Source organism: Caballeronia sp. 11_S32 (assembly GCF_056930355.1).
Genome location: NZ_JBXOWH010000003.1, coordinates 2,542,695 through 2,654,067 on the forward strand (window position 1 = coordinate 2,542,695; position 111,373 = coordinate 2,654,067).

General features: G+C 64.3%; 111 protein-coding genes, 6 tRNA genes and 1 pseudogene (2 of these 118 only partly in view). 42 read left to right on the forward strand and 76 right to left on the reverse strand.

All coding sequences use genetic code 11. The features are described from left to right. The 7 genes from pstA to AC1Z32_RS23575 form a co-directional block, all read right to left on the reverse strand. A protein-coding gene (gene pstA / locus AC1Z32_RS23545) for a phosphate ABC transporter permease PstA (protein ID WP_483481027.1) crosses the window boundary here: on the reverse strand, positions 1-111 show its start. The gene continues 777 nt to the left of window position 1, outside the view; the window shows 111 of its 888 coding nt (coding positions 1-111); it begins with the start codon at positions 109-111; its stop codon lies beyond the left edge, outside the window. Then, positions 111-1,094, reverse strand: coding sequence for a phosphate ABC transporter permease PstC (gene pstC / locus AC1Z32_RS23550; RefSeq protein WP_483481029.1), 984 nt, complete (start codon positions 1,092-1,094; stop codon positions 111-113). The genes pstA and pstC overlap by 1 nt, the downstream gene beginning before the upstream one ends. A gap of 125 nt (positions 1,095-1,219) precedes the next feature. Next, a complete protein-coding gene (gene pstS / locus AC1Z32_RS23555) occupies positions 1,220-2,251 on the reverse strand; it encodes a phosphate ABC transporter substrate-binding protein PstS (protein ID WP_483481031.1) in 1,032 nt (343 codons plus the stop codon). Positions 2,252-2,460: 209 nt separating this feature from the next. Then, positions 2,461-3,822, reverse strand: a complete 1,362-nt coding sequence (glmM, locus tag AC1Z32_RS23560; RefSeq protein ID WP_483481033.1) for a phosphoglucosamine mutase — start codon at positions 3,820-3,822, stop codon at positions 2,461-2,463. Positions 3,823-3,937: 115 nt separating this feature from the next. Next, positions 3,938-4,738 carry a dihydropteroate synthase gene (gene folP / locus AC1Z32_RS23565; RefSeq protein WP_483481726.1) on the reverse strand — a complete coding sequence of 267 codons (801 nt, stop codon included), beginning with the start codon at positions 4,736-4,738 and terminating at the stop codon, positions 3,938-3,940. A 242-nt stretch (positions 4,739-4,980) separates the two neighbouring features. Next, on the reverse strand, positions 4,981-6,867 hold the full coding sequence (gene ftsH / locus AC1Z32_RS23570) for an ATP-dependent zinc metalloprotease FtsH (protein ID WP_483481035.1): 1,887 nt from the start codon (positions 6,865-6,867) through the stop codon (positions 4,981-4,983). 185 nt (positions 6,868-7,052) lie between these two features. Further along, positions 7,053-7,715 (reverse strand): RlmE family RNA methyltransferase, encoded by a 663-nt coding sequence (locus tag AC1Z32_RS23575; RefSeq protein ID WP_483481037.1) that lies wholly within the window; start codon positions 7,713-7,715, stop codon positions 7,053-7,055. A gap of 307 nt (positions 7,716-8,022) precedes the next feature. Here AC1Z32_RS23575 and AC1Z32_RS23580 point away from each other — a divergent pair, with 307 nt between their 5' ends. Beyond that, positions 8,023-8,562 carry a YhbY family RNA-binding protein gene (locus tag AC1Z32_RS23580; RefSeq protein WP_483481039.1) on the forward strand — a complete coding sequence of 180 codons (540 nt, stop codon included), beginning with the start codon at positions 8,023-8,025 and terminating at the stop codon, positions 8,560-8,562. A gap of 63 nt (positions 8,563-8,625) precedes the next feature. Here AC1Z32_RS23580 and AC1Z32_RS23585 read toward each other — a convergent pair whose 3' ends face one another. The 7 genes from AC1Z32_RS23585 to gloB all read right to left on the reverse strand — a co-directional run bounded on the left by AC1Z32_RS23585 (position 8,626) and on the right by gloB (position 18,496). Beyond that, on the reverse strand, positions 8,626-9,141 hold the full coding sequence (locus AC1Z32_RS23585; RefSeq protein ID WP_483481041.1) for a DUF4149 domain-containing protein: 516 nt from the start codon (positions 9,139-9,141) through the stop codon (positions 8,626-8,628). Continuing rightward, positions 9,141-9,617, reverse strand: coding sequence for a transcription elongation factor GreA (gene greA / locus AC1Z32_RS23590; RefSeq protein ID WP_483481043.1), 477 nt, complete (start codon positions 9,615-9,617; stop codon positions 9,141-9,143). Before greA ends, AC1Z32_RS23585 begins: the two co-directional genes overlap by 1 nt. A gap of 113 nt (positions 9,618-9,730) precedes the next feature. Beyond that, on the reverse strand, positions 9,731-12,985 hold the full coding sequence (carB, locus tag AC1Z32_RS23595) for a carbamoyl-phosphate synthase large subunit (protein ID WP_483481045.1): 3,255 nt from the start codon (positions 12,983-12,985) through the stop codon (positions 9,731-9,733). Positions 12,986-13,027: 42 nt separating this feature from the next. Then, positions 13,028-14,170, reverse strand: a complete 1,143-nt coding sequence (gene carA / locus AC1Z32_RS23600; protein ID WP_483481047.1) for a glutamine-hydrolyzing carbamoyl-phosphate synthase small subunit — start codon at positions 14,168-14,170, stop codon at positions 13,028-13,030. Between the two features lie 316 nt (positions 14,171-14,486). Then, positions 14,487-15,737 carry an MFS transporter gene (locus AC1Z32_RS23605; RefSeq protein WP_483481049.1) on the reverse strand — a complete coding sequence of 417 codons (1,251 nt, stop codon included), beginning with the start codon at positions 15,735-15,737 and terminating at the stop codon, positions 14,487-14,489. Between the two features lie 114 nt (positions 15,738-15,851). Beyond that, positions 15,852-17,501, reverse strand: coding sequence for a transglycosylase SLT domain-containing protein (locus tag AC1Z32_RS23610; protein WP_483481051.1), 1,650 nt, complete (start codon positions 17,499-17,501; stop codon positions 15,852-15,854). A 161-nt stretch (positions 17,502-17,662) separates the two neighbouring features. Further along, a complete protein-coding gene (gloB, locus tag AC1Z32_RS23615; RefSeq protein ID WP_483481053.1) occupies positions 17,663-18,496 on the reverse strand; it encodes a hydroxyacylglutathione hydrolase in 834 nt (277 codons plus the stop codon). Positions 18,497-18,523: 27 nt separating this feature from the next. Between gloB and AC1Z32_RS23620 the strand changes: the two genes are divergently transcribed. The 4 genes from AC1Z32_RS23620 to AC1Z32_RS23635 all read left to right on the forward strand — a co-directional run bounded on the left by AC1Z32_RS23620 (position 18,524) and on the right by AC1Z32_RS23635 (position 20,715). Beyond that, a complete protein-coding gene (locus tag AC1Z32_RS23620) occupies positions 18,524-19,357 on the forward strand; it encodes a class I SAM-dependent methyltransferase (RefSeq protein ID WP_483481055.1) in 834 nt (277 codons plus the stop codon). After that, entirely contained in the window at positions 19,357-19,815 is a 459-nt protein-coding gene (gene rnhA / locus AC1Z32_RS23625) for a ribonuclease HI (protein WP_483481057.1), read from the forward strand. Before AC1Z32_RS23620 ends, rnhA begins: the two co-directional genes overlap by 1 nt. A gap of 18 nt (positions 19,816-19,833) precedes the next feature. Next, entirely contained in the window at positions 19,834-20,571 is a 738-nt protein-coding gene (gene dnaQ, locus AC1Z32_RS23630; protein ID WP_483481059.1) for a DNA polymerase III subunit epsilon, read from the forward strand. Between the two features lie 69 nt (positions 20,572-20,640). Continuing rightward, positions 20,641-20,715 (forward strand) — tRNA-Val (locus AC1Z32_RS23635). A gap of 104 nt (positions 20,716-20,819) precedes the next feature. Here AC1Z32_RS23635 and AC1Z32_RS23640 read toward each other — a convergent pair. The 3 genes from AC1Z32_RS23640 to AC1Z32_RS23650 all read right to left on the reverse strand — a co-directional run bounded on the left by AC1Z32_RS23640 (position 20,820) and on the right by AC1Z32_RS23650 (position 23,474). Continuing rightward, positions 20,820-21,293, reverse strand: coding sequence for a DUF2214 family protein (locus tag AC1Z32_RS23640; RefSeq protein WP_483481061.1), 474 nt, complete (start codon positions 21,291-21,293; stop codon positions 20,820-20,822). 71 nt (positions 21,294-21,364) lie between these two features. Continuing rightward, complete coding sequence (locus AC1Z32_RS23645; protein WP_483481063.1) at positions 21,365-22,189, reverse strand: hypothetical protein; 825 nt, start codon at positions 22,187-22,189, stop codon at positions 21,365-21,367. Between the two features lie 220 nt (positions 22,190-22,409). Next, a complete protein-coding gene (locus AC1Z32_RS23650; protein ID WP_483481065.1) occupies positions 22,410-23,474 on the reverse strand; it encodes a glycosyltransferase family 4 protein in 1,065 nt (354 codons plus the stop codon). Between the two features lie 850 nt (positions 23,475-24,324). On the opposite strand from AC1Z32_RS23650, the gene AC1Z32_RS23655 reads away from it, so the two are divergent. Beyond that, positions 24,325-26,205: an ABC transporter ATP-binding protein gene (locus AC1Z32_RS23655; protein WP_483481067.1), complete on the forward strand. Its 1,881-nt coding sequence runs from the start codon at positions 24,325-24,327 to the stop codon at positions 26,203-26,205. Between the two features lie 57 nt (positions 26,206-26,262). Here AC1Z32_RS23655 and otsA read toward each other — a convergent pair whose 3' ends face one another. Continuing rightward, positions 26,263-27,648, reverse strand: coding sequence for an alpha,alpha-trehalose-phosphate synthase (UDP-forming) (gene otsA, locus AC1Z32_RS23660; RefSeq protein ID WP_483481069.1), 1,386 nt, complete (start codon positions 27,646-27,648; stop codon positions 26,263-26,265). Continuing rightward, positions 27,645-28,397: a trehalose-phosphatase gene (gene otsB / locus AC1Z32_RS23665; protein ID WP_483481071.1), complete on the reverse strand. Its 753-nt coding sequence runs from the start codon at positions 28,395-28,397 to the stop codon at positions 27,645-27,647. Before otsB ends, otsA begins: the two co-directional genes overlap by 4 nt. A 281-nt stretch (positions 28,398-28,678) precedes the next feature. Between otsB and AC1Z32_RS23670 the strand changes: the two are divergent. Next, positions 28,679-28,951: pseudogene (locus tag AC1Z32_RS23670) on the forward strand (cytochrome c oxidase assembly protein); the annotation flags it as partial. On the opposite strand, the gene AC1Z32_RS23675 reads toward AC1Z32_RS23670, so the two are convergent. The 6 genes from AC1Z32_RS23675 to uvrC all read right to left on the reverse strand — a co-directional run bounded on the left by AC1Z32_RS23675 (position 28,946) and on the right by uvrC (position 32,945). Beyond that, the gene (locus AC1Z32_RS23675; protein ID WP_483481073.1) at positions 28,946-29,440 is read right to left on the reverse strand and encodes a GNAT family N-acetyltransferase; all 495 of its coding nucleotides are present in this window, start codon (positions 29,438-29,440) and stop codon (positions 28,946-28,948) included. The pseudogene AC1Z32_RS23670 and the gene AC1Z32_RS23675 overlap by 6 nt on opposite strands. A gap of 115 nt (positions 29,441-29,555) precedes the next feature. Continuing rightward, a tRNA-Cys gene (locus tag AC1Z32_RS23680) sits at positions 29,556-29,629 on the reverse strand. A 79-nt stretch (positions 29,630-29,708) separates the two neighbouring features. Continuing rightward, positions 29,709-29,784, reverse strand: a tRNA-Gly gene (locus AC1Z32_RS23685). Positions 29,785-29,870: 86 nt separating this feature from the next. Beyond that, a tRNA-Gly gene (locus AC1Z32_RS23690) sits at positions 29,871-29,946 on the reverse strand. Positions 29,947-30,135: 189 nt separating this feature from the next. After that, positions 30,136-30,732: a CDP-diacylglycerol--glycerol-3-phosphate 3-phosphatidyltransferase gene (pgsA, locus tag AC1Z32_RS23695; protein ID WP_483481075.1), complete on the reverse strand. Its 597-nt coding sequence runs from the start codon at positions 30,730-30,732 to the stop codon at positions 30,136-30,138. Between the two features lie 110 nt (positions 30,733-30,842). Further along, positions 30,843-32,945, reverse strand: coding sequence for an excinuclease ABC subunit UvrC (uvrC, locus tag AC1Z32_RS23700; protein WP_483481077.1), 2,103 nt, complete (start codon positions 32,943-32,945; stop codon positions 30,843-30,845). Between the two features lie 123 nt (positions 32,946-33,068). Between uvrC and earP the strand changes: the two genes are divergently transcribed. The 4 genes from earP (at position 33,069) to AC1Z32_RS23720 (ending at position 37,258) form a co-directional block, all read left to right on the forward strand. Next, positions 33,069-34,226 (forward strand): elongation factor P maturation arginine rhamnosyltransferase EarP, encoded by a 1,158-nt coding sequence (earP, locus tag AC1Z32_RS23705; RefSeq protein WP_483481079.1) that lies wholly within the window; start codon positions 33,069-33,071, stop codon positions 34,224-34,226. Positions 34,227-34,536: 310 nt separating this feature from the next. Continuing rightward, a complete protein-coding gene (efp, locus tag AC1Z32_RS23710) occupies positions 34,537-35,094 on the forward strand; it encodes an elongation factor P (RefSeq protein ID WP_062606000.1) in 558 nt (185 codons plus the stop codon). 267 nt (positions 35,095-35,361) lie between these two features. Further along, complete coding sequence (locus tag AC1Z32_RS23715) at positions 35,362-35,703, forward strand: BON domain-containing protein (protein WP_483481081.1); 342 nt, start codon at positions 35,362-35,364, stop codon at positions 35,701-35,703. A 157-nt stretch (positions 35,704-35,860) separates the two neighbouring features. Beyond that, entirely contained in the window at positions 35,861-37,258 is a 1,398-nt protein-coding gene (locus AC1Z32_RS23720; protein ID WP_483481083.1) for a sigma-54-dependent transcriptional regulator, read from the forward strand. A 67-nt stretch (positions 37,259-37,325) separates the two neighbouring features. Here the strand turns inward: AC1Z32_RS23720 and nagZ are convergent, their stop codons facing one another. From nagZ to AC1Z32_RS23830, 22 genes are all read right to left on the reverse strand, one after another. Then, positions 37,326-38,354 (reverse strand): beta-N-acetylhexosaminidase, encoded by a 1,029-nt coding sequence (nagZ, locus tag AC1Z32_RS23725; RefSeq protein WP_483481085.1) that lies wholly within the window; start codon positions 38,352-38,354, stop codon positions 37,326-37,328. 37 nt (positions 38,355-38,391) lie between these two features. Continuing rightward, positions 38,392-38,796: a holo-ACP synthase gene (gene acpS, locus AC1Z32_RS23730; RefSeq protein WP_062606010.1), complete on the reverse strand. Its 405-nt coding sequence runs from the start codon at positions 38,794-38,796 to the stop codon at positions 38,392-38,394. Positions 38,797-38,807: 11 nt separating this feature from the next. Further along, the gene (pdxJ, locus tag AC1Z32_RS23735; protein ID WP_483481087.1) at positions 38,808-39,581 is read right to left on the reverse strand and encodes a pyridoxine 5'-phosphate synthase; all 774 of its coding nucleotides are present in this window, start codon (positions 39,579-39,581) and stop codon (positions 38,808-38,810) included. After that, positions 39,578-40,468 (reverse strand): DNA repair protein RecO, encoded by an 891-nt coding sequence (recO, locus tag AC1Z32_RS23740; protein WP_483481089.1) that lies wholly within the window; start codon positions 40,466-40,468, stop codon positions 39,578-39,580. Before recO ends, pdxJ begins: the two co-directional genes overlap by 4 nt. Positions 40,469-40,471: 3 nt before the next feature. Further along, positions 40,472-41,371 carry a GTPase Era gene (gene era / locus AC1Z32_RS23745; RefSeq protein WP_483481091.1) on the reverse strand — a complete coding sequence of 300 codons (900 nt, stop codon included), beginning with the start codon at positions 41,369-41,371 and terminating at the stop codon, positions 40,472-40,474. Positions 41,372-41,448: 77 nt separating this feature from the next. Further along, a complete protein-coding gene (rnc, locus tag AC1Z32_RS23750; protein WP_483481093.1) occupies positions 41,449-42,561 on the reverse strand; it encodes a ribonuclease III in 1,113 nt (370 codons plus the stop codon). A 154-nt stretch (positions 42,562-42,715) separates the two neighbouring features. After that, complete coding sequence (gene lepB, locus AC1Z32_RS23755) at positions 42,716-43,609, reverse strand: signal peptidase I (protein WP_483481095.1); 894 nt, start codon at positions 43,607-43,609, stop codon at positions 42,716-42,718. 45 nt (positions 43,610-43,654) lie between these two features. Beyond that, positions 43,655-45,445 (reverse strand): translation elongation factor 4, encoded by a 1,791-nt coding sequence (gene lepA, locus AC1Z32_RS23760; RefSeq protein WP_483481097.1) that lies wholly within the window; start codon positions 45,443-45,445, stop codon positions 43,655-43,657. 125 nt (positions 45,446-45,570) lie between these two features. Next, positions 45,571-45,831: a glutaredoxin family protein gene (locus AC1Z32_RS23765; RefSeq protein WP_483481099.1), complete on the reverse strand. Its 261-nt coding sequence runs from the start codon at positions 45,829-45,831 to the stop codon at positions 45,571-45,573. Between the two features lie 5 nt (positions 45,832-45,836). Then, positions 45,837-47,378: a DegQ family serine endoprotease gene (locus tag AC1Z32_RS23770; protein WP_483481101.1), complete on the reverse strand. Its 1,542-nt coding sequence runs from the start codon at positions 47,376-47,378 to the stop codon at positions 45,837-45,839. A gap of 22 nt (positions 47,379-47,400) precedes the next feature. Beyond that, positions 47,401-48,444: a MucB/RseB C-terminal domain-containing protein gene (locus AC1Z32_RS23775; protein WP_483481103.1), complete on the reverse strand. Its 1,044-nt coding sequence runs from the start codon at positions 48,442-48,444 to the stop codon at positions 47,401-47,403. 4 nt (positions 48,445-48,448) lie between these two features. Further along, on the reverse strand, positions 48,449-49,084 hold the full coding sequence (locus AC1Z32_RS23780) for a sigma-E factor negative regulatory protein (protein ID WP_483481105.1): 636 nt from the start codon (positions 49,082-49,084) through the stop codon (positions 48,449-48,451). 79 nt (positions 49,085-49,163) lie between these two features. Next, entirely contained in the window at positions 49,164-49,763 is a 600-nt protein-coding gene (rpoE, locus tag AC1Z32_RS23785) for an RNA polymerase sigma factor RpoE (protein WP_008342103.1), read from the reverse strand. Between the two features lie 95 nt (positions 49,764-49,858). Continuing rightward, positions 49,859-50,314, reverse strand: a complete 456-nt coding sequence (locus tag AC1Z32_RS23790; RefSeq protein ID WP_483481107.1) for a protein YgfX — start codon at positions 50,312-50,314, stop codon at positions 49,859-49,861. A gap of 31 nt (positions 50,315-50,345) precedes the next feature. Further along, positions 50,346-51,584 (reverse strand): beta-ketoacyl-ACP synthase II, encoded by a 1,239-nt coding sequence (gene fabF / locus AC1Z32_RS23795; protein WP_062606029.1) that lies wholly within the window; start codon positions 51,582-51,584, stop codon positions 50,346-50,348. Between the two features lie 143 nt (positions 51,585-51,727). Beyond that, complete coding sequence (gene acpP, locus AC1Z32_RS23800; RefSeq protein WP_004197638.1) at positions 51,728-51,967, reverse strand: acyl carrier protein; 240 nt, start codon at positions 51,965-51,967, stop codon at positions 51,728-51,730. A gap of 250 nt (positions 51,968-52,217) precedes the next feature. Then, the gene (fabG, locus tag AC1Z32_RS23805) at positions 52,218-52,958 is read right to left on the reverse strand and encodes a 3-oxoacyl-ACP reductase FabG (RefSeq protein ID WP_483481111.1); all 741 of its coding nucleotides are present in this window, start codon (positions 52,956-52,958) and stop codon (positions 52,218-52,220) included. Positions 52,959-53,001: 43 nt separating this feature from the next. Next, on the reverse strand, positions 53,002-53,934 hold the full coding sequence (fabD, locus tag AC1Z32_RS23810) for an ACP S-malonyltransferase (protein ID WP_483481113.1): 933 nt from the start codon (positions 53,932-53,934) through the stop codon (positions 53,002-53,004). A gap of 120 nt (positions 53,935-54,054) precedes the next feature. Then, entirely contained in the window at positions 54,055-55,044 is a 990-nt protein-coding gene (locus AC1Z32_RS23815; RefSeq protein WP_483481115.1) for a beta-ketoacyl-ACP synthase III, read from the reverse strand. Continuing rightward, the gene (gene plsX, locus AC1Z32_RS23820; RefSeq protein WP_483481117.1) at positions 55,044-56,198 is read right to left on the reverse strand and encodes a phosphate acyltransferase PlsX; all 1,155 of its coding nucleotides are present in this window, start codon (positions 56,196-56,198) and stop codon (positions 55,044-55,046) included. The genes AC1Z32_RS23815 and plsX overlap by 1 nt, the downstream gene beginning before the upstream one ends. Positions 56,199-56,336: 138 nt before the next feature. Then, positions 56,337-56,516 (reverse strand): 50S ribosomal protein L32, encoded by a 180-nt coding sequence (gene rpmF / locus AC1Z32_RS23825; protein WP_014191965.1) that lies wholly within the window; start codon positions 56,514-56,516, stop codon positions 56,337-56,339. Between the two features lie 118 nt (positions 56,517-56,634). Next, positions 56,635-57,258: a YceD family protein gene (locus AC1Z32_RS23830; protein ID WP_483481119.1), complete on the reverse strand. Its 624-nt coding sequence runs from the start codon at positions 57,256-57,258 to the stop codon at positions 56,635-56,637. 349 nt (positions 57,259-57,607) lie between these two features. Here AC1Z32_RS23830 and AC1Z32_RS23835 point away from each other — a divergent pair, with 349 nt between their 5' ends. Further along, positions 57,608-58,231: a Maf-like protein gene (locus AC1Z32_RS23835; RefSeq protein WP_483481121.1), complete on the forward strand. Its 624-nt coding sequence runs from the start codon at positions 57,608-57,610 to the stop codon at positions 58,229-58,231. Further along, on the forward strand, positions 58,228-58,947 hold the full coding sequence (locus AC1Z32_RS23840) for an SAM-dependent methyltransferase (protein WP_483481123.1): 720 nt from the start codon (positions 58,228-58,230) through the stop codon (positions 58,945-58,947). The genes AC1Z32_RS23835 and AC1Z32_RS23840 overlap by 4 nt, the downstream gene beginning before the upstream one ends. Before the next feature lie 3 nt (positions 58,948-58,950). On the opposite strand, the gene AC1Z32_RS23845 is transcribed toward AC1Z32_RS23840, so the two are convergent. Genes AC1Z32_RS23845 through AC1Z32_RS23865 form a run of 5 tightly spaced genes read right to left on the reverse strand, consistent with a single transcriptional unit; the run spans position 58,951 to position 62,408 of the window. Further along, positions 58,951-59,913, reverse strand: a complete 963-nt coding sequence (locus tag AC1Z32_RS23845) for a S49 family peptidase (RefSeq protein ID WP_483481125.1) — start codon at positions 59,911-59,913, stop codon at positions 58,951-58,953. Between the two features lie 26 nt (positions 59,914-59,939). Next, on the reverse strand, positions 59,940-60,326 hold the full coding sequence (locus AC1Z32_RS23850; protein WP_483481127.1) for a Rieske (2Fe-2S) protein: 387 nt from the start codon (positions 60,324-60,326) through the stop codon (positions 59,940-59,942). After that, on the reverse strand, positions 60,323-60,982 hold the full coding sequence (locus tag AC1Z32_RS23855) for an HAD-IA family hydrolase (protein WP_483481129.1): 660 nt from the start codon (positions 60,980-60,982) through the stop codon (positions 60,323-60,325). Before AC1Z32_RS23855 ends, AC1Z32_RS23850 begins: the two co-directional genes overlap by 4 nt. After that, positions 60,983-61,981, reverse strand: a complete 999-nt coding sequence (locus AC1Z32_RS23860; RefSeq protein WP_483481131.1) for an RluA family pseudouridine synthase — start codon at positions 61,979-61,981, stop codon at positions 60,983-60,985. It abuts the gene before it with no gap. Continuing rightward, entirely contained in the window at positions 61,974-62,408 is a 435-nt protein-coding gene (locus AC1Z32_RS23865; protein WP_483481133.1) for a hypothetical protein, read from the reverse strand. Before AC1Z32_RS23865 ends, AC1Z32_RS23860 begins: the two co-directional genes overlap by 8 nt. Before the next feature lie 460 nt (positions 62,409-62,868). Here AC1Z32_RS23865 and AC1Z32_RS23870 point away from each other — a divergent pair, with 460 nt between their 5' ends. The 6 genes from AC1Z32_RS23870 (at position 62,869) to AC1Z32_RS23895 (ending at position 70,478) form a co-directional block, all read left to right on the forward strand. Next, complete coding sequence (locus AC1Z32_RS23870) at positions 62,869-66,228, forward strand: Rne/Rng family ribonuclease (protein WP_483481135.1); 3,360 nt, start codon at positions 62,869-62,871, stop codon at positions 66,226-66,228. Positions 66,229-66,483: 255 nt separating this feature from the next. Continuing rightward, a complete protein-coding gene (moaA, locus tag AC1Z32_RS23875; protein WP_483481137.1) occupies positions 66,484-67,590 on the forward strand; it encodes a GTP 3',8-cyclase MoaA in 1,107 nt (368 codons plus the stop codon). A 78-nt stretch (positions 67,591-67,668) separates the two neighbouring features. After that, positions 67,669-68,223: a molybdenum cofactor guanylyltransferase MobA gene (mobA, locus tag AC1Z32_RS23880; protein ID WP_483481727.1), complete on the forward strand. Its 555-nt coding sequence runs from the start codon at positions 67,669-67,671 to the stop codon at positions 68,221-68,223. 135 nt (positions 68,224-68,358) lie between these two features. Beyond that, positions 68,359-69,663 carry a molybdopterin molybdotransferase MoeA gene (moeA, locus tag AC1Z32_RS23885; protein ID WP_483481139.1) on the forward strand — a complete coding sequence of 435 codons (1,305 nt, stop codon included), beginning with the start codon at positions 68,359-68,361 and terminating at the stop codon, positions 69,661-69,663. A gap of 63 nt (positions 69,664-69,726) precedes the next feature. Then, positions 69,727-70,002 carry a hypothetical protein gene (locus tag AC1Z32_RS23890; protein WP_061171310.1) on the forward strand — a complete coding sequence of 92 codons (276 nt, stop codon included), beginning with the start codon at positions 69,727-69,729 and terminating at the stop codon, positions 70,000-70,002. A 56-nt stretch (positions 70,003-70,058) separates the two neighbouring features. Beyond that, complete coding sequence (locus AC1Z32_RS23895) at positions 70,059-70,478, forward strand: N-acetyltransferase family protein (RefSeq protein ID WP_483481728.1); 420 nt, start codon at positions 70,059-70,061, stop codon at positions 70,476-70,478. A 1-nt stretch (position 70,479) separates the two neighbouring features. On the opposite strand, the gene AC1Z32_RS23900 is transcribed toward AC1Z32_RS23895, so the two are convergent. The 5 genes from AC1Z32_RS23900 to pncB form a co-directional block, all read right to left on the reverse strand. Then, positions 70,480-71,940, reverse strand: a complete 1,461-nt coding sequence (locus tag AC1Z32_RS23900; protein WP_483481141.1) for a DNA recombination protein RmuC — start codon at positions 71,938-71,940, stop codon at positions 70,480-70,482. After that, positions 71,937-72,917, reverse strand: a complete 981-nt coding sequence (locus AC1Z32_RS23905; RefSeq protein WP_483481143.1) for a 2-hydroxyacid dehydrogenase — start codon at positions 72,915-72,917, stop codon at positions 71,937-71,939. Before AC1Z32_RS23905 ends, AC1Z32_RS23900 begins: the two co-directional genes overlap by 4 nt. Positions 72,918-72,926: 9 nt before the next feature. Then, on the reverse strand, positions 72,927-74,339 hold the full coding sequence (locus AC1Z32_RS23910) for a sodium:proton antiporter (RefSeq protein ID WP_483481145.1): 1,413 nt from the start codon (positions 74,337-74,339) through the stop codon (positions 72,927-72,929). Positions 74,340-74,344: 5 nt separating this feature from the next. Beyond that, positions 74,345-75,016 (reverse strand): LutC/YkgG family protein, encoded by a 672-nt coding sequence (locus tag AC1Z32_RS23915; RefSeq protein ID WP_483481147.1) that lies wholly within the window; start codon positions 75,014-75,016, stop codon positions 74,345-74,347. A gap of 131 nt (positions 75,017-75,147) precedes the next feature. After that, the gene (gene pncB, locus AC1Z32_RS23920) at positions 75,148-76,338 is read right to left on the reverse strand and encodes a nicotinate phosphoribosyltransferase (RefSeq protein WP_483481149.1); all 1,191 of its coding nucleotides are present in this window, start codon (positions 76,336-76,338) and stop codon (positions 75,148-75,150) included. Positions 76,339-76,636: 298 nt separating this feature from the next. On the opposite strand from pncB, the gene fdxA reads away from it, so the two are divergent. From fdxA to AC1Z32_RS23935, 3 genes are all read left to right on the forward strand, one after another. Next, positions 76,637-76,960, forward strand: coding sequence for a ferredoxin FdxA (gene fdxA / locus AC1Z32_RS23925; protein WP_483481152.1), 324 nt, complete (start codon positions 76,637-76,639; stop codon positions 76,958-76,960). Positions 76,961-77,080: 120 nt separating this feature from the next. Then, a tRNA-Asn gene (locus AC1Z32_RS23930) sits at positions 77,081-77,156 on the forward strand. Between the two features lie 79 nt (positions 77,157-77,235). Beyond that, a tRNA-Asn gene (locus AC1Z32_RS23935) sits at positions 77,236-77,311 on the forward strand. Positions 77,312-77,407: 96 nt separating this feature from the next. Here AC1Z32_RS23935 and AC1Z32_RS23940 read toward each other — a convergent pair. The 3 genes from AC1Z32_RS23940 to AC1Z32_RS23950 are packed head-to-tail and all read right to left on the reverse strand — an operon-like array spanning position 77,408 to position 80,141. Further along, on the reverse strand, positions 77,408-77,989 hold the full coding sequence (locus AC1Z32_RS23940) for a LutC/YkgG family protein (RefSeq protein WP_483481154.1): 582 nt from the start codon (positions 77,987-77,989) through the stop codon (positions 77,408-77,410). Further along, entirely contained in the window at positions 77,986-79,401 is a 1,416-nt protein-coding gene (locus tag AC1Z32_RS23945; RefSeq protein WP_483481156.1) for a lactate utilization protein B, read from the reverse strand. Before AC1Z32_RS23945 ends, AC1Z32_RS23940 begins: the two co-directional genes overlap by 4 nt. Continuing rightward, positions 79,398-80,141 (reverse strand): (Fe-S)-binding protein, encoded by a 744-nt coding sequence (locus AC1Z32_RS23950; protein ID WP_483481158.1) that lies wholly within the window; start codon positions 80,139-80,141, stop codon positions 79,398-79,400. Before AC1Z32_RS23950 ends, AC1Z32_RS23945 begins: the two co-directional genes overlap by 4 nt. Before the next feature lie 126 nt (positions 80,142-80,267). Between AC1Z32_RS23950 and AC1Z32_RS23955 the strand changes: the two genes are divergently transcribed. The 7 genes from AC1Z32_RS23955 (at position 80,268) to AC1Z32_RS23985 (ending at position 84,822) form a co-directional block, all read left to right on the forward strand. Then, complete coding sequence (locus AC1Z32_RS23955) at positions 80,268-81,011, forward strand: FadR/GntR family transcriptional regulator (RefSeq protein ID WP_483481160.1); 744 nt, start codon at positions 80,268-80,270, stop codon at positions 81,009-81,011. An 84-nt stretch (positions 81,012-81,095) separates the two neighbouring features. Next, the gene (locus tag AC1Z32_RS23960; RefSeq protein WP_483481162.1) at positions 81,096-81,230 is read left to right on the forward strand and encodes a hypothetical protein; all 135 of its coding nucleotides are present in this window, start codon (positions 81,096-81,098) and stop codon (positions 81,228-81,230) included. Between the two features lie 79 nt (positions 81,231-81,309). Continuing rightward, positions 81,310-81,786 carry a CreA family protein gene (locus tag AC1Z32_RS23965; protein ID WP_483481164.1) on the forward strand — a complete coding sequence of 159 codons (477 nt, stop codon included), beginning with the start codon at positions 81,310-81,312 and terminating at the stop codon, positions 81,784-81,786. A gap of 77 nt (positions 81,787-81,863) precedes the next feature. Continuing rightward, complete coding sequence (locus AC1Z32_RS23970) at positions 81,864-82,685, forward strand: helix-turn-helix transcriptional regulator (protein WP_483481166.1); 822 nt, start codon at positions 81,864-81,866, stop codon at positions 82,683-82,685. Positions 82,686-82,882: 197 nt separating this feature from the next. Beyond that, positions 82,883-83,572: an AzlC family ABC transporter permease gene (locus AC1Z32_RS23975; protein WP_483481729.1), complete on the forward strand. Its 690-nt coding sequence runs from the start codon at positions 82,883-82,885 to the stop codon at positions 83,570-83,572. Beyond that, positions 83,569-83,892 carry an AzlD domain-containing protein gene (locus tag AC1Z32_RS23980; RefSeq protein ID WP_483481168.1) on the forward strand — a complete coding sequence of 108 codons (324 nt, stop codon included), beginning with the start codon at positions 83,569-83,571 and terminating at the stop codon, positions 83,890-83,892. Before AC1Z32_RS23975 ends, AC1Z32_RS23980 begins: the two co-directional genes overlap by 4 nt. 165 nt (positions 83,893-84,057) lie before the next feature. Continuing rightward, on the forward strand, positions 84,058-84,822 hold the full coding sequence (locus AC1Z32_RS23985) for a DUF4088 family protein (RefSeq protein WP_483481170.1): 765 nt from the start codon (positions 84,058-84,060) through the stop codon (positions 84,820-84,822). Positions 84,823-84,834: 12 nt separating this feature from the next. On the opposite strand, the gene AC1Z32_RS23990 is transcribed toward AC1Z32_RS23985, so the two are convergent. From AC1Z32_RS23990 to AC1Z32_RS24000, 3 genes are all read right to left on the reverse strand, one after another. Next, entirely contained in the window at positions 84,835-86,964 is a 2,130-nt protein-coding gene (locus AC1Z32_RS23990) for an ATP-dependent helicase (RefSeq protein ID WP_483481730.1), read from the reverse strand. 151 nt (positions 86,965-87,115) lie between these two features. Continuing rightward, positions 87,116-87,376: a hypothetical protein gene (locus AC1Z32_RS23995; RefSeq protein WP_483481172.1), complete on the reverse strand. Its 261-nt coding sequence runs from the start codon at positions 87,374-87,376 to the stop codon at positions 87,116-87,118. Positions 87,377-87,438: 62 nt separating this feature from the next. Next, positions 87,439-87,921: a hypothetical protein gene (locus AC1Z32_RS24000; protein ID WP_483481174.1), complete on the reverse strand. Its 483-nt coding sequence runs from the start codon at positions 87,919-87,921 to the stop codon at positions 87,439-87,441. A gap of 323 nt (positions 87,922-88,244) precedes the next feature. Here AC1Z32_RS24000 and AC1Z32_RS24005 point away from each other — a divergent pair, with 323 nt between their 5' ends. Next, a complete protein-coding gene (locus tag AC1Z32_RS24005; RefSeq protein WP_062606093.1) occupies positions 88,245-88,466 on the forward strand; it encodes an RNA-binding S4 domain-containing protein in 222 nt (73 codons plus the stop codon). A 229-nt stretch (positions 88,467-88,695) separates the two neighbouring features. After that, positions 88,696-90,144 carry an MATE family efflux transporter gene (locus AC1Z32_RS24010; RefSeq protein ID WP_483481176.1) on the forward strand — a complete coding sequence of 483 codons (1,449 nt, stop codon included), beginning with the start codon at positions 88,696-88,698 and terminating at the stop codon, positions 90,142-90,144. A 134-nt stretch (positions 90,145-90,278) separates the two neighbouring features. On the opposite strand, the gene AC1Z32_RS24015 is transcribed toward AC1Z32_RS24010, so the two are convergent. Beyond that, positions 90,279-90,422, reverse strand: coding sequence for a hypothetical protein (locus tag AC1Z32_RS24015; RefSeq protein WP_483481178.1), 144 nt, complete (start codon positions 90,420-90,422; stop codon positions 90,279-90,281). Positions 90,423-90,606: 184 nt separating this feature from the next. Here AC1Z32_RS24015 and AC1Z32_RS24020 point away from each other — a divergent pair, with 184 nt between their 5' ends. Further along, positions 90,607-92,184: a phospholipase D family protein gene (locus AC1Z32_RS24020; RefSeq protein ID WP_483481731.1), complete on the forward strand. Its 1,578-nt coding sequence runs from the start codon at positions 90,607-90,609 to the stop codon at positions 92,182-92,184. 27 nt (positions 92,185-92,211) lie between these two features. Next, the gene (gene fumC / locus AC1Z32_RS24025; RefSeq protein ID WP_483481180.1) at positions 92,212-93,618 is read left to right on the forward strand and encodes a class II fumarate hydratase; all 1,407 of its coding nucleotides are present in this window, start codon (positions 92,212-92,214) and stop codon (positions 93,616-93,618) included. A 44-nt stretch (positions 93,619-93,662) separates the two neighbouring features. On the opposite strand, the gene AC1Z32_RS24030 is transcribed toward fumC, so the two are convergent. The 4 genes from AC1Z32_RS24030 to AC1Z32_RS24045 all read right to left on the reverse strand — a co-directional run bounded on the left by AC1Z32_RS24030 (position 93,663) and on the right by AC1Z32_RS24045 (position 95,132). Then, positions 93,663-94,091, reverse strand: a complete 429-nt coding sequence (locus AC1Z32_RS24030) for a PIN domain-containing protein (RefSeq protein WP_483481182.1) — start codon at positions 94,089-94,091, stop codon at positions 93,663-93,665. Next, positions 94,088-94,342, reverse strand: coding sequence for a type II toxin-antitoxin system Phd/YefM family antitoxin (locus AC1Z32_RS24035; RefSeq protein ID WP_483481184.1), 255 nt, complete (start codon positions 94,340-94,342; stop codon positions 94,088-94,090). Before AC1Z32_RS24035 ends, AC1Z32_RS24030 begins: the two co-directional genes overlap by 4 nt. Before the next feature lie 70 nt (positions 94,343-94,412). Then, a complete protein-coding gene (locus tag AC1Z32_RS24040) occupies positions 94,413-94,934 on the reverse strand; it encodes an acyl-CoA thioesterase (RefSeq protein WP_162066090.1) in 522 nt (173 codons plus the stop codon). A 54-nt stretch (positions 94,935-94,988) separates the two neighbouring features. Further along, complete coding sequence (locus AC1Z32_RS24045; protein ID WP_483481186.1) at positions 94,989-95,132, reverse strand: hypothetical protein; 144 nt, start codon at positions 95,130-95,132, stop codon at positions 94,989-94,991. Between the two features lie 146 nt (positions 95,133-95,278). Here AC1Z32_RS24045 and AC1Z32_RS24050 point away from each other — a divergent pair, with 146 nt between their 5' ends. Both AC1Z32_RS24050 and AC1Z32_RS24055 read left to right on the forward strand, forming a co-directional pair. After that, on the forward strand, positions 95,279-96,028 hold the full coding sequence (locus AC1Z32_RS24050; protein ID WP_483481188.1) for an ArsR/SmtB family transcription factor: 750 nt from the start codon (positions 95,279-95,281) through the stop codon (positions 96,026-96,028). A gap of 134 nt (positions 96,029-96,162) precedes the next feature. Continuing rightward, positions 96,163-98,433: a DUF6600 domain-containing protein gene (locus AC1Z32_RS24055; RefSeq protein WP_483481190.1), complete on the forward strand. Its 2,271-nt coding sequence runs from the start codon at positions 96,163-96,165 to the stop codon at positions 98,431-98,433. 63 nt (positions 98,434-98,496) lie between these two features. Here AC1Z32_RS24055 and AC1Z32_RS24060 read toward each other — a convergent pair whose 3' ends face one another. Both AC1Z32_RS24060 and AC1Z32_RS24065 read right to left on the reverse strand, forming a co-directional pair. After that, positions 98,497-99,468 (reverse strand): thymidylate synthase, encoded by a 972-nt coding sequence (locus tag AC1Z32_RS24060; RefSeq protein ID WP_483481192.1) that lies wholly within the window; start codon positions 99,466-99,468, stop codon positions 98,497-98,499. Positions 99,469-99,619: 151 nt separating this feature from the next. Then, on the reverse strand, positions 99,620-100,999 hold the full coding sequence (locus AC1Z32_RS24065) for a sigma-54 dependent transcriptional regulator (protein ID WP_483481194.1): 1,380 nt from the start codon (positions 100,997-100,999) through the stop codon (positions 99,620-99,622). A 657-nt stretch (positions 101,000-101,656) separates the two neighbouring features. On the opposite strand from AC1Z32_RS24065, the gene AC1Z32_RS24070 reads away from it, so the two are divergent. Further along, positions 101,657-101,857 carry a hypothetical protein gene (locus AC1Z32_RS24070; RefSeq protein ID WP_483481196.1) on the forward strand — a complete coding sequence of 67 codons (201 nt, stop codon included), beginning with the start codon at positions 101,657-101,659 and terminating at the stop codon, positions 101,855-101,857. Positions 101,858-101,960: 103 nt separating this feature from the next. After that, entirely contained in the window at positions 101,961-102,458 is a 498-nt protein-coding gene (locus tag AC1Z32_RS24075; protein WP_483481198.1) for a dihydrofolate reductase, read from the forward strand. A 50-nt stretch (positions 102,459-102,508) separates the two neighbouring features. Here the strand turns inward: AC1Z32_RS24075 and pmbA are convergent, their stop codons facing one another. Next, the gene (gene pmbA / locus AC1Z32_RS24080; protein ID WP_483481200.1) at positions 102,509-103,879 is read right to left on the reverse strand and encodes a metalloprotease PmbA; all 1,371 of its coding nucleotides are present in this window, start codon (positions 103,877-103,879) and stop codon (positions 102,509-102,511) included. Between the two features lie 214 nt (positions 103,880-104,093). On the opposite strand from pmbA, the gene yjgA reads away from it, so the two are divergent. Further along, positions 104,094-104,711 carry a ribosome biogenesis factor YjgA gene (yjgA, locus tag AC1Z32_RS24085; protein ID WP_483481202.1) on the forward strand — a complete coding sequence of 206 codons (618 nt, stop codon included), beginning with the start codon at positions 104,094-104,096 and terminating at the stop codon, positions 104,709-104,711. Further along, complete coding sequence (gene mog, locus AC1Z32_RS24090) at positions 104,692-105,315, forward strand: molybdopterin adenylyltransferase (RefSeq protein WP_483481204.1); 624 nt, start codon at positions 104,692-104,694, stop codon at positions 105,313-105,315. The genes yjgA and mog overlap by 20 nt, the downstream gene beginning before the upstream one ends. On the opposite strand, the gene orn is transcribed toward mog, so the two are convergent. Next, complete coding sequence (orn, locus tag AC1Z32_RS24095; RefSeq protein ID WP_483481206.1) at positions 105,312-105,920, reverse strand: oligoribonuclease; 609 nt, start codon at positions 105,918-105,920, stop codon at positions 105,312-105,314. The genes mog and orn overlap by 4 nt on opposite strands. 133 nt (positions 105,921-106,053) lie before the next feature. Here orn and AC1Z32_RS24100 point away from each other — a divergent pair, with 133 nt between their 5' ends. The 3 genes from AC1Z32_RS24100 to AC1Z32_RS24110 are packed head-to-tail and all read left to right on the forward strand — an operon-like array spanning position 106,054 to position 108,565. Beyond that, entirely contained in the window at positions 106,054-107,322 is a 1,269-nt protein-coding gene (locus AC1Z32_RS24100; RefSeq protein ID WP_483481208.1) for a M48 family metallopeptidase, read from the forward strand. Further along, positions 107,319-108,245, forward strand: a complete 927-nt coding sequence (gene rsgA / locus AC1Z32_RS24105; RefSeq protein WP_483481210.1) for a ribosome small subunit-dependent GTPase A — start codon at positions 107,319-107,321, stop codon at positions 108,243-108,245. The genes AC1Z32_RS24100 and rsgA overlap by 4 nt, the downstream gene beginning before the upstream one ends. Continuing rightward, positions 108,242-108,565 carry a putative signal transducing protein gene (locus tag AC1Z32_RS24110; protein ID WP_483481212.1) on the forward strand — a complete coding sequence of 108 codons (324 nt, stop codon included), beginning with the start codon at positions 108,242-108,244 and terminating at the stop codon, positions 108,563-108,565. Before rsgA ends, AC1Z32_RS24110 begins: the two co-directional genes overlap by 4 nt. Here AC1Z32_RS24110 and AC1Z32_RS24115 read toward each other — a convergent pair whose 3' ends face one another. The 4 genes from AC1Z32_RS24115 to trmD form a co-directional block, all read right to left on the reverse strand. Continuing rightward, on the reverse strand, positions 108,566-109,504 hold the full coding sequence (locus AC1Z32_RS24115) for a CobD/CbiB family protein (RefSeq protein WP_483481214.1): 939 nt from the start codon (positions 109,502-109,504) through the stop codon (positions 108,566-108,568). It abuts the gene before it with no gap. A 126-nt stretch (positions 109,505-109,630) separates the two neighbouring features. Continuing rightward, on the reverse strand, positions 109,631-110,284 hold the full coding sequence (locus AC1Z32_RS24120; protein WP_483481216.1) for a CoA pyrophosphatase: 654 nt from the start codon (positions 110,282-110,284) through the stop codon (positions 109,631-109,633). 157 nt (positions 110,285-110,441) lie between these two features. After that, positions 110,442-110,828, reverse strand: coding sequence for a 50S ribosomal protein L19 (gene rplS / locus AC1Z32_RS24125; protein WP_062606130.1), 387 nt, complete (start codon positions 110,826-110,828; stop codon positions 110,442-110,444). Between the two features lie 130 nt (positions 110,829-110,958). Beyond that, positions 110,959-111,373: the 3' portion of a tRNA (guanosine(37)-N1)-methyltransferase TrmD gene (gene trmD, locus AC1Z32_RS24130; RefSeq protein ID WP_483481218.1), read on the reverse strand. Its footprint extends 356 nt past the window's final position; only the last 415 of its 771 coding nucleotides appear in the window; its start codon lies beyond the right edge, outside the window; it ends in the stop codon at positions 110,959-110,961.

The window sequence follows — 111,373 nt, forward strand, 5'->3', positions numbered from 1 at the left end:
GAGCGAGAGCGTCAGCGCGACGGCATTCGTGCCGCGGCGACGGCGCTGCAGCTTGAGACGCGTGGCCTGCACGCGGTCCGGGTCCTGATTGAACGTGGCGGGACGGCTCATTATTTGCGGCCCTCCCCGCGTTCCATGCGCAGAAGCATCAGCTTCGAGAGCGCGAGCACGAAGAACGTGATCACGAAGAGAATCAGACCGAGTTCCATCAGTGCCGACGTATGCAGGCCCGGGCTCGCTTCCGCGAATTCATTCGCGAGCGCCGAGGTGATGCTGTTGCCCGGCGAAAAGAGCGAGACGTTGTCCAGCAGGTTCGTGTTGCCGATGACGAAGGTGACCGCCATCGTCTCGCCGAGCGCGCGGCCGAGGCCGAGCATGACGCCGCCGATCACACCGGCGCGCGTATAGGGCAGCACGATCTTCCACATCACTTCCCACGTCGTGCAGCCGATGCCGTATGCCGATTCCTTCAGCAGCACGGGCGTGACTTCGAACACGTCGCGCATCACGGACGCGATGTACGGAATGATCATGATCGCGAGAATCACGCCCGCGCACAGAATGCCGATGCCGATCGGCGCGCCCTGGAAGAACATCCCGATGACGGGCACATCGCCGAGCACATGGCCGAGCGGCTTCTCGAAGTATTGCGCGAAGATCGGCGCGAAGACGAGCAGGCCCCACATGCCGTAGACGATCGACGGAATCGCCGCGAGCAGTTCGATCGCGACGCCGAGCGGGCGGCGCAGCCATGCGGGCGAAAGCTCCGTCAGGAAGAGCGCGATGCCAAAGCTCACCGGCACGGCGATGATGAGCGCGATGAGCGAGGTCGCGATGGTGCCGTAGATCGGCACGAGCGCGCCGAAGCTCTCGGTGGGGGGATCCCACTCCGCGCGCCAGAGGAAGGAGAGCCCGAATTTCTGGATGGTCGGCATCGACGCGACGAGCAGCGAAACGATGATGCCGCCAAGCAGAAGCAGCGTGACGACGGCCGCAAGCCGGGTCACGCCGCCGAAAATGATGTCGCCGATGCGGCTCGGCGCGCGCTGGGTATGCGCCGCCGGCACCGCCGACGATAAGTTGATATCCGACATGGGAGCCTTGGTTTCGCTACGTGTCAGACCGCGCGGCAGGCTTTCGGGCTGCCGCGCGGCTTTTTTGTTGCCAACCGTCCCGCGCCTTCAGAGCTTAGGACAGTTTCAAACTATGCGTACTTCGCTTACTGCGCGACCGGCTTGCCCGAAGCGTCCTTGACCTTCGCCTTCCATTGCGTCTTGATTTCGGCGACGACCGATTCCGGCAGCGAGATGTAATCGAGGTCGTTGGCAGCCTGGCCGCCGTTCTTGAACGCCCAGTCGAAGAACTTCAGCGTTTCCGTACCCTGCGCCGGCTTTTCCTGCGTCGCGTGCAGCAGCACGAAGGTCGCGCCGACGATCGGCCATGCGTTCTGGCCCGGCTCGTTCGTGAGGATCTGGTAGAACGACTTCGACCAGTCCGCGCCCGCTGCCGCTGCCTTGAACGTGTCCGTCTTCGGCTCGACGACCGTGCCAGCCGAGTTCTTCATGCCGACGTAGGTCATCTTGTTCTGCTTCGCGTACGCCCACTCGACGTAGCCGATCGCGCCCGGCAGACGCTGCACGAAGGCGGCGACGCCGTCGTTGCCCTTGCCGCCCGTGCCCGTCGGCCAGTTCACCGTCGAGCCTTCGCCGACCTTCGACTTCCACTCGGTGTTGACCTTCGACAGGTAGTTCGTCCAGATGAAGCTCGTGCCCGAGCCGTCAGCGCGGCGCACGACAGCGATATCCATATCCGGCAGCTTGACCTTCGGGTTCAACGCGGCGATCGCCGGGTCGTTCCACTTCTTGATCTTGCCGAGGTAGATGTCGCCGAGCACCTGGCCCGACAGCGTCACTTCACCGGCCTTCACGCCCGGCACGTTGATGACCGGCACCACGCCGCCGACCACCGTCGGGAACTGGAACAGGCCGTCCTTCGCGAGTTCGTCATCTTTCAGCGGAGCGTCCGAGCCGGCGAAATCCACCGTCTTCGCGATGATCTGCTTGATACCGCCCGACGAACCGATGCCTTGGTAGTTCACCTTGCCGCCGCCGGTTTTCTGGTAGGCGTCTGCCCACTTGGTGTAGATCGGGGCTGCGAAGGTGGAACCCGCGCCGGTGATGTCGGCTGCTTGAGCGGAGATGGCGAACACTGCACCAATCAGGCCGGCCAGCGCGGTTTGCATCAATTTCATTCTTAATCTCCAGGGTAGTGAGCGTGTGAGACGACACCGCGAAATATAGGAGGAGTCTGTGACAGTAATATGACTAATCGTGAAGCCAACATGTCATTTCGCTTACGTGCTGAAAGTTTGATCACACCCGATTTGTCAAGCGTTCGGTGCAAATAAAAAAGCGGGCCGAAGCCCGCTTTTAGCGAAATGTGACGACTTTCAGTAAACGCCTACGAAGTCGCCTCTTTCACGACCTGCGCAATCGTTTCCGCGTAGCGAACCGCATCCTGTTGCGCCGACGCTTCCACCATCACTCGAAGGACCGGTTCAGTTCCCGACGCGCGAATCAAGACCCGGCCGCGCGATTCGAGGGAACGCTCGGCTTGCTCCACCGCGCGCCGAATCGCGTCGCTCTTCTTCCAGTCCGCGCCCGCGTTCATGCGCACATTGATGAGCTTCTGCGGGAACAGGCTCACGCCGTCGAGCAGTTCGGCGAGCGATTTGCCGCTGCGCTGGATCGCCGCGAGCACGAGGAGCGCCGAGACGATGCCGTCGCCGGTCGAATGGCGGTCGAGCGAGAGGATATGGCCCGAGCCTTCCGCGCCCAGCAGCCAGCCGTTCTCGCGCAGCTTTTCGAGCACGTAGCGGTCACCGACGGCCGCGCGCACGAACTGCACGCCCGCCTCCTTCAGCGCCACTTCGACGGCCATATTGGTCATCAGCGTGCCGACTGCCCCTTCCACCTTGCCGTCCGTCGCGATGCGGTCCTTGACCAGCACGTAGAGCAGTTCGTCGCCGTTATAGAGGCGGCCGGTCGAATCGACGATCTGCAGACGGTCCGCGTCGCCGTCGAGCGCGATGCCGATGTCGGCCTTGTGCTCCAGCACGGCATTGACGAGCGCCTCGGGCGCGGTGGCGCCGACTCCGTCGTTGATATTGAAGCCGTTCGGCGACGCACCGATCGATACGACTTCCGCGCCGAGCTCATGGAACACGTGCGGCGCGACGTCGTACGCGGCGCCATGCGCGCAGTCCACCACGAGCTTCAGGCCGCGCAGGTCGAAGTTCGCGGGAAACGTGCTCTTGCAGAACTCGATGTAGCGGCCGCCCGCGTCGTCGAGACGGCGCGCCTTGCCGAGACGCTCCGACGGCGCGCATTCCATCGGCTGCTCGAGCTGCCGCTCGATTTCTAGCTCGACTTCGTCGGGCAGCTTATTGCCGTCGGCCGAGAAGAACTTGATGCCGTTGTCGTTGTACGGATTGTGCGACGCGCTGATCACGACACCCGCCGACAGCCGCAGCGCGCGTGTCAGATACGCGACGCCCGGCGTGGGCATCGGGCCTGCCAGCATCACGTCGACGCCCGCCGCCGAAAAACCGGACTCCAGCGCGGCTTCGAGCATATAGCCCGATACGCGCGTGTCCTTGCCGATCAGCACCGTCGGGCGATTGCCCTTTTTCTGCTGTGCGCGGTCCGCGCCCGCGAGCACCTTCCCGGCCGCATAGCCGAGCTTGAGGACGAAGTCCGGCGTAATCGGCGCGACGCCCACGCGGCCGCGGATGCCGTCAGTTCCAAAATATTGACGTGCCATTATTGCTTGACCCTCCTCGCGGCCGCCTGGCGCCTTTTGTCGGTCCGCGACATATAGTTGATGATTTCTGTCGGCGCGCGCCTGCGCCTAAATTTCTGATGTATGAGGCCAGGTGTCAATGATGCACATTCAGCGCGGCATTCTTTGTGGTCTGCCAGACTTTCAGCGCATCGACGGTTTCGGCGACATCGTGTACGCGGATGATTGCCGCGCCCCGCTCCGCCGCGCAGACCGCGGCGGCGACGCTCGCTGCGAGACGCTCGCCGGGGCTGCGCCCCGTGACCGCGCCGAGCATCGATTTGCGCGACATGCCCGCGAGCAACGGAAAATTCGTCCCGGCGGGTAGCGTCGCGGCGAGATGCGCGAGCAACGCGTAATTATGCTCGACCGTCTTGCCGAAGCCGTAGCCCGGATCGAGACTCACGCGCCCGGCCGCGATGCCGGCTTGCCCGAGCGCCGCGACGCGCTCGGCGAAGAATTCGCGCACGTGGGCCACGACATCCACGTACACCGGTTCGTGAAGCTGCATCGTGCGCGGCTCGCCGAGCATGTGCATCACGCAGAGGCCGCAATTGCTGTCCTTGACGGCGTCGAGCGCGCCTTCCCGACGCAGGCCCCAGATATCGTTGATCATATCCGCGCCGGCGTCGAGCACGGCACGCATCACGGCCGGCTTGTAGGTATCGACGGAAAGCGGCACCTGCACCGCGCGCAGCGCCTCGACGATCGGCACGACGCGCTCCAGTTCTTCATCGAGCGGAACGGGCGGCGCACCGGGACGCGTGGATTCGCCGCCGATATCGATCATGTCGGCGCCGTCGGCGATCATCTGCTCGGCACGCGCGAGCGCGGCGTCGCGCGAGATGAAGCGGCCGCCGTCCGAAAACGAATCCGGCGTGACGTTGAGAATGCCCATTACGAGCGGGCGGTCGAAAGTCAGCGTGAAGCGGCCGCACTGGAGCGGCGCTGCTGAAAGCGGGGATGAGGTCGGTGTGGTCAAGCGAGTCGAACGAAGGTGGAAACGGAAACGGGGACGACGCTACGAAGTGAATGAGATGCCATGCGCCGCAACCTTCAGCATCTTATTAAAACGGAGGCCATAAAGTGAAAATGGGCCGGCGTGCCATGCACACCGGCCCATGAACGGACGCAGAAAACTCAGGCCGTTGCCGGCGCGTTGCCCGGTTTGACCTCGTTACCGCTGCTGCCACCCGACGGCGTATCGCCCGACGGAGGCGGCAAATTCTTCGGCGGACGCGGCGGACGATCCGACATGATGTCGCCGATCTGGTCCGCGTCGATGGTTTCCCATTCGAGCAGCGCCTTGGTCATGGCTTCGACCTTGTCGCGGTTGTCTTCCAGCAGCTTGCGGGCGAGCGCGTATTGCTCGTCGAGAATGCGGCGGATTTCCGCATCGACCTTTTGCTGCGTGGCTTCGGACACCGATTTCGCGCCCATCTTGCCGAACATGCCGTTCTCTTCGGTATCGACATAGACCATCGTGCCGAGCACGTCGGACATGCCGTAGCGCGTCACCATGTCGCGCGCCATCTTGGTCGCGCGTTCGAAGTCGTTCGAAGCGCCCGTCGACATCGAGTTGAGGAACACTTCCTCGGCTGCGCGGCCACCGAACAGGATCGCGATTTCTTCCAGCATCTTGTCGCGATACAGGTTCACGCGGTCATGCTCCGGCAGTTGCCAAGTAACGCCGAGCGCCCAGCCGCGCGGCATGATCGTGACCTTGTGGACCGGATCGGCATGCGGCAACAGCTTCGCAACCACCGCGTGACCGGACTCGTGGTACGCCGTGTTGCGACGCTCTTCCTCGCGCATGACAGCCGACTTACGCTCCGGACCCATGAAGATCTTGTCCTTCGCGTCCTCGAAATCCTGCATCTCGACGATGCGCTTGCCGCGACGCGCCGCGAACAGTGCCGCTTCATTCACGAGGTTCGCGAGGTCAGCGCCCGAGAAGCCCGGCGTGCCGCGCGCGATGACCGATGCATCCACGTCGTTCGCGATCGGCACCTTGCGCAGGTGCACCTTCATGATGTGCTCGCGGCCGCGGATATCCGGCAGACCGACATAGACCTGACGGTCGAAGCGGCCCGGACGCAGCAGCGCTTTATCCAGCACGTCCGAACGGTTCGTCGCCGCGATCACGATGACGCCCGAATTCGCCTCGAAGCCGTCCATCTCGACGAGCATCTGGTTGAGCGTCTGCTCGCGCTCGTCGTTGCCGCCGCCCATGCCGGCGCCGCGATGACGGCCGACCGCGTCGATTTCGTCGATGAACACGATACACGGCGCATGCTTCTTCGCCTGCTCGAACATGTCGCGCACGCGGGCCGCGCCCACGCCGACGAACATTTCCACGAAGTCCGAACCCGAGATGCTGAAGAACGGCACCTTCGCCTCGCCGGCGATGGCGCGAGCCAGCAGCGTCTTACCGGTACCCGGAGGGCCGACCAGCAGCACGCCGCGCGGAATACGGCCGCCGAGTTTCTGGAACTTCTGCGGATCGCGCAGGAAATCCACCAGCTCCGACACTTCTTCCTTGGCCTCGTCGCAGCCTGCGACGTCGGTGAAATTGATTGCGTTGTTGTTTTCGTCGATCAGCCGCGCGCGCGACTTGCCGAATGAAAACGCCCCGCCTTTGCCGCCCCCTTGCATCTGCCTCATCATGTAGAACCAGAAGCCGATGATCAGGATCGTGGGCCCGAGGTAGTACAGCGCGGAGACGAGCGCGTTCGGTTCATCGTCAGCCTTGCCGCTGACCTGAACGCCGTATTTCATCAAGTCGCCGACCATCCAGATGTCGCCGGGCGACACGATCTGGTATTTCTGGCCGTCGTTCGGAGTGACCGTTAGATTGCGGCCCTGAACGGTGACGTTCTTGACTTTGCCGTTCTTCGCGTCGTCCATGAACTGCGAATAGGACACGCCTTCCTGGACGCGGGGCTTATCGAACTGCTTGAACACCGTAAACAGCACCAGTGCGATCACGAGCCACACTGCCGCTTTAGAGAACATATTGTTGTTCAAAGCACCACTCCTCACTCATAGACGGGCGCCTACATAAACCTTGCGACGCCACCAAAGCATTCTAATCCAGACCGCTAACCCCTGCCATAAGGTTTATCTACCGCACAAATAGCGGCAGACAGGCCTTTTTCGGCATAATCCGCGAAAATATCGCCGATTTTCGCCGAATCGCTTGAGCGGGCCGTTCAGTTCGGGCGCTTGAGCCGCCGCCCGAGAATAAATGTCTCCGACGATTTGTCGCGAGAGGCCTTGGGTTTGCGCGGCGCCACCACTTTGAACTGGTGCTTGAACTTCTCCACGATCTGACTATAGCCGCTGCCATGAAAACATTTGACCAGCAGCGCACCCTCCGGTTTCAGGTGGTTCTGCGCGAACTCCAGCGCCAGATCGCAGAGATGCTCGATGCGCGCGGCATCCGCACTCGCTACGCCTGAAAGGTTGGGGGCCATGTCGGAAATTACAAGGTCCACCTGGCGTTCGCCAACAATTTCATCGAGCTTGGCGAGCACGTCGTCCTCGCGGAAGTCCCCCTGGATGAACGTGACGTCCGCAATCGGCTCCATTGGCAGAATATCCAGCGCGATGATCGTGCCGTCGATGCCGCCCTGGCGCTCCCCGTCGCGCTTTGCGCCCTGCGCGAGCTTGTTGCGCGCGTACTGGCTCCAGCTGCCGGGCGTCGAGCCGAGATCGACGATCACCTGACCGGGCTTGATGAGCTTGTCCTGCTCGTCGATCTCCTTCAGCTTGTACGCGGCGCGCGCGCGATAGCCCTCGCGCTGCGCCATCTTCACGTAGGGATCGTTGATGTGGTCATGCAACCACGACTGATTAAAACGGTTCTTTGCCATTCAAACTAAGCTCATTGAGCGCGCGCAATCGTACGAAGCGGCGCGCCGGGTGCGTATTTTGCTGCATCGCGCGAGGCTTTTAGCGGATAATACGCGTCTTGTCGGCCGGACCGGTCCTCGGGCGCTCGCGCGCGCCGAAACCCGGCATCCGGCCTGTTCTGTTTCTGGTGGGCGGTGGCGCGATCGATGCGCCGCAGATTCGACGCGAAGACGTGCGCTTTCGCGTCCGGCGTGTTCGAACCGCCTCGCGAGCGCGTCAGGTGCGCCTCTCATATCGCCCACATTTTAGTCGAGTCCCAATTTTCTCATGCCAGCTATCCAACTCTCCCCCGCCGAGCGCGCCGACCTGCGCTCCCAGGCCCATGCGCTCAAGCCCGTCGTGCTCGTCGGCGCGGAGGGTCTGACCGATGCCGTGCTGAAAGAGATCAACGTGCACCTCGAGGCGCACCAGCTCATCAAGGTCCGCGTGTTCGGCGACGAACGCGACGCGCGCGTCGAGATCTACGACGAAATCTGCGATCGCCTGAACGCGGCGCCCATCCAGCATATCGGCAAGCTGCTCGTGATCTGGAGGCCCGAAGGCGCCGCGCCGAAGAGCCGCGCCACGCGCACTCGCAGCACGATGCCGCCGAGCGCGGGCGAAGCCGCCGAGGAACGTTCGACGAAAGGCCGCGCGCCGCGCACCGTGAAAGCCGTGAAAATCACGCGCGATGCACCCGCCTTCAAGAAGCCCAAGAAGCAGACGCTGAAAGTGCTGGGCAACGAGCGGGTCACGGCCGGCGGCAACGTGAAGCGCGCGAAGAAGCGTCAGACCAGCGCGAAGCGCCAGCATCAGGCGGTGAAATAAGCCAACGGCGCGTGCGCTTTCTATGGAACGCACGCGCCGCCGCCGTCCGGAGATAACCGCGATTCAGCTACGCGCCCGTTTCGCCGCGACCTTGGCCGATTTGCCCTTCGGCACGATCTTCACCGGCGCCGCGCCGGGCAGACGCCAAATGAGCGCAATGCCGAACAGGCATTCGATCAGATAGATCGCGCTCGATATGCCGTGCAAAATGCCGAACTCCTTCGCATACGGAGAACTCGCGAGATCGGTGCCGGCTTCCTGCGCGGCCACGCGCAGCGAGTTCATGAACGGCTGAAGCGCGAAATAGCCGATCAGCACGCACACGAGCATCACCGCGACAATCCACCGCACGCGCTTGTAATCGACGATGCCGCTTTTCACAAAGCGATTGCCGATCACGATCAGCACGAGCGCGCAGATCACACCGATGATCGCCTCGATCCTGAAGAGTTGCGCCGCCACCGAGCCCGCCGCAGTACGGTCGAGCATCGAAAAGAGAACGGGCGCGGCGACGAGGCCAAGGGTCAGCAAGCTGCCGACCCAGAGCATGCTGATGGTGCGAAAGAGCCGGTGCTCCATCAGACGTAGCGAACCGCGATGATTTCGTATTCGCGTGCGCCGCTCGGTGCCTGCACCGACGCCACGTCGCCTTCCGACTTCGCGATGAGCGCGCGCGCGATCGGCGAACTCACCGAGATGAGACCGTGATCGAGGTCCGCTTCGTCATCGCCGACGATCTGATAGGTCACCGTATCGCCCGACTCCAGATCTTCCAGCTCGACCGTCGCGCCGAACACGACACGGCCTTCGGCCTCCACCTGCGTCGGATCGATCACTTGCGCAGCGGCCAGCTTCGACTCGATATCCGCGATGCGGCCCTCGATGAAACCTTGCTTTTCCTTCGCGGCATCATATTCCGCGTTTTCCGACAAGTCGCCTTGCGCGCGCGCCTCCGCGATCGCATTGATGACCGCCGGACGCTCCACGGCCTTCAGGCGTTGCAATTCGTCGCGCAGCAACTCCGCGCCGCGCTTCGTCAAAGGAATCGTGCTCATAGACCACTCACAAACAATTTCGTCAAAAAAATTACCGCGGTTAAGCGCATCTCCCGATGAAAGGAGACGCCGCTTAACCGCGGCTCGTGATGCTTAGACCAGTAATCGAAGCCTTAGTTTAGGCGAGCATGCAAGCCTTGTAAATCATAGACTTCCAAATCGCGCAGATAACGCAGGCCTTCGACCGCGGCGCGCGCGCCGGACATCGTCGTGTAGTACGTGACCTTGTTGGCCTGCGCGCTCATGCGGATGGAGCGCGAATCGGCGATCGCCGCGCGCGTTTCGTCGACCGTCGTGAAGACGAGTGCGATCTCGCCATTCTTGATCATGTCGACGATGTGCGGACGGCCATCCTTCACCTTGTTGACCGTCTTCACCGGCACGCCCGCCGCCGCGATCGCAGCCGCCGTGCCCTTGGTCGCGACGATAGGATAGCCGAGCTCGTGCAGCATCTGCGCGACTTCGACGGCCTTCGGCTTGTCGGCGTCCATCACGGTCAGCAGCACGGTGCCCGATTCCGGCAGACGCGAACCCGCCGCGAGCTGCGACTTGAAGAGCGCTTCGCCGAAGGTGCGTCCGACGCCCATCACTTCTCCGGTCGAACGCATTTCCGGTCCGAGAACCGGATCGACCGCCGGGAACTTGATGAACGGGAACACCGCTTCCTTCACACTGAAGTACGGCGGAATGACTTCCTTCGTCACGCCCTGCTGCTTGAGCTTCTGACCGACCATCGCGCGGGCTGCGATCTTCGCGAGCGGCAGACCGGTTGCCTTCGACACGTACGGCACCGTGCGCGACGCGCGCGGGTTCACTTCCAGCACGTAGATGATGTCCTTCTTCGAGCCATCGTCTTGCGGAACCTGCTGGATCGCGAACTGCACGTTCATCAGGCCGACGACGTTGAGCGCCTTCGCCATTGCGGCAGTTTGCCGCTTCAGTTCGTCGACGGTTTCCTTCGACAGCGAGTACGGCGGCAGCGAGCACGCCGAATCGCCCGAGTGCACGCCCGCTTGCTCGATGTGCTCCATCACGCCGCCGATGAACACGTCATCGCCATCGGAGATGCAGTCGACATCGCATTCGATCGCGTCGTTGAGGAAGCGGTCGAGCAGCACCGGCGAGTCGTTCGACACCTTCACGGCCTCGCGCATGTAGCGCTCGAGATCGCGCGGCTCGTGAACGATTTCCATCGCGCGGCCGCCGAGAACATACGACGGACGCACGACCAGCGGATAACCGATTTCTTCCGCGAGCTTCAGCGCTTCGTCTTCAGCGCGCGCGGTGCGGTTCGGCGGCTGACGCAGATCGAGATCCTTCAGCAGCTTCTGGAAGCGCTCGCGGTCTTCGGCTGCGTCGATCATGTCCGGCGACGTGCCGATGATCGGCACGCCGTTCGCCTCGAGATCGAGCGCGAGCTTGAGCGGCGTCTGGCCGCCGTACTGCACGATCACGCCGACGGGCTTTTCCAGATCGACGATTTCGAGCACGTCTTCGAGCGTCAGCGATTCGAAGTACAGACGGTCGGACGTGTCGTAGTCGGTCGACACCGTTTCCGGGTTGCAGTTGACCATGATGGTTTCATAGCCGTCCTCGCGCATCGCGAGCGCGGCGTGCACGCAGCAATAGTCGAACTCGATGCCCTGCCCAATCCGGTTCGGGCCGCCGCCCAGCACCATGATCTTCTTCTTGTCGGTCGGATTCGCTTCGCACTCTTCCTCGTAGGTCGAGTACATGTACGCCGTCTTCGTTGCGAATTCGGCCGCGCACGTGTCGACGCGCTTGTAGACCGGACGCACCTTCAGTTCGTGGCGCTTCTTGCGCACGTCGTCCTGCTTCGAACCCGTGAGCTTCGCAAGACGGCGATCCGAGAACCCGCTCTTCTTCAGATAAAGCAGTTCATCGCGCGTCAGGCTTTCGAGCGTGCGGCCTTCGAGCGCCTTTTCCTTCAGGATGATCTGTTCGATCTGCGCGAGGAACCACGGATCGATCGACGTCTCTTCGAAGATCTCTTCCATCGTCAGGCCGAGACGGAACGCATCGCCGAGATACCAGATGCGGTCCGGACCCGGCTCGCCGATTTCGCGGATAGCTTCGTCGCGGCTCGTGGTCTTTTCATCGAGACCGTCGACGCCGACTTCCAGACCGCGCAGCGCCTTCTGGAACGATTCCTGGAACGTGCGGCCCATCGCCATCACTTCGCCGACGGACTTCATCTGCGTCGTCAGGCGCGAATCGGCTTCGCGGAATTTCTCGAACGCGAAGCGCGGCACCTTCGTGACGACGTAGTCGATCGTCGGTTCGAACGATGCGGGCGTCTGGCCGCCGGTGATTTCGTTCTTGAGTTCGTCGAGCGTGTAGCCGCACGCGAGCTTCGCGGCGACCTTCGCGATCGGGAAGCCCGTCGCCTTCGACGCCAGCGCAGACGAACGCGACACACGCGGATTCATTTCGATGACGACCATGCGGCCGTCTTTCGGGTTGATCGCGAACTGCACGTTCGAGCCGCCCGTATCGACGCCGATCTCGCGCAGCACCGCGAGCGACGCGTTACGCAGAATTTGATATTCCTTGTCGGTGAGCGTCTGCGCGGGTGCGACGGTGATGGAGTCGCCGGTGTGCACGCCCATCGGGTCGAGGTTTTCGATCGAGCAGACGATGATGCAGTTGTCCTTTTTATCGCGGACGACTTCCATCTCGTACTCTTTCCAGCCGAGCAGCGATTCTTCGATCAGCAGTTCGCGCGTCGGCGAGAGATCGAGACCGCGACGGCAGATTTCCTCGAACTCTTCCTTGTTGTACGCGATGCCGCCGCCCGAGCCGCCCAGCGTGAACGACGGGCGAATGACGGTCGGATAACCGCCGCTGCCGGTGGCTTCCGCGATCTGCGCCTGGACCGCGAGCGCTTCTTCCATCGAATGCGCGATGCCCGACTTGGCCGAACCGAGGCCGATCTTCGTCATCGCGTCCTTGAACTTCTGGCGGTCTTCCGCCTTGTCGATCGCTTCCGGCGATGCGCCGATCAGCTCGACCTTGTACTTCTCCAGCACGCCGTGATGGAAGAGATCCAGCGCGCAGTTGAGCGCGGTCTGTCCGCCCATGGTCGGCAGGATCGCGTCCGGGCGCTCCTTCGCGATGATGCGCTCGACCACTTCCCACGAGATCGGCTCGATGTAGGTGACGTCGGCCGTGTTCGGGTCGGTCATGATCGTCGCCGGATTGCTGTTGACGAGAATGACCTTGTAGCCTTCCTCACGCAGCGCTTTACATGCTTGCGCGCCCGAATAATCGAACTCGCACGCCTGGCCGATGATGATCGGGCCCGCGCCGATGATGAGGATGCTTTTGATGTCTGTGCGCTTCGGCATAACTGCTCTCGATGAATATTTGCGTTGATCTGTTCGGTACTGTCAGGCGGCGACCTTCGCCGACTCCATCAGCTTGATGAAGCGGTCGAACAGATACGCGATGTCGTGCGGGCCCGGCGACGCTTCCGGGTGGCCCTGAAAACAGAACGCGGGCTTGTCCGTGAGCGCGAAGCCTTGCAACGTGCCGTCGAAGAGCGAAACGTGCGTGACCTTCGCGTTGGCGGGCAGCGTGGCGGCATCGACCGCGAAGCCGTGGTTCTGCGACGTGATCACCACGCGGCCATCTTCCAGATCCTTCACCGGATGGTTCGCGCCGTGGTGGCCGGTTTTCATCTTCATCGTCTTCGCGCCGACGGCGAGACCCATGATCTGATGGCCGAGGCAGATGCCGAACGTCGGAATGCCGCGCTCGATGAATTCGCGCGTAGCCGTGATCGCGTAATCGCACGGTTCTGGATCGCCGGGGCCGTTCGACAGGAAGATGCCGTCCGGATTGAGCGCGAGCGCGTCAGCGGCGGTTGCCTGCGCGGGCAGCACGGTGACGTGGCAGCCGCGCTCGGCCAGCATGCGCAGGATGTTGAACTTCACGCCGTAATCGAACGCGACGACGCGAAACTTCGGCGCTTCCTGCTTGCCGTAGCCGCTGCCGAGACGCCATTCGGTCTGCGTCCACTCGTAGCTCTTCTCCGTCGACACGACTTTCGCGAGGTCCATGCCCGCGAGTCCCGGGAACGAGCGCGCGAGGCCGAGCGCCTTCGCTTCGTCGTCGCTGCCGGCGAGAATGCAGCCGTTCTGCGCGCCCTTCTCGCGCAAGATGCGCGTGAGCTTGCGCGTGTCGATGCCCGCGATCGCGACGACGTTTTGCGCTTTCAGATAATCGGAGAGCGTCTGCTCGGAACGGAAGTTGGAGGCGAGCACCGGCAGGTCGCGAATAATGAGGCCGGCGGCATGGACTTTGGTGGCTTCGACGTCTTCGGCGTTCACGCCGTAGTTGCCGATGTGCGGATAGGTCAGCGTGACGATCTGGCGTGCATAGCTCGGATCGGTCAGGATTTCCTGATAACCGGTGATGGCGGTGTTGAACACCACTTCGCCGATCGTCGAACCGGGCGCGCCGATCGATTGACCACGAAAGACCGTGCCGTCGGCAAGTGCGAGAAGTGCGGGGGAAAATGACGGCAACACGGGAAGCTCCTTGGGGAACACCCTGTTACCGACCTGTCTGTCCGAAATTCAGGCTTGGCTTCCCGTCGCTCGTAGAACGCGGGTTTCCTTCGCGCAGTGCTGGCGGCGGCTCGCGTGGCGCGCATCGCGGCTTTGACGGGCTCATTTGCGCGAGGCAAACGGGGTATCGAAGCGAACGATTGGCGGCGTGCGGCGCGCGCTGACTGGCGCAGCGAACGACGGTGTGTGGGAGGTAGGCGCTAGGGTGCGGGTTGATATGCTCAAACCTTCGAATTATAGCGTAAAAACGTCACATTCGCCAGATTTGGGAAACTTCTCAGGGCACGGCGCGCTGCACTTCATGATCCCGTTTTTGCAGGGCGCGGCTCGGAAAAACGTACCAGACCGCGCTCGCCACTTGCAGCGCGATCAGCGCGATCCACACCGTCAGATGCGCCGATGCGGGATAGCGCCCGCCCTCCGACGGCCAAAGCGACAGCATCGCGCCGACGCCGACCTGGAAGCCGAAGATCAACAGGAAAATCACGAGCGTGAGCGTGGTATGCGCGCGTCCGATCATGTTCGGTGGAAAGTATTCCGCCGCGACGGCGTAGCTCAGAATGCCCGTGCCGCCGAAGACTCCGTACGCGGCCAGCAGGACGGACGGCGGCAACGGCACGCGCAGCACCATCAGCAATTGCGTGGCGACGAAAAGCGCCATGCCGGCTCCGCAGAACGCATAGACCGACACGCCGCGCCGCTCCATGCCGCGTGCCGCCGCGCCGAAGCCGATGCAGCCGAACATCATCGCGAAGCCGAGTATCGAGACGAGCGCCGCGGCATGCGCAAGCGCGAGACCCATCACGTCGAGCAGATAGGGCCGAATCCACAGCGATTGCATCGCATAGAACACGCCCTGCGTGACGACCGAAAACGACGCGATCTTCCAGAACACGCCGCTCTTCAGAATCAGCCAGGTGCCCTTGAACTGCGTGACGACATCCGCCCGATGACGTGGATCGGTCTCCGCCTTCTTCGGCGCGAACAGGACGATCGCCGCAGCGACGACGAGCGTGAACACGCCAAGGCCCACACACACTTGCCGCCAGTTCGCGACATGCAGAAGCGCCGCGAGCGGCGATCCGACCGCGACGCCGCCCAGCCCGCCGACGGCCATCGTGAATCCGTTGACGAGCGGCAGGCGCGCGAGCGCGAAGTGCTGTGCGGACGCCTTGAAGGCCGCGCTCAGACACACCGACACGCCGACGCCGATCAGCAACCGGCCGATCATCAGCCCCGCGAGCCCGCGCGACGCGCCGAACACCCAGATGCCCGCCGCGGCGAATACCAGCATGCTGGCCGTGACGCGTCGCGGACCGAAATGATCGAGCAGCACGCCGACGGGAATCTGCGCCAGTGCGAAGCCGATGAAGTAAAGGGAAGTCAGCAGACCGAGATCCGCAGCGGACAAGCCGAGGTCGTGCGTGATCAGCGGCGCGAAGCCGAGATTGACGCCGCGGAACACGTACGAGACGAAGTAGCCGGTGGCGAACAGGAAAAAGACGCGGAGACGAACGGTGGACGACATATGAAACAGACGCTTCACTGATTCTTTTGGAACGACAGTTTAGCGGCGCCCCTAAAAGAAAACGCCGTCACCTTGGTGACGGCGTGGGTTAGCGCTCCGGCAGACGCCGAGCGCTTATTTCTTTTTGCTGCTTTTCGCGGTGGCGGCCGGCTTCGCGGTCTTGGCCGCGGCGGCAGGCTTCGCCGCATGCGATGCGCTCGACGCCGACACTTTCGTCACTTTCCCCGATGAATGGACGGGCGTCTTGCCGCCGCGCGAGGGCTTCGCCTCCGGCACGCGCGTGCCGATTTTCGACACGCCGCCCGACGAACGGCTGGACGCCGCCACCGCCTCCACGCGCACCGGACCCGGCTCGGCCGGCACCGGACGGCCGTACGGCACGTGCAGAACGACGACCTGCCCCGGCATGACGATGTCGCCGCGCGTGCGGTTCCACGCGCGCACCTGCGCCACCGAGACGTTGTAGCGATCCGCCAGCGTGGCGACCGACTGCTTGCGGCGCACGCGGATCACCATCTTGCGCGTGTCGGGCACGTCGCGTTCGATGGCGAGCATCGCGTTTTCGGCGACATCGGCGCTGATGTCTTCGTCGTCGTCATCCGTGCGCGGCACGACGATCGTCGAGCCCGGCTTCAGGCGCATGCCGGCCGGAATGCGGTTGACGGACATCAGCGTGTCCGCGTCGACGCCGATTTTCTCGGCGATCGCCGCCGGACGCGAACGCTCGGTCACGGTGTACGTGGTCCACGACGACAGCGCGCCCGTGTACGACGAGAGATTGCGCTGGAAAGAAGCGGCGTTGTCGAACGGCAGCAGAATCTGCGGATTGGTCGCGCCGAGAATCACCGGCTTCGCAAACGACGGATTCAGCGAGCGGAATTCCTCCACGCTCATGCCGGCGAGCTTCGCGGCCATGGTCACGTCGATGTCGCGCGCGGTCGTGACCGTCACGAAATACGGATGGTTCGGGATGTCCGGCAGCGTGAGGCCGTACATCTGCGGGTTGCTGACGATGTTCTTGACCGCCTGCAGCTTCGGCACGTAGTTGCGCGTCTCGTTGGGCATGCGCAGGCTTTCGTAGTCGGTCGGCAAGCCCGCCGCCTCGTTGCGCGCGATCGCGCGCTGCACGTTGCCCTCGCCCCAGTTGTACGCGGCGAGCGCGAGATGCCAGTCGCCGAACATGTCGTGCAGACGCGAGAGATAGTCGAGCGCGGCGCTCGTCGACGCCAGCACGTCGCGGCGCTCGTCCTGCCACATGTTCTGCTTGAGGTTGTAGTCGCGGCCGGTGCCCGGCACGAACTGCCACATGCCGGCGGCCTTCGCCACGGAAAGCGCCTGCGGATTGAATGCAGATTCGATGAACGGCAGGAGCGCGAGCTCCGTCGGCATATGACGCTGCTCGAGCTCCTCGACGATGTGATACAGATACTTTTGCGAACGCGTGGTCATGCGCTCGACGTAATCGGGACGTTGCGCGTACCAGTTGACCTGCATGTCGACGAGATCGCTTTGCAGGTCGGGAATCTGGAAGCCGCTCCGGATCCGGTTCCAGAGATCGGAAGAACCGACGAGCGAAGTGACCGGCGTTTTATCGACGTTGATGGTTTCCTTGGCTGCGGCGGTGCGGCGAATCGTGTCGGCGACTTTTTGCTGCTGCTGCTGCGAGGCGGTGGAAGTGGCTGAAAGAGGATCGGACGCTGTTGGCCCCTGGCTCGCGCAGGCGGCGAGCATCAGGACGGACAGCGCACTAAGTGTTAGTCGCATGGAACGTCTCGGCTTCCAAAAAATATGCTTGGAAATTTGCAGCCGATGGTACGGAACAGCACTTAAGACGTCAATAAGAATGCGCGCAAAACCCCTGCAAAATCCTGCATCTAACAGCGATTCCAACGTTTCGGTTGAAGTTAGCCCCAAATAGTTTTGGGTCAGCGGAACTTATCCTTCCAGCCTCGCATCATTCGAAACGCTTCCAGGCGGTCTGAAACCGGCGTGCCGAACTGTGATGAAAGTGTCGCGTGGATCGCCGGGACGTCCGCGCGCAGAAACGGGTTCACCGCTTTTTCATGGCCAATGGTCGTCGGCAAAGTCGGCTTGCCGGCGGCGCGCAACGCCTGAGCGTCGTCGCTCCACCGAAGCAGCGCGGCGTTGTCCGGCTCGCACGCGCGCGCGAAACGGATGTTCGAGAGCGTGTATTCGTGCGCGCAGTGAACCTGCGTGTTCTCCGGGAGCGCGGCGAGCGCATCGAGCGAGTCGAGCATCTGTTGCGCCGTGCCTTCGAAGAGCCGGCCGCAGCCGCTCGCGAAGAGCGTGTCGCCGCAAAAGAGGTGCGGCGTGCCGTTCTGGTCGGCCGCCTGAAAATACGCGATATGACCGGCGGTGTGGCCGGGCACGTCGATCACGGAAAGCGTCATCGCCGGATGGCCGATTTGCACCGTATCGCCGCCCGAGACGCGCGTGGTGAGATGCTCGATGCGCTCGCCGGCCGGGCCGTAGACGGGAATGCCGCCCTCGGCCGTTCGGTTATTGAGAAGCGCTTTCACGCCGCCGACGTGGTCCTGATGGTGGTGCGTGAGTAAAATAGCGGTCAGCCGCCAACCACGCTTGGCGAGACAGGCCTCGACGGGCGCGGCATCGCCGGGGTCGACCACGACCGCATCGCGCGAGTCCGACACGAGCCAGATGTAGTTGTCCTCGAACGCCGGAACCGGCACGTATTCGAGTGCATCCTGAGCAGGCATTTTCTTGGCAAGCGAATCCATGGCGATCTTCTATGCGGCAACTTGAACATGTCTGATCGATCGATTATAGACTGGCCTACCTGGACGAGCTCGGCGCCCGGACGCTATGTGCTCGACTGGGAGCAGGCGCAGCTCGATCACGTGGTGTCCGACATCTTCGGCTATCACGCGCTGCAGCTCGGCATGCCGCAGCTCGACGCACTGCGCGAGAACCGCATGACCGGCCGCGCGCTCGTGCTCGACGCCGAAAGCGCATCGAGCGCGCCGTATACGCCGCCGCGCGCGACCACGCCCGGCGTGAGCGCGCTGCCCGCCGCGAGCGCGCCGGATGGCCGCAGCACCGTGTGGTGCGACCTGCTCGACCTGCCCTTCGAGGCGCAAAGCGTCGATCTGCTGGTGCTGCCGCACACGCTCGAATTCTCGCCCGATCCGCACCGCCTGCTGCGCGAAGCCGAGCGCGTGCTGGTGCCCGAAGGCCAGTTGATCATCCTCGGCTTCAATTCGCTGAGCCTGTGGGGCGCGCGGCAATCGCTCGGCAAGGTGGCGGGGCGGCCGTTCGTGCCGTCGGCGCACGAGATGATCGCGTTCACGCGCATCAAAGACTGGATCAAGCTGCTCGGGTTCGATCTTGAACGCGGGCGCTTCGGCTGTTATCGTCCGCCGCTCGTCACCGACAAGTGGCTGCAACGTTATCAGTTCATGGAAGCCGCCGGCGACCGCTGGTGGCCCATTTTCGGCGCGGCATACATGATCACGGCGGTGAAGCGCGTGCGCGGCATGCGTCTCATCGGTCCGCGCAAGCTGAAGAAACCCGCGCTCGCGCCCGGCCTCGCGCCGGTCGCCGCTCCGCATACGCGCAACGAGACTCGCAACGAGCATTGATGACTGAATCCGCATCGAACAAGGTAATTGACATCTACACGGACGGCGCCTGCAAGGGCAATCCCGGTCCCGGCGGCTGGGGCGCCCTGCTCCGCTTCGGCTCGCTGGAAAAGGAGCTGTTCGGCGGGGAAGCCGCGACCACCAACAACCGCATGGAGCTGATGGCCGTGATCTCGGCGCTCGAGGCGCTCAAGCGCCCGTGCCACGCGATCATCCACACCGATTCGCAGTATGTGCAGAAAGGCATCAGCGAATGGATCCACGGCTGGAAGAAAAAGAACTGGATGACGGCGGCGAAGACGCCCGTCAAGAACGCCGATCTCTGGAAGCGCCTCGACGCGCTCGTCGGGCAGCACGAGATCGAATGGCGCTGGGTCAAGGGTCACGCCGGTCATCCCGAAAACGAACGCGCCGATGCGCTCGCCAATCGCGGCGTGACATCGCTCGCCGACAATTAACCGATACACACGCCATCTATGCGCCAACTGATACTGGACACCGAAACCACCGGCCTGAACGCGAGGACGGGCGACCGGATCATCGAAATCGGCTGTGTCGAGCTGGTGAATCGCCGGCTGACGGGCAACAACCTGCACATCTATGTGAACCCGGAACGCGACAGCGATCCCGGCGCGCTCGCGGTGCACGGCCTCACGACCGAATTTCTGAGCGACAAGCCGAAGTTCGCGGAGATTGCCGCCCAACTGCGCGATTTCATCGCGGACGCGGAGCTGATCATCCATAACGCGCCCTTCGACGTCGGCTTTCTCGACATGGAGTTCGCGCAGCTCGGCTTGCCGAAGGTCGCGGAAACATGCGCGGGCGTGATCGACTCGCTCGCGCAGGCCAAGCAGATGTTCCCCGGCAAGCGCAATTCGCTCGATGCGCTGTGCGATCGTTTCGGCATCAGCAATGCGCATCGCACGCTGCACGGCGCGCTGCTCGACTCGGAGCTGCTCGCCGAGGTCTATCTCGCAATGACGCGCGGTCAGGAAAGCCTCGTCATCGACATGCTCGGCGATCAGCCCGCGTCGGGCTCGGTTTCGACGTCGCGCATCGCGCTCGACGATCTCGATCTGCCGGTGATCCTGGCGAGCGCGGAAGAGCTCGTCGCGCACGACGCCGTGCTGACGGGTCTCGACAAAGCGCTCAAAGGCACGAGCGTGTGGCGCACGGAACCGGCGCCCGCCGAAGGCGATGCCGTGCCCGCGTAATTTTTTTGAATTTACTTAAAGAAGCACTAGACGAAAGGCGAAACGCCTGACATAATCTCGTCTCTCTTCGGGTGGTTAGCTCAGCGGTAGAGCACTGCCTTCACACGGCAGGGGTCACTGGTTCGATCCCAGTACTACCCACCAGAATTCTGGTGTTGGTAAAGACAAGCACCGAAGATCAAAAGGCCCAAGTCTCACGACTTGGGCCTTTTTCATTTTCTGCCGCAAAAACGCGGATCACACAGCGCCTACGACGCCCACACGCCCCGCGCCATCCCGCTCGCGGCGATCACCATCACCATCACGAGCCCGGCTTCGAGATCGCTCATCCAGGCGAAGCGCCGGGCGCGGGTAAGATCGATCGGCCCGCCCTGCGCCAGCGCGATGCGCCATCGGATCAGCGCGAGCATCGGCGAGACTTCGATCAGCAGGATCACGACGAGCGCCGTCATCTTCAAATGGAACAGCGGCTCGTGCAGATAGTACGCGCCGCCCTTCTCGAAACCGCCGAATGCGCGCATCACGCCGGTGACGATCAGGACGATCGCCGTGACGCCCCACACGCTGTCCGAGCGAAAGATATCGCGCAGGCGCAGTTCATTCGCCTGAATGGATTGCGAGGGATCGAGGCGCCGCAGCGCGCGGGCGCGCGCCAGCACGGAGCCGAGCGCGAAGCCGAATGCAAGAAGGTGAAGCGCGGCCAGCAACCAACGTATCAGCATCCTTTCCTCCCCGGAGAGACAGGAACGACGTGTACGGCAATGTCGGCTTACTAAGGCAATAAACGAACGATTCAGACCTGACGCAACGTCGCGTCGAGCGCCCGCGCCGCGTTGCGATCGCCCTCGTTGGCGAGCGGCGCGCGGAATACCGTGGTGCGATTGTGCCCGGCAGCAGCGGGCGAGTCCCACAACAACTCGACTTTCGGCCGACGCGCGAACCAGGCGCGCCGAACCTCGCCGCTCGCGCGAATCGAGGGACCGGCGGGTCCAGTTGCCGGCGTGAGCATCGTCGTGGACGGTGCGGCGTCCGGCGACGGCCATTTCACCGACAGCTCACGCGCGTCGTACTGGCCGAGCTTGCGGCTTTCCGCCCAGACGACGGCGGTCCGGGTGACGGGATCGAGCGAAATGGCGTATCGGCCGATCGCGAAGCGCCGCGCCGCGATATTCGTGCGCCATAGCGCTCGCGGCCGGCAGATCCACATGACGACCGAGTACAGCAGCGGACCGACCACGAGCCAGCCGTTGGTCTCGGCGAGCGCCTGCGTGAAACGCCGCCAGCCGGCGCTCCAGACGAACGCGCCGACAGAGAATATCGCGAAGCCGAAAGTCACAAGCGCGAGTAAGCGCAGCGCCTGCCGCAGCCATTGGGGCAGCGGATGCAGCGGGCGCTCCATGCGCGCCTTCGCGCCCGGCAGCACGACGAGCAGAAAGATCAGGACGAGGTTCAGGCACGCCCACGGCGACGACGTCATCGCGCGCAGCGAGGACAGATAGCCCATCTGCGACATCGAGAACGCCCAACGCGCCGCGAGCACCAGTCCGATCGCCCTCAAGGCGAACATGGTGCCGGCGCCCGGCGCCGGGCTCGCGCTGATTTGCTTGGGTCTCGCCAAAAGAAACACTCCTGTCCACGAACGATGCATGCCGCTCCGCTCGTCGCGAAGCCCGGTCATTATAGGGAGATTACGGATGTCGTCAGAGGTTTCAAAGCCGTAGCGCGGTCTGGCACGCGAAACGCACATCCGAAAGTGCTATTACGACAACGCCCCGCGAGCCTTGAGGCGCGCGGGGCGTTGTTTTTCAGCCGATGCCGCCGGCGGCGGCAAGACTTGCTTAGCTCGCGTTGACTTCGCGCAGCACGGTGCGGCGCTTCTGGCGCAGCAGCTCTTCGTACACGCTGACGTAGTTCGCAGCCATGACCTTCGACGAGAAACGCGATTCGAACGCAGCGCGGACCTTCGCGCGCGACAGCGTATCGAGACGCTTCACCGCGGCGATCGCGCTGAGCTCGTCTTCGACGACGAAGCCCGACACACCGTTCTCGATGACTTCCGGCACCGAGCCGCGGTTGAACGCGATCACCGGCGTGCCGCAGGCCATCGCTTCGATCATCACGAGACCGAAGGGCTCCGGCCAGTCGATCGGGAACAGCAGCGCGTGCGCGTTGCCGAGGAACTCGGTCTTCTCGGCTTCGCTGATCTCGCCGATGTACTCGACGTGCGGCAGCGCGAAGAGCGGCTTGATCTCTTCTTCGTAGTACGCGCGGTCGGCCTTGTCGAGCTTCGCGGCGATCTTGATCTTCATGCCCGCGGCCTGCGCGATGCGGATCGCGCGATCCACGCGCTTTTCCGGCGAGATGCGGCCGAGGAACGCGAGATAGCCCGGCTCCACGTTCGGGATCGGCTTGAGCAGGTTTTCCGGCAGACCGTGGTACACCGTCGACAGCCAGTTCGCCTGCGGCAGCGGCTGACGCTGGTTGTCCGAGATCGAGATGACCGGCACGTCGTTGAACGTGCTGAAGATCGGCTGCAGTTCGGGCAGATCGAGACGGCCGTGCATGGTCGTCAGGAACGGCACGGGCTGGCGTGCGAACAGCGAGAACGGGTAGTAGTCGATATGGAAGTGCAGCACGTCGAACTCGTCGGCGCGGCGGCGGACTTCTTCGAGCAGCAGCATGTGCGGCGCCATCGTGTCGCGGATGGTCGGGTCGAGGCGCAGCGCCTGCGGCCAGAATGCTTCGAGCTTCGCGGAGGTCTGCGAATCACCGCTCGCGAAGAGCGTGACGTCGTGTCCAGCATCCACGAGTGCCTCGGTCAGATAAGACACCACGCGTTCCGTGCCGCCGTACAGCTTCGGCGGAACAGCCTCGTGGAGGGGCGCGATTTGAGCGATTCGCATGTCGTGAAACTCCTAATGAAAGATCAGGCAAGTACTACTGTCGTGTTGACGTTGGAGAGCGAATCGCTCGGCTCGGGCGAAGCTTTCCGCGGCGCGTCTACCGCGGCGTAAGGGCTGAAGCTCGAGTGAAAAAGCGTGGTCGCTGATCACCGGTTCGTCGCGCAGGCGTCTGATTAGAGCAATTGCGGTTCCATGTCTCAAAAAAGCCCGCGCGCCAGCAATTAACGCGCGTCGGCTCCGACGGTTGACGGGAACTTGCAAAAACCTGTCATTGACCTAAGGGCAAACCCGGACCGAATTATGGAGCTTTTACAGACGGCCGCTGGCAGTCATTTCAACTTATTTACCTTGTTACAAGGGGGATACATTTTGCAAACCCCTGTTTATTAAGGTTGTTCTACATTTGAGCACGGGCTTTGGCGATGCTCGGGCCGCGCCACGCACGTGAAGGCAGCGAAACAGCAGCGCTCGCCGTCTCGCGGCAATCGAATTCGAAGTCTGGCGCGGCACGTGCTTTTCTCAACCTTGGCGCGGATGGCGCGGCCATCGAGAGCGCTCTGCCCTGCAAGCGTTTCATCGCAAAAAGTCGCGCATTGTGCTTACAATGCGCGCCCATGCCGTAAGCCGCACAGCCGGCAGCCACGAAGGCGCTGGCGACAGCCCGATTTTTGCCGCGGGCGATGTTCGGATGGCCGCACGCGCCGAGCATCGAATGCCCGAAGACGCGTTGCCTCTCCGCGATACTGGCTACAATTCAGTGATGGAGACGGCGCAGCGTCGCCTCGCTTGACGTCAGTCGCGCCGGATCGGGCGACGCATCGCATGCCGGTTGCCGCAGACGGCCCCGCGCATGGCATTGCCCGAAGGCGCAACATACGCTCAACCGCTCTACGACCACACAAGACCATTGGACCAACTCACCGTCTCCCAGCGTAACGCGCACAACGCGAAGCTCTCGAGCTACGCGCATCGACCGCTCGCGTTCCTGATGCGTTACATCCGCCGGCATCCCGTCGCGCATGCCATCGTGCTCTTCAGCGTGTTCGCAGCGGTCGGCTGCGCTCTCGCCTCGCAATACGCGATCAAGCATCTGATCGACGTGCTCGGACAAGGCCGCGGCCATCCGGGGCCGCTTTGGGGCGCGTTCATGATCCTCGTCGGGCTGATCGCCGCCGATAACCTGCTGTGGCGGGTCGGCGGATGGGTCGGCGCGCACGTGTTCGTGATCGTCACGGGCGACTTGCGCAAGGATCTCTTCTCGTACCTGTCCGGCCACTCTCCGACCTACTTCTCCGAGAAGCAGCCGGGCATGCTCGCGAGCCGCATCACCGCGACCTCGAACGCGATCTACACCTCCGAAAACGTGATGGCGTGGAACGTCCTGCCGCCGTGCATTGCGGTGCTGGGCGCGATCGTGATGATCATTTCGGTCAATCCGCTAATGGCCGCCGGTCTGATGGCCGCGTCGCTGATCCTCGCGCTGATCCTCTACCGGCTCGCGAAGCGCGGCTCGGCGCGGCATCACAGCTTCGCGTCGAAGGCGGCGTCGGTGGATGGCGAGCTCGTCGACGTGATTGGCAACATGGCGCTCGTGCGTGCGTTCGGCATGACCTTCCGCGAGCAGAAACGCTTCGGCTCGACCGTGAAGGCCGAAATGGTCGCGCGTCAGCAAAGCCTGCTGTACCTCGAAAAGCTGCGCCTCTTTCACGCGGTCGTGACGGCGATTCTCTCGGCGGGCCTGCTCGGCTGGGCGCTGTGGCTGTGGTCGCAAGGCCGCGCGACCTCGGGCGACATCGTGCTCGTCAGCTCGCTCGGCTTCACGATCCTGCACGGAACGCGCGATCTGGCTGTCGCGCTCGTCGATGTGACGCAGCACGTCGCGCGTCTCGCCGAAGCCGTGCAGACGCTGCTGGAACCCCACGGCATGCCGGACCGCTCGGATGCGACCGAGCTCGTGCCGCAAGGCGGGCGCGTCGATTTCGACAGCGTCACGTTCGCGTACCCGCGCCGCCGCCCGATTCTCGACAACTTCCATCTGCATATCGAGCCGGGCCAGCGCGTCGGGCTGATCGGCAAGTCGGGCGCGGGCAAGTCGACCGTGCTCGCGCTCCTGCAGCGTTTCTACGAAACGCAAAAAGGCAGCATCAAGATCGACGGCCAGGATATCGGCGCGATCACGCAGGACAGTCTGCGTCATGCCATCGCGCTCGTGCCGCAGGATATTTCGCTGTTCCACCGCACCGTGTTCGAGAACATCGCTTACGGGCGTCCGGAGGCGAGCCGCGAGGAAGTGCTCGCCGCCGCGCGCGAGGCGCGCTGCACGGACTTCATCGAGGCGATGCCGGAAGGTTTCGACACGATCGTCGGCGACCGCGGGGTGAAGCTGTCGGGCGGCCAGCGCCAGCGCATCGCGATCGCGCGCGCGATCCTGAAGAACGCGCCCATTCTCCTGCTCGACGAAGCGACGTCCGCGCTCGACAGCGCATCGGAAGAAGCGATCCAGCAGGCGCTCGACCGGCTGATGGTAGGCCGCACCGTGATCGCGATCGCGCACCGTCTGTCGACGCTGCAGAACTTCGACCGCATCATCGTGATGAGCGCGGGCAAGGTCATCGACGACGGCTCGCCGCAGGAATTGCGCGAGCGTCCTGGGCTGTATCGCGAGCTGCTCTCGAAGCAGCACGGCAAGGTGCCGTCGATCGTCGCGACGCCGCACCAGCAGCCCGCATAGCGCTTCGGCAAGCAAAATAAAGCCGCGTATCCGAGAGGAGCGCGGCTTTTTTTGCGTCTACGCGCGCGCTTTCAGATCGCGCAGGAAGTTGTCGCGCCAGACGGAGACGTTGTTCTCGCGAAGCTGCTGCATCATCTCGTCGTAGCGCGCCTTCCGCTCGTCGAGCGGCATCTTGAGCGCGGTGGCGAGCGCATCGGCCATGCCGTCGATATCGAGCGGATTGACGATCAGCGCCGCCGTCAGTTCGCGCGCCGCGCCCGCGAACTGCGACAGCACGAGGACGCCGGGATCGTCCGGATCCTGCGCGGACACGTACTCCTTCGCGACGAGGTTCATGCCGTCGCGCAACGGCGTGACGAGACCCACGTGCGCTTCGCGAAACAGCGCCGCGAGCACCGGCCGCTCGTATTGACGATGGATATAGCGGATCGGCGTCCAGTCGAGCTCGGCATAGCGGCCGTTGATGCGGCCCGATTCCGCTTCGAGCTGCAAGCGGATGTCGCGATAAGCATCGACATCGGAACGCGTGGGCGGCGCGATCTGCAGGAAGGACACGTTGTTGCGCTGATGCGAATCGTGCTCGATCAACCGCTCGAACGCGCGAAAACGCTCGACGAGACCCTTCGAATAATCCAGCCGGTCGACGCTCATCACAAGCTTGCGATGATGCAGCGTCGCCTTGACGACTCCGACGTCGCGCCCGCTTTCGCCGTCCTTCGCGAGTGCGGCGATTTCATCGGGATAGACGCCGATCGGATACGCCGCCGCGCGCAGCGTCTGGCCGAACGCGCGAACCTCCACCGGCTTCGCGCCGTCGCGCGTCAATGTGCCGCCCGCCTCCGTTTCGATGTAATCGCAGAACGCGCGCAGATCGGGCTCCGTCTGAAAACCGAGCAGATCGAACGCGCACAGCGCCTCCACCAGCTCGCGATGGCGCGGCACGCTCAAGAGAATCTGCGACGCCGGAAACGGAATATGCAGAAAGAAGCCAATGCGGTTCCCGACGCCCAACGCACGCAGCGCCTGCGCGAACGGAATCAGGTGATAGTCGTGCACCCAGATTACGTCGTCGGGCTTGAGCAGCGGCGCGAGCTGCTCGGCGAGCCAGCGGTTCACGCGGCAGTAGCCGTCGTACTCGTTGCGATCGAACTCGATCAGGTCCGGCCGATAGTGAAACGCGGGCCAGAGCGTGGCGTTGGAGAAGCCGCGGTAATACTGGTCGTAGTCGCGCCGCACGAGCCCGATGGTCGCGAACGTCACCGGGCCGTGCTCTTCCAGCTTGATGCCGTCGGGCGCCGACGAGAGCACGTCGCCGCTCCAGCCGAACCACATGCCGCCGGTTTCCTTCAGCGCGTCGTAGACGCCGACGGCAAGGCCGCCCGCCGCGGGACCGCCTTCCGAAATCGGCGCGACGCGGTTCGAAACGATGATCAGCCGGCTCACGCGTGCTTCCCCGCCGTGCCCGCTATCACCTGCAGCCAGTCGAGCAGCAGTTCGACCGATTCGATGCGCGCCCGCGCCACCGTGTCGCCGGTGCCGATTTTCACGGACAGCCCGTCGAACTCGTTGACCACCGCGAAGCCTTTCTCGTCGGTGAGATCGTCGCCGATGAAGACGGGTTTTCGGCCCGTGAACGGCGGCTCGGCCATGTACGCGCGCACCGCACGTCCCTTGTCGACATCCTTCGGCTTGATCTCGTAGACCATCTTGCCGGGCTGCAGCACGTAGGCGTCGGCGTATTCCGCAACGAGCTTTTCGGTGGCCGCGCGCGCCGCGAACTCACGGTCCGGCGCGTTGCGATAGTGCAGCGCGAGCGCCGCGCCCTTGATTTCGAGCAGCATGCCCGGGTTCGCGCTGACCACCTTTTCGAGCGCATGCTCCATGCGCAGCAGGCGCTCGTCGTTGAAGCCGATGCGCTGCACGTCGCCGTTGGAGTCGCGCCGCTCAGCGCCGTGCATGCCCGCGACGGGCAAATCGGCCATCTGCAGAAACGAGTCGATGTTGTCGATCCCGCGCCCCGACACGACCGCTACCGCGCCGTTGGTCGCGCGCCGGAGCGCCGCGAGGATGTCGGGAACGGAACGCGGCACGAAGATGCCGTCGGGCGTGGACGCGAGCTCGACGAGCGTGCCGTCGAAATCGAAGAAGAACGCGGTCTCGGCAAGAGACAGGGAATCGGGAAGAATTTGCATCGATCTTTGGCCTGTGGTTTGCCTGTGATGTGGCGTGCGCCGGTTCGAAAGCCGCAATGCATGCGCGAAGTGTGCGCATCTTACCGCGCGATGGCTTTCGATTAAGAAAGGTCTTAGCTTACAACTTCGTCCGATGTGCTTTCGGCGCGCTTGATCCGCGCGTCAAATCGTCTCAAAAATAGTCCGATAAGCTGATGATGCGCCGGCCGAGCCGCCGAAGGGGCGTCTTTCGCGGCATCGATCCTACTGAATCATCCTGCAACGCGATTCCGGATGCACGCTTCGTTCCTCGCCTTTTGCACCCGGCACGCGATGCCCGCGTGGGCGCGACACCTTGGTCGATCTGCCGCCGCGCACTCACCTGGATCACGCCGATGCGCGACCAGCAAATAGGCGGCCTTCTGTGGATTCCCGGATCGATGATGAGCGTGACCGGCGCGCTGATCGCGCTGCGTCACTGGCTGCGGCTGTTGGCGCGGGCGCGCCTGCGCACGGAAGGAGGACGACGCGGCGCGGGCGCGCCGGTCAGCGGCCCGAAGGCCACGGTGTCATGACTCGAAGCCGGGACGGCGCATCCAGACGTGAGGGATGCCGTCCTCGTCATGCACGCCCGATGACGGCGCGAAGCCGAACGCGCCGTAAAAGCGCTGCAGATGCGCTTGCGCGTGCAGGCTGACCGGTTGGTCGGGCCACTGGTTCAGGATATGCCCGATCGCGCGTTCGAGCATCGCGTTGCCGAGCTTCAGGCCGCGAAACTTCGCGGTCGTCAGCACGCGGCCGATACGCACGTCCTTCTCGTCCGCGTCCGGATGACCCGGCAGCAGCACGCGCAAGTAGCCCGCGAGCGCGGGGCGCTTCTCGCCTTCGCCGTAAGCGAACAGGTGCCACGCATCGATATCGAGTCCGTCGATGTCGCCATACACACAGTTCTGCTCGACGACGAACACCGCACTGCGCGCGGCGAGCATGTCGTAGACCTCGACGGTCGTCAGGTCGTCGAAGCGCTTCCAGCGCCATTCGAGTCGGGAGAGTGAATCGGTCATGGGAGTCGGTGTGCCTGAAGTACGGGAATTATGCCGTGCTGCGAAGGTACGCCGAATCGGGTGAGCACCGGCGTTCCGAAAAAGAAAAAGCCCTGACGGATCAGGGCTTTTCGAGTGGAGGCGCGGACCGGAGTCGAACCGGTCTAAACGGCTTTGCAGGCCGCTGCATAACCGCTTTGCTACCGCGCCGTAAGCGGTTTTGATGCCTGCCGGTCAGTGCGCCGGCTAATTCACCAAACAAAAAGGGAAGCTTGGCTTCCCCTTTGACTGGAGCGGGAGACGAGTCTCGAACTCGCGACCTCAACCTTGGCAAGGTTGCGCTCTACCAACTGAGCTACTCCCGCAAAATCCTGCAACGCTATTACTGCCGTTTCCAATGCTTCGTTGCGTTTAGCCAATTCAACGCCGATAACACCGAAAACTTAAAATCTGGAGCGGGAGACGAGTCTCGAACTCGCGACCTCAACCTTGGCAAGGTTGCGCTCTACCAACTGAGCTACTCCCGCATTTGCTACTGCGTATTGACTACTGTTTTTCTACTGTGTCTCTGCTGCTTCGCTTTGCTGCGTCGCGTCGTGCATCAGAGAAACGAGATTATGTAGAAGCTAAAGAGGACTGTCAACTGTTTTGTGAGAGGAATTTTTGGGTTCGACGCAATTTTTCGCAATGCCCGTTTTTCGCGTGCTTCGGCCGCTTCACAACATGCCGCCGCGCTCGCGGATTTGCGGCCAAGCCAGCTTCATGTAGTAGAGCATCGACCAGACGGTGAGAAACGCGGCGACATCGATGAGCCACAGGCCCCACACGCGCGTGTCGATCACCCATTGCGTGCCGGCGATTTTGAGCGGCCCGTAGAACAGCAGCATTGGAATGGCGACCATCTGGCATACCGTCTTGAACTTGCCGAGCTGATTCACCGCGACGCTCTTCGATGCGCCGATCTGCGCCATCCACTCGCGCAGCGCCGAAATCGTGATCTCGCGCCCGACGATGATCAGCGCGATCACCGCGTTGAGCCGCCCGAGCTGCACGAGCACGAGCAGCGCGGCGGTGACCATCAGCTTGTCGGCGACCGGATCGAGGAATGCGCCGAACGCGGACGTCTGATTGAGCTTGCGCGCGAGAAAACCGTCGAACCAATCGGTGAGTGCCGCAAGCACGAAGATGACCATGCCGAGCAGGTTGCGATGCTCGGGGCTCATCATCATGTCCGGCAAATAGAACACGCCCACGACGAGTGGAATCAGCACGATTCGCAGCCACGTCAGGAAGATCGGTAGATTGAACGGCATGGGCGAAAGCGGTTGAGGGACATGTAAGGAAGCCGCCATTGTGCCGCGTCGACCCCGCGCTCACAAGGCGGCGCCACGCGCCGCGCGGCTTGCGGCGGACCTCCGGCGCTTCAATGCAACTGACGATAGATCTGCTGCGCGAGCGCAAGCGAAATGCCCTCGACGCTCGCCAGATCCTCGACGCTCGCCGCCTGCACGCCGCGCAATCCGCCGAAGCGCGAGAGCAGCCGCTGCCGGCGTTTCGCACCGACGCCCTCCAGCTCTTCCAGCCGTGAAGTCTGCCGCGCCTTCGCCCGCTTCGCGCGCATGCCGGTGATCGCGAAGCGGTGCGCCTCGTCGCGGATCTGCGCGACGAGCATCAGCGCCGCGCTTTCCTTGCCGAGCTCGAGCGCGGACCGGCCATCGGCGAACACCAGCGTTTCGAGCCCGACCTTGCGCCCTTCTCCCTTCGCGACGCCGACCAGCATGCCATGATCCAGCCCGAGCTCGGAGAACACCTGCCGCGCGATCTCGACCTGGCCCTTGCCGCCGTCGATCAGCACGATGTTCGGCAGCGTGCCGCCCGCGGCCACCGGTTCGGCGGCATCGGGCGTGACGTTGGGATCGGCGGCATCGTCGGGTTGCAGGGTCGTGGCTTCGTCGTTCGCGTTCGCCGCGGCCTGCGCGACCATCTTCTCGTAGCGGCGCGTGAGCACCTGGCGCATCGCGGCGTAGTCGTCGCCGGGCGTGATGCCGGTGATGTTGTAGCGCCGGTATTCGCCCGACTGCATCTTGTGATGGTGATACACGACGCACGATGCCTGCGTCGCCTCGCCCATCGTGTGACTGATATCGAAGCACTCGATGCGCAGTTGCGCGAGATCGTCCATCTCCATGGAAAGCGTGTCCGCGAGCGAGCGTGTGCGCGCCTGCTGCGAGCCCTGCTCCGACAGAAGACGCGCGAGCGCGAGCTTCGCATTGTTTTCGGCCATCGAGAGCCACGCGCGCTTTTGTCCCTGCGGCTGGCGCAGCAGCGCCACCTTGTGGCCGGCCTGCTCGATCAGCAGATCGATGAGCTCGCGGCTCGCCGGCGCGTGACTCACGACCAGCACCGGCGGCACGCGATTGCCGATGTAATGCTGCGCCATGAACGCTTCGAGCACTTCGGATTCGAGCGCGCCTTCGCGAGGCGCGGGTTCGGCTTCGGAATCCGGCGCGGCGGTTTCGACGACCGGTTCGGCCGGAACGTCGGCGGCGGGCGCGTCCGGCTCCGGTTCCGCGACGTCGGCGAGATCGGCGACATCGGGCAGATCGTCTTCATCGCCGAGCGCCATCGCGCTTTCGACGTGCGCCGGGAAATACGCCTTGTCGCCCAGATGCCGGCCGCCGCGCACCATCGCCAGATTCACGCACACCTTGCCGCCGAGCGCGACGACCGCGAGGATGTCGACATCGCTTTCGCTGCCCACTTCGATCGCCTGCTGATGCAGCACGGTCGCGAGCGAGCTCATCTGGTTGCGCACCGCCGCGGCCTGCTCGAATTTCAGATCGGCGGCGAACGCGTGCATCTTCTGCTCGAGTTCCTTCATCACCTCGCCCTGACGCCCGAGCAGGAAGCGCGACGCATTCGACACATCGCGCGCGTAATCCTCTTCGTTGATGAGGCCCGTGCACGGCGCGGTGCAGCGTCCGATCTGATGCAGCAGGCACGGCCGGGTGCGATTGCTGAACACCGAGTCCTCGCAGGTGCGCAACTGGAAGACGCGCTGCAGGATCTGGATGCTCTCGCGCACGGCCCACGCGCTCGGGAACGGGCCGAAGTACTGGTTCTTCTTGTCCACCGCGCCGCGGTAGTACGCCATGCGCGGAAACTTGTGGCCGGTGAGCTTGAGAAACGGATACGACTTGTCGTCGCGAAACAGGATGTTGTAGCGCGGCGCGAGCGCCTTGATGAGGTTGTTTTCGAGCAGCAGCGCTTCGGCTTCCGAGCGCGTGACGGTCGTCTCGATCTTGCGGATGCGCGTGACCATCATCGCGATGCGCGGCGAATGCAGCGTCTTCGTGAAGTAGCTCGACACGCGCTTCTTCAGATTGCGCGCCTTGCCGACGTAGAGCACGTTGCCGTCGCCGTCGTAGTAGCGGTACACGCCGGGCAGATGCGGCAATTGCGCGAGCGTCTTTTTCGGGTCGAAATCCGGTTGGGAAACGGGTTCGTGAGCGGCGGAATCTGTCATGCAGCGAAGGTCGCGAGGATGCGGGGACGGTGCGCGCAGGCAAGCATGCGGCGCGGCGCGTCGCCGGCGGTATGTGTCTTAGAATCGCCAGTTTAGAACATTACGCCGCGCGCCTTCGTCCTCATGACTACGCATCCAGCCGCACCGGAACTCGCCTGCGATATCTTCTGCGCGGTGGTCGACAACTTCGGCGACATCGGCGTGTGCTGGCGCCTCGCGCGGCAGCTGCGCGACGAGCACGGCTGGCGGGTGCGGCTCTTCGTCGACGATCTGAAGGCGTTTCACGCGCTCTGCCCCGAAGTCGACGCCACGCTCGCGCGCCAGGAAGCCATGGGCATCGCGATCGAGCACTGGCGCGAGCCCACGCACGCGGGCGACACGCTCGCGATCGCCGATGTCGTGATCGAAGCGTTCGCGTGCGAGCTGCCGCATGCGTATATCGCCGCGATGGCGCGCCGCGAGCCGAAGCCGGTCTGGATCAACCTGGAGTATCTGAGCGGCGAGGACTGGGTCGCCGATTTCCACATGCGGCCGTCTCCGCACCCGCGTTATCCGCTCGACAAGAGCTTCTTCTTTCCGGGGCTCGGCAAAGGCACCGGCGGCGTGCTGAAGGAGCGTGATCTCGACGCCCGCCGCGAGCGCTTCGATGCGGCGGCGTGGTGGCGCGAGCGCGCGGGTATCGAGCGGCCCGGCGCCGGGCGGACGGTCGTGTCGCTGTTCGCCTATGAAAACCCGGCCGTCGACTCACTGCTCGCCCAATGGCGCGACGGCGACGCGCCCATCGTCCTGCTCGTGCCCGAAGGCCGCATCTCGGGCGCGCTCGCGCGCTTTTTCGGCCTGCCGAAGTTCGCTGCGGGCATGACGGCGCGCGCCGGCGCACTGGAAGCGCACGCGCTCGGCTTCGTCGAGCAGCCGCGTTTCGACGAATTGCTCTGGGCCGCCGACATTAACTTCGTGCGCGGCGAGGATTCCTTCGTGCGCGCGCAATGGGCGAAAAAGCCGTTCGTCTGGCACATCTACCCGCAAGCCGACGACGCCCATGTGCCCAAGCTCGATGCCGCGCTCACGCATTACACCCGCGCGCTCGATCCGCCAGCGCGCGACGCGGTCACGCGCTTCTGGCACGCGTGGAACGGCGCGGGCGTGCCGGACTGGGTGGACTTCTGGGGCCATCGACAGGCGCTGGAGACGCGCGCGGCGCGCTGGGCCGACGAACTGGCGGGCATCGGCGATCTGGCGGGCAATCTCGTCGCGCACGCCGCCTCGCGCATCGTCGGATGATTATTGCGTCCGCGCCGCTTTCGCCCGAGTCATCCGACTGGCCAAACAGGCAAAAACTCAGTTAAAATAAGCGGTTATCCGAGGAGACGGGCCGCAGCATCAATATTGCGCCACTCGGGTCAGCCTGGGGTCAGCCTGAAGGCGGGCCTGAGAGCAAAAAAGAAGGCGCACCAAAGGCAAGCTCCGGCAGATCCCTCGTTAGCAGGCACTCTCGCACGGCGGGCCGCCAGAAGACCGAGGCAGCGCCGCCGTCCGATCGATTCATTTCCAGGCATTCAAGCCAAAATCCATTCGTACAGGACTTAGTTTTATGAAGACCGCACAAGAACTCCGCGTCGGCAACGTCGTCATGATCGGCAACGATGCCATGGTCGTGCAGCGCGCCGAGTACAACAAATCGGGCCGCAACGCCGCGGTCGTGAAGATGAAGTTCAAGAACCTGCTGACGAACGCCGGCATGGAAACCGTGTACAAGGCGGACGACAAGTTCGACGTCGTCGTGCTCGACCGCAAGGAAGTGACGTACTCGTACTTCGCGGACCCGATGTACGTCTTCATGGACGCCGACTACAACCAGTACGAAGTCGAAGCCGAAATGATGGGTGACGCGCTCAACTACCTCGAAGACGGCATGGCGTGCGAGGTCGTGTTTTACAACGAAAAGGCCATCTCGGTCGAACTGCCGACCACGCTGGTTCGCGAGATCGTCTACACAGAACCCGCGGTGAAGGGCGACACGTCGTCGGGCAAGGTGCTTAAGACCGCCAAGCTGAACACGGGTTTCGAACTGCAAGTGCCGCTCTTCTGCAACATCGGCGACAAGATCGAAATCGACACCCGCACGAACGAATACCGCAGCCGCGCGTAAGCTCCACGCAACTGCATCGTAAGCCGGGCGGCCGGGTGTAACGCACCTTCCGCCCGCTTCAGAAAAAGCGCCCCATCGCGGGCGCTTTTTCTTTTGCATGAATTTTTTGACAAATTCAGGCAAACTTTACCGGTCGCACCCCGCTAACCGCCGACCCCGATTGAAGAAGGAATCCGCGCCCGGCCCGCGCGTATCGCTTGCATCGGAAAAATTAACTGCGTGGCACGATTTCTGCTCGATCATCCTGATCAAGTTTTCAGAACCGACATGCACAAGATGCCTTTCACCGGTAGCCGGTTTCTGATCATCGCCGCGCTCGCGTTGCCCGCCTTCGCTTTCACCGCCGGCTGCAAGTCCACGCCGCCATCGGCGAATCCGGGCAGTGAGGTCGCAAACGACGACGCCGCGCTCGCCGCCCGCGTGAAGGCCGCGCTCGTCGCGGATCCGGAACTGAAGGTCTTGCCGATGAGCGTCGCGACCTATCGCGGCGTCGTGCAGTTGTCGGGATATGTGAATTCGGAGGTACAGATTCAGAAAGCGCTCGCCGTGACGCGTGGCGTGCCGGGGGTGCAATCCGTCAACAACGATCTGCACCTCAGGCCGCAATGACGCGCTCGCCGCGAAGATGGCGAACGAGTAATGCAGGACAACAAGCGCAGCGGGACACGCGCCGGACGCCGGAACGAGGCGCCGTGTCCCGCCCACGACACGCCCGAGCCGCAAACGGCAACGGCGCATTACAGTCACTTTGATACGTTGGTCCGCCATGCCACACGCACTGATTGTCGAAGACGATCCCAATAGCCTCTCCGGCCTGTCCGCAATCCTCACGGCAGACGGCTTCTCCGTCGACACCGCGACGACGCTCGCCGAAGCGCGCTCCGCGCTGACCCGCTTCATCCCCGACGTCGTGCTGATCGACCTGAACCTGCCGGACGGCAGCGGCCTCGATCTGTTGCCGAGCCTGCCCTCGCAACCGCCCGACGGCGCGCTGCCCGTTATCGTGATGACCGGCAACGCAACGGTCGAGAGCGCGATCGAAGGCTTGCGGCACGGCATCTGGGACTATCTGCTCAAGCCGGTGAACATTCCGCGTCTGCGCAGCCTGCTCGCGCGTATTCCGCGGCCTTACGAACTCACCGAAGAAGTCCAGGCGCTGCGCTCGACGCTGCGCGAGCTCGGCCACTTCGGCGACATGATCGGGCGCAGCGCGGCGATGCAGCACGTCTACGATCTGATCGAGCACACCGCGCCGACCGAAGCCGCCGTGCTGATCTGCGGCGATCCGGGCACGGGAAAGAAGATGGCGGCGCGCACGATTCATCAGCTGAGCCGCCGCCGCAAGGGCCCGTTCGTCACGTTCGACTGCGCCGCGCACCGCAATGCCGGCGACGGCTCGCAGCGCACGATGGAAAGCATTCTCTTCGGCCACGAGCGCAACGCGTTCGCGGGCGCGGAGAACCGCGAGCCAGGCCTGCTCGAACAGGCGGGCGGCGGCACGCTCTTTCTCGACCAGATCGATTCCTTGCCTCCCGCGCAGCAGGAAGCGCTCTTGCGCGCGCTCGATTCGCAGACCTTCATGCGCGTCGGCGGCAGCAACCGCATCATGACGGACTTTCGTCTGATCGCCGCGTCGCGCACGCCGATCCGCGAAGCCGTCGCGAGCGGCGCGATGCGCGAAGATCTGTTCCAGCGACTCTCGGCATCGTCGATCATGCTGCCGCCGCTGCGCGATCGCGACGACGACATCGCGCTGATCGCCGAAACGCTCGTCGATGAACTCAACCGCGAGAATCACATCGCCGGGATCACGAGCGGGTCGCCGAAGCGCATCAGCCCGGCGTTCATCCGCGAGTGCTTCGGCAATGAATGGCCGGGCAACGTGCGCGAGATGCGCGAGCGCGTGCGGCGGGCGTATCACGCGTCGGGCGAGACCATCGAGACCTTGCGCGTCGATGAGCCGGGCGGCCTCGGCGGACGCGGCCTGAACGGCAGCAGCGTGCAGGTGACGGTCGGCACCGCGCTCGCGGACGTCGAGGACATGTTGATTCGCGCGACGCTCGAAGCCGTCGGCGGCACGCGGCATCGCGCGGCGACGCTGCTCGGCATCAGCCCGAAGACGCTCTATAACAAGCTGCAACGGATGAAGCTCGAATCGTCCTGATTTCGGCTTGTCGAAAAAAAACGCCACGGATTTTCGAGCCGTGGCGTTTTGCTTTGAGGAATCGGATTCAGCCGAGCATCTCTTTGACCAGCGCGCGCGCCGCCTGATAGTCCGCGTGCGCCTGCAGCTTGCTCCAGCGCAGCGCCTTGCCGCGCGGACGCATCTGCTTGAGACGCTGCGCCGACGCCTTCGGCGCCGTGTAGCGCAGTTGTTCCAGCACCTTGCCCGCCTCGTCCGGCTGATTGCAGATCAGCACCATGTCGCAGCCCGCCGTGAGCGCGGCTGTCGCCGCCTCGGTGAGCGTGCCGCCCGCGCGCGCGGCTTCCATCGAGAGATCGTCGCTGAAGATCGCGCCGTTGAAGCCGAGCTTGCCGCGCAGAATGTCCTGAAGCCAGATGCGCGAGAAGCCCGCGGGCTTGTCGTCGACCTGCGTATAGATGACGTGCGCCGGAATCACCGACGCCAGCGACATGCCGAGCCAGTCATACGGACGCACATCGGCGGCGAGGATTTCGTCGAGCGGGCGATCGTCGGTCGGCAATGCGACGTGCGAATCGGCTTCGGCGAAACCGTGACCCGGGAAGTGCTTGCCGCAGTTCGCCATGCCGGCAAGCGCGAGGCCGTGATTCAGGCTCTTCGCGAGCATCGTCACGACGCGCGGATCGCTGTGCAGCGCGCGATCGCCTATCACCTTCGACTGCCCGTAGTTCAGATCGAGCACCGGCGTGAAGCTCATGTCGATGCCGCACGCGCGCAATTCGGCTGCTAGCACATAGCCGAACGCGGTCGCAGTCTTGGTCGCGGCGAGCACGTCGCGGTCCCACAGCTCGCCGAGCTTGCCCGGCGCGGGCAGCACGGTAAAGCCGTCGGTGCGGAAGCGCTGCACGCGGCCGCCTTCGTGATCGACGGCGATCAGGATGTCATCGCGCACCGCGCGGATCGCATCCGTCAGCGCGACGAGCTGCGCGCGGTCCTTGAAATGCCGCGCGAAGAGAATGATGCCGCCGGTCATCGGGTGCGTGATGCGTTCGATATCCGCATCGTTCAGCGTCGTGCCCGCGACGTCGAACATGACCGGGCCGGGAGTGCGTTTCATCGGATTCAATTGGCTTTTTGTGTTGGTTGGATTGAACTCAGACCGGATCGGCGACTTCCGCGATCACGAACGACACCGCATAGTCGCGCTCGTCGCTCACCGTGACCTTCGCGGTGATACCGCGCTGCTCCAGCCATTGCGCGAGTTCGCCGGATGCCGCGATCATCGGTTTGCCGCTCGGTTCGTTGAGCGTTTGCAGCGCGCGCCAGGTCATCGGCCAGCGCATGCCGAGGCCGATCGCCTTCGAGAACGCTTCCTTCGCCGAAAAGCGCGTCGCGAGAAACGCGAGCCCGCGCACTTCGGAACGCGCGTTCCGTGCGTGATAAATGCGCAGTTCGTCGGGCCCGAGCACCTTCTCGGCGAAGCGCCCTTTGGTGCGCCTCATTACCGCCGCGACGCGGCTCACCTGCACGACATCCGTGCCGATTCCATAAATCGCCATGACTTGAGCGCTCAGCGTGCGTGGATTGCCGCGAGGCGCGACGCGACCATGATCGCCTTCATCTCGCGCACGGCGTTGTCCCAGCCGGCGAAGATCGAATGCGCGACGATCGCGTGCCCGATATTCAGCTCGACGATGCCCGGCAGCGCGGCGATCGCCTGCACGTTCGTGTAATGCAGGCCGTGGCCCGCGTTGACCTTGAGGCCGAGCGAGTTGCCGAAATCGACGCTCGCCGCGACGCGTTCGAACTCGCGCCGCTGTTCGGCTTCCTCGTGCGCTTCGGCATAGCGGCCCGTGTGCAGTTCGATGACGGGCGCGCCCGCCTCTTTCGCGGCGCGAATCTGCGTCTCGTCCGGATCGATGAACAACGACACGCGCGCGCCGGCATCCGCGAGTTGCCTGCACGCGGCCTTCACCTCTTCGAACCGGCCCGCGACATCGAGACCGCCTTCGGTCGTCACCTCCTGACGTTTCTCCGGCACGAGGCAGACATCGTGCGGCTTGATCTCGCACGCGATATCGAGCATTTCGCGCGTCACCGCGCATTCGAGGTTCATGCGCGTCTTGAGAAGCGGACGCAGCGTGCGCACGTCGGCATCGACGATATGGCGGCGATCCTCGCGCAGATGGAGCGTGATGGCATCGGCGCCCGCATCCTCGGCGGCGAGCGCCGCGCGGATCGGATCGGGATAGGACGTGCCGCGCGCATTGCGCAACGTGGCGACGTGATCGATGTTCACGCCCAGATCGATCACGCTCGCAGGCGATGAGAGAAAGAAGCTCATAGTTTTTGCAGGTCGATCAATATCTGACGGGTAGCGAGCGGCGTGCCGCCCAGGTAATGGTTCAGCAGGAAACGCATCAGCGTCTTGCTCTGCGCGGCGGTCTGCGGGTTCGTGTAGTCGTCGCGCTCCATGTCGATGAGCGTCTGCCCCGAGATCACCGGCCATTGCGCCGGGAGGTCGTCGGAGGCTTCGCGCACGCCGCGGTCGGGATCGAACACATAGCGGCCTTCGGGGACGACCGGCTGACGCGTGACGGTGCGCATCAGGTTCATCGCGTAGCCGGTTTCGCGCAGGAGCACGCGCTCGAACGAACGCAACACCTGCACGGCGGGCTCGTCGTGCGCGAGGCGCGAGAGCGTGAGCACGTAGTGGTTGAAGAGCGCCGGATGCGCGTCCTCGCGCGCGCAGAACTTCACGAGCAGTTCGTTGACATAGAAGCCGCAGAGCAAGGCATCGCCGGCCAGAGGCAGCATGCCGCCGACCCATTCGGCGGTCGTCAGCGTGCGGACTTCGCCCTTGCCGGACCACGACAGCCCGAGCGGCTGAAACGTCTGCAACACGCCGCGCAGCGCGGAATGGGGACGCTTCGCCCCTTTTGCGACGAGTGCCACGCGGCCATGGTCACGCGAGAACACGTCGATGATGAGACTCGTCTCGCGATACGGATAGCTGTGCAGCACGAAGCCCGGCTGCTCGGCGATACGGAAGTCGGAACGCGGCGCGGCGCGCGGTCTCTTTTCGCTGCTCCCGGCGACGGACGAAGATGAAGACGCCCGGGTGCGCTTCGGAACGACGCGCGCAGCCGGGCGCTCGTCCGCGTCGAAATCGTCGTCGGGACGATCATCGGCGGACGCAATCATCCGGGCGTCGTTCGGGGCGTCGTCCATGCCTCATTCGTAGCCGTATGCGCGCAGGCCCGCTTCGTTGTCGGCCCAGCCGCTCTTCACCTTGACGAAGGTTTCGAGATACACGGGACCGTCGAAAAGCTTCTCCATGTCGAGCCGCGCCTCCGTGCTGATCTGCTTCAGCTTCGCGCCCTTCTGGCCGATGATCATAGCCTTGTGCATGTCGCGGTCGACGAGAATCGTCGCGAAGACGCGGCGCAGGCGCCCTTCTGTCTCGAACTTGTCGATAAGCACCGTGCTCGTGTACGGCAGTTCGTCGCCGGTCCAGCGGAACACCTTCTCGCGCAGGATCTCGGCCGCGAGAAAGCGCTCGCTGCGGTCGGTCAGGTCGTCCTCGCCGTAGATCGGCTCGCCTTCCGGCAGGTACGGCTTCACGACGGACAAGAGCCGCTTGATGTCGTCCGGGTGTTTGGCCGACAGCGGCACGATCTCGCGGAAGTCGCGCAGCGCGGACATCTGCTGCATGAAGGGGAAAAGCGAATCCTTGTCGCCGACGCGATCGAGCTTGTTGGCGATCAAGAGCGTCGGCGTGCCGGCGGGAATCAGGTCGAGCACTTTCTGGTCGTCGGGGCCGAAGCGGCCGGCTTCGATCACGAAGAGAATCGCATCGACGGAAGTCAGCGTCGACGTCACCGCGCGGTTCAGCGAGCGGTTGAGCGCGCCGCTGTGGCGCGTCTGGAATCCGGGCGTATCGACGAAGATGTACTGCGCATCGTCGAAGGTGTTGATGCCGGTGATGCGGTGGCGCGTCGTCTGTGCCTTGCGCGACGTGATGCTCACCTTCTGGCCGACGAGCGCGTTCATCAGCGTCGATTTGCCGACGTTCGGGCGGCCAACGATCGCGACCATGCCGCAGCGGAAACCGGAAGAAGTAGGAGCGTTCATAGATGTGTGCGGCATGAAATCGTTGGGGCGCGGGTGCTTAATGGACGCAATGGACGCGATGGACGCGACGGCACGCGTCAGTGGCCGGCGTCGGCGGCGCGCGCGACGCGGCCCGCGGGCGCGTCCGGGCCCGTGCCGTTGCGCGGTTCGGCGGTGTCGTCGCGATCGTCGGAAGACGCGGGCTTGTCCGCATTCGCGCTACGCTCGGACGTCTGCGCCGATTCGCTCTTCGCCGCTTTTTCCGGCCTGTGGATCACGGCGCGTTCAGGCTTGTCGGCGGCGGCATACGCGCCCGCCGACGGCTCGACATGCGTCGCGCGAATTACCGCGAGCGGGGCCGCGGGCTGGCGTTCCTGGACGCCCGCTTGCGCCCCGTGCGCGCCGTGATGACGCTCGCGACGGTCGGGCGAACGCAGATCGAGCGCGGCCTGAATGCCGGTCACGCCGGGCACGACTTCCGGCTCGGCCAGTTTCGCCGCGCGCGCGCCCTTGCGCTTCGGCTTCACGCCGAGCGTCGGCGCGGCGGTCATCACCTCGTCGAGCGCCTTCTTCGCCGCGGCCTGTTCGGCGGCGCGGCGGCTCGCGCCGGAGCCCGACACTTTCACGTCGAGCTTCGGTACCGTGCATTCGACTTCGAATTGCTGATTGTGCGCAGCACCGTGCGTCGCGATGACGGTATACGTTGGCAGCGCGATCTTGTGGCCTTGCAGATATTCCTGGAGCAGCGTCTTGGCATCCTTGCCGATGGTGCGCGGATCGATGTGATCCAGCACCGGCGTGTAGAGCCGCTTGATGACGGTGTACGCGGCGTCGAAACCGCTATCTAGGAAGATCGCGCCGAAGATGGCTTCGAGCGTGTCGGCGAGAATCGACGGGCGGCGAAAGCCGCCGCTGCGCTGTTCGCCCTCTCCGAGCCGCAGGTCTTCGGACACATTGAGCGCCTGCGCGATCTCGTAAAGCGACTGCTGTTTGACCAGATTGGCGCGCACGCGCGACAGGTCGCCTTCGTCGAGTTTGCCGAATCGTTGGAACAAAAGCGCCGCCACCACGCAATTTAGAACGGAATCGCCGAGAAATTCGAGCCGTTCATTGTGCGTGGCGCTGTGACTGCGGTGGGTCATCGCCTGGCGCAGCAATTCCGCATTGCGAAATTCGTACCGCAGCCGGCTTTCCAACGGAGAAGATGGCATGTGCAGAGTATAACGCGGGCGACAGGCGGACGATTCCGCCCGCCTACACCGGAAACCGCGTGATGAGACAGCGTTAGCCGAACTTCTTCACGCCGTTTCGAAGGATATTTTGATTATGCGAGAACGCCGGCCATGGAAGCCGGCGTCAGAGAGATCACTGGAACGAGCCGATGCGCTTCAGATTACTGAAGTTCATCCAGATGAAGAACGCGCGCCCGACAACGTTCTTGTCCGGCACGAAGCCCCAGTAGCGGCTGTCCGCGCTGTTGTCGCGGTTGTCGCCCATCATGAAGTAGTTGCCCGGCGGCACCTTGCACGTCACGCCTTGCGCGTTGTAGTTGCAGTTGTCGCGGAACGGAAAATCATCCGCGCCCACAACGAACGGCGGCACCTGCGGATTATTGAGAATGTTGTTCTTGCGGCCGTCGAGATCTTCGGTGAACTGCTTCGCGTAACCGATGCGCTCATCGTCGAAATAGTCCGGCACCGGCGTTTCCGGCACCGGTTTGCCGTTGATCGTGAGCTTCTTGTCTTCATACGCGATGGTGTCGCCCGGCAGGCCGATCACACGCTTGATGTAGTCCACCGATTCGTCCTTCGGATAGCGGAACACCACGACGTCGCCGCGCTTCAGCGGGCTGCCGTTCGTCAGCTTCGTGTTGGTGATCGGCATGCGCAAGCCATACTCGTACTTGTTCACGAGGATGAAGTCGCCGACCAGCAACGTCGGGACCATCGAGCCAGACGGAATCTTGAACGGCTCGATGATGAACGAGCGCACCACGAAGACCGCGAGAATCACCGGAAAGAAGCTCGCCGTGTATTCGAGCCACCACGGCTGGCGCAGCTTGTCGTCGCGCAGGCGGGCGCGCGTCTGCGAGGCGTTTTCATCGGCGAAACGCTCGCCGACGCGTTCCTGCTGCCGGTCGAACTCGGCGACCGCAGCCTCCGCGGCGCGGCGCCGTTGCGGCAGAAACACCAGCTTGTCGAGCACCCATGCAATACCCGTCAATACGACGAGAATCAAAAGAATCAATGCGAAATTCATCAATCGCTTCCGGTTGTTATCGTTGTTTGCCTGGCGGCGACCAGATCATTCGTCGACGCGCAGGATCGCCAGGAAAGCCTCTTGCGGGATTTCGACCGAGCCGACCTGCTTCATGCGCTTCTTGCCGGCCTTCTGCTTTTCGAGCAGCTTCTTCTTGCGCGAGATGTCGCCGCCGTAGCACTTCGCGAGCACGTTCTTGCGCAGCGCCTTGATGTTCTCGCGCGCGATGATGTTCGAGCCGATGGTCGCCTGAATCGCCACGTCGTACATCTGACGCGGAATCAGCTCGCGCATCTTCGACGCCACCTCGCGGCCGCGATGCTGGCTCTGCGAACGGTGCACGATGACCGACAGCGCGTCGACCTTGTCGCCGTTGATGAGCATGTCGACCTTCACGACATCCGCAGCGCGATATTCCTTGAACTCGTAGTCCATCGACGCATAGCCGCGCGACGTGGACTTCAGACGGTCGAAGAAGTCGAGCACGATTTCCGCCATCGGGATTTCGTACGTGAGCTGCACCTGACGGCCGTGGTACTGCATGTTGATCTGCGAGCCGCGTTTGGCCGTACACAACGTGATGACCGAGCCGACATATTCCTGCGGCATGTACAGGTTCACGGTGACGATCGGCTCACGCACTTCCTCGATCTTCGACGGCTCCGGCATCTTCGCCGGATTCTCGACCATGATGGTCGTGCCATCGCGCTGCTCGACCTGGTAGATCACCGTCGGCGCGGTGGTGATGAGGTCCATGTCGAACTCGCGCTCGAGACGCTCCTGCACAATTTCCATGTGCAGCAGGCCGAGGAAGCCGCAGCGGAAACCGAAGCCGAGCGCCTGCGACACTTCCGGCTCGAATTGCAGCGAGGCGTCGTTCAGCTTCAGCTTTTCCAGCGATTCGCGCAGCGCGTCGTACTGGTTCGCCTCGACCGGATAGAGACCCGCGAACACCTGCGGCTTCACTTCCTTGAAGCCCGGCAGCGGCTCGGTGGCCGAACGATTCGCGACGGTGACGGTATCGCCCACTTTCGCGGCCGTCAGTTCCTTGATGCCCGCGATCACGAAGCCCACCTGCCCCGCCGACAACTGCGCGAGGTTCGTCGACTTCGGCGCGAACACGCCGACATGCTCGACCGGGTATTGCGCGCCGGTCGCCATCATCTTGATCTTGTCCTTCGGCTTCAGCGTGCCGTTGACGATGCGCACCAGCATCACGACGCCGACGTAGTTGTCGAACCAGGAATCGATGATGAGCGCCTGCAGCGGCGCGTCCGGATCGCCCTTGGGCGGCGGCACCTTCGCGATCAGCGATTCGAGCACGTCCTCGACGCCCAGACCGGTCTTCGCGCTGCAATGCGTGGCGTCGGTCGCGTCGATGCCGATCACGTCCTCGATTTCCGCGATCGCGTTCTCGGGGTTCGCGGCGGGCAAGTCGATCTTGTTCAGCACCGGCACGACTTCGACGCCGAGCTCGATGGCCGTGTAGCAGTTCGCGACCGTCTGCGCCTCGACGCCCTGCGATGCATCGACGACGAGCAGCGCGCCCTCGCAAGCGGAAAGCGAACGGCTGACTTCGTAGGAGAAGTCGACGTGTCCGGGGGTGTCGATCAGGTTCAGGTTGTAGACCTGGCCGTCGCGCGCCTTGTAGGTCAGCGCCGCGGTCTGCGCCTTGATCGTGATGCCGCGCTCGCGCTCGAGGTCCATCGAATCGAGCACCTGCGCTTCCATCTCGCGGTCGGACAGGCCGCCGCACAACTGGATGATGCGATCAGCGAGCGTGGACTTGCCGTGGTCGATGTGCGCAATGATCGAAAAGTTACGAATATGATTCATTCAGTGCCGATCAAGCGAAAAAGGCGCGCCCTCACCAACGCGGAGCACGCCTTGAAAATTTGGGGAAAACTTCTGTATTTTAGCCGAAAACGGGGGTGCCCCGTCGGATTTCGCCTTCGTCCGGGTCATGGGCCGCGTGCATCGAGCGCTGCGTGCACGGCGCGGACGTCGAGACGGTACTGACACAGCTCGATGCCATCGAGCGTGAGCACCGGCACGCGCTCGTCATAGCGCGCCTCGAGGACCGGATCTTCATCGATGTCGATCCATTCGATGCCCAGGCCGTGACGCGCCGCGATGGGCTCCAGTTCGGCGCGCATGTCCTCGCAGAGATGACACCAGGCGCGCCCGTACAGGACAAAAGGCGCGCCCGAAGCCCGAGTCATGCCGCTTACTTTTGCGTCGGCACGCGCGGACGCAGCGGCACGAACTGCGTGTTGTCGCCGCGTCGAACGAGAACCGCGACCATCTTGCTCGCGTCCAGGCCTTGCGCAAGTTCCTGGAACTGCTTCGCGCTCGTGATATCCGTATCGCCGATGCGCATGATGATGTCGCCCTTCTGGAAGCCCGCGCGCGCCGCCGGTCCTTCGACGGCATCGACCTGAACGCCGCTCGACAGCTTGAGCGCCTTTTTCTGATCCGCCGGAATGTCGCTCACGGCGAGCCCGAGCGAATTGCTCGCGCGCTCCTTCGGCTGCGGAGCCTTCTTCTGCTCGGTCTTCGCGACCTTGTCCGGCTGCATCTCGGCAATGGTGACCGGCAGATCGCGCGTCTGGCCCTTGCGCCAGACCGTGAGCGTGGTCTTCGTGCCCGGCTTGGTCTCGCCGACCATGCGCGGCAGATCGGTCGCGGTCTCGACGTTCTGGCCGTTGAATTTCAGGATGATGTCGCCCGGCTGCACGCCCGCCTTGTCGGCCGGCCCGCCCGATTCGACGCTCGAGACGAGCGCGCCCTGCGCCTTCGGCAAACCGAGCGAATCGGCGACATCCTTCGTCACCTCGCCGATCGCCACCGCGATGCGCCCGCGCACCACCTTGCCCGATGTCTTCAGCTGATCGGCCACGCGCATGGCTTCATCGATCGGAATGGCGAACGAGATGCCCATGAAGCCGCCGGTGCGGCTGTAGATCTGCGAATTGATGCCGATGACCTCGCCCGCCATGTTGATGAGCGGACCGCCCGAGTTGCCCGGATTCACGGCGACATCGGTCTGGATGAACGGCAGGTAATCGCCCGTGTCGCGGCCTTTCGCGCTGACGATGCCCGCGGTCACGGTGTTGTCGAGGCCGAACGGCGAGCCGATCGCAAGCACCCATTCGCCGACGCGCACCTTGTTCGAATCGCCGATGGTAATGGCCGGCAAATTCGACGCGCTGATCTTCACCACGGCCACGTCCGTGCGCTCGTCGACGCCGACGAGACGCGCCTTGAATTCGCGCTTGTCCGTGAGCGTCACGTAGATGGTGTCCGCATCGTCCACGACGTGCGCATTGGTCATCACGTAGCCGTCGGTCGACAGGATGAAGCCCGAGCCGACGCCGCTGCTCTGCTCCGAATTGTCCTGGTTGTCGTCCGGCGGCATGCTGCGGCTGCCGCCCTTGCCCTGGTCGCCGCCGCTGCCTCCGCCTCCACCGCCTCCGCCGCCGCCACGAGGCGAACCCGGCTGGCCGGGCATCGGAATGCCGAAGAAGCGGCGGAAGAACTCCGACATGTCGCCTTCATCGAGACCGGGCGGCAAGCCGCGCAGATCGTTACTGGAACCGACCCGCGAAGTCGTGCGAATGTTCACGACCGAAGGCCCCACCTTGTCGACGAGCGTCGTGAAGTCCGGCAGGTTCACCGTGGGCGCCGCTGACGCAGTTTGCGATACGAACGGCAGGCACACGGCGAGCGCCGCGGCCGCGATGAACTTGCGCAGCGAGAAGTTGCTCATAGGTTGAAGGCCGGGATCTGGATTACTTGGAAGGCTTGTATTCTATGGTAGAGGCAAATTGCTGCAATGTGGCTTGCGGCACTTCACCGAGCAAGGTAATCCAGAAATCCCCGCGGCGCTTGACCAGCACGTGCGTGGCGCCGCTGTTGCCCGCGCCTTCCTTGCGCGTATTTTTCTCCACCGGCTCGACAAAGACGGAGATGGTGGCGAGGCCATCGGAAAATACGGCCTGATCGACGGGAATCGGCGGCTGCCCCTGCTGGCTCGACGCCATCGGACGGCGCAGCTCGCGAATCTTGCGGAAGCCCGCGATATTCGGCGCCAGTTGCCAGCCCTGCGCTTCCATGTCCACCGCCTGCACCGGCGGGCGCACGATGGTCCAGCCGGACGTGCTGCGGATGCCGTTCGCGATCGGCGCCTTGTCGATCGGCCCGCCGATGCGCACCTGCGAGAAGGAAAGCTGCTCGAGCACCTGACCGTCCGGACCGAGCGTCTGCGCGCGCAGCAGCAGGCCGGTTTTGGAGTCGGCCCAGAGTTTGTAGGCGAAACGATAGGAATCTTTCGGATCGAGCTCGATCACCTGGCTGTCCACGCCCGCGACGCGGTCGTTGCCGAGAAGCTTCGGCTCGTAGACGGTCAGCACCTGATCGCCGGTGGTCGAGAGCAGCGCGGGGAACGAGTCGCGGTTCTGCCTGTGTTCGACCACGAGCAAATGCCGCTCGGGCACGAACGTGAACATGTCGTCGTCGTGGCGCAGCATCTTGCGCGGCGCGCCGTCGAGACTTTCGAGCGATTCGTATTCGCCGTCGCCGCGCGTGGCGACATGCGTGATGCGCGACGACTGAACCGTCGCGCCACGCTGATAAACGAACGTGCCTTCGTAGTTCTGCTGTTGGGCCGCTTCGTGAATGCGGTTGAGCAGGCTGGCGGCAGTCTTGCGAACGGCGGCGGGATCGTCTCCCTGAGCGAATGAGCTCGATACCGCCGTCAACAATACGGCCGCACAAAGCATCAACGCCGGCAGCCGCCCCCAGTATTTTGTTTTATTCAACCGCACACTCAGCATTAATTTATTGGCCTTGCGATGTAGCCGCCGCGCGAATCAAAGGCATGGAACCGGGCATCGAAGGCTGCTGCGAAAACTGCTGATGCGCTTCGAGGTACTGGTCCAGATCGGCGTCGCGGATGATGTTCGCCTCGACGATCGGTGCGCGCGTGGTCGCCGCCGGCACCGACGCCAGCGCGACACGCTGCATCGAATCCGCCGGTGCGACGCTCGCCACCTGAGTGCCGCTGTGGCTGTCCACGCCTTGCAACTGCGGCACGACGATCCATGTCAGCGTCGCCGCCGCGGCTGCGACGGCGAAGGCCGGCATCACGCGACGACGCAGCAGGCTGCCGCGCGCTTTCGCCGCTGCCGCCGGCAACGCCGCGGGCGCGAGAACGTGCGCTTCGGCTTCGAAACGTTCGGAGAATGCGGTCATGAACGCGCTGCTGCGTGCCGGGCTGACCGCGAGATCGTCGGAGCGCAGGGCGTCGCCGATCAGGTGATAGGCAGACCACGCCGCGCGTTCGTCGCTTTTCAGGTCCGCGAGAAACTGGCTGACGCTGCCAATCTCGTCGAGCGACTCACCGTCGACGAACGCCGACATGCGCTCGCCGCGCGAACCCGCTTGTGTTTGATTCTGCATCGAGACCGACCCCATGATGCGCCCCATCTTTGACCCCACCCCGTAGTGACACCAACTAACCCAGATATCGCGCCCTTGCCCCGTGCTTTGCCGCTTACCAGCGTTTGCCCTCGGGAGTGTCCAACAACGGACGCAATTTTGCCGCAATGGCTTCGCGAGCACGGAAAATTCTCGATCTGACGGTGCCGATGGGGCAATCCATCATTTCGGCGATTTCCTCGTAGCTCAGTCCTTCAATTTCCCGAAGCGTGATGGCGGTGCGCAATTCCTCGGGCAGCAATGCCATCGCGGCATTGACCGTCTGAGCGATCTGCTTGCTCATCAACATCGACTCGGGCGTGTTGATATCCCTTAGTTGGTCTGCGTCGGAGAAAGTTTCCGCTTCTTCCGCATCGGCTTCGGTAGAAGTGGGAGCCCGGCGGCCCTGAGTTGCAAGATAGTTTTTTGCCGTATTGACAGCAATCCGGTAGAGCCAGGTGTAAAACGCCGATTCGCCCCGAAATTGCGGCAGCGCGCGATAGGCCTTGATGAAGGCGTCCTGGGCGACGTCCTCGACCTCGGCGGGGTCGCGCACGAGGCGCGAGATCAGTCGAATGATCTTGCGGTGGTATTTGGCGACCAGCAGTTCGAACGCGGCCTTGTCACCCTTCTGGACACGCTCGACCAGCAATTGGTCGATTTCTTTTTCGCTCACCTGGGAAATCCGTTTAACTTGGGGTGTTGCGCGGACGGCTATTGTAGCGTTACCGCCTGTAAGGCGACCGGAACGCTCATGCGCCGTTACAGTCGTTACAGGTGAGAAGCGGCGGCGCGGCGGGCCTGGACGGAAAGCTGGCGGAAGGTGTCGGCATCGACGGAATCGGCCGCGACGATGAGCGTGTCGCGCCGTCCGCGCGCATCGAGCAGCGTCAGCGCGAGCAGGCGCCCGCTCCATTGCGCGCATCCCGCAATGCGCGTGTGCCGCATTTCGCCGGTTCGGCTGCGGATCGTGAGGCCGTCCGAGTGCAGGCTGAGCGCCGACGGCTGCGCGCGCATCCATCGATACGATGCGAGCCCGAGTGCCGCAAGCGTCGCGGCGCACGCCACGGCGGCATGCCCGGCGTGCTGTGCGTGCGCAAGCACGCACTGGAATACCGACGCGCCGGAGACGCACGCAAATGCGAACATCGCGCCCAGCAGAAAACGCGACGGCCGCATCGCGACGCCTTCGTCACGATGCGGCCGATTCACGCACGCGCCCGTCATGCCGAACTCCGTGATGACGAGCGCGCCGTGCTCAGTGGCGCTTGAAGACGAGCGAGCCGTTCGTACCGCCGAAGCCGAACGAGTTCTTCACCGCCACGTCGATCTTCATTTCCCGCGCGGTGTTCGCGCAGTAGTCCAGGTCGCATTGCGGGTCCTGATTGAAGATGTTGATGGTCGGCGGCGACACCTGGTTGTGGATCGCCAGCACCGTGAACACCGATTCCAGGCCGCCCGCGCCGCCCAGCAGGTGGCCGGTCATCGACTTGGTGGAGTTCACGACGACGTTCTTCGCCGCATCGCCGAGGGCGCGCTTGATGCCGATGGTTTCCGCGATGTCGCCGAGCGGCGTCGAGGTGCCGTGCGCGTTCACGTAGTTCACCTGGTCGGCGTTGACCTGCGCGTTCTTCAGCGCGTTGACCATCGCGCGGCGGCCGCCGTCGCCGTCTTCGGGCGGCGCGGTCATGTGATACGCGTCGCCGCTCATGCCGTAGCCAAGCACTTCCGCATAGATCTTCGCGCCACGCTTCTTCGCATGCTCGTACTCTTCGAGCACCATCACGCCCGCGCCTTCGCCGAGCACGAAGCCGTCGCGGTCGGTGTCCCACGGACGGCTGGCCGTCGCGGGGTCATCGTTGCGCTGCGAGAGCGCGCGCGCCGCAGCGAAACCGCCGATGCCGAGCGGCGAAACTGTCGCTTCCGCGCCACCCGCGATCATCACGTCGGCGTCGCCGTATTCGATGAGACGCGACGCCTCGCCGATGCAGTGCAGGCCGGTGGTGCAGGCCGTGACCATCGACAGGTTCGGGCCCTTCAGGCCGAAGCGGATCGACAGATGGCCGGAAATCATGTTGATGATCGATGCCGGCACGAAGAACGGCGAGATGCGGCGCGGACCGCGATTGAGCAGTTCGGTCTGCGTGACTTCGATCATCGGCAGGCCGCCGATGCCCGAGCCGACCACCACGCCCACGCGCTCCGAATTTTCATCGGTGATTTCGAGGCCGCTGTCCTGCATGGCCTGCACGCCCGCGGCGAAGCCGTAATGGATGAAGGTATCCATATGGCGCGCTTCCTTGGCGGGCATGTAGTCTTCGATATTGAAGCCCTTCACCTCGCCCGCGAAACGCGTGGAAAAGTTCGTTGCGTCGAACTTCGTGATATTGGCGATGCCCGACTTGCCCGCGACCAGATTGGCCCAGCCGTCGGCAACAGTATTGCCGACAGGCGACACGAGCCCCAGGCCTGTAACAACAACTCGACGACGGCTCACGGTAACCCCTTATCCATAAAATGACGAAAAACAAAAGCCACAGCGGCCACAGGAAACCACCCTGTGTGCCCTGTGGCTGTCAAATCGGTTTGCAGCGACAAAACATCAACTGATTCAGCGATGAGTCGCCGGCGCGTCCGGCCTTAGGCCTTGACGTTCGCGCGAGCGTAGTCGATCGCTTGCTGAACCGTGGTGATCTTCTCGGCCTCTTCATCGGGAATTTCCATGCCGAATTCGTCTTCCAGCGCCATAACGAGTTCGACCGTATCGAGCGAGTCAGCGCCCAGATCGTTCACGAACGAAGCTTCGTTCTTGATTTCGGCTTCCGCCACGCCCAGTTGTTCGGCGACGATCTTCTTCACGCGCTGTTCGATGTTGTCCATGCAGCCCTCCGAGGGGAAAAAAGTTCAAAAATACGAGTGCGCGCATTTTATCAGGTTTGGACCCGCAAAATACGGCGCGTCAGTTCCATGCACCGCCGCCAGGCGCGCTTCATCAAGAGCGCTGCCGATGGCGATGCATCGATTCTTCACTGCCGCGCTGGAGCGGTGCGCACGAGGCTCTTTTGAGCATTTTGCGCGCCCGTCCCGGCGCGGATATTAAGCGAAATTCGGCGAAATGCCTATTACGACATTACATGTACATGCCGCCGTTCACGTGCAGCGTCGTGCCGGTGATATAGCCGGCGAACGGCGATGCCAGGAATGCCACGGCATGCGCGATATCTTCGGGCGCGCCCAGCCGGCCCAGCGGGATCTGCGCGGTGAGCGCGGTGCGCTGCTCGTCGGGCAGAACCTTGGTCATGTCGGTGTCGATGAAGCCCGGCGCGATGCAGTTCACGGTAATGCCGCGGCTGCCGATTTCACGGGCGAGCGCGCGCGTCATGCCGGCGACGCCGGCCTTGGCGGCCGCGTAATTCGCCTGACCCGGATTGCCCGACGAACCCACCACCGACGTGATGTTGATGATGCGGCCGCCACGCGCCTTCATCATCGGGCGCAGCACGGCCCGCGACAGGCGGAAGACCGCGCGCAGGTTCGTGTCGATGACAGCGTCGAACTCGTCGTCTTTCATGCGCATCGCGAGCTGGTCCTTCGTGATGCCGGCATTGTTCACGAGGATGTTCAAGCCGCCGAATTCCTTCACGATGCCGTCGATGAACGCGTCGCCCGCGGCGTCGTCATTGACGTTCAGCACCGCGCCGCGGCCCTTCGCGCCCGCTTGCTGCAACGCTTCGCTGATGCCGGCCGCGCCGCTTTCGCTGGTCGCGGTGCCGATGACGGTGGCGCCCTGCTTCGCGAGTTCGAGCGCGATTGCGCGCCCGATGCCGCGCGACGCGCCCGTGACGATTGCTACTTGATTTTCGAGGCTCATATTCAGTTCCTTAACCAACGATCACGCAACGATCACGCAACGATCACGCAGCGATCAGTTTGCGCGTTTCTTCGAGCGAAGCCGGATCGAAGATCGAGCCGCCGACGAGATTGCCGTCGATGCGCTTCGTCAGACCCGCGAGCACCTTGCCCGGACCGCATTCGATGACGTGCGTTACGCCATCCTTCGCCATCGCCTGCACGCACTCGACCCAGCGCACCGGACCGGCGGCCTGACGCACCAGCGCGTCCTTGATCGCGGCGGGATCGGCGACCACGGCGACGTCGACGTTATTGATCAGCGGAATCTGCGGCGCCTTGATCTCGATCTTGGCGAGATAGTCGCGCAATTGATCAGACGCGGGCTTGAGCAGCGACGAGTGGAACGGCGCGGAAACCGGCAGCGGCAGCGCGCGCTTCGCGCCCTTCGCCTTCGCCACTTCGCACGCCTTCTCGACAGCGGCCTTGGAACCCGCGATCACCACTTGCGCGGGCGCATTGAAGTTCACGGCTTCGACCACACCCGCCGACGAGGCTTCGGCGCACACGGCGCGCACCGTGTCGTCATCGAGACCGAGGATCGCGGCCATGCCGCCTTCGCCCACCGGCACGGCGCTTTGCATCGCCTGCGCGCGAAAGCGCACGAGCGGCACGGCGTCCGCGAACGCGAGCGCACCCGCCGCGACGAGCGCGGTGTACTCGCCGAGGCTGTGGCCCGCGACGAGCGCAGGCTTCAAACCCGTTTCCTTTTCCCACACGCGGTAGATCGCGTACGCCGCCGTCAGCATGACCGGCTGCGTGTTCGTCGTCAGGTTCAGCTCTTCCGCCGGACCTTCGGCGATCAGCTTGCCGAGGTCCTGGCCGAGTGCGTCGGAGGCCTGCTGCACGGTCTCGCGCACGATGGCGTGATCGGCGAATGCATTGAGCATGCCGATCGATTGCGAGCCCTGTCCGGGGAAAACGAACGCAAATTTCATATCGTCCTCGTTGATTGGAATGATCCGCGATGTCCTCATGGACCGCGCGCTCGGGCAGCGCGCGGGGTCAGCGATGAAGAGGGATCAGTTACGAATAGGTAGAGGGATTCGATCGGCGAATCAGTAGCGGATGACCGACGCGCCCCACGTGAAGCCGCCGCCCACGCCTTCGATCAGCACGTTGTCGCCGCGCTTGATGCGGCCGTCGCGCACTGCGACGTCGAATGCGAGCGGAATCGATGCCGCCGACGTATTGCCGTGCTCGCCAACGGTGACCACCATGCGCTCGGGCGGCAGATGCAGCTTGCGGGCCGTGCTCTGCATGATGCGGATATTGGCCTGATGCGGAATCAGCCAGTCGATGTCTTCCGGCGTGAGCTTTGCCTTGTCGAGCGCTTCCAGCGCGACCTTTTCGAGCACGTTGACCGCGAGCTTGAACACCGCCTGGCCGTCCATGTGCAGGAATGCGCTGCCCTGAACCACGCCGCCGTTTACGTTGCCCGGCGTGCAGAGAATGTCGGAATAGCTGCCGTCCGCGTGCAGCGCGCTCGACAGCACGCCCGCCTCTTCGGATGCCTGCAGCACGACCGCGCCCGCACCGTCGCCGAACAGCACGCAGGTGGTGCGATCGTTGAAATCGAGGATGCGCGAGAACGTTTCCGCGCCAACGACGAGCGCCGTGCGGTTCAGGCCGCTGCGAATGAAGCTGTCGGCGGTCGCGACGCCGTAGGCGAAGCCCGAGCACACGGCCTGCACGTCGAAGGCGGCGCCGTTGTTTTTGATGCCGAGCTTGTTCTGCAGCAGGCACGCCGTGCTCGGAAACACGAAGTCCGGCGTCGAAGTCGCGACGATGATCAGGTCGATCGATTGCGGATCGACGCCCGCCGCTTCGATGGCCTTCTGCGATGCGATGAGCGCGAGCTCGCTCGTGGTTTGATCGGGAGCCGCGAAGTGACGCGCATGAATGCCGGTGCGCGCGACGATCCATTCGTCACTCGTCTCGACGCCCTGCCTGGCGAGACGGTCCGCCAAGTCCTGATTCGTGACGCGCTCGGATGGCAGGTAGCTGCCGGTGCCCAGCACGCGAGAGTAAAGATTGGATTGAGCCATTATGCCTTCGAATGTAGCGCAGTACCGGACTCGTCCGGCGGGTTCGGCTGCGAGTTGGGCGGTGAAGCGGGCTCCGACGCGGACGGCTGGACCGATGCGTCTGCCGCAGCCGATGCATGGGGCGCGTTCGCCTCGGCGTCGCGCGCGGCGGGCGCATTTTCTTCCATCGCGCGCACCAGGCGTTCGAGCACGCCATTTTTGACGGCATCATACCCGCGTTTGATAGCCCACTCAAACCCGAAGGCCTCGGCCGAGCCGTGACTTTTGATGACGAGTCCGCGCAGTCCGAGCAAAGCCGCGCCGTTGTATTGCGCGGGATCGACACGCTTTTTGAAACGCTTGAGCACGGGCAGCGCGACGAGCGCCATCAGCTTGGAAGCGAAGTTGCGGCTGAACTCTTCCTTGATCATGTCGGCGAGCATCTTCGCGAGACCTTCGGAAGTCTTCAGCGCGACATTGCCGACGAAGCCGTCGCACACGACGACGTCCGTCGTGCCTTTATAGATGTCGTTGCCTTCCACGTTGCCGTAGAAGTTGAGCGTGCTCGCGCGCAGGAGCTCGCCGGCGCGCTTGATCGTTTCGTTGCCCTTGATGACTTCTTCGCCGATGTTGAGCAGGCCGATGGTGGGCCGCTCGCGGCCTTCGATCGCCGATACGAGCGCGTGACCCATCTCGGCGAATTGCAGCAGATGCCCGGGCTCGCAATCGACGTTCGCGCCGAGGTCGAGCACGGTGGTGTAGCCCTTCTGGCTCGGCATCGCGAAAGCAATCGCCGGGCGCTCGATGCCGGCGAGCGTCTTCAGCACATAGCGCGACACTGCCATGAGCGCGCCGGTATTGCCGGCGGAAATGCAGGTCTGCGCCTCGCCTTCCTTCACGAGGTTGAGCGCGACGCGCATCGACGAATCTTTTTTCTTGCGCAGCGCGACCTCGACCGGGTCGTCCATCGCGACGATTTCGCTTGCGGGAACGACGCTCAGGCGGGCCTCGTCGAGCGCCTTGCACTTCTTGAGCTGAGCGCGGATGGCCTGCTCGATACCGACGAGCATCAGGTGTGCGTCGGGATGCGAGCGCACGAAATTGACGGCAGCGGGAACGGTCACGGCCGGACCGTGGTCGCCTCCCATGCAGTCGATGGTTATCTTTACAGTCATGGAACGCGACGAATTTCGGGCACAAAAAAGCGGCAGTGAAATGCCGCCTTCTCGTCGTACCGGGAAAGTGTCAAGAGCAAGCTGCGCCCGCGTGACCGCGAAACGGTTCCGACAAGCGCATCAAGCGTCGATGAACGCTTAGTCGTTCTTCGTCTTGACGACTTTCTTGCCACGATAGTAGCCGTTCGGGCTCACGTGGTGGCGCAGATGCACTTCACCCGTGCTCGGCTCGACGGCCAGCGGAGCGCCCGTCAGGAAGTCGTGGGAACGGTGCATGCCGCGCTTCGACGGCGACTTCTTGTTTTGCTGAACTGCCATGATTACTCCAGAAAAATTTTGCGAATTCTAACACAGCCCGATCCGCCGACAGCCCTCGGCCGTTCGGCCATCGGGTGCGCACATCGCGCTACCGTTTGTTGCGTGCTACAAAATCATTTCAGTGCTTCTTGCCGCCGGGGCCGCCCTGCTTGAGCTTCTCCAACGCGGCAAACGGATTCGGCTTTTCTTCCTCTTCCGCTGCACCGCTTTCATCCGACTCGTCGTCCGCGTCGCCCGGAAGCAAGCTTTCGTGGACCTCGGGACACACGTTGTGCTTCGGCACGAGCGGCAAGGAAAGCAGCAGTTCCTCTTCGATCAAGTCGACGAGATCGAACTGGCGCGAGCCCACGATCACTTCGACTTCATCGTCGTCGAGCGGAAATTCGTCCGCTTCTTCCTCCGTCGCCACGATCCGATAGGTTGCATCGACATCGAGATGCTGCGAATACGACTGAAGACAGCGCTGGCACGTGAGCCACACCGAACCGTGCACCGCGAGGCGCAGGTAAGGCTGCGGCGCTTCCGTGCCGTCGTCTTGCAGCTCCGGCTGGGTCGAGCCCTCGCCCTGCCACGTGAACACGGCGTCGCCATCTGGCGCATCTGCCGGGACTTCGGCTAACATGCGCGGCATCTGCGACACACGCAGCGCGCCGGCCGCCTGCCTGCCGCTCTTGGCGAAATCGTAAATGTCGAGCGCGCGCGGATCGGCGGGGCTCGCAGGTTTGCCAGGATTCTGAGTCATGTGCGCTCCTGCTTGGCCTTGCTTGGTTAGTGCTTCCGGTGGGTGAGCGTTCAGTATGCACCGCGGCGCCGTATAACAGCAGGCGTGGCTTGCCCGAATTTGCATCGAGCCGGCATTCGTGCTTCGGCATTCATGCTTGTGCAATTGTGCTTGCGCATTCGTGCTTCGTAACGCCTTGCGCGCCTGCAAGCCGCTTCCACCGGGGTTCATCGGCATCGCATAGAGAGCTCCTGCTACGCACGTACCGATGAAAAGCCCAAAATCATATCGGCTTTATTCTTTCGAGTCAAATACTTAAGGGCTTGCCCGCCACCTGTCGTTTTTACACTCATTTTTGCTGATCCGCTTTATGTCCGAAGCCCCAAAAAAGCCGCCGCGCCTGGTTCTGGCGTCGAGTTCACCTTATCGGCGCGAATTGCTCGAACGCCTGCGCATTCCGTTCGATGCCGTCTCGCCCGACATCGATGAAACGCCGCTCGCCGGCGAAACACCCGAAGCGACGGCCGTGCGGCTGTCGATCGCCAAGGCGCGCGCCGCGGCAGCGCGCATCGACGGTCAAGCGGAAGCCGGCGCGCTCGTGATCGGCTCCGATCAGGTCGCGACCTTCGACGGCAAGCAGATCGGCAAGCCGGGCACGCACGAAAGGGCCTTCGCGCAGCTTCAGGCAATGCGTGGCCGCAGCGTCGAATTCCACAGTGCGCTGTGTCTGTTCGACAGCCGCACCGGCGACGCGCAATCCGCCGATATCGTCACCCGCGTGCGCTTTCGCCGCTATTCGGACGCGCAGATCGAGGCTTATCTGCGCGCCGAGACACCGTACGACTGCGCCGGCAGCGCGAAGGCGGAAGGCCTGGGCATCGCGCTCCTGGAAGCGATCGAATCCGACGATCCGACCGCACTCATCGGCTTGCCCTTGATCGCGCTGAGCGGCATGCTCGCGAACGCCGGCTATCCGGTTCTGGGGGCGGCATGAGCGGCGTTCTCTATCTGATCCCGAATACGCTCGGCGAAGGCGACGCCGCCGCGCTCGCGCACGTGCTGCCCGAGCCGGTGCGCGCGCAGGCCGCGGCGCTCGCGTACTACATCGGCGAAAACGCGAAGACAACGCGCGCGTTTCTGAAAAAAGTGGGCACGGAACGGCCGATCCAGGAAATCGAGGTGCGCGAGCTGAACGTCAACACGCCGCCCGCCGAAATCGACAAGCTGCTCGCGCCGATTCTCGCCGGCACCGACGCGGGTCTCGTCTCCGAAGCCGGCTGCCCCGCCGTGGCCGATCCAGGCGCCCTGCTCGTGCGGCGCGCGCATCAGCGCGGCGTGAAAGTGGTGCCGTTCGTCGGTCCGAGTTCGATTCTGCTCGCGCTGATGGCCTCGGGCATGAACGGCCAGAGCTTCGCGTTCAACGGCTATTTGCCGGTGGACGCCAGCGAGCGCGGCAAGCGCCTGCGCGAACTGGAGCAACTGTCGCGCAAGGCCAATCAGACGCAGATTTTCATCGAGACGCCCTATCGCAACCGGGCGATGCTCGACACGCTGATCGCCGCCTGCGCACCGTCGACGCTGATCTGCGTCGCGGTGGATCTGACGCTGCCGGGCGAGACCATCGTCACGCGGACAGCGGCGGACTGGAAGAAGCAGGCCGCGCCGGACCTTCACAAGCGCCCGGCGATTTTCCTGCTGCTGGCGTCGTAAGGGTCAGCGCAACTGGAGCTTGCCGCCGAGCGTGAGCGCGCGCACGGCGGCATCGCCGACGGACGCGCCGAAGCGCTTCACCACGCGCTCGCTGATGCTTTCCTTCTGCGTGTAATCGACGATATCCGGCTGCTTGATGATCTCGCGCGCGACGTAGCTGGCGTCGCCGAAACCGTCGGCGAGACCGAGTTCGACGCTCTTCGCGCCCGTCCAGAACATGCCGGAGAAGAGTTCCGGGTCGTCCTTCAGACGTTTGCCGCGCCCGAGCTTCACCGCGTCGATGAACTGCGTGTGAATCTGATCGAGCATTTCCTGCGCGTGCGCGGTCATCTGCGGCGTTTCGGGCGAGAAGGGGTCGAATGCGCCCTTGTTCGCGCCCGATGTGTGCATCCGGCGCTGAATGCCGAGCTTTTCCATGAGGCCGGTGAAGCCGAAGCCGTCCATCAGCACGCCGATCGAGCCGACGATGCTCGCCCGGTCGACGTAAATCTTGTCCGCCGCCGCCGCGACGTAATAACCGCCCGACGCGCACATATCGTCGACGACGACGTAGAGCGGCGTCTTCGGATACTTCACGCGCAGCCGCCGGATTTCGCTGTTGATGATGCCGGCCTGCACCGGACTGCCGCCCGGACTGTTGATGCGCAGAATTACGCCCGCCGTGTTCTCGTCCTCGAAGGCGCTTTGCAGCGCGGCGTCGATGTTGTCGGCGCTCGCATCGCTGTTCGCGGAGATTTCGCCCTGCAGGTCGATGAGCGCGGTGTGCTTGCCCGCCTTCGCGACGCGGTCGCCGGTGAAATCGAACACGCCCCACGCGATCAGCGCGATCACGCCGAGGAACAGGAAGCGGAAGAAAATGCGCCAGCGCCGCGCGGCACGCTGCTCGCGAATGGCGGCCATGGCGATGCGTTCGAGCGCCTCGCGCTCCCAGTTGTCGTTGCCGCGCGGCGGAAAGTTGTCGGACATGCGTGGTCAGTGGGTATGAAGAGGGATCAGGCGGGACGCAGCGCTTCGTCGGGCAGCCAGAAGATCGCGCGGCCTTCCGGCGTATCGCGCTCCTCGACTTTCACGGGCCGCAGCCGCGCGCCGCGGCACGGTCCGCCGACGCATTTGCCGGTGTCGGGCTCGTAGATCGCCCCGTGCGTCGCGCACATCAAGTATAGGCCCGAGCTTTCGAAGAACTGACCCTCGTTCCAGTCGAGTTCCATCGGCACGTGCGCGCAGCGGTTCAGATAGCCGTAGGGCCGGCCGTCGTAGCGCACGAAGAAGACGACCGCATCGCCGCTCGCCTCCGTTGCGTCGAGGCGCACGCCCGCGCCGCCGTCGACGAGTTCGTCCGCCGCGCACACGCGCACCGCATCCTGCAGCGGCTCGCTCATGCGTGCTCCCGCAGCCAGCCGGCGAGCGACGCGACGCTGTCCGCGCAGAACTTCGGCTGCAGCGCCGCGAGCGAATCCGCCGGATGCGCGCCGTAGCCCACGCCGATGCCCGCCGCGCCCGCGTTGATCGCCATTTGCAGGTCGTGCGTCGTGTCGCCGATCATCACCGTGCGCGTGAGATCCTGGCCGAGCTCGCGCGTGAGCTCCTGGAGCATCGCGGGATGCGGCTTCGAGAAGGTTTCATCGGCGCAGCGCGTGCCGTCGAAGAGGCTCGTCAGCCGCGACTGATCCAGCGCTCGATTCAGCCCGACGCGGCTCTTGCCCGTCGCCACCGCGAGGAAATAGCCGAGATCGCGCAATTCCTGAAGCAGCTCGCGCACGCCGACGAAAAGCTCCGTGTGCTGGCCCATCGTCAGGAAATGGAAGCGATAGCGCTCGGCGAGGCGCGGGTAATCGGACGGCTCGAGCGTCGGCGCGCAGATCTGCAGCGCGTCCTTCAGGCCGAGCCCGATCACATAGCTCGCCGATTCATCGGCCGGCACCGGCAGGCCCAGGTCACGGCACGCAGCCTGAATGCTGCGCGTGATATGGACGGTCGAATCCATCAGCGTGCCGTCCCAGTCGAAAACGATCAGATCGAATTGCTGCCGCGCCATTTATTCTGTCTCTCGGGTTTTCAGTTGCTCGATGAAACGCTTGCATTCGACGGGCAGCGGCGCTTCGAGTTGCAGCGGCGCGCCCGTCGCCGGATGCGTGATCTTCAGCCGATACGCGTGCAAAAACATGCGTTTCAGCGACGGTTTCGCGCTCGGACGCGCGAGTTCCTTGTTCAGCGCGAAGTCGCCGTACTTGGCGTCGCCCGCGATAGGCAGGCCGATGCTCGCCATGTGCACGCGGATCTGGTGCGTGCGGCCGGTTTTCAGCTCCGCCTCGACCCACGCGTAGTCCTGCCAGCGCTCGATCAGATTGAAGACCGTATGCGACGGCAGCCCGTTTTCCTGGATGCGCACGCGCCGCTCGCCGTCCGCCGCGACATATTTGTGCAGCGGCGCCTTCACGACGCGCCGGCGGCCCCAATCGGCGAGCCAGTCGCCGTGGCCGACCGCGTAGTAGCGCTTGTCGACGCGATTTTCGCGGATCTGCTCATGCAGATCGACGAGCGCCGCACGCTTCTTGGCGAGCATCAGCACGCCCGAGGTCTCGCGATCCAGCCGGTGCACCAGTTCGAGGAATTTCGCGTGCGGCCGCGCATTGCGCAACTGCTCGATCACGCCGAAGGCGACGCCGCTGCCGCCATGCACCGCGACGCCGGACGGTTTGTCGATGACGATCAGATGGTCGTCCTCGAAGAGAATCGGAAATTCCGCGGCGGGCGCATTCGACGACACCGGCGCCTCGTCCTGCCGGGCGATGCGGATAGGCGGCACGCGCACCAGATCGCCTAGCTCGAGCCGGTACGCGGCATCGATGCGGCCCTTGTTCACGCGCACTTCACCGCTGCGGAGAATCCGGTAAATATGGCTCTTCGGGACGCCCTTGCAGACGCGCAACAGGAAATTGTCGATCCGCTGACCGGCGGCAGTCTCATCGACTTCGATCATCGACACCTGTTCGCTTGCGATCTGTTTATGGGATGTTTTGCCTAACTCATTCATTCTGAATATAATTTGCGAACAGCCTGAAAAGGTCGACGCTTAGGATCAAGCAACGGCCGAGATTGATCAGACTGTATAGGTGCAAGCGATAAACCATTATTTTACTTGCGCCCAAGGTCGGTTGCTCACCCGGAAAATCGAGAGCAGCGAGTTGCACGCACGGCGATATCACCGGCAGGGACGGAGCCCACAGGCGCGTTCGGTCGAGTCGATCGCCGGTCGGTAACGGATTTTTGGTCAAAAAGAATTTTATCGGCGAGAAGCGACGGCGCCCGGCGATCAACCGGATGCCTGCCCGTTTCGGTCCTGCCATCGCGCGGGAGAAAAAGGCAAATCGAAGCTCGCCGGTTTTGCGAACAACTGACGGCGACACCGCTGCTGCGCTGATTTCTGCGAAGCGCGACGACGCCGCAATGAGGCGAGACACACGGCCGCGAGCCGACGGGAGCAATCGAGCCCGCGGCCGCGCCGGCGCGGCATGGCAGCGAAGAGGATCGGTCACGAAGCATCGCGCCGGTTTGCGCGAGACCGCTCTTCCCCGCCGCCGCCGTTGGGAGGAATCAGGCTCTTTGCAAGAGCGCGGGCCGGTTCAGCGCGTCCATTTTGAGACGCGCGAGCCGCCGCGCCGCCGTTCATCCTTGCCACGAGCCGCGCGGCTCTCAGGCGTCTCTCAGTTGCTTCGCATGTGCCCCAAGGCGCGGCCGCCCCGTTTCGGGCCTGCGCCTGCATTCGGCAATTCTCCCGCCAGAAGTCCCGCTCCAGCGTGCTTTGTGACAACACACAAAAAAGCGTGGCACGCCCACCTTCCCGCTTCGCGCGCGTGACCTACCGGTCACCGGCGCCGATTCGCTCGATGGAGGAAGGCGGAGCCGCTCTGGAGCCGTTTCATGAAACGCATGCTGTTTAACGCGACGCAGCAAGAAGAATTGCGCGTCGCCATCGTCGATGGGCAGAAGCTCATCGACATCGACATCGAAACCGCCGGGCGCGAACAGCGCAAAGGCAATATCTACAAGGGAGTCGTCACCCGCATCGAGCCGTCGCTCGAAGCCTGCTTCGTCAACTACGGCGAGGACCGCCACGGCTTTCTGCCGTTCAAGGAAGTCGCGCGCCAGTATTTCCGCGACGGCGTCGAGATGCGCTCCGCGCGCATTCAAGATGCGCTGCGCGAAGGCCAGGAACTCATCGTTCAGGTCGAGAAGGAAGAGCGCGGCAACAAGGGCGCGGCGCTGACCACGTTCATCTCGCTGGCCGGACGCTACCTCGTCCTGATGCCGAACAACCCGCGCGGCGGCGGCGTGTCGCGCCGCATCGAGGGCGACGAGCGGCAGGAACTGCGCGAAACCATGGCGCAGCTCGAACTGCCGGAGGGCATGAGCATCATCGCGCGCACGGCGGGTATCGGCCGTTCGGCGGAAGAGCTCCAGTGGGACCTGAACTACCTGATGCAGCTGTGGCGGGCGATCGAAGCCGCGTCGCAGAGTGGCGTCGCCGGTCAGCCGATGCTCATCTATCTCGAATCGAGCCTCGTCATCCGCGCGATCCGCGACTACTTCCAGCCGGATATCGGCGAAATCCTCATCGACACGACCGAAATCCATGATCAGGCGCGCGCCTTCATGGATATCGTGATGCCCGACAACCTGCAAAAGGTGAAGCGCTATCACGACGACGTGCCGCTCTTCTCGCGCTTCCAGATCGAGCATCAGATCGAAACGGCGTACTCGCGCACGGTGCCGCTGCCTTCCGGCGGCGCGATCGTGATCGACCACACCGAGGCGCTCGTCGCCATCGACGTGAACTCGGCGCGCGCCACCAAGGGCGCGGATATCGAGGAAACCGCGACGCGCACCAATCTCGAAGCAGCAGACGAAGTCGCGCGCCAGTTGCGTCTGCGCGATCTGGGCGGCCTGATCGTGATCGATTTCATCGACATGGAATCGGCCAAGAGCCAGCGCGAAGTCGAGCAACGCCTGAAAGACGCGCTCAAGCACGACCGTGCGCGCGTACAAATGGGCAAGATTTCGCGCTTCGGCCTGATGGAGCTTTCGCGTCAGCGTCTGCGTCCGGCGCTCTCGGAAGGCAGCCACGTGACCTGCCCGCGCTGCAACGGCACGGGTCATATCCGCGATACCGAATCGTCCGCGCTGCAAGTGCTGCGGATCATTCAGGAAGAAGCGATGAAGGAAAACACCGCGGCGATCCATTGCCAGGTGCCGGTCGAGGTGACCGCCTTCCTGCTGAACGAAAAGCGTTCGGAAATCAACAAGATCGAGTCGCGCTTCAAGGTCAATGTCGTTCTGATCCCGAACAAGCATCTCGAGACGCCGCACTACAAGCTCGAGCGCCTGCGTCACGACGATGCGCGCCTCGACGATCCGCGCGCGTCGTGGAAGATGGCCGTCGAAGCGGCGAGCGAACTCGAATCGGAAACCGGCTACAGCAAGCGCACCGAAGAGGTGAAGCCGAAGCAGGAAGCCGCCGTGAAGGGCATCACGCCCGAGAAGCCGGCGCCGAGCGCACCGGTCAAGCCCGCGCCTGTAGAGGCCGCGCCGGCTCCGGCGCCCGTGCCGGCGAGCGGCGGTTTCATTGCGTGGATCAAGAACCTGTTCGGCATTCAGCCTGCACCGGCACCGGCTCCGGCGCCCGTCGAGGCGCAACCGGCCACGCGCGCTCCGCGTGAGCGCGGCGAACGCACTGGCGGCGGCGATCGCAACCGCAATCGTCGCAGCGGTGGCGCCGGACGCGAAGGCGTCGCAGCGGGCGCGGCAACGGGTGGCAATGGCGCGGGCCGTCCGGGCGCGCGCCGTGAGGATCGCGAAGCCCGTGGCGGACGCGAAGGTCGCGAGGGACGCGAGTTGCGCGAAGTCCGTGAACCGCGTGAGGCTCGTGAGCCGCGTGAAGCGCGCGAACCCCGCGAGGCACGCGAGCCGCGTGAAGCACGTGAGCCGCGCGAATCCCGCGATCGCAACGTCGAACGCGCCGCGCGTCCGGAAGCGGCCGAGCGTCAGGAACGCCGGGAGCGCCCGGATCGTGGCGAGCGCGCGGAACGCGGTGAGCGCACCGAACGTGCCGAACGCGCTGAACGTGGCGAGCGCCGCAAGCCGCAGCCGGACGCAGCCGTCGAGGCGCTGACGCAAGGCGAAACGGTGCCGTCGGAGATCGTCGAAGCGGCGCAAGCCAATGCCGACGCCGCCCAACAGGCCGGCATCGACGCCGCATTGGCGGATCAGGCCGCAAGCGCGCGTGACGGCGAAGAGCGTCGCCGCCGTCGCCGTGGCCGTCGCGGCGGCCGTCGCGAGCGCGACGAGGAAGGCATGACGGTGAATCACGCGGCCGACGTCGCGGAAGCAGAAGGCGCGGCGGAAAGCGTTTCGGCGCAAGCCGGCGTGTTCGACGCCGAAGCCGCGCAGGAAGCGGCAGCGCGTCGCGAAACCCGCCCTGCCGCACCGCAGCCGATCGAGCAGCCTGCTATCGAGCCGGTTTCACAGCCGGTTTCACAGCCGGTTTCACAGCCGGTCGCTCAGCCGGTCGAGGCCGCGCAGCAGGCGCCCGCCGCAGCCGAAGAAGCACCGGTTGCGAAGGCCGCCGAAGCCGAGCCGTTCGAACCGAAGGCGCAAACGCCGGAGCCGGCCACGTTCGATCTCTTCGCCAAGCTCGCTCCGTCGCCGGCGGTCGAGAATCCGTTCGGCCCGACGCCGAAGGTCGTCGAGACGATGGCAGCCGATCCGTTCGCGCACGTCGCACCTATCCCGACGGAAGAGCCGAAGCCCGTCGAAGCGGTTGCGAAGCCCGTCGAGGCGGTTGCGACGCCCGTGGAACCTGTCGCGACGCCCGTCGAACCTGTCGCGGCTGAGCCGGCCGAAGCCGCCGAGCCGGTGAAAACCGCCGCCGTCGCGCCGACGCCCGAGGCGACCGCCATCGAGCCCGTGAAGCCGGTCGAGCGCGCGCAAGCGCAGGCGCCCGTGGCTGCGGAGGAGCCCACCGCCGTCGTTGCGGAGCCGGTGAAGGCCGCCGCGCCCGCAGCACCCGCGACGTCGACGCCGATCGCCGCCGAAGCCCTTCAGCCGATGCTGGAGCGCGCCGGCCTGGTCTGGGTCAATACCGACGAGAGCAAGCTGCGTGAAGCGAACGCCGCCGCCGCGCGCGTGCCGGCGCCAGTGCGCGTGCCGCGCGAGCGCAAGCCGCTCGCCCCGGTCGACACCACGCCGATGCAGCAGGTGGAAACCAGCAAGAGCATCCACTAAGCGCGCTCGCGCGAGCCGGTTCGCTCTGGTGAAACGGCAGCAGTAAAAGAACGCCATCGATTCCGGTCGATGGCGTTTTCTTTTGCCGCTTATCGAATGAAACCGCGAATGAAACCGCGAACGAAACTGCGAACGAAACTGCGGGAAAACCGCGACCTCGTGACCGTGCGCCGCGACGTCCGGTTCCGCTAGAATGGGACGGTCAAACCATTATTCGAACAAGGCCGCAGCGGCCGAGCCGAACCCCCAGCCATCATGTCCCGACGCATCATTCCCCTGGCCGATGTCAGTTCGATCCCGGATTTTTCCGGCGCCGCGACGTCGCCGTCCGGGCTGCTCACGGACACGCTCGCGCGTCCTCTGCGTGATCTGCGCATCTCGGTCACGGACCGCTGCAACTTCCGCTGCGTGTACTGCATGCCGCGCGAAGTGTTCGACAAGCACTACGAGTTTCTGCCGCACGCCGCGCTGCTCTCGTTCGAGGAGATCGAACGGCTCGCGCGCGTGTTCGTCGCGCATGGCGTGGAAAAGATCCGCCTCACGGGCGGCGAGCCGCTCCTGCGCAAGAACATCGAATTTCTGATCGAGCGGCTTTCGTTGCTGCGCACGCCGGAAGGCCGCCCGCTCGATCTCACTTTGACGACGAACGGCTCGCTGCTCGCGCGCAAGGCCCGCTCGCTCAGGGACGCGGGCCTGTCGCGCGTGACAGTCAGCCTCGACGCACTCGACGACGCCCTCTTCCGCCGCATGAACGACGCCGATTTCGCTGTCGCCGACGTGCTCAACGGCATCGAAACGGCGCAAGCCGTCGGGCTCGATCCGATCAAGGTGAACATGGTCGTGAAGGGCGGCACGAACGATCAGGAAATCGTGCCGATGGCGCGCCATTTCAAAGGCAGCGGCGCGGTTCTGCGCTTCATCGAATACATGGATGTCGGCGCGTCGAACGGATGGAACATGAGCGAAGTGCTGCCGTCGGCGCAAGTGGTCGAGCGCATCGGCGCGCATTTCCCGCTCGATCCGCTCGAGGCCCACACGGCCGCCGAAACCGCGCAGCGCTGGGGCTATCGCGACGGCAGCGGTGAAATCGGCGTGATTTCCAGCGTCACCCGCGCGTTCTGCGGCTCCTGCACTCGCGCGCGTCTCTCTACCGAGGGCAAGCTCTATCTGTGCCTCTTCGCGGTGTCGGGCCACGACCTGCGCGGCCTGATCCGTGGCGGCGCGAGCGACGAGGCAGTCGCGACCGCCATCTCGCGCATCTGGGAAGCGCGCGGCGACCGCTATTCGCAACTGCGCGGCAGCGCATCGGCGCCGTCGCGCGAGGATGCGCCTCGCGTCGAGATGTCGTACATCGGCGGCTGAGCGCGGCGGCTCGTGCTGAACGCTCATTCTTCCGCGAATGTCACTGCGCTCGTACTCGCGGGCGGACGCGGCTCACGCATGGGCGGCGTCGACAAAGGCATGCAGCCGTTTCGCGGCGAACCGCTCGCACTGCACGTGATACGGCGTGTCGCGCCGCAGACAGGAGCGCTCCTCGTCAGCGCGAATCGCTCCATCGAAGACTATGAGCGCCTGGGCGCGCCGTTCGGGGCGCGCGTCATCGCGGACACTCGCGCGGATTATCCCGGACCGCTCGCCGGCATCGCCGCCGCGCTGCGCGCCGCGACGACCGAATTCGTCCTCATCGCGCCGTGCGATGCCCCTTTCGTCGACGAGCATCTCGGCGCCGCGCTGATGCACGCGCTCGCTGCAAATCACGCCGACATCGCCTACGCCGCGACGGTCGATGCGTCCGGCGAAGTCATGGCGCATGCGGTTTTCGCGCTCTTGCGCACCTCCCTCGCCGACGATCTCGACGCCTGGCTCGACGCCGGAGAGCGCAAGGTTCGCGCGTGGTACGCGCGCCACACGACGGCCGAAGTCCGATTTCACGATGAACGCGCGTTTTACAATATCAACGATTTACAGCAGCTGGCCGATCTGGACCGCCGCTGACCCATTCAACCCGACTTGCAACCCGACTGTTCGCGCACGGCCGCCTTCGCGGCCTTCTGACGTTCGGGCGCTCAACCACCGCGCGGCCTCGTGGCTGCTTCTTCGCCGGGTTCCGGCCGCGATCCACGCCGATTCATGACCACGTCCAAGGAATTCTCCGCCTGCGTCGCCCACTACGATCCGGATGCGCTGCCAGTCGCCGCCGCGCAGGACATCGTGCGTCAATGGGCGATGCCGCGCACGCGCGACGCGCAGATCGAGCGTGTGGGCCTGCATGACGCGCTCGGCCGCGTGCTCGCCGAAGACGTGATCTCGCCCATCGACGTGCCCGCCTTCGATAACTCCGCGATGGACGGCTACGCGTTCGCGGGCGAAGCGCTGTCGGGCGGCGCCAGCGCACTGAACCTCGCTGTCGCGGGCACGGCGCTCGCCGGACGGCCTTTCGCCACGGCGCCCGGCGCGAATCGATGCGTGCGCATCATGACGGGCGCGCTCATCCCGCCGGGCTGCGATACCGTCGTGCCGCAGGAGCTCGTGACCCGCGAAGGCGACGCGATCCGCTTTTCCAGCGCGGCCGTCCGCGCCGGGCAGAACCGCCGCCTCGCGGGCGAGGACCTTGCGAAAGGCAAGCCAGCGTTGCTCGCCGGCCGCATCGTGCGCGCGTCGGATCTCGGCTTGCTCGCGTCGCTCGGCATCGGCGAAGTGGCCGTGCGCAAGCGTCTCACGGTCGCATTTTTTTCGACGGGCGACGAATTGCGCTCCGTCGGCGAAACGCTGAGCCCGGGCAGCCTTTACGACAGCAACCGCTACACGCTCTTCGCGATGCTGAAGCGCCTCGACGTCGAGACGATCGATCTCGGCATCGTGCGCGATGACCGGGCATCGCTCGAAAAGGCGCTGCGGCAGGCGACCGAAAGCGCGGATGTCGTCATCAGCTCGGGCGGCGTGTCAGTGGGCGATGCGGACTTCACGCGCGAGCTGATGAATTCGCTCGGCGACGTCGCGTTCTGGAAGATCGCGATGCGGCCCGGCCGGCCGCTCGCATTTGGCCGCCTGTGGTCAGGCGAGCGCGCGGGCTCTGGCAAACCAGCGCTTTTCTTCGGCTTGCCGGGCAATCCGGTCGCCGTGATGGCGACGTTCTATTTCATCGTGCGCGAGGCGCTGCTGGTGATGTCGGGCGCGACGCATCAGCCGCTCACGGTCATCCGCGCGACCGCCGCCGAGCCGATGAAAAAACGCGCGGGCCGCACCGAGTTCCAGCGCGGCATCGCGACGCGCGACGACGACGGCCGCTGGAACGTCGTCACCACCGGCCCGCAAGGGTCCGGCGTGCTCAGCTCGATGAGCGAAGCCAACTGCTTCATCGTGCTCGATCATGCGCGCGGCAACATCGACGCCGGCGACGACATCGAAATCGTGCCGTTCGACGGCCTGATCTGACGGGCGCGGCAACGAGCGTCGCCAGGACAAACATTCCTACATCGATAGACGGGGCTTCCTTCCATGAAAAAGCAGATCTCATCCATTGCACCGGGACAGACCGCCAAGGCGCTGATCCTCGTGTATCTGACCTTCAGCGTGCCCATCGTGCTGCTCGGCGTCGTGGTCGCGTTCGTGCGATACGGCTCGGTCGAAGTGAGCACCGTGACGAGCGCGCTGCTGCTGAACGCAATTCTCGGCTTCATCCTGCTGTGGATCGCGTGTCACGCGTACAACTGGGTGGCGTCGCGTTTCGGCGGCATCGAGATCGTGTTGTCCGATGCACCGGAGGAAGCGTGAGCGCCCCGAACATTCGATCGGCCACGCCGGGCGACGTCGCCGCGATCTTCGGCCTGATGTACGAGCTCGCCGAGTTCGAGAAGCTCACGCACCTGTTCATCGCAACGGAACAAGGCGTGCACGACGCGCTCTTCGGCGCGAGGCCCGCCGCCGAGGCGCTCGTCGCGGAGCAGGCGGGCGAAATCGTCGGCTATGCGCTCTTCTTCCAGAACTTCTCGACTTTCCTCGGCAAGCGCGGCCTCTATCTCGAAGACCTGTACGTGCGCCCTTCGATGCGCGGCAGCGGCCTCGGCACGTTGATGCTCAAGAATCTCGCCGCGCTCGCGGTCGAGCGCCAGTGCGGCCGCTTCGAGTGGTCGGTGCTGGACTGGAATCAGAACGCTATCGACTTCTACGAGAAAATGGGCGCGACCGTGCTGCCCGACTGGCGCATCGTGCGCGTGACGGGCGAGCCGCTCGAACGCCTCGCCTCGTAGCTCACAGATCGTCGTCGCTTTCGGGCGATGACGCATCGCCGAGCGCATCGCCCAGCAGCCCCGCCGCCTGTTCCCCGGGCAGCGCCTCGACATCGCGCAGGCGCTTGCCCATCTGCCGCGTGCGCGTTTGCGCCGCCTCGATCGAGCGCGTGACGGTTTCGAGCTGCGTCTTCGTTCTCGCCAGCACTTCGCCGAACTTGCCGAACTCGATCTTCACCGCGCCGAGCACCTGCCACACTTCGCTCGAACGCTTCTCGATGGCGAGCGTGCGAAAACCCATCTGCAGGCTGTTGAGCAGCGCGGTCAGCGTGGTCGGCCCGGCGATGGTCACGCGATACTCGCGCTGCAATGCATCGCTCAGACCCGGGCGGCGCAGCACTTCCGCGTACAGCCCTTCGGTCGGCAGGAAAAGCAGTGCGAAATCGGTCGTGTGAGGCGGCGCGACGTACTTCTGCGCGATCGACTTCGCTTCCGCGCGCAAGCGGCCTTCGAGCGCGCGCGACGCGTCCTCGACGCCGGCCGGATCGGCGCGCTCCTGCGCATCGATCAGGCGCTCGTAGTCCTCGCGCGGAAACTTCGCGTCGATGGGCAGCCACACGGGCGTGGCCGCATCGCCCGGTGCGCCCGGCGCATCGTGCCGGCCGGGAAGCCTGATCGCGAACTCGACGCGTTCGTTGCTCCTCGGGACCGTCGCGACGTTTTTCGCGTATTGATCGGGCGTGAGCAACTGTTCCAGCAGCGATTCCAGTTGCACTTCGCCCCAGATACCGCGCGTCTTGACGTTGGTCAGCACCTTCTTCAGATCGCCGACGCCGGCCGCGAGTGTCTGCATTTCGCCGAGCCCGCGATGCACCTGCTCCAACCGGTCCGACACGAGCTTGAACGATTCGCCGAGCCGCTGTTCGAGCGTCGCGTGCAGTTTCTCGTCGACGGTTCTGCGCATCTCTTCGAGCTTCGTCGCGTTGTTCGCCTCGATGTCCTTCAGGCGCGCTTCGAGCGTCGCGCGCACTTCCGCGAGCCGCCGCTCGTTCGCCTCCGATAGCTGCGACAGATGCAGCGACATGGAATCGGCGAAACGCTTGAGCGCGTTGCCCTGATCCTCGCGCGCCTGCTGGCTCTGTTGCGCGAGCTGCTGCGCGAGCGCATCGAACTGCGCGTTCTGCACGCTCGATGTGCTCGCCAATTGCGTCGCGAGCGTCTGATGAAATTGCGTGAAGCCGCTTTGCGATTCCATGCGCGACACGCGCGCGCTCTCTGCAATATCGCCGCGCAGGCCGCGCTCGAGCCTTTCCTGCGCGCGCGCGTGGGCCTCGCCCATGTCGTTGACGCGATCGGTGAGCGCTTCGAACTCGTCGAAGATGACCGCGTTCGAATGGCGCCGCATCGTCATGACGAGCGCGAAGAGCGAGACCACCAGCGCGACCGCAAGCACAGCGACCGCGCCAACCAGCAATTGCGTCATTTCTTGAGTACGTCCGGATTGATCGGGTTCGGCGGATTGCCGGCGCGCGGGCCCTCGCCCAGCGCGGCGATGAGATTGTCCGCCGCTAGATTGGCCATGGCGCGGCGCGTGCCCTCGGTCGCGCTCGCGATGTGCGGCGTCAGCACGACGTTATCGAGCAGCAGGAAATCCGGGTTGAAATCCGGCTCGCCCTCGAACACGTCGATGCCCGCCGACGCGATACGCTTCTCGCGCAGCGCGACGATCAACGCGTTGTCGTCGACGATGCCGCCGCGCGCGATATTCGTGAGCGTCGCTGTCGGCTTCATCAGCGCGAGTTCGGCCGCGCCGATCGTGTGATGACTCTCCTTCGAGTAAGGCACGACGAGCACGACATGATCCGCGCGCCTCAGCAGATCTTCCTTCGACGCGTACTCGGCGTTCAGCTCCCGCTCGATCTCCGGCGCGACGCGCGAGCGGTTGTGATAGATCACCCGCATGTTGAAGCCGCTCGCCCGCCGCGCGAGCGCCTGGCCGATGCGTCCCATGCCGATCACCCCGAGCGTCGAGCCGTAGACATCATTGCCGAGGAACGAATCGAACGACCACTTCTGCCACTTGCCCGCGCGCAGATAGTGCTCCGACTCGGTGACGCGGCGCGCCGCCGCCATCATCAGCGCCCAGCCGAAATCGGCCGTGGTTTCGTTCAGCACGTTCGGCGTATTGGTGCCGAGCACCTTGTGCGCGTCGAACGCCTGCATGTCGAAGTTGTTGTAGCCGACCGCCATGTTCGCGACCACTTTCAGGTTCGGCGCGCCGGCCAGCTCCTTCTCGCCGACCCACTCGCCCGCCGTGAACGCGCCGTCCTTACCGGCGAGACGGCGTGCGAATTCATCTTGCGGGAGCACGTCGCCGAGATTGGCGTCGACATCGAAATACTGTTTCAGGCGCTCGATCACATCGGGGAACGTGGGACGCGCGACAAGGACTTTCTTCATCGATTGCTCCTAGAAAAATAGCCAGCCCAGAACGGCGAAAAGCGGCAGAAGGATTGCACCCGACCACGCCATAAAGCCAAAAAAGCTCGGCATGCGCACGCCGCGCGATTCGGCGATCGCCTTCACCATGAAGTTCGGCGCATTGCCGATATACGTATTCGCGCCCATGAAGACCGCGCCCGCCGAGATGGCGGCGAGCGTCGTGGCATCGGTGGTCATGAGCGTGCGGGCGTCGCCGCCCGCGAGATTGAAGAACACGAGATAGGTCGGCGCGTTGTCGAGAAACGAGGACAAGATGCCCGTGGCCCAGAAATAAGCGATGTCGACCGGTTTGCCATGCGCATCCGACACCGCGCGCACGATGCCCGCGAACGCGCCCGCCTCGCCCGCGCGCAGGATCGTGATGACCGGCGCGATGGTGATGAAGATCGCGGCGAAGAGCTTCGCCACCTCCTCGATGGGCGCCCAGTCGAACGCGTTGCCGGCACGCGCGCTTTTCGGCGTGAGCGCGAGCGAGGCCAGCAGCACCACGATGAGCAGCACGTCGCGCGCGAGATTCTGCAACTGCACCTGCGTGCCGAAGACATCGAACGCGATAGCCGGCTTCCAGATGCCGCTCATCAGCACGAGCGCGACGATCGCTGCGAGCAGCGCGAAGTTGATCTTGCCGTCGATGCCGAGCGGCGGCGTGTCGGGCGTCGGGTCGAGAAACGCGGAGCGCGCGTCGTGCCTGCGCCAGTAGTGGCTGTCGAGCATGTAGAACAGCGCGAGCAGCACAGCGCAGACGAAGAGCATCGGCAGCGCGAGATGCAGCGTCGTCCAGAAGAAACCGACGCCATTGAGAAAGCCGAGGAACAGCGGCGGATCGCCGAGCGGCGTGAGCGAGCCGCCCGCGTTCGCGACCAGAAAGATGAAGAACACGACCACATGCACGACATGCTTGCGATTGTCGTTCGCGCGCAGGAGCGGACGGATCAGCAACATGGCGGCGCCCGTCGTGCCCATGAGGCTCGCGAGCGCGGTGCCGAGCGCGAGCAGCCCGGTATTGAGGCGCGCGGAGCCATGCAGATTGCCGCGCACGCAGATGCCGCCCGCAACAGTGTAGAGCGACGCCAGCAGGATGATGAAAGGCACATACTCTTCGAGCATCGCGTGAACCAGCACGCTGCCCGCCGTGCCGATGCCGAACGCAAGCGCGAACGGCGCGAGAAACGCGAGCGCCCACGCGGCCGCGATCTTGCCGAAATGGTGATGCCAGACCTTCGGCGCGACGAGCGGAAAAACCGCGATCGAAAGCAGGACGCCGATGAACGGAATGCCCCAGGTTGCCGGAAGCGTCGCGCCGTCGGGCGTGGCCGCGACGGCGGGCGCATCGATCAGCGCCAGCGCCGCGCAAACGGCGCCCAAAACGACTCGCCGCATCGGAATCAGGCTCCGCGCACGACGATTACGTGCACGCGATACGGCCCATGCGCCCCGAGCACGATAGTCTGTTCGATATCGCCGGTACGCGACGGTCCCGACACGAAGTTCACCGCTCGCGGCAACTCGCCCCGCTCGGCGCGCATCAACGCGAACGCGTCCTCGTGCGCCGCTACGATGCGCGACGACGGCACGATCGCGATGTGCGTCTGCGGCAGGAGCGCGCCGGACGCGGGCGTATCGGCGCCGGACAGCAGCACGAGCGAACCGGTTTCAGCCGTTGCGCAAAAGCAGCCGGTGATGCCGACGAGATCGGCGTCCGCCGGCTTGCGCAGCGCGGCCTGAATGCCCGCTTGCGCCCATGGAAGATCGGCGAGCGCGGGCCACGCGACGACATCGGTGGAGAGATTCAGAGACTGAAGATAGCGCGCGGCTTCGGCGGGGGCATCGGCAAGCGATTCCACTTCGGCGACCGTCGAGGAAAGACGCTCGGCTTCGAGCCGAAACCGGGCAATGAGCTCGTCGCGAGACTGAGGCAGCGGAGGACGCGGACCCGCAGGATGCCGCTCGACATACTCTTGCGCCGCGGCGCGCTCGGCGTCCGTCGGTGTATCGCGACGGCCCTGCGCGCTGCGAATGCGCGCGAGAATATTGCGGCGCGCGGCCGATGTATCCATGGTGCCGTCCTCGTGTTTGCGTGCTTGAGTTTCGTGCGCGCCGGATCGATCGGCGCGTCCGAATTATAGCGAGCGATATTCGCTGACGAACCTCATCCGAACGGCATAGGCCGAACGCGCAAAAAGCGCGATCAGCTTTCTTCGACAGGCTGCTCGATGCCGAATACCTGGCGCAGATACGCGAGATACGCCTTGTCGTCGCACATGTTCTTGCCGGGCGAATCCGAGAGCTTCGCGACCGGCTGACCGTTGCAGCGGACCATCTTGACGACGATCTGCAGCGGCTGATAGCCGAGGTCGTTGGTGAGATTGGTGCCGACGCCGAACGCGAGCTGACAGCGCCCGCGAAAACGCTCATACAGTTGCAGCACCCTGGGAATGTCGAGCGCGTCAGAGAATACGAGCACCTTGGTGCGCGGATCGCAGCGGTTCTCCTCGTAATGCCGGATGAGGCGCTCGCCCCAGTCGAAGGGATCGCCGGAGTCGTGGCGCGCGCCGTCGAAGAGCTTGCAGAAGTACATGTCGAAGTCGCGCAGGAACGCCTTCATGCCGTAGACGTCCGACAGCGCGATTCCGAGGTCGCCGCGATATTCCTTCGCCCACATCTCGAAGCCGAAGATTTGCGAATCGCGCAGGCGCGGACCCAGCGCCTGGCACGCCTGCAGGTACTCGTGCGCCATCGTGCCGAGCGGCCGCAGGCCGTGCTTCATCGCGTAGAAGACGTTGCTCGTGCCCGCGAACTGAGCGCCGAGTCTTTCCTTCAACGTCAGCACCACTTCCTCGTGCCACTGCCCGGAGAAGCGCCGGCGCGTGCCGTAATCGGCGATCTTGCAGTCGGAGTATTCGGGCGGCGTGGCGAGCAGCTTGATCTTGTCGCGCAGGCGCTCGCGGCCCGTTTCGTACTCGGGCTTGCGCTGCGTGTTGCGGAAATAGACCTCGTTGACGATCGCGAGCACCGGAATCTCGAAGAGGATCGTGTGCAGCCACGGCCCTTCGATTTCGATATCGATCTCGCCGTTGTTCTTCGGCGAAGGCGCAATGCGGATGGACTTCTCGTTCAGATGAAAGAGCGCGAGGAAATCGATGAAATCGCTCTTGATGAAGCGCATGCGCCGCAGATAGTCCAGCTCCTCTTCCTTGAAGCGCAGATTGCAGAGCTGGCGCACCTCGTCGCGGATCTCGTCGATATACGGCACGAGATCCACATTCGGCGTGCGGCAGCGGAAGCGATACTCGACATGGGCCGCGGGGAAATGATGCAGCACGACCTGCATCATCGTGAACTTGTAGAGGTCGGTATCGAGCAGCGAATTGATGATCATGGTTCTGACGGGAACACCCACGCGAATTGACCACGCGCTTTTGCCTGATATCTGTCGCGAGCGCGAGCCTTTATGTCTTTAGGGTCATGTTACCCGAATGTGCGCGAGGGCATGACCCGTGCTCGGCCCTTTTGCGAACGCGCGCATACATACATCACGAATCGATATAAAGCGCGCTTCGCGCGGCTCGCGCCCGCTTTTACCGTTACGCTACAATATGCGTTTCGCCACGCGCATCTCGCGGCCCATGCAGCCGCCCAGGGCGCCGCCCCCACGAATTACGCATGCAGGAGCCTGAATGACTCACGTTGTGACCGAAAGCTGCATCAAGTGCAAGTACACCGATTGTGTGGACGTGTGCCCGGTGGATTGCTTCCGCGAAGGTCCCAACTTTCTCGCGATCGATCCTGACGAGTGCATCGACTGCGCCGTGTGCGTCGCCGAATGCCCGGTGAACGCGATCTACGCCGAAGAGGACGTGCCCTCGGATCAGCAGCACTTCACCGAACTGAACGCCGAGCTCGCGCGCAACTGGCCGAGCATCACGAAGACGAAGGGCTCGCTTCCCGAAGCGGATGAGTTCAAGGACGTCAAGGACAAGCTGAACCTGCTCGAGCGTTGATCTCGCTGCGGCCGGGCGGCCATATCGGTCTATTCGATGCAAAAAAGTGTATTGAATGACGATTTAGCGTTGACACGCTAGCACGGGCTCCCTATAATTCCGCTTCTCTGCTGTAGATGTTCCCCGATAGCTCAGTCGGTAGAGCGCCGGACTGTTAATCCGTAGGTCCCTGGTTCGAGCCCAGGTCGGGGAGCCAAAAACTCCAGCAAGTCGGTTTCAAAGAAACCCAGTCCATCGACTGGGTTTTTTATCTCAGTTGCAGATGTTTCAGTTGTTCCCCGATAGCTCAGTCGGTAGAGCGCCGGACTGTTAATCCGTAGGTCCCTGGTTCGAGCCCAGGTCGGGGAGCCAAGAGCTTCGAAGCAAAAAGCCCAGTCACGCGACTGGGCTTTTTGTTTTTCATCGGGAAGCGGCCAGGTTCGGCGGGATTTCCCGCCGCCTGAAGCGTCACGCAAGCCACACGACAGTCAACGAGCGCACGCCCTGCGCGCCGCGAATCAGTACACCTTCGATATCCGCCGTCGCCGATGGCCCCGTCACGAGCACCGCATAGCGCGCCGATTTGAAATCGGGCCGTCGATAAACCTGCTGCAAGCCTTCGACGAGCAGCGCTGGATCGAGCAGCACGACGAGATGCTGCGCGAGATAGCCGATCGAGTTCACGAGATACTCTTCCTCGCTGAACCAGACCGATCCGGTTTCGGCGACACCGAAGCGCCCTCGCACGACGCCGACATCGACATCCTGAAGCGAGGCCGGAGCGGTATCTCGCGAAATCGCGCGATTGCCTTCGATGCCCGCCACCGCCGACGCCACGATCGCATCCGCGCCGAAACGCGCGGCGATCATCGCCTGAACCTCCGCCACGCTCGACGCTTCCACGCACGTTCCGCCCATCGCGGTGAGCGCCGTGGCGAAACGCTCGCGCAGATCGCCTTCGGGTGTCGGAAACAAAGGCACATCGGGGCGCGGGCGCGACGCTGGCTGCGCCGCGCGGATCTTCGATAGAAAGGCTTCGCGGGTCGTCATTTGTCAACTTGTCTGGCAGATGAGCGGTTCTTCTTGTACCACTCGTGAAAAGTCTCGGCGGGCGCTTCCGGCAAGTCGCGCTGGCGCCCCCAAATATTCAGCGGGTTATAGAGCACGAAGTTGGGCAGACGCTTCAGCGCGCCGCCGAGCGAGGCAACCGTCGCGCGGTAAAGCGTCGGGCTCGCGAGGAGGCGCCCCGCCATCTTCAGCACTTCCTGCTTCACGAAAGGCACTTCGTGCTTCTGAGCAATTACCTCGCGCCACTTGTAGATCTGCTCGTGGATGTTCACCTTCACGGGACACACGTTGGTGCAACTGCCGTTCATCGTCGATGCGAACGGCAGCGCGCTGTAGCGCTTGAGATCGTAGGTCGGGTTGATGATCGCGCCGATCGGCCCGGAATACGTGCCGCCGTACGACAAGCCGCCGCTCCTTCGATACACCGGGCAGGTGTTCATGCACGCGCCGCAGCGAATGCATTTGAGCGAGAACCAGAAGTCGTCCATCGCGAGCCGTTCGGAACGGCCGTTGTCGACGAGGATGAAGTGCATCTCCGTGCCCGGACGCGGCGCGCGAAAGTGCGACGTATATTGCGTGATCGGCGAGCCGAGCGCGCTGCGCGACAACATCCGCACGAACACGCCGAGATCGGCGATCGTCGGAATGATCTTCTCGATGCCGATCGACGCGATATGCAGCGGCGGCACGTTCGCGGACAGATCCGCGTTGCCCTCGTTCGTGCACACGACGACCGTGCCCGTCTCCGCGACCGCGAAGTTGCAGCCGGTCATGCCCGCCGTCTTTTCGCGCACGAAATACGGCCGCGTGTTCATGCGCTGGCTTTCGGCGAGATAGTGGATGTCGCTGTTCTTCGGATCGGTGCCGATGGTCTTGCCGAACAGCTCGGCCACGTCCGCGCGCAGCTTGTGCACCGCGGGCACGACCATATGGCTCGGGTCCTGATGATCGAGCTGCTGGATGCGCTCGCCGAGATCGGTTTCCATCACCGTGATGCCGCGCGGTTCGAGGTAATCGCGCATGTAGCACTCGTCGGTGAGCATCGACTTGCTCTTCACGAGCGATGTCATGCCGCGCTCGCTCATCAGCTTGTGGACGAGCGCGTTGTGCTCTTCCGCATTGGCCGCGAAATGCACGACGACGCCATTCCTCTCCGCCTGATCGACGAACTGCGCGATGTAATCCGCGAGATTCGACAGCGTGTGCTCCTTGATTCCCGACGCGAGATTGCGCAGCGTCTCCCATTCGGGGATGCCGTGCGCCTGCGCATCGCGCTTGGTGCGCAAGTCCCACAGGCGCTTGTCGTGGAACGCGACGTGATCCGGCTTCTGAAGAAACGCGCCCGCGGCCTTCGCGTGATCGATACGGATCGGCTTACCCGTGTTTTTGCTCATGCGCGCGCTCCGTTCAAAACCTGCGCGATATGGATGAACTTCGCATCGGCTTTCATGCGCTCGGCGCAGCCCTGCTGATGCATGAGACACGACATGTCGCCCGACACGATGTACTCCGCGCCCGCGCCGACATGGTCGCGCACCTTGTCCTGCCCCATGCGCACGGAGACGGCCTCTTCCGTCACCGAGAACGTCCCGCCGAAACCGCAGCATTCGTCCGGGCGCGCGGGCGACACGAACTCGATGCCCTTCACGCCTTCGAGCAGCGCGCGCGGCTTCGAATACGGCGCGCCCGCGACCTCCGAATTGGACGTCTCGCGCAGATGCCGCACCGCGCTGCAACTGTTGTGCAGCCCGATCTTGTGCGGAAACTCCGCCCACGGAAACTCGCGCACCTTCAACACGTCGTGCAGGAATTCCACGAGCTCGTAGGTATTGCGCCGCACCTTTTGCACCGCGCTCGTCTGCTCGATCGCGGTGAAGTGCTCGCGCACGTGATGCGTGCAACTCGCGGACGGCCCGACCACATAGTCGTAATCGGCGAAGTTGCGCGCGAACACGCGCTCGGCGCCGGCGGCGTCCTTGTGCGCGCCGCTATTGGCCATTGGCTGGCCGCAGCAGGTCTGATCCTGCGGGTAATCGACATCCAGCCCGAGGCGCTCGAGCAACTCCAGCGTGGCGATGCCGACCTGCGGATAAAACGCATCGATGAAACAGGGAACGAACAGGGCAACTTTCATGAGGTCCGAGTGCTAGGATGGCGAGCACGTTTGGTAAGCTTGGTCTGACCAAGACTTTAAAGAGATGCCTGTTTCGTGTCAAACTGGGGCAATCCTCAGGTTTCACCTCCTATTCGCCGTCGAACGATGACCTTCCAGCCCGTCCATGCGCATTCCTACGCCCGCGTGCGCCTTTCCGATGTCGTGTCCGGGCAGATTCGGGAACTGATTTCGAACGGCACGCTGCTGCCCGGCCAGCGCCTGCCCGCCGAGCGCGATTTGGCCGAACAGCTGAACGTGTCGCGCCCGTCGCTGCGCGAGGCGCTGATCCGGCTGGAATCGGATGGTTTCATCCGCGCGGCCGGACGCGGCGGCTTCGTCGTGTCGGATGTGACGGCGCCGCTCGTGTCGCATCCGCTCGCGGCCCTGCTCGAAGCGCAACCGGACGCGAGCGCCGATGTGCTCGAACTGCGCCACGGCCTCGAAACGCTCTCCACCGCCTACGCTGCCGAGCGTGCGACCGAAGCCGATCTCGCGCGCATCGCGGCCGCGTTCGACGCGCTGCAAACCGCCGTCGCGGAGAAGAGCACGCGCATCGCGGAGAAGGACGCGGCCTTCCATCTCGCGATCGCGGACGCGACGCACAACGTCGCGTTGACGCACGTCATGCACGGACTCGACGAACTGGTCCGCGAATCGATGCTGACGTCGCACCGGCTCGTCGATTACGACGACGAGGTCGAAGCGAACCTGATGGCGCAGCATCGCGCGATCTTCGATTCGATCGTCGCGCGCGACCCGGCACGGGCGCGCGAGTGCGCGGGCGCGCATCTCGATTACGTGCGCACGCTCTACCGCGACCGGCCGGCGAAGAAGAGCCGTGCCGCTTGAGTCGAATCACCTTACGAATCTGAAAGCATCAAGAAAGTCGTAATAGGACGTCGCCTACACAGATTTCGGACGCGCACCGCTAACGTGCAACGTTCTGCTTCGCGATACTGGAACCGTCAACAACAACACGCGAAGGAGGACAACATGCCTTACCTGCTCGGATGGCTGCTCGGCGTTCCCGTGATCGTGCTGGTGATCCTGTATCTGATCTTTCATTGACCGGCAGCGCGGCAATGCATCAAAAGAGCCAAGGGCGTCGATACAATACGACGCCCTTTCTCTTTTCCGAAGGATGACGATGAAACGCTCCGTCCTCGCGCTCGCCGCATCGCTCGCTACTTTCCTCGGCGCGGGACTCGCGCACGCGGAGGAAATCGCCAGCGTCAACACCAACTTCCGCTTCACCGGCTCGGACCGCGTGAGCGTCGATGCTTATGACGATCCACTCGTAGAAGGCGTGACCTGCTATGTGTCGCGGGCGCGCACGGGTGGCGTGAAAGGCACGCTCGGCATCGCGGAAGATCCGACCGAAGCGTCGATCGCATGCCGCCAGGTCGGACCGATCAAGATCGCGCAGTCGCTCAAGCAGAAAACAGATGTCTTTTCCGCCGGCATGTCATTCATCTTCAAGACGCTGCATGTGGTGCGCATCGTCGATACGAAGCGCAACACGCTTGTCTATCTGACCTACAGCGACCGCATCGCGACCGGCAGCCCGAAGAACAGCGTGACCGCCGTGCCGGTGCCCGCGGGCACGACCATACCGGTCAAGTGAGGTCCAACTGTCCGGCTCGGGACGCGACAAAGTTGTAAACTGTGCGATTCCGCCTCCCGCTGCCGATTTCTTCCGCCATGAACGCCGCCCGTTTCCGCAATGCCGCACGCTACTGGCGCTCGCCGCTCGTGCCGGACGCGGACATGGTCACGGCCGAATACTACGATCACGAGTTCTCGCCGCACTGGCACGACGCCTACACGGTGCCCGTGATCGAAGCGGGCGCGGAGTGCTACGACTATCGCGGCGCGCATCACGTGGCCGAAGCCGGCTCGGTGCCGGTGATCAATCCCGGCGAAGTGCATACCGGCGCGCGGGCCGTCGATGCGGGCTGGCGCTATCGCGTTTTCTATCTGCCGGTGCCGTTCGTCGAGGATCTCGCGCGTGAGATGTCGGCGCGGCCGGCAGCGTCGCCGTGGTTTCCGGTCGATATCATCCGCGACGCCGATCTCGCGCGGCGGCTGGTGTACGCGCATCGGCTGCTGGAAAGCGGCCCCGATCCGCTCGCCGCGGAAACGGCGCTCGTCGATGCCGTGACGACGCTCATCGGCCGTCACGCGCTGGAACGCCCCGGCATCGCCCCGCTCGCCGCGGATGCCAACCGCGTCGAAACGATGAAATCCCGCCTCGCCGACGATCTGCTCGAACCGCTCACCCTCGCCGAGCTGGCGCAGACGGTCGGCCTTTCGACCTTCCACGCCGCCCGCCTCTTCACCCGCGAAACGGGACTCGCGCCGCACGCGTGGCGCAACCAGATGCGCATCGTGCGCGCGCTGCCTGCTTTGCGCGCGGGCGCCTCCGTGACCGATGTAGCGGCGGCGAGCGGCTTCACCGACCAGAGCCATTTCACGCGGCATTTCAAGCGCACGTTCGGCGTGCCGCCCGGCCGCTGGCGCTGATCCGCGTTCCGGCGACGCGAAAGCGCAAGAACGTACAAGCATTCGAACCGGCGTTTTACGTATCCTCGCTTCCATAGGAGGAAATCTTGAAAGCAACACCCGCTCAACCGTCCGTGCAATCGTCCGCGCATCCGTCCGCTCAACCGCCCGGCCATGCGCTGCGCGAATTCGCCGCCGGCGCCCGCGACACCATCCCGATGATGGTCGGTGCCGCGCCCTTCGGCGTGATCTTCGGCACGCTCGTCACCGCAAGTCCGCTCACGCTCTGGCACGGCCAGCTGATGTCGCTCGCGGTGTTCGCGGGTTCCGCGCAGTTCATCGCGGTCGGGCTGATCGCATCGCACGCGAGCTTCGCCGTCATCTGGGCGACGACGCTCGTCGTCAATCTGCGTCACGTGCTGTATTCGGCGACGCTCGCGCCCTATGTCGCGCATCTGCCGCGCCGCTGGCGCTGGGCGCTCGCGGGCATCATGACCGATGAAGTCTTCGCGGTCGCCTACGCGCACTATCAGAAGCGCCCGCCCGGCGAAACCGGTCCGCATTACTTCTTCGGCTCCGGCGTGGCGATGTATCTGAACTGGCAGATGTGGACGCTCATTGGCCTGCTGTTCGGCGCGGCCTTCCCCGGCTTGAAATCGCTCGGACTCGACTTCGCGATGGTCGCGACCTTCATTGCGATCATCGTGCCGCAGCTCGTTGCGGTGCGCTTCGTCGCGGCGGCGCTCGCCTCGGGCGTGCTGTCGTTCGCGTGGCAGGGCTGGCCGTACAAGCTCGGCTTGCTCGCGGCCGTGCTCGTGGGCGTCGCGGTCGGCATGGCGCTCACGTTGATGGAAAATCGCCCGCAGGAGAAAAACCGCCTGAAGAATCCGAAGGAGCGCACGCAATGAACTACGTCTGGTTGATCATCGGCATGGCTGTGGTCACGTATGCGATCCGCGCCGCCGTGTTCGTGCTGGGCGAGCGCCTGCCCTTTCCGCCCGTCGTGCGCACGGCCCTTTCGTTCGTGCCGGTGACGGTGCTCACCGCGATCATCGTGCCGATGACCGTCTCGCCGCACGGCAACGGCGCCGAGATCACCTGGCGCAATCCGCAACTGGTGGCGGCGATCGTCGCGATCATCGTTTGCGCGCTCACGAAGCGGCCGCTCTTGACGATCGCGGTGTCGCTCGCGGTGTTTTTTCTCTGGCAGTTCGTGGTGCTGCGCTGAACGTCTCCCGCCGGTTCGCTGCCGATCGGCTTTCAAAAAGCCTCGAAGAAACCTCAAGTTCCCGGAAAACGCGCCGATATCAGAAACGAATGGACTCCGCCTGAGTAGCGGCGCCGCAAGCATTTCCCGCCATCGGCAAGCCGAGAAGCGGAACCGGGAACCAACATGCGTCAAATCACCCTTTCGCTTCGCGACGAGACGATCGCTTCGCTGGAGCGCGACTTCGAAGCGTTTCTGCGTCTGTCGCTGAAGCTGGATCCACAATTCGTCACACCGTCGTTCGAGGACTTCCTGCGCGCGAAGCTGCTCGACAACAACACGCCGCTCACCGAGCAGGCGGTGCAGCGCATGCTCACGCACGGCCAGTATGCGTGGGCGAAGCGCGCGCTCGACAAGGAGTTTCCGGATGTCGTCGAAATCCTGATCCGTCAGGCGGCCGAGCACGGCTTCGCGTTCGCGATCCGCGCCGACTGGACCGCCGAGGATCTCGTCAGGGCGTCGCGCGAATGGGCGACGGCCATCGTCACCGAGGCGAAGGGCGACGTGTCGCAAGTGGACGTGCTTGCCTCGCAGATCAAGTCGGCGGCGGCGGATATCCGCGACGTCGAAGAGAAGATGCAGACGCCCGCGTGGCGTCTCGCCGATTCGCTGCGTCAGCGCGTATATGAAACGAAGATTTCGGTGGAAGCCAGCATCGGATCGACCGCGCGCGAGAAGCTCGGCGAATTGCGCTGCCTGCTGCGGCTCGGCATTTTCTATGGCTCGATCCAGAAGCAGGAAGCGCAGCAGGTGCTCGAGTATCTGCGCGCGCTGCGGCCCGAACTGTTCGTCGAAGAGCCTTACGACGGCTTCACGCGCTTCGCCGCGTGGCTGCGCAGCATCTTCTCGCCGACGCCGCGCGCACCGCGAACCTCGCGCGCGCAGCGCTGAGCGCGACCGCTCTCAGTCCCACATTCCCTTCAGGCGCGCCGCGATATCGATCTTCGCTTTCGCGGCCGCCGCGAGCCCCGCCGCTGTTGGCGCGGCGGGTGCGATCACCGGCGGCCACGCGGCTGCTTCGAAGTTCTGCATCAGATGAGGCGGAATAAAACGCGTGCGCTGCGCCCACACGTGCCGGTCGCCGAGATGCGTCTGGTTGTGCACGTAGAAACGCTGCGGCGTGACGATGTGCAGGTCTTCCTTCGCGCGCGTCATCGCAACATATAAAAGCCGCCGCTCCTCGTCGATTTCCTCGTCACTGCCCGTACCGAGATCGGACGGAATGCAGCCGTCCACGCCGTTCAGCACGAACACGTTGCGCCATTCCTGGCCCTTCGCCGAATGGATGGTCGAAAGAATCAGATAGTCTTCGTCGAGCATCGGCACGCCGGATTCGTCGCTGGTCGCGTCGGGCGGATCGAGCGTGAGTTCGGTGAGAAAGCGCTCGCGCGTCGGATACGTCGACGCGATGCTTTCCATCTGCAATACGTCGCCGATGCGGATCGCCGCGTCTTCGTGATTGCGTTCGAGATGCGGCTCGTACCAGCGCCGGATCATCTCGAACTCCGCTGGCCAGCCCGATTCGCGGCCGCAGAGCTTCGCCATCAGACCGACGAAGCGCGGCCAGTCTTCGCTCGCGCGCGCCGGGGCCTGGAACGTGGCAATTGCGCTCGGCGCAACCGCGTCAGGCGCGCTCACGCTATCCAGCAAGCGCCCGGCGATGGCCGGCCCGATGCCGGGCAACAACTGCGCGACCCGAAAGCCCGCGACGCGATCGCGCGGATTCTCCGCCCAGCGCAGCACCGCGAGCACGTCCTTCACATGGACCGAATCGAGAAACTTGAGCCCGCCGAACTTCACGAAAGGAATGTTGCGCCGCGTGAGCTCGATTTCGAGCGTCGCGCTGTGATGCGCGGCGCGAAAGAGCACCGCCTGCGCCTTGAGCTTCATGCCGCCTTCGCGGGCTTCGAGCACTTTCTCGACGACATAGCGCGCCTGATCGGCTTCATCGGCGACGGAGACGACGCGCGGCTTCTGCGCCGAGGCCTTGTCGGTCCAGAGGTTCTTCGTATAGCGCTCGGACGCGAGCCCGATCACCGCGTTCGACGCCGCGAGAATCGGCTCCGTCGAACGATAGTTGCGATCGAGCGTGACGGTGGCGGCGGGCGGCTCGAAATGGCCCGGAAAATCGAGGATGTTGCGCACCGTCGCGCCGCGGAACGAATAGATGGACTGCGCATCGTCGCCGACGACGGTGAGGCCGCGCCCGTCCGGCTTCATCGCGAGCAGGATGGACGCCTGCAGGCGGTTGGTGTCCTGGTATTCATCGACGAGGACGTGATCGAAGCGGCTCGCGAGATCCGCCGCGACCGACGGCTCAGCCGCGAGATGCGACCAGTAGAGCAGCAGGTCGTCGTAGTCGAGCACGCTTTGCGCCTGTTTCGCGGCGACGTACGCGGCGAAGAGGCGCTTCAGATCGGCTTCCCATTCGCGGCACCACGGATACGACTGGTCGAGCACGGTCGCCAGCGACGCGCCCGTATTCACGACGCGCGAGTAGATCGCGAAGCACGTGGACTTGGCCGGAAAGCGCTTTTCCTTCGATGACAAACCGAGCTCGTGCCGCACGAGGTTCATGAGATCGGCGGAATCCTCGCGGTCGTTGATGGTGAACGACGGCGCGAGCCCGACGAGATCGGCGTAATCGCGCAGCAGGCGCGCGCCGACGCTGTGAAACGTGCCCGACCACGTGAGGCCCTGTGCGATGGCGCTGCGCGTGCCGAGCGCGTTCATCGCGATGCGCGACACGCGCCGTGTCATCTCGAGCGCCGCGCGGCGCGAAAACGTGAGCAGCAGAATGCGATGCGGGTCCGCGCCCTTCACCAGCAGATGCGCGACGCGATGCGCAAGCGTATTGGTCTTGCCCGACCCCGCACCCGCGATCACGAGAAGCGGCCCGCCCGCGCGGCCGGGTTCATCGACGCCGAATTCGACAGCCTGACGCTGCGCCTCGTTCAGCTTCGCGAGATAGTCGGCGACCTGTTTCGCGGTGGATTCGGAAGCGGCGTCGGCGGTGTCGGGAAGCGTGAGCACGTGAGGAAGAAAGCGCGGGAAAAGAGTGACGCACACTGTATATCCATACAACCCGCGCGCGCAAGTCTTTGGCGCGTCAGGGCTTTTGGCCCCAAAAAGCAGCGAGCCCGGCTCGCAGGGAACCGGGCTCGCACCGCGGCAGAAGCGCGGGTTACTGCGCCTTCTTCGCGTTCTTCAGATTCGCGTCGGCGGCGGCTTCGTTGGCTTCGGACTGCGACTCGGTCTTCTTCTTGTCGGCCTTGGCCTGTGCGACGGCCGCGTCCTTGTCGGCTTCGGCCTGCTTCTTCGCGGCCTTCTTGTCGGCGTGGGTCATTGGCGCGTCGCTCGTCGTTTGCGCGAACGATGCCGCGCTCATGCTCGCGAACGTGCCCGCGACGAGCGCGGCCAGCAGTGCGTTGGCTTTTCTATTCATGATGTCCTCCCTCTTTTTCCCGATGCCGCGAGACAGTCAGCCAGCCTCACGGCGCTTCACGCTCAGTGCTGCAGGCCCGTGTCCTTCGGCGTGCCCGGCTCCGTCGCGTTCAGTTCCGCCTTGGCGGCATCCTTGTCCGCCTTGCGGTTGATCTTCGCGTTCTTCAGCTCTTCCTTGTATTGCGCCTTGGCCTGCTGGTTCTGCGCCTTCAACTCGGCCTTCGATGCCTTCTTCGACGCGCTGTATTCGGCGTTCGCCTCGGCGTTCGCGTTGCGGCGCTGGACGAGCGGATCGGTTGGCGCGGGCGCGACGACGTTTTGCTGCGGCGGCGTCACCGGCTGCTGGGCCTGCGTGGGCATCTGGCCTTGCATTTGCCCTTGCATTTGCCCCGGTGCGGCGGTGCCCGGCGCGGCCTGCATCGGCTGCATGGTTTGCGGCTGCATCGGCTGCACCGGCGCGGACTGCGTCGTGGTTTGCGCGTAGGCGCCCGAAGCGGCGAGCGTGGCAATGGCGGAACCGATTAAAAGGATTCGTGCGCGAGTCATAAGTTAGTCCTCTCTTTAGTTGGCGTCGGCGGCGCTCTTACGGCAGTGAAACGAGCGATCCGCGCGACTTTTGTCGATTGGAAAAAGATGACCGAAGCTGCATCGATCAAAACATCGGACCAGCCGTCGATCGGGCGAGTTCGCGAAAACCAGTCATTGTTACCGACGGTTTCATCTGGCTACATTTGCCAACGCGCTCGCTTGCGTTTCGATTACCGGTCTTTCGGGGAAACAGCACAGCTCGTGCCCGGCACCGCGGCGGCGCGCCGGTCGCGGTGGTTTATGATTGAGGTCTTTTCCCGCTTTCCCGCTTCGCCCGTCCCATGCCGCCACTCAAATTCACCCTCACGGGCGACTTCATCGAACTTCACAATCTGCTCAAGCTGATGGGCCTCGCGGACAGCGGCGGCTCGGCGAAAGCGCGCGTCGCGATGGGCGATGTCACCGTCGACGGGCAAGTCGAGACGCGCAAGACCTGCAAGATCCGCGCGGGCCAGAAGGTGAAGCTCGACGGCCAGACGATCCACGTGCGCGCGCCCGACTAGCACGTCTCGGCAGCCCCGCGCGGTTCGGAATATCGCTCATAAGAGAACGCGTCATCGACACGCCGCGCGCGACGCAATAAGCTAGACGTCTTTCGTTCTGGTTTCAGCGCCGGGTTTTCAGCGTCGGTTCTCCGTCAGCGCGTGTTGCGCATCGCGCTCCGCTTTTCGCCCCCTCGCGTTCCAGTCCGGCCGTGCATGTGCGCGGCCTTTTGTTTCCACCCGATCGACCATGCAACCGCAAGTCACGCGCGCCACGCGCGCGCATCAAGGACCGCCGAGCCTCTCGCGTCACGCCGTCGACACGGCGCGCCTCGCCGCGCCGCTCGCCATCGCGCAGCTTTCGCAGATGGCGATGGGCGTCACCGACACCATCCTGCTCGGCTCGCTCGGCCCCGACGCGCTCGCCGCGGGCGGCCTCGGCGCGAACCTCTTCTTCGTCGTGGTGACGCTGCTGCAGGGCGTGCTGACGTCGGTGTCCGTGTCGGTCGCGCATGCGCGCGGCGCGAACGCCGACGAGCGCGTGCCGAGCATCTACTGGACGGGATTCGTGCTGTCCTTGCTGCTCGCCGTGCCCGCCTTCGTGCTGCTGAGCTACGCCGAACCGATCCTGCTCGCGTTCCACGAGCCGGCGACGCTTGCGAAGAACGTCGGCGAATATTGCGCGGTGCTGCGCTGGGGCACGCCCGGCAGCCTGATCGGCGTCGGGATGATGCGCGCGTTCCTGCCCGCGATCGGCGCGGCACGTCGGCTCCTGTGGATCTCCATCGGCGGCGTGTTCGTCAACGGCTTTCTCAACTACGGGCTGATCCACGGCGCCTACGGCCTGCCGCGCGAAGGCTTTCTCGGCTCGGCGGCGGCGACCACGATCACCGTCTGGGGCATCGCGATCGCGCTCGTCGCGGTGCTGCATCTGCGGCCGCGCTACAGGCATTTCGTCGTGCGCGCGCGCCCGCGCCTGCCGCTGATGGGCGAGCTCTTCGGCATTGGCTGGCCGGTCGCGATCACCTACGGCGTCGAATCCACGCTCTTTCTCGCCACCGGCATGATGGTCGGCCTGCTCGGCGAAGCGCCGCTCGCCGCGCATCAGATCGCGCTCAACGTGGCGTCGGTCGCGTTCATGGTGCCGCTCGCCATCGGCCAGGCGGCGAACGTGCGCGTCGGCTACTGGGTCGGCGCGGGCGTGCCCGTCGCGGCGCGCCATGCGGGCTTCGTCGCGCTGGCGCTGGGCGTCGGCTTCATGATGTGCTCGGGGCTCGTGCTGATCACCGTGCCGCACGCGATCGTCGGCCTGTATCTGAATCTCGACGATCCCGCCAACGCGCATACCGTCGCGCTCGCGGCGTCGCTGCTCGGCGTCGCGGCGGTGTTCCAGATCGTCGACGGCATGCAGACGGTCGGCTCCGGCTGCCTGCGCGGCCTGAAGGACACGCGCATCCCGATGCTCGCCGCCGCGTTCGGCTATTGGGGAGTCGGCTTTCCCACGGGCTACGTGCTCGCGTTCCACTTCGAACTGGGCGCGAAGGGCCTGTGGTGGGGCCTCGCCGCCGGACTCGCGAGCGTCGCCGTGCTGATGACCCTGCGGTTCCACCGCATCAGCCGGAAGTTCATCGAAACGGGCGTCGCCCCGAGGCCCGACGACACGGAAGCCGCGAGCGCCGCGCCGCACGGCCACGTCTGATGCGCGCGTGATATGCACCCGACACCCGCGCCGATATGCATAGCACGAATGCTTGGTTGGTCCGCGCGGCGCGCATTGCTACGATGAACCCGTCTCCTCCTTGAGACATCTGTGACAGGGGTTGTCAGCCCGCTTCAGCCAGCGGGCTTTTTTTCGTCCCTCATTTCGTCCCTCATTTCGTCCGTTCGCTCCGTCACCGTCCCCTCCTCCGGTCGTTCTTCGATTTCCCCTAGAATATTTTCGAGACGCACGACGCGAGAACGCTTCTTGCTTTTCATCGTGTCATCCGCCGAACGTGTCCAGACATGCGAGTCGGAACAACTAAAACGAGGAATCGAAGTGTCGGAAAGCCGGGGATGCTTGCAAGCCGCATGGCGTGACGGAAACCGCGAGGACATCGATCAGCGCGTCACGCCAAAACGAAAATTCAGCGCCGCCGTGCGCGATGTGGCCGTCGTCCTGATGATGACGGTGCTCGTCGCCGCCTGCGAGACGCGCCCGCCCGCGACGGACTTCGAGCGCCCGGCGAGCCACGCGCTGCCCGCGAGCGAAGCCACGCCGCTCGCGACCGCGCTCGCGCCGCTCGCGAGGCAGCATCCGGATCAATCCGCCGTGCGCCTGCTGCCAACCGGCACCGATGCGCTTCAGGCCCGCATCGCCCTCGCGCGCGCGGCGACGAAGACGCTCGACATGCAGTACTACATCGCCGAGGAGGACAACACCGGCAAGCTGCTGCTCGGCGCGGCGCTCTATGCGGCGGATCGCGGCGTGCGCGTGCGGATGCTCGTCGACGACCTGAACTTCAAGGATATCGACCAGATCATGGCGGCGCTCAACACGCACGACAAGATCGAGATCCGCGTGTTCAATCCGTATGGCAGCGCGCGGAGCAGCTTCTCCGAGCGCACGCAGAACTTCTTCACGAATCTCAGCCACTTCACGCGCCGCATGCACAACAAGGCGATGATCGCGGACAACCAGATCGCGATCGTCGGCGGGCGCAATCTCGGCGACGAATACTTCAGCGCGAGCCCGACGCTGCAATTCCGCGACCTCGACGTGTTCGCCGCCGGCCCCGTCACGCAGAAGATTTCCGCGAGCTTCGACGACTACTGGAACAGCGCGCTCGCCTATCCGCTGCGCGCGCTGAACAAGCAGCAGTTCGATCCGTCCGAGCTCGACAAGACCCGCGACGATCTGCGCGCGCACTGGCGCCAGCAGGCCGATCCGCTGAACGCGAAGCCGCTCAACGCGACGCCGCTCGCGCAGCAGATCGCGCGCGAGGAAATGGGCCTCGTGTGGGCGCCGACGGAGTTCCGCGTCGATTCGCCATCGAAGATCGAGCATCCGAGCGACGACTACAAAAGCCCGCCTATGCAGCGCCTCGTCGAACTGCTGAAGGATGCGCAGAGCGAGTTCCTGATCCTGTCGCCGTACTTCGTGCCGCACGATGCGGGCGTGAAGGCGCTGGGCGATTTGACGAAGCGCGGCGTGCGCGTCGCGGTGCTGACGAACTCGCTCGCCGCCACCGACGCCGTCGCGGTGCAGGCGGGCTACGCGCCGTATCGCGTTCCGCTGTTGCAGCGCGGCGTCGAGCTGTACGAATTCAAGCCGATTCAGATCGAAGGCGAAAGCAGTCCGCGCGCGGGTCTGTTCGGCTCGAAGTCGCGCGCGAGCCTCCACGCGAAGGCCTATGTGATCGATCGGAGTATCCTCGTGATCGGATCCATGAATCTCGATCCGCGCTCGGCTAAGCTGAACACCGAGCTCGCGCTCGTGATCCACAGCAAGCCGATCGCCGACGAAGCCGCGAAACTCTTCGCCAACGGCATCGCGCCGAAGGTGAGCTGGCAGGTGCAGCTGGCGAGCGCGGCGGTCACCGCGGAACTGCGGCACACGGGCTCGCCGCAGTCGGGCCTCGTCTGGACCACCGAGGAAAACGGCAGCTTCGTCTCCTACAATTTCGATCCCGAGGCAGGTTTTTATCGAAACGTGATGACGGGCCTCTTCATGCTCCTGCCCGTCGACAAGCAGCTCTGATCCAACTTCGTGAGGGAACTTCACGCCATGACACAGAACGCGAAGGGCGACGTACGGATGGAGAAGGACACGTTCGGCGAGATCGCCGTGCCGAACGGCAAGCTCTGGGGCGCGCAAACGCAGCGTTCCCTGCAGAATTTCAAGATTTCGACGGAAAAGCAGTCGCCCGAACTGATCACGGCGCTCGCGATCATCAAGCACGCGGCCGCCGAGGTGAACGAAGGGCTGAAGGTGCTCGATTCGAAGAAGGCCAAGGCGATCATGCAGGCAGCCGAGGAAATCATCGACGGCAAGCATCCGGATGAATTCCCGCTCGCCGTGTGGCAGACCGGCTCGGGCACGCAGACCAACATGAACCTGAACGAGGTGATCGCGAACCGCGCGAGCGAGATCATGGGCGGTCAGCGCGGCGAAGAGCGCCTCGTGCATCCGAATGACGATGTGAACCGCGGGCAATCGTCGAACGACGTGTTTCCGACCGCCATGCACGTTGCGGTCGCGTATTCGATCGTCAAGCATCTGGTGCCGTCGCTGAAGACGCTGCGCGACACGCTCGACAAGAAGGCAAAGGCCTTCGACAAGATCGTGAAGATCGGCCGCACGCACTTGCAGGACGCGACGCCGCTCACGCTCGGGCAGGAGTTTTCAGGCTATGTCGCGCAGCTCGATCAGGGCATCCGGCACGTGGAGGCTTCGCTGCCGCATCTCTATCAGCTCGCCCAGGGCGGCACGGCGGTCGGCACCGGACTGAACGCGCATCCGGACTTCGCGGCGAAAGTGGCGGCGGCGATCGGCAAGCTCACCGGCCTGCCCTTCGAAACAGCGCCGAACAAGTTCGAGGTGATGGCCGCCGCCGACGCGCTCGTCGCCGCGCACGGCGCGCTGAAGACGATCGCCGCGGGCATGATGAAGATCGCGAACGACATCCGCTGGCTCGCGAGCGGACCGCGCTGCGGGCTAGGCGAACTGTCGATTCCCGAGAACGAGCCGGGCAGCTCGATCATGCCGGGCAAGGTCAATCCGACGCAATCCGAAGCCGTCACGATGCTCTGCTGCCAGGTCTTCGGCAACGATGTCGCGGTGAACTTCGGCGGCGCGAGCGGCAACTTCGAGCTGAACGTCTTCCGGCCGATGATCGCGCATAACGTGCTGCAATCGATCCGCCTGCTCGCGGACGGCGCGCAGAGCTTCAACGACAACTGCGCGGTGGGCATCGAGCCGAACGAGAAGCGCATCGACAGCCTGCTCAACGAATCGCTGATGCTCGTGACGGCGCTGAATCCGCATATCGGCTACGACAAGGCCGCGCAGATCGCGAAGAAGGCGCACAAGGAAGGCACCACGCTGAAGGCATCGGCGCTCGCGCTCGGTCACGTGACCGAGCAGCAGTTCGATGAGTGGGTCAAGCCGGGCGATATGGTCGGCAAGACGTAACCTTCATGCCGCTGTTCGGAGTCCGGTTCAACAGTCGGGAGGTCTCACCGAGAGACCTCCCACGGATTGATCACGCTGACGCCGCAGGGAGCGAAATCGGCCACGTTCCGTGTGACGACCGTCATACCGTGGACGAGAGCCGTGGCAGCGATGTACGCGTCCCGCTCAGGGCGCGGATCCGGGACATGCAACCTGGCGCAACGCTGCGCCACGCTTGAATCGAGCGGCAAGGTCCGCTCCGCGAATTCGGGAACGACGCGGGTGCGTATCCACGTGCGTAGTCGCTCCCCTTGTTCTGTGTCGCGCCGCTCGATGCGCAGGATGCCAAGCTCGAGTTCGAACAGCGTCACCGCTGAGATGTAGAAACTCGCGGCGTCTTCGCCTGACAGCCAGCGCGTGACGTTCACATCCGCTCTGCCGTCGCCTGCCTTGCGTAGTTCGGAAATGACGTTGGTATCGAGCAGGAACATCATTCGAAATCCGCCGCGCGAGGAAGCGCGCGTGAACGCGGAGGCTCAAAGTCGGCATCGGCGAGACCCGGCATTGAAAGCGCGTCGACGAGGTTTCGCTTTTGCCCCGCGAGGCGCTGATATTCTTCGATGCTCAACAGCACATGAGCCGGCCTGCCACGGTCCGTAATGAACACCGGACCGTCTTTGGTTGCCTTCTTTGCCCGAGTCACATCCTGATTCAGTTCGCGGCTGGATAACGTTGTGATAGCCATGATGAAACCCCCTCTCGATGTAGTAAGGTTACTACATCGAGAGGGGGTTTGCCAATTGGGCACGGTTCCTTCAGACCTTTCCCGCCGCCACTTCCTCCGGCTTCAGCTCGACGATCGCATCGAGCGCATCCTTGACGTCCATCGCGTACTTGGCGAGGCGCTTCTCCTCGTCCGTCTCCGGCACGAAGGACGGCACGGGCGTCGGCTGGCCTTTTTCATCGACGGCGACGAAGACCATCAGACAATCCGTCGTCTGCTGCAGCTCGCCGACTTTCGGATCGCCCGCATGCACGGAGATGTGGATGTGCATGCTGGTGCGCCCCGTCGTCACGACGCGCGCGCGCAATTCCACCAGATTGCCGACGAGAATCGGCCGCCGGAAGCGGATATTGCCGACGCTCACGGTCACCGCGTAACGGCCGGACCACATGGCGGCGCACGCGTAGGCGGTTTCGTCGATCCACTTCATCAGCGCGCCGCCGTGCACCTTGCCGCCGAAGTTCACCGAGGTTGGCTCGGCGAGAAAACGGAAGGTGGTTTCGGCGCGGCTCTTCGGAACGGCGGGAATGGGGGACGAGGTCGGCGTATTCATGGTGGCGTCATCGTTGGAGTCATGTGACGCCGATTATACGAAGCGAAAAAGGCACTAGTCGTGAACGGTGATGCCCTGATCGATCGTGCCGTACATCGTGATGCTGCCGCCCCCGCCCGCCGATGAGGACGGCGCGCCCGCGCAGCCCGCGCAAAGCATCAGCGCGCCGAGCACGCTCGCGATCAAGAGTCTGGACATGCTGGTTCTCCCTGCTGCTTCGAAATGCCAGCGGCCATTCTAGCGCCGTGCCTCGTGCATCGACATTTCGGCGCGCGGTGAAACATCGGTTGCGGACTCGCGCTAGAGTGGGCAGAACGGCTACTTCGCCTGATACGGACATCGCCATGAACTCCGCTTTCGACGACATCGATTCCCGCGCGCGTCATTTCCCCGGACTTTCGCGCATTGGCGCGCTGATCGCCGACCCCGGCCGCGCCGCGATGCTCTGGTCGCTGATGGACGGCACCGCGCGTCCCGCCGGCGAACTGACGATGATCGCGGGATTGTCGCCATCGGCGGCGAGCGGGCACCTCGCGCGTCTCACGGAAGGCGGGCTGCTCGCGCTCGAAGTGAGCGGGCGGCATCGCTACTACCGTATCGCCACGCCCGATATCGCCGCGGCCATCGAAGCGCTCGCCAATCTCGCGCGGGCGAGCGCGCCGCAACGCGCGCCCGAGCGGCCGCCTTCCGCCGTGCCTGTCGAGATGCGCTTCGCGCGCACCTGCTACGACCATCTCGCGGGCGAGCTGGCCGTGCAGATCTTCGACCAGATGCTCACGCGCAACTGGCTCGCCGCCGCCGATGAACCCGCATTGGCGCACGGCCCCGCCGCGCTCGAAGCCACGCCGGAAGGCGCGCGGGCCTTCGCCGAGCTCGGCATCGACCTGAAGGCGCAGCGCGCGCGGCGGCGGCGCTTCGCGTGCACGTGCATCGACTGGAGCGAGCGCCGGCCGCACCTGGGCGGCGCGCTCGGCGCGGCGTTTCTCGAAGCCTGCGAATCGCGCGGCTGGATCGAGCACACGGCGAAGCGCCGCGTGCTGCGCGTGACGCCGGCGGGGCATCGGCATTTCGAAGGCTTCCTGTCCGCGCGATAAAGCTTTGTTACGCGCGCCTGTGCGCGGTTACAAACGGCATCGTACGGATACACGCGCGGGCGATACATTGATCCGGTAGGCCTCGCGGACCGACAGCGTCGCACAGGCGCGCGCGCGGCCGCCGGAGAACACAAATGAAAACCAGGACCATCGCCGCCGCGACCTTGTGCGCGTGCGCGCTTTTAGCGGAATCGGGGATGACGGCGCTCGCGCAGACGGCGCCCGCCGTGATGGCGCCGGCGGAACAAGGCGATCCGCCCGGGCGTATCGCGCGGCTGAACTACATGGCGGGCACCGTGACGACGGAGCCGGCAGGCGCATCCGACTGGTCCTACGCGCAGATCAACCGCCCGCTCACGACCGGCGATCAGCTCTGGAACGACGACAACGCGCGCTCGGAACTGCATATCGGCTCGACGGCGGTCCGGCTCGGCTCGAAGACGGCGCTCTCGATTCTCGCGCTCGACGACGACACCGCGCAGCTCAAGGTTTCGCAGGGCACGCTGTCGACGCACGTGCGCGACCTGCCGCCCGGCGCGACCTACGAAATCGACACGCCCAACGCCGCGCTCGCGCTCACGACGCCCGGTGACGTGCGCGTGGACGTCGCCCCCGATGGCCGCGCGACCACCGTGACGGTGCGCAGCGGCGGCGTCACCGCGTATGGCGACGGCGGCTCGGTGCAGCTCGCCGGCGGCCAGCAGATGACCTTCGAAGGCACGAATCTCCAACAGGCGGCGGCGGACGCGGCGAGCGCGCCGGACGCGTTCGACCAATGGGCCGCGAGCCGCGACGCAGCCGAGGATCGCTCGATCTCCGCACGCTATGTGTCGCGCGAGGTTCCCGGGTATCAGGATCTCGATGCCAACGGCACGTGGCGCTCCGATCCGTCGTATGGGCCGGTCTGGGTGCCGAATTCCGTCTCCGCCGACTGGGCGCCGTATCGGCAAGGCCATTGGGCATGGCAGGACCCGTGGGGCTGGACGTGGATCGACGATGCGCCGTGGGGTTTCGCGCCCTATCACTATGGCCGATGGGCGTATGTCGGATCGCAGTGGGCTTGGGTGCCCGGACCGATGGCCGTGAGCGCGCCGCCTGCCTATGCGCCCGCGCTCGTCGCGTTCGTCGGCGACGGCGGCAGCCCGGTAGGATGGAACGTCGCGCTGACCGTCGGGGGAATCGCGGCGGCGGGCGTCGCGTGGTTCCCGCTCGGGCCGCGCGAAGCATGGCGTCCTCATCGCGATGGATGGGGCCCGCGCTACTACGAGCGCGTGAACCGCAATGTCTACGTGAACAACACGTATATCAACTATCGCGCGCCGCATGCGCTGACCGCCGTGCCCGCGAACACGTTCGTGCATGGCCGGCCGGTCGGACACGAGCCGTATGCGGTCGATCCGTCGCGCTGGCGCAATCCGCGTTTCTTCGCGGGCGCGCCGGGCATCGCGCCGACGCGCGACAGCTTCGCGCCCGGGGCGCGGCGCGCGGATTACCGCCCGCCTCAGGGCGGCTTCGGGCGGCCTGTCGTGGCGACACGCGCGCCCGTCGCGCCGCCGGCTTTTCATGACCGGTTCGCGCACCCGGATCGCGATGCGCGTGGACCGGGCGCGCGCTTCGACGATGTGCATCTCGTCGCGACGCATGGACCCGCGCGGTCGGTGATCGCGGGCGGCGCGCCGCAACGGCCGGGTTTCGCCGCCACGACGCCAGGCGCCGGCCAGCCGATACGACCGATGCAACCGATGCAACCCACGCAACCGATGCAAGCGCACGGCAACGGCGTGCCGCGTCCGCCGCAAGCGGCGCAATTCGGTGGCGATCCGCGCTTCCCGCACGGCGATGCATCGCATGGGCGCGGCGCCGCGAACGAGGCGCGCATGCCGCCGCATCAAGCGCAGGCGCAGGCGGCGATGGCGCCGCATCCGCAGCAAGCCGGCAACGCACCGCATTTCGAGCACGGCGCGCCGACTCCCCAGACGCAAGCGCCCGCGCAGCCCCACACACCGATGGCGATGCAGCCACACCCGGACCGCGCGCCTCGCACGGACCGTGGCCCGCAAAACATGCCGATGCAGCCCGCGTTCGCACAGCATGCCCCGCCCGCGCCACAAGCGCATCAGCCGCCGCCCGAGGCCTTCCGTCAGTCGCGCGCCGAGCAACCGCGCCCGCCGATGATGTCCGCGCCGCAACCGCGTCACGAGACGCCGCAACCGCGACCGCAGCAGGAAGCGCAGCGGCCGCAATTCCGTCCCGAGCCGCCGCGTCAGCCGATGCATCAGGAAGCGCGTCAGGCGCCGCAGCAGATGCCGCATCAGGAACCGCGTCAGCAGCCACAGCAGCCATCGCCGCAACCGCAGGCACAACAGCCGCAGCACGGCGGCGGCAACGAGCATCATCGCGGCTGAGCCGTAAACGCAAAACGCGCGGCCCGAAGCCGCGCGTTTTACGTGTGAAGCGGAAGCCCTGCCCTACACCGCCATCGGCGCCGTGAGCGGCTCGTGATGCTTGTACCCTTCGAGCGCGAAATCCTTCGGCTCGATCTTCTCGAGCCATTCCGGCTCGTAGCGCTTCGTGACCGCGTAATCCGGCACGCGGTCCGAAATGATGAGCTGCGGCGACGGCAACGGCTCGCGCTTCAACTGCTCGTGCAGCATGCCGAGCTGATTCTCGTAGATGTGCGCATCGCCGATGAAGTACGTGAACCAGCGCGGCTTATACCCCGTCAACCGGCCGATGAGATGCAGCAGCGCCGCGCCTTCGGTCAGATTGAACGGCGTGCCGAGCCCGACGTCGTTGCTGCGGATATACAGACACAGCGAGATTTCTCGCGTCACCGCATTCGGGATGAACTGATACAGCAGATGGCACGCGGGCAGCGCGATTTCGTCGAGCTTGGCCGGGTTCCATGCATGAAACAGAATGCGACGGTCGGTCGGGCGCTCGATGATCGTATCGAGGCACTGGCGCAACTGATCGATCGCCTTGTAAAGCAGCACCTGCTCCCGCCCGTTCTCGACGAAGCTCGTCACGAGCTGATAGCCGCGGTTGGTGGCGTCGGCGATCTGATCGCCCGCGCAGGCGTCGACGAGCTTGTACGCGGGCCATTTGCGCCACTGCACGCCGTAGACGTCGCCGAGATCGTCCGGTCCCTGCCTGTAGGGATTTTCGAGCCACTGCGGGTTCTCGTTCGCGTTCGCGTCCCAGACCTTGCAGCCGAGCGCGCGGAAGTCCGCCGCGCTCTTCGACGCGCGCAGAAAGCCGACCAGCTCGCCGATCGCCGACTTGAACGCGAGCTTCTTCGTCGTCACCGCGGGGAAGCCCTGCTGCAAGTCGAAGCGCAGCATTGCGCCGGGAATGCTGATCGTGCGGATGCCCGTGCGGTTTTCCTGCCATGTGCCGGTATCGAGAATCGTCTGGACGAGCTCGAGATACTGTTTCATTCGATGTTCCCTGGGGTTTGCCGCGCGCCCTCGCGAACGGAAGGCGTAAAAAAGTGATTTTACCAAGCGCCGGGAGCCGGCGCTCTAGTGCCGAGGCACCAAAAAAACGGGCGCCCGAAGCGCCCGTCCGTGAATTCAGACGACCTCGCCGTCAGCCGCGCGTGGCGTGCTCGGACGGCGCATCGACCTCGATGTGACGCATGCCGTGCGCGGAGAGCAGGCGGTACAGCGTCACACGCGAGATGCCCAGTTCGTGCGCCGCATCGCCGAGGCGTCCGCGATGGCGCAGCAGCGCGAGCTCGATTGCCTGCCGCTCCGCCGCCTCGCGCGCCTGCGCGAGCGACACCGGCGCGACTTCGACGTACTCGCCGAGCTCGAGATCGCGCGCGGTGATCTGACGCCCTTCCGACATCACGATCGCGCGCCGCACGCGGTTGATCAGCTCGCGCACATTGCCCGGCCAGCCGTAGTTGTGGATCGCGGCGATCGCGTCGGGCGAGAAACCGCGCAGACGGCGGCTCGCGTCCTTCTTGAAGCGGTCGAGCATGTGCTTCGCGAGCAACTCGATGTCTTTGCCGCGCGCGCGCAGCGGCGGCTCGTCGATCTGCAGCACGCACAGGCGGTGATAGAGGTCGGCGCGGAAGCGCCCTTCGATCATCGCGGTCTGCATGTCGACGTGCGTCGCGGAGATGATGCGCACGTCCACCGGCGTCGAGCCGTGTCCGCCGAGGCGCTCCACCTTGCGCTCCTGCAGGAAGCGCAGCAGGCTCGCCTGGCTTTCGAGCGGCAAGTCGCCGATTTCGTCGAGGAACAGCGTGCCGCCGTTGGCTGCTTCCACGCGGCCGATCTTCCGCTGGTTCGCACCCGTGAATGCGCCGCGTTCATAGCCGAAGAGCTCGGATTGCAGCAGATGCGCGGGAATCGCGCCGCAGTTGATCGCGACGAACGGCTGATCCCGGCGCGCCGAACGCTCGTGGATGGCAACCGCCGTCAGTTCCTTGCCGGTGCCCGATTCGCCTGAGATGAACACGGGCGCGTCGGTCATCGCGACCTTGCGGATCGAGCGGAACAGCGCGAGCATCGCGTCGCACGAGCCCACCATTTCGCCCTCGGCGCGGCCCTCGACGCGCGCATCGTTCGACGCGGCATCATGCAGCGCGACCATGCCGTACGCATGGCCGACCGAATCGACGATGCGGTCGTTCGACGTCGGCAGCGTCACGTAATCGAAACAATAATCGCGGATCAGCCGCCGCACGGCGGCATCCTCCAACTGGCCCGCAACAGTCGTCGCGACCCAGCCCACGTTGGTCATAGTCAGCGACGATTCGAACGCCGCCAGTTCATGAGATTCGAAATGACTCGACAGATCCAGCAGACCGCCGGTTGCCAGATCGTTCCGCAATGCCTTGCGCGTGTCGCGCGCGCTCGCGACGATTTCGATGTGCCAGCCGCGTTCCTCGAATCGCGCGCACAGCGTCTCGCTTGGATCGCGAGTCACATAGATGAGTTGCCGCCGAGCGACGTCCATTATTCAGATCCTTTGTTCAACATTCGTTGAAAAGGTCACGTAGTTCAGGCTCGCGACATCGCAGACTTCGTTGCCCTCGCACGTTTCTCTGGAAACGTCTGAACAGGGACTTTCGCCATTCGATACGTTGCCCCCGGGACACGGCGCGATCCAACCTGCACCTTCCACGAAACCCTTTATGTCTGATTCTGTGCCGTTTTTGAGAGACTACTATAACCCAAGAAACCCCGGAAACATATATCGCGAGAGTCGCAGGATTGGCCACAAAACCTTGATGGGACGGGCTTGGCAAGAATTTCTCACACGAATATCGCGCACTTTACGCACAATTTAATAAGACAAAAGCTTATACCGATTTGACCGGAACTTCATGTTTTTCTGCCATCATGTTTCAGTGGTGAAACGTTTTCGGGCGAAGTTTCGGCGTGCACTTACGTCTGATTATGGCTATTCATTGCGCAGCAACGGTTAGCGGTAGATGGCACAGTATTCGCTAAATTTACAGCGCGCCGGAAGGTAAGAAATACCGTCTAATGAACGCGCATTCATTGCCCGATCCGCACTCACCCTCTGCTTAATCGTCATACCGGCCGGGCGATTACTTTATTTCCGGATTGCTGGTTCCCGGGAATAATTACCTTGGATTATGTCGTCAAGATGGCTCTCGATAGTTCATTCAGGCGCGGGGAAACAACCGGCGCGCAGCAAAGCGGCGAGGACGCAGAAGAACCGGCGTGGATGCGCCTGCCCGCCGTTCGTCCGACCGGCTCGGGGATCAGCGTCACGTTATGGGACGAGGTGCCGCCCGGGCCGTCTCACGCGCCCGAGCCATTCGGCGACGACCCGCCGGAGGCGTGAACCGGACGGCACATCGCGTGCCGGCCGGAGCGGAAGCGTCGGTTAGAATCGGGGCCCCGGCCGCGCGGCCTGCGCGCGCCAGTTTGCCTCGACCTCTTTGCTCATGACGACGCTGACCCTCATCGTCGCCCGCGCGCGCAACGGCGTGATCGGACGCGACAACCAATTGCCCTGGCGCCTGCCCGAGGACCTCGCCTTCTTCAAGCGCACGACGATGGGCGCGCCCATCATCATGGGCCGCAAGACGCATGAATCGATCGGCCGGCCGCTGCCCGGGCGGCGCAATATCGTCGTCTCGCGCGACGCCGCGCGACGCTACGAAGGCTGCGACGTCGTGACGAGCCTCGAGGCAGCGCTCGCGCTGGAACCGGCGAAGGAAGCGTTTTTGATCGGCGGCGCGCAGCTGTATCGCGATGCCATCCTCCGCGCCGACAAGCTGATCGTCACCGAGATCGACGCCGACTTCGAAGGCGACACGCGCTTTCCCGCGCCCGATCCAACGCATTGGCGCGAGGTCTCGCGTGAAAAGCATCGCGCGGCTCCGCCGAACGAGTTCGACTTCGCGTTCGTCACCTACGAGCGCATCGCCGCCGCGGAATAAAAAAGGCCCCGGATTATTTTCCGGGGCCTTTGCGTTTCAGCCGACGCGGATCACTGCCCCGCGACCGTCATCCGTTCGATCAGCACCGAGCCGATTTCCTTCGTGCCGCGCACGACCGTATCCGCGCCGATTGCCTCGATATGGCGGAACATCTCCTGCAGCGTGCTCGCCACGGTGATTTCCTCCACGGCGTGCTGGATCTTGCCGTTCTCGACCCAGAAGCCCGACGCGCCGCGCGAATAATCGCCCGTCACGTAGTTCACGCCCTGCCCCATCAGCTCGGTGAGCAAAAGGCCGGTATCGAGCTTCTTCAGCATCGCCTCGAAATCGTCTTCGGGCTTCGTGTGCTTGCTCTTCATCGTGAGATTGTGCGAGCCGCCCGCGTTGCCGGTCGTCTGCATGCCGAGCTTGCGCGCGGAATACGTCGACAGGAAATAGCCCTGCACGACGCCATCCTCCACCACGTTGCGCCGCTGTGTGCGCACGCCTTCCTCGTCGAAGGGCGCGCTGCCCATGCCGCCCATCACGTGCGGATCCTCGACGATCTGGATATGCGGCGCGAACACCGGCTTGCCGAGACTGTCGACGAGAAACGTGGTCTTGCGATACAGCGCGCCACCGCTCACCGCCTGCACGAACGCGCCGAGAATGCCCGCCGCGAGCGGCGCCTCGAAGAGCACGCGGCACTTGCGCGTATCGAGGCTCCTCGCGTTGAGACGCGCGAGCGCGCGCTCGGCGGCGTAACGGCCGACAGCTTCCGGCGCGGCGAGCGCGGAAGCATCGCGCTTCGACGTGTACCAGTCGTCGCGCTGCATGTCGCGGCCGGCAGCCGCGATCGGCGCGCACGCAATGTAATGACGCGAATACGGATAGCCCGCAATGAAGCCGCGTGACGTGGCAAGCACGAACTGCGAATGCTGCGCGGAGACGCTCGCGCCTTCGGAGTTGGTCACGCGCTTGTCGACCGCGAACGCGGCTGCTTCCGCGCGACGCGCGATCTCGGCGGCCTCTTCCGCGTCGATGTCCCACGGGTGATACAGATCGAGATCCTGCGGCGTCTTCTCCAGCAGTGCTTCTTCGGCGAGGCCCGCCGCGCTGTCCTCCGCGGTGAAGCGCGCGATGTTGTACGCGGCCGCGACCGTGTCGCGCAGCGCATCGCGCGTGAAGTCGGCGGTGCTCGCGTTGCCGCGCTTCTTGCCGATAAACACGGTCACGCCGACCATCTTGTCGCGGTTGTGCTCGATCGTCTCGACTTCGCCGCGCCGCACACTCACCGACAGGCCGTCGCCTTCGGAGATCTCGGTGGCGGCATCGCTCGCGCCGAGTTCCTTCGCGTAGCGCAGGATGTCGGAGGCGATCTCCTTCAGCTCGTCCTGCGTATGCGGGAAGTAGCGTTGCTTGACGTCCATGTCTGCTGCCATGTTGGGTTGCCTTTGGAAGCCGGGCGGCGTACGCCCGCGCGTGTCGTGGTTGCTTCGAATGCCCGGCTCGAAGCGCTCGCAATCGAACGCCGAACAGCGGGATCGACGTATCACGCGATCATAGCAAGGACAGCGCGCATTGACCCGCCAAGCTTTGGCGCGAGCCTGGGGCGAGAGGTGCGGGCGCGATGCAGGCGCAAGCTACAATGTCGGGATGAACCGTAAAACCCGCATTCAACCGATCGATTCCGGCCGCGACGACGAGCGCGAGACCGACGAAAACGGCTACGACCGCCCGAGCAAATCCCAGCTGAAGCGCGAAATGCACGCGCTGCAGGAGTTGGGCGAAGCGCTCATCGCGCTGCCGAAAGACGCGCTCAAACGCATGCCGATGCCCGAGGATCTCGGCGACGCCGTGCGCGAGGCGCGCCGCATCACCGATCACGAAGGCAAGCGCCGCCAGTTGCAATACGTCGGCAAGGTCATGCGTTCGCTGACCGAAGACGAAATCGCCGCGCTGCGCACCGCGCTCGACACGCATCGCGGCGTGAACAAGGCGGAAACCGCGCGTATGCACTGGATCGAGCGCACGCGCGAGCAGCTTCTCGCCGACGACGCCGCGCTCACCGAATTCATCCGCAATCATCCGGGCGTCGATCCGCAGGAAGGCCGCACGCTGATCCGCAACGCGCGCAAGGAGCGCCAGCAGCAGAAGCCGCCGCGCTATTACCGAGAGCTGTTCCAGTGGATCAAGAACGCGGCGGGCGTGACCGATGAAGACGAAGACATCGAAGGCGACGAGGACGATCGCGATGACGACACCGAAGCGTAATCACCCGGACGAGCTGATCGTAGGACTCGTGTCGATCAGCGATCGCGCGTCGCAAGGCGTCTACGAGGACAAGGGTTTGCCGTCGTTGCAGGCGTGGCTCGGCGAGGCGCTCACGACGCCCTTTCGCGCCGAGACGCGCTTGATCCAGGACGACGCGGCCACGATTTCCGCGACGCTCGTCGAACTCGTCGACACGCACGGCTGCGATCTGGTGCTGACGACGGGCGGCACCGGCCCCGCACGCCGCGACGTGACGCCGGAAGCGACACTCGCCGTCGCCACGAAGCCGATGCCCGGCTTCGGCGAGCAGATGCGCCAGATCAGCCTGAATTTCGTGCCTACCGCGATTCTTTCGCGGCAAGTCGCGGTGATCCGCGAAACGGAAGACCACGCCGCGCTGATCATCAACTTGCCGGGGCAGCCGAAGTCGATCCGCGAGACGCTCGAAGGCTTGAAGGACGAGAACGGCAAGGCGAAAGTGCCGGGCATTTTCGCGGCGGTGCCGTATTGCATCGATCTGATCGGCGGGCCTTATATCGAAACGCGCGCGGAAGTCGTCGCCGCGTTCCGCCCGAAGAGCGCGATCCGCCCGGCAAAAGATTAGGACGCTGCGGCCGGCGCGGACGGAATCAGGAAGTGCTCGCGGTAATACTTGAGCTCGTCGATGGACTCATGGATGTCGGCGAGCGCCGTGTGCATCGCGCGCTTCTGGAAGCCCTTGTAAATCGCGGGCTGCCAGCGGCGGCACAGTTCCTTCAGCGTGCTGACGTCGAGATTGCGGTAATGGAAGAAGGTCTCCAGCTCCGGCATCCAGCGCGCCATGAACCGGCGGTCCTGGCAGATCGAGTTGCCGCACATCGGCGACTTGCCGGGCGGCACGTACTGGCCGAGAAATTCGCGGATCTGGCGCGTGGCTTCGGCTTCATCGACGGTCGATGCCTTCACGCGCTCGGTCAGCCCCGAGCGGCCGTGCGTGTTGCGGTTCCACTCGTCCATGCGGCCAAGCGTTTCGTCCGACTGATGAATCGCGAGCACCGGCCCTTCCACCATTTTGTCGAGCGTCGAATTCGTCACGACCACCGCGATCTCGATGATGCGATCGTTGTCCGGATCCAGGCCGGTCATCTCCATATCGAGCCACACGAGATTCATGTCGCTGCGCACGAGCGCGTTTTCGGCTGATTCGGGAGTGGCGGAGATGTCGGTCATGAAAGCGGCCTGAGAGGTGGGGAATGCCGTGCGCGCTCGCTGTCACGCTGATTGCAGGATGTCGGATTTCGACACTGCGCGGCGGCACGGCCAAGAACCTATAATTCTCGCATAGTTCAATCGGAATTCCCGGATGGCCAACCTCACACTCGCCTTCTCGACGATCTTCGTCGTCGCCCTGGTCGCGATGGTCTCGACCAAGCTCTGGCTTGCTTCGCGGCAGATTCGCCATGTCGCCGCGCATCGCAACGGCGTGCCCGCGCAGTTTTCCGGCACGATCCCGCTCACCGCGCACCAGCGCGCCGCGGATTACACCGTCGAGCGCACCCGCCTCACGATGATCGAGGTGGTCACGAGCGCGGTCGTGCTCGTCGCGCTGACGCTGCTCGGCGGTGTCCAGGCGCTCGATCTCGCCATCTCGGACTGGCTCGGGCGCGGCTATCTCGGACAGATCGCGCTCGTGGCTTCGGTCGTTGCGATCACGAGCGTCATCGACCTGCCGTTCGATTACATCCGCCATTTCGTGATCGAGGAAAAGTTCGGCTTCAACCGCATGTCGAAGAAGCTCTTTTTCGTCGATCTGGTGAAGGGCACCGTGCTCGCGGTCGTGATCGGCGCGCCGCTTCTGCTGCTCACGCTCTGGCTGATGGACCGCGCCGGCACCTACTGGTGGCTCTGGACGTGGATGGTGTGGGTCGCGTTCCAGCTGCTCGCGATGACCATCTATCCGACCTTCATCGCCCCGCTCTTCAACAAGTTCGAGCCGCTGAAGGACGAGGCGCTCGTCGCACGCATCACGAATCTGATGTCGCGCACCGGCTTCGCGGCCAAAGGCCTGTTCGTGATGGACGGCAGCCGCCGCTCGGCGCACGGCAACGCGTATTTCACGGGCTTCGGCGCAGCCAAGCGCATCGTTTTCTTCGACACCCTGCTCGCGCGCCTTTCCGGCAGCGAAATCGAAGCCGTGCTCGCGCATGAACTCGGCCACTTCAAGCGCCGTCACGTGCTGAAACTGATGATCGTCATGTTCGGCATCAGCCTCGCGATGCTCGCGCTGCTCGGCTGGCTCATTCAGACGACGTGGTTCTACGAAGGCCTGGGCGTACGGCCGTCGCTCGTCGGCAGCAATAACGGGCTCGCGCTCGTGCTGTTCATGCTCGTGCTGCCGGTGTTCATGTTCTTCATCACGCCGCTCGGCAGCCTGACATCGCGCAAGAACGAGTTCGAAGCCGATGCCTTCGCCGCGAGCCAGACCGATCCGAAGGATCTCGTGAACGCGCTCGTGAAGCTCTACGAAGATAACGCGTCGACGCTCACGCCCGATCCTATCTACACGGCGTTCTACTATTCGCATCCCCCCGCCTCGCAACGCATCGACCGCCTGATGCAGCACGCCGCATGACGCGCGGCTCCAGGCATCCGGCCGTGGGCGCGCGGCTCGAAGGCACCGTGATCGCAGCACACGGCCGACACTATCTGGTGACGCCCGAAGATGGCGGCGCGATGCTCCAGTGCTTCCCGCGCGGCAAGAAAAGCGAAGTGGCCGTCGGCGACCGCGTGAGCTACGAGCAATCGTCAGCGGATCAGGGCGTGATCGTCGAAATTGGCGAGCGGCGCAATCTGCTCTATCGCTCGGACCAGTTCAAGTCGAAGCTTTTCGCCGCGAATCTCGACCAACTGCTGATCGTGCTCGCCACCGAGCCGCATTTCAGCGAGGATCTGCTCGGGCGCGCGCTGATCGCGGCGGAGGCGCATGGGCTGGAATCGCTGATCGTGCTGAACAAGATCGACGTGGAAAGGGCGTTGCCCCTCGCGCGCGAGCGTCTCGCGCCGTATCGCGAGCTCGGCTACACGGTGATCGAGCTGTCCGCGAAAATGGCGCCCGGCGATGTCCACCCGCAACTCGATGCGCGTCTCAAGGACCGCTCGACGATCCTACTCGGCCAGTCCGGCATGGGCAAATCGACGCTCGTGAACCTGCTCGTCCCCGATGCCGATGCCGCGACACGCGAGATTTCATCGGCGCTCAACAGCGGCCGTCACACGACCACGTTCACACGGCTCTACGCCCTGCCCGGCGGCGGCGCACTCATCGACTCGCCGGGTTTTCAGGAATTCGGCCTGCATCACCTTTCGGAAGGCCAGCTCGAACGCGCCTTCGCGGATTTCCGGCCGTATCTCGGCCACTGCCGCTTCTACAACTGCCATCATCTGCACGAGCCGGGCTGTGCGGTGCTCGAAGCGGTGGAAGCCGGCAAGATCCGGCCCGAGCGCCACGCGCTCTACGCCCAACTCGTCCACGAAGCCAGTCAGATCGTTCGATGAAGCGGCTCACGCGCGCCCCCAACCTGATCACGGCGCAGCATTGGGTGAACGTGCTGGCGACCGCGGGCGTGCCTTGCGAGTTGCATAACCGCTATCTGAACGGCGCGATGGGCGAGATTCCGGCGGATCAGTGCGCGCCGGAGATATGGATCGTCGACGATCGCGACGAAGCGCTGGCTTTGCGCCTTCTGGACGGCGCAAGAAAAGGGCCGGACGCGAACGCCCGGCCCTGGAAATGCAAGCAATGCGGCGAATGGCTGGAGCCGCAGTTCACTGTGTGCTGGCAGTGTCAGACGGCGCGCGACCCCCTCGACGGCTGACTACGCCAGCCACACGGCAATCGTCAGCATCAGCAGCAGCAACATCCAGAGAATCACGGCGCGCCACACGAGGCCAACGGCCGATTGCAACGTGCGTGGCGTGCAGTCGTCGCCGACGGGCAGCGGGCTCGCTTCGCCGACGGCCAGCGCCTCGACCGACAGCGGCTCCGCGAGCGGCCCCGCGAGACGCGCGCCCAGCGCGCCGCTGCCCGCGGCAAGCAACACGCCCTCGTTTGCGTCCGGCCACTGGCGCGCGTGATTGCGCCATGCGTAGATCGCGTCCTCGAAATTGCCGACGATCGCAAAGCCAAGCGCGGTCAGGCGCGCCGGCACCCAATCGATGATGAAGAACGCCCGCTGCGCGAACGACGAAAACTCGGCGGTGCGCTCGGGATTCGGTTTCGACCACGCGCGCGCCAGATATTCCGCGATCCGATAAAGCACCGCGCCCGCCGGGCCGATCGGAATCAGGAACCAGAAGAACACGCCGAACACATGCCGATGCGACGCCACCACCGCGTGGACCAGCGTGTGACGCACGATCTCGCTGACGGGCATATCCACCGTGTCCATGCCCGTCCATTCGGTCAGCACTTCGCGCGCGCGCGGCACGTCGTCGTTGTTGAGCGCGAGATGGATGTCGGTGAAGTAGTGGCTGAACTGGCGGAAGCCGAGCGTGAAATATACGATCACCACGTTCCACAGGAATGCCAGAACGAAGTTGATGCGATACAGCACGTAATAGACGAGCCCGACGGCGAGCGTCCACGGCAACACGACGACGAGCCACGCGACAATGCCGTGCTTCTCCTTGCCGGCGTCGAAACCGTGCGCGGTGGATTCCGCATGGTATTGAAGCAACGCCGAAACCGGATTGTGCGGCGACAACGCGCGCACTTGCTCGATGATGAGAGCCAGCAATACGGAGAAAAAAGTCATGCGAAGCGCCGAAACGGTCGGATTAGTTCGAGTTTCGCGTAACGATAGCACAGCGCCTGTCGCGATTTGCGTGCGAAGCAATCGCGCGTGCGCTCGCGGCAATGCGCACTTCCCGCGCGCTTTCGCTCACGCCGCGAGGAAGCGGTAGAAATTGCGCAACATGCCCGCCGTTGCGCCCCAGATGAAATACGGAGCCTTTCTTTCGCCCGGCACATAAGGCATGGCAAAAAAACGACGCTCGCCGCCTTCCCAGCGAAACACCCGCACTTCGTGGTTCGCCGGATTCATGAGCCATGCGAGCGGGACCTCGAAGATATCGGCGACTTCGCGCGTATCGGCCTTCAGCGTGAACGGCGGATACACCAGGGCGACGATCGGCGTCACCTTGAAACCCGTGCCCGTCAGATATTCCGGCATCGCGCCGACGACCTCGCAATGCTCCGCGCCGAGGCCCACTTCTTCGCTGGCCTCGCGCAGCGCCGTGGCGGCGGCATCGGTGTCTTCGGGTTCGCGGCGTCCGCCGGGAAAGCTGATCTGACCGGCGTGATCGGAGAGATGATCGGCGCGCTGGGTCAGCAGCACCGTCAGACCGCCTTCGCGCACGACGAGTGGCACCAGCACCGACGCCACGCGCGGATCGCCGCCGATCGCCTTGATGCGCTGTTCGCGCTCTTCCTGGGACCAGTGGAGGTTCATCGCGAAGCGCGCGCGCAAACCCTCGGGCGTGAGGCGCTCGGGCGGAACCGGCGGGAGTGTCTCACCCGTCGATAGGACGGGCATCTTTTCGGGTTCGAGGATGCGAGGAGTCGAAGTCTTGCCGGTGGACACGGGTCGGAAATGGGTCTGTCGAAGACTCAATTGGAACACACCAAAGAAAAAAGCACCCACATGGGGTGCTTTTTCCGTACTACGTCTGACAAGGGACTGACCCGGCCGATTACTCTGCCGATGCAGTCTTGTCCTTGAAGACCAGCTTTTCCTTGATTCGAGCCGACTTGCCCGAACGCTCGCGCAGGTAGTAAAGCTTCGCGCGGCGAACATCACCACGGCGCTTCACGACGATGCTCGCGAGCAGCGGCGAGTAGGTTTGGAACGTACGCTCGACGCCTTCGCCCGACGAAATCTTGCGGACGATGAAGTTCGAGTTCAGGCCACGGTTACGCTTCGCGATGACGACGCCTTCGTAAGCCTGGACACGCTTACGCGTGCCTTCGACCACGTTCACGTTGACGACGACGGTATCGCCCGGCGCGAAGTCGGGGATGGTCTTCTCGCCCAGAACGCGTGCGATCTCTTCCTTCTCGAGTTGCTCAATCAGATTCATTACTGACTCCTTGTGCCATCTTGCCGGAGTTGCGTGCCTTGTATTGAGTCAGGCCCCGGTAGAGGATGGGTTTGCTTCAGGCGCCGACTTCGAGCCGACACCCCCATTTTCCCGCTCGTCCGCCCGAAGCCTATGCAGGCTTCGACGCTTCCTTTGCGAGTTCTGCGAGCCATGCCTCATCGGCACGGCTCAACATCTTGCTTGCGCGTGCCCGCTCGATCAGATCGGGCCGCTTGTTGAACGTGTTGCGCAGTGCTTCTCGCCTGCGCCACGCGTCGATTTCCTTGTGATGGCCGCCGAGCAGCACATCCGGAACCCGCGCGCCTTCGTACTCTTCCGGCCGCGTGTAGTGCGGGCAATCGAGCAATACGTCGACGAAACTGTCCTGCACCGCCGATTGCGCGTCGTTCAGCACGCCGGGCAACTGACGCACGACTGCGTCCATCAACGCCATCGCGGGAAGCTCTCCACCGGACAGAACGAAATCGCCGAGGCTCACTTCTTCGTCCACCTCGCGGTCGATCAGGCGCTGGTCGATCGCTTCG

Bases quoted from the DNA above. Each gene is read 5' to 3' on its own strand.
- AC1Z32_RS24000 (WP_483481174.1), bottom strand. From the start codon at position 87,921: ATGACTCGCGCACGAATCCTTTTAATCGGTTCCGCCATTGCCACGCTC.
- AC1Z32_RS23965 (WP_483481164.1), top strand. From the start codon at position 81,310: ATGAAACGCTCCGTCCTCGCGCTCGCCGCATCGCTCGCTACTTTCCTC.
- AC1Z32_RS23640 (WP_483481061.1), bottom strand. From the start codon at position 21,293: ATGCTGATACGTTGGTTGCTGGCCGCGCTTCACCTTCTTGCATTCGGC.
- AC1Z32_RS23855 (WP_483481129.1), bottom strand. From the start codon at position 60,982: ATGGCGCGGCAGCAATTCGATCTGATCGTTTTCGACTGGGACGGCACG.
- AC1Z32_RS23655 (WP_483481067.1), top strand. From the start codon at position 24,325: ATGGCATTGCCCGAAGGCGCAACATACGCTCAACCGCTCTACGACCAC.
- AC1Z32_RS23970 (WP_483481166.1), top strand. From the start codon at position 81,864: ATGAACGCCGCCCGTTTCCGCAATGCCGCACGCTACTGGCGCTCGCCG.
- AC1Z32_RS24065 (WP_483481194.1), bottom strand. From the start codon at position 100,999: ATGGACGTCGCTCGGCGGCAACTCATCTATGTGACTCGCGATCCAAGC.
- otsB (WP_483481071.1), bottom strand. From the start codon at position 28,397: ATGCAAATTCTTCCCGATTCCCTGTCTCTTGCCGAGACCGCGTTCTTC.
- AC1Z32_RS23585 (WP_483481041.1), bottom strand. From the start codon at position 9,141: ATGGAGCACCGGCTCTTTCGCACCATCAGCATGCTCTGGGTCGGCAGC.
- AC1Z32_RS23840 (WP_483481123.1), top strand. From the start codon at position 58,228: ATGAGCGGCGTTCTCTATCTGATCCCGAATACGCTCGGCGAAGGCGAC.
- AC1Z32_RS23830 (WP_483481119.1), bottom strand. From the start codon at position 57,258: ATGACTCAGAATCCTGGCAAACCTGCGAGCCCCGCCGATCCGCGCGCG.
- uvrC (WP_483481077.1), bottom strand. From the start codon at position 32,945: ATGACAGATTCCGCCGCTCACGAACCCGTTTCCCAACCGGATTTCGAC.
- mog (WP_483481204.1), top strand. From the start codon at position 104,692: ATGACGACACCGAAGCGTAATCACCCGGACGAGCTGATCGTAGGACTC.
- AC1Z32_RS24055 (WP_483481190.1), top strand. From the start codon at position 96,163: ATGAAAACCAGGACCATCGCCGCCGCGACCTTGTGCGCGTGCGCGCTT.
- AC1Z32_RS23890 (WP_061171310.1), top strand. From the start codon at position 69,727: ATGAAAAAGCAGATCTCATCCATTGCACCGGGACAGACCGCCAAGGCG.
- AC1Z32_RS24110 (WP_483481212.1), top strand. From the start codon at position 108,242: ATGAAGCGGCTCACGCGCGCCCCCAACCTGATCACGGCGCAGCATTGG.
- rsgA (WP_483481210.1), top strand. From the start codon at position 107,319: ATGACGCGCGGCTCCAGGCATCCGGCCGTGGGCGCGCGGCTCGAAGGC.
- pncB (WP_483481149.1), bottom strand. From the start codon at position 76,338: ATGATCATCAATTCGCTGCTCGATACCGACCTCTACAAGTTCACGATG.
- AC1Z32_RS24045 (WP_483481186.1), bottom strand. From the start codon at position 95,132: ATGTCCAGACTCTTGATCGCGAGCGTGCTCGGCGCGCTGATGCTTTGC.
- AC1Z32_RS23780 (WP_483481105.1), bottom strand. From the start codon at position 49,084: ATGGGGTCGGTCTCGATGCAGAATCAAACACAAGCGGGTTCGCGCGGC.
- folP (WP_483481726.1), bottom strand. From the start codon at position 4,738: ATGGGCATTCTCAACGTCACGCCGGATTCGTTTTCGGACGGCGGCCGC.
- acpS (WP_062606010.1), bottom strand. From the start codon at position 38,796: ATGGCGATTTATGGAATCGGCACGGATGTCGTGCAGGTGAGCCGCGTC.
- AC1Z32_RS23980 (WP_483481168.1), top strand. From the start codon at position 83,569: ATGAACTACGTCTGGTTGATCATCGGCATGGCTGTGGTCACGTATGCG.
- AC1Z32_RS23940 (WP_483481154.1), bottom strand. From the start codon at position 77,989: ATGACGACCCGCGAAGCCTTTCTATCGAAGATCCGCGCGGCGCAGCCA.
- fumC (WP_483481180.1), top strand. From the start codon at position 92,212: ATGACACAGAACGCGAAGGGCGACGTACGGATGGAGAAGGACACGTTC.
- AC1Z32_RS23915 (WP_483481147.1), bottom strand. From the start codon at position 75,016: ATGGATACATCGGCCGCGCGCCGCAATATTCTCGCGCGCATTCGCAGC.
- lepA (WP_483481097.1), bottom strand. From the start codon at position 45,445: ATGAATCATATTCGTAACTTTTCGATCATTGCGCACATCGACCACGGC.
- acpP (WP_004197638.1), bottom strand. From the start codon at position 51,967: ATGGACAACATCGAACAGCGCGTGAAGAAGATCGTCGCCGAACAACTG.
- AC1Z32_RS23955 (WP_483481160.1), top strand. From the start codon at position 80,268: ATGACCTTCCAGCCCGTCCATGCGCATTCCTACGCCCGCGTGCGCCTT.
- AC1Z32_RS24115 (WP_483481214.1), bottom strand. From the start codon at position 109,504: ATGACTTTTTTCTCCGTATTGCTGGCTCTCATCATCGAGCAAGTGCGC.
- dnaQ (WP_483481059.1), top strand. From the start codon at position 19,834: ATGCGCCAACTGATACTGGACACCGAAACCACCGGCCTGAACGCGAGG.
- AC1Z32_RS23975 (WP_483481729.1), top strand. From the start codon at position 82,883: ATGATGGTCGGTGCCGCGCCCTTCGGCGTGATCTTCGGCACGCTCGTC.
- AC1Z32_RS23675 (WP_483481073.1), bottom strand. From the start codon at position 29,440: ATGACCGATTCACTCTCCCGACTCGAATGGCGCTGGAAGCGCTTCGAC.
- AC1Z32_RS24060 (WP_483481192.1), bottom strand. From the start codon at position 99,468: ATGAAACAGTATCTCGAGCTCGTCCAGACGATTCTCGATACCGGCACA.
- rnc (WP_483481093.1), bottom strand. From the start codon at position 42,561: ATGCCATCTTCTCCGTTGGAAAGCCGGCTGCGGTACGAATTTCGCAAT.
- AC1Z32_RS24040 (WP_162066090.1), bottom strand. From the start codon at position 94,934: ATGAATACGCCGACCTCGTCCCCCATTCCCGCCGTTCCGAAGAGCCGC.
- AC1Z32_RS23575 (WP_483481037.1), bottom strand. From the start codon at position 7,715: ATGGCAAAGAACCGTTTTAATCAGTCGTGGTTGCATGACCACATCAAC.
- recO (WP_483481089.1), bottom strand. From the start codon at position 40,468: ATGGACGACGCCCCGAACGACGCCCGGATGATTGCGTCCGCCGATGAT.
- fabD (WP_483481113.1), bottom strand. From the start codon at position 53,934: ATGAAATTTGCGTTCGTTTTCCCCGGACAGGGCTCGCAATCGATCGGC.
- AC1Z32_RS23790 (WP_483481107.1), bottom strand. From the start codon at position 50,314: ATGACGGGCGCGTGCGTGAATCGGCCGCATCGTGACGAAGGCGTCGCG.
- AC1Z32_RS23765 (WP_483481099.1), bottom strand. From the start codon at position 45,831: ATGACTCGGGCTTCGGGCGCGCCTTTTGTCCTGTACGGGCGCGCCTGG.
- AC1Z32_RS24010 (WP_483481176.1), top strand. From the start codon at position 88,696: ATGCAACCGCAAGTCACGCGCGCCACGCGCGCGCATCAAGGACCGCCG.
- AC1Z32_RS23770 (WP_483481101.1), bottom strand. From the start codon at position 47,378: ATGAGCAACTTCTCGCTGCGCAAGTTCATCGCGGCCGCGGCGCTCGCC.
- AC1Z32_RS23605 (WP_483481049.1), bottom strand. From the start codon at position 15,737: ATGTCGTCCACCGTTCGTCTCCGCGTCTTTTTCCTGTTCGCCACCGGC.
- AC1Z32_RS24075 (WP_483481198.1), top strand. From the start codon at position 101,961: ATGACGACGCTGACCCTCATCGTCGCCCGCGCGCGCAACGGCGTGATC.
- glmM (WP_483481033.1), bottom strand. From the start codon at position 3,822: ATGGCACGTCAATATTTTGGAACTGACGGCATCCGCGGCCGCGTGGGC.
- gloB (WP_483481053.1), bottom strand. From the start codon at position 18,496: ATGGATTCGCTTGCCAAGAAAATGCCTGCTCAGGATGCACTCGAATAC.
- AC1Z32_RS23900 (WP_483481141.1), bottom strand. From the start codon at position 71,940: ATGACGCAATTGCTGGTTGGCGCGGTCGCTGTGCTTGCGGTCGCGCTG.
- AC1Z32_RS24015 (WP_483481178.1), bottom strand. From the start codon at position 90,422: ATGAAAAGCAAGAAGCGTTCTCGCGTCGTGCGTCTCGAAAATATTCTA.
- AC1Z32_RS23610 (WP_483481051.1), bottom strand. From the start codon at position 17,501: ATGCGACTAACACTTAGTGCGCTGTCCGTCCTGATGCTCGCCGCCTGC.
- rpmF (WP_014191965.1), bottom strand. From the start codon at position 56,516: ATGGCAGTTCAGCAAAACAAGAAGTCGCCGTCGAAGCGCGGCATGCAC.
- era (WP_483481091.1), bottom strand. From the start codon at position 41,371: ATGAACGCTCCTACTTCTTCCGGTTTCCGCTGCGGCATGGTCGCGATC.
- AC1Z32_RS23850 (WP_483481127.1), bottom strand. From the start codon at position 60,326: ATGAGCGAGCCGCTGCAGGATGCGGTGCGCGTGTGCGCGGCGGACGAA.
- plsX (WP_483481117.1), bottom strand. From the start codon at position 56,198: ATGACTGTAAAGATAACCATCGACTGCATGGGAGGCGACCACGGTCCG.
- pstC (WP_483481029.1), bottom strand. From the start codon at position 1,094: ATGTCGGATATCAACTTATCGTCGGCGGTGCCGGCGGCGCATACCCAG.
- AC1Z32_RS24120 (WP_483481216.1), bottom strand. From the start codon at position 110,284: ATGCCCGTCCTATCGACGGGTGAGACACTCCCGCCGGTTCCGCCCGAG.
- carB (WP_483481045.1), bottom strand. From the start codon at position 12,985: ATGCCGAAGCGCACAGACATCAAAAGCATCCTCATCATCGGCGCGGGC.
- AC1Z32_RS23910 (WP_483481145.1), bottom strand. From the start codon at position 74,339: ATGCGGCGAGTCGTTTTGGGCGCCGTTTGCGCGGCGCTGGCGCTGATC.
- rplS (WP_062606130.1), bottom strand. From the start codon at position 110,828: ATGAATCTGATTGAGCAACTCGAGAAGGAAGAGATCGCACGCGTTCTG.
- AC1Z32_RS23580 (WP_483481039.1), top strand. From the start codon at position 8,023: ATGCCAGCTATCCAACTCTCCCCCGCCGAGCGCGCCGACCTGCGCTCC.
- AC1Z32_RS23650 (WP_483481065.1), bottom strand. From the start codon at position 23,474: ATGCGAATCGCTCAAATCGCGCCCCTCCACGAGGCTGTTCCGCCGAAG.
- greA (WP_483481043.1), bottom strand. From the start codon at position 9,617: ATGAGCACGATTCCTTTGACGAAGCGCGGCGCGGAGTTGCTGCGCGAC.
- AC1Z32_RS23985 (WP_483481170.1), top strand. From the start codon at position 84,058: ATGCGTCAAATCACCCTTTCGCTTCGCGACGAGACGATCGCTTCGCTG.
- earP (WP_483481079.1), top strand. From the start codon at position 33,069: ATGACTACGCATCCAGCCGCACCGGAACTCGCCTGCGATATCTTCTGC.
- AC1Z32_RS23950 (WP_483481158.1), bottom strand. From the start codon at position 80,141: ATGAAAGTTGCCCTGTTCGTTCCCTGTTTCATCGATGCGTTTTATCCG.
- AC1Z32_RS23895 (WP_483481728.1), top strand. From the start codon at position 70,059: ATGTACGAGCTCGCCGAGTTCGAGAAGCTCACGCACCTGTTCATCGCA.
- AC1Z32_RS23995 (WP_483481172.1), bottom strand. From the start codon at position 87,376: ATGAATAGAAAAGCCAACGCACTGCTGGCCGCGCTCGTCGCGGGCACG.
- AC1Z32_RS23860 (WP_483481131.1), bottom strand. From the start codon at position 61,981: ATGAATGAGTTAGGCAAAACATCCCATAAACAGATCGCAAGCGAACAG.
- AC1Z32_RS23835 (WP_483481121.1), top strand. From the start codon at position 57,608: ATGTCCGAAGCCCCAAAAAAGCCGCCGCGCCTGGTTCTGGCGTCGAGT.
- lepB (WP_483481095.1), bottom strand. From the start codon at position 43,609: ATGAATTTCGCATTGATTCTTTTGATTCTCGTCGTATTGACGGGTATT.
- AC1Z32_RS24005 (WP_062606093.1), top strand. From the start codon at position 88,245: ATGCCGCCACTCAAATTCACCCTCACGGGCGACTTCATCGAACTTCAC.
- AC1Z32_RS24070 (WP_483481196.1), top strand. From the start codon at position 101,657: ATGGCTCTCGATAGTTCATTCAGGCGCGGGGAAACAACCGGCGCGCAG.
- AC1Z32_RS23945 (WP_483481156.1), bottom strand. From the start codon at position 79,401: ATGAGCAAAAACACGGGTAAGCCGATCCGTATCGATCACGCGAAGGCC.
- rnhA (WP_483481057.1), top strand. From the start codon at position 19,357: ATGACTGAATCCGCATCGAACAAGGTAATTGACATCTACACGGACGGC.
- AC1Z32_RS23815 (WP_483481115.1), bottom strand. From the start codon at position 55,044: ATGGCTCAATCCAATCTTTACTCTCGCGTGCTGGGCACCGGCAGCTAC.
- AC1Z32_RS24020 (WP_483481731.1), top strand. From the start codon at position 90,607: ATGATGACGGTGCTCGTCGCCGCCTGCGAGACGCGCCCGCCCGCGACG.
- moeA (WP_483481139.1), top strand. From the start codon at position 68,359: ATGACCACGTCCAAGGAATTCTCCGCCTGCGTCGCCCACTACGATCCG.
- AC1Z32_RS23715 (WP_483481081.1), top strand. From the start codon at position 35,362: ATGCACAAGATGCCTTTCACCGGTAGCCGGTTTCTGATCATCGCCGCG.
- AC1Z32_RS24030 (WP_483481182.1), bottom strand. From the start codon at position 94,091: ATGATGTTCCTGCTCGATACCAACGTCATTTCCGAACTACGCAAGGCA.
- AC1Z32_RS23720 (WP_483481083.1), top strand. From the start codon at position 35,861: ATGCCACACGCACTGATTGTCGAAGACGATCCCAATAGCCTCTCCGGC.
- pmbA (WP_483481200.1), bottom strand. From the start codon at position 103,879: ATGGCAGCAGACATGGACGTCAAGCAACGCTACTTCCCGCATACGCAG.
- AC1Z32_RS24035 (WP_483481184.1), bottom strand. From the start codon at position 94,342: ATGGCTATCACAACGTTATCCAGCCGCGAACTGAATCAGGATGTGACT.
- fabG (WP_483481111.1), bottom strand. From the start codon at position 52,958: ATGAGCCTCGAAAATCAAGTAGCAATCGTCACGGGCGCGTCGCGCGGC.
- AC1Z32_RS23870 (WP_483481135.1), top strand. From the start codon at position 62,869: ATGAAACGCATGCTGTTTAACGCGACGCAGCAAGAAGAATTGCGCGTC.
- moaA (WP_483481137.1), top strand. From the start codon at position 66,484: ATGTCCCGACGCATCATTCCCCTGGCCGATGTCAGTTCGATCCCGGAT.
- fdxA (WP_483481152.1), top strand. From the start codon at position 76,637: ATGACTCACGTTGTGACCGAAAGCTGCATCAAGTGCAAGTACACCGAT.
- pdxJ (WP_483481087.1), bottom strand. From the start codon at position 39,581: ATGAGCTTCTTTCTCTCATCGCCTGCGAGCGTGATCGATCTGGGCGTG.
- pstS (WP_483481031.1), bottom strand. From the start codon at position 2,251: ATGAAATTGATGCAAACCGCGCTGGCCGGCCTGATTGGTGCAGTGTTC.
- pgsA (WP_483481075.1), bottom strand. From the start codon at position 30,732: ATGCCGTTCAATCTACCGATCTTCCTGACGTGGCTGCGAATCGTGCTG.
- nagZ (WP_483481085.1), bottom strand. From the start codon at position 38,354: ATGAAACGCACTCCCGGCCCGGTCATGTTCGACGTCGCGGGCACGACG.
- AC1Z32_RS24100 (WP_483481208.1), top strand. From the start codon at position 106,054: ATGGCCAACCTCACACTCGCCTTCTCGACGATCTTCGTCGTCGCCCTG.
- efp (WP_062606000.1), top strand. From the start codon at position 34,537: ATGAAGACCGCACAAGAACTCCGCGTCGGCAACGTCGTCATGATCGGC.
- AC1Z32_RS23845 (WP_483481125.1), bottom strand. From the start codon at position 59,913: ATGTCCGACAACTTTCCGCCGCGCGGCAACGACAACTGGGAGCGCGAG.
- yjgA (WP_483481202.1), top strand. From the start codon at position 104,094: ATGAACCGTAAAACCCGCATTCAACCGATCGATTCCGGCCGCGACGAC.
- AC1Z32_RS23905 (WP_483481143.1), bottom strand. From the start codon at position 72,917: ATGAAGAAAGTCCTTGTCGCGCGTCCCACGTTCCCCGATGTGATCGAG.
- AC1Z32_RS23620 (WP_483481055.1), top strand. From the start codon at position 18,524: ATGTCTGATCGATCGATTATAGACTGGCCTACCTGGACGAGCTCGGCG.
- mobA (WP_483481727.1), top strand. From the start codon at position 67,669: ATGGGCGGCGTCGACAAAGGCATGCAGCCGTTTCGCGGCGAACCGCTC.
- AC1Z32_RS24050 (WP_483481188.1), top strand. From the start codon at position 95,279: ATGAACTCCGCTTTCGACGACATCGATTCCCGCGCGCGTCATTTCCCC.
- orn (WP_483481206.1), bottom strand. From the start codon at position 105,920: ATGACCGACATCTCCGCCACTCCCGAATCAGCCGAAAACGCGCTCGTG.
- AC1Z32_RS23775 (WP_483481103.1), bottom strand. From the start codon at position 48,444: ATGCTGAGTGTGCGGTTGAATAAAACAAAATACTGGGGGCGGCTGCCG.